112 protein-coding genes and 1 other RNA gene (2 of these 113 cut by a window edge) are annotated in these 115,343 nt (G+C 31.3%); 94 read left to right on the top strand and 19 right to left on the bottom strand.

The annotated features are described in order from the left end of the window. Both rpsT and M9426_RS00840 read left to right on the top strand, forming a co-directional pair. Positions 1 to 35 carry the final stretch of a 30S ribosomal protein S20 gene (rpsT, locus tag M9426_RS00845; RefSeq protein ID WP_005957552.1) on the top strand. The gene continues 235 nt to the left of window position 1, outside the view, so the window shows 35 of its 270 coding nt (coding positions 236-270); its start codon lies beyond the left edge, outside the window; it ends in the stop codon at positions 33 to 35. A gap of 48 nt (positions 36 to 83) precedes the next feature. Then, positions 84 to 290 (top strand): hypothetical protein, encoded by a 207-nt coding sequence (locus tag M9426_RS00840; RefSeq protein ID WP_250342156.1) that lies wholly within the window; start codon positions 84 to 86, stop codon positions 288 to 290. Between the two features lie 28 nt (positions 291 to 318). On the opposite strand, the gene hemW is transcribed toward M9426_RS00840, so the two are convergent. The 3 genes from hemW to lepB are packed head-to-tail and all read right to left on the bottom strand — an operon-like array spanning position 319 to position 3,809. Further along, positions 319 to 1,458 carry a radical SAM family heme chaperone HemW gene (gene hemW / locus M9426_RS00835; RefSeq protein ID WP_250342617.1) on the bottom strand — a complete coding sequence of 380 codons (1,140 nt, stop codon included), beginning with the start codon at positions 1,456 to 1,458 and terminating at the stop codon, positions 319 to 321. Then, a complete protein-coding gene (gene lepA, locus M9426_RS00830; protein WP_250342155.1) occupies positions 1,445 to 3,256 on the bottom strand; it encodes a translation elongation factor 4 in 1,812 nt (603 codons plus the stop codon). Before lepA ends, hemW begins: the two co-directional genes overlap by 14 nt. Before the next feature lie 34 nt (positions 3,257 to 3,290). Continuing rightward, positions 3,291 to 3,809: a signal peptidase I gene (gene lepB, locus M9426_RS00825; protein WP_250342154.1), complete on the bottom strand. Its 519-nt coding sequence runs from the start codon at positions 3,807 to 3,809 to the stop codon at positions 3,291 to 3,293. A 638-nt stretch (positions 3,810 to 4,447) separates the two neighbouring features. Between lepB and hrcA the strand changes: the two genes are divergently transcribed. From hrcA to M9426_RS00635, 38 genes are all read left to right on the top strand, one after another. Then, a complete protein-coding gene (gene hrcA / locus M9426_RS00820) occupies positions 4,448 to 5,470 on the top strand; it encodes a heat-inducible transcriptional repressor HrcA (protein WP_250342153.1) in 1,023 nt (340 codons plus the stop codon). A gap of 8 nt (positions 5,471 to 5,478) precedes the next feature. Then, on the top strand, positions 5,479 to 6,006 hold the full coding sequence (grpE, locus tag M9426_RS00815; protein WP_250342152.1) for a nucleotide exchange factor GrpE: 528 nt from the start codon (positions 5,479 to 5,481) through the stop codon (positions 6,004 to 6,006). 21 nt (positions 6,007 to 6,027) lie between these two features. Next, on the top strand, positions 6,028 to 7,854 hold the full coding sequence (gene dnaK / locus M9426_RS00810) for a molecular chaperone DnaK (protein WP_250342151.1): 1,827 nt from the start codon (positions 6,028 to 6,030) through the stop codon (positions 7,852 to 7,854). Positions 7,855 to 8,018: 164 nt separating this feature from the next. Then, positions 8,019 to 9,149 (top strand): molecular chaperone DnaJ, encoded by a 1,131-nt coding sequence (gene dnaJ / locus M9426_RS00805; RefSeq protein WP_005957566.1) that lies wholly within the window; start codon positions 8,019 to 8,021, stop codon positions 9,147 to 9,149. Between the two features lie 73 nt (positions 9,150 to 9,222). After that, positions 9,223 to 10,128: a 50S ribosomal protein L11 methyltransferase gene (gene prmA, locus M9426_RS00800; RefSeq protein WP_250342150.1), complete on the top strand. Its 906-nt coding sequence runs from the start codon at positions 9,223 to 9,225 to the stop codon at positions 10,126 to 10,128. Then, positions 10,121 to 10,810, top strand: coding sequence for an RsmE family RNA methyltransferase (locus tag M9426_RS00795; RefSeq protein ID WP_250342149.1), 690 nt, complete (start codon positions 10,121 to 10,123; stop codon positions 10,808 to 10,810). The genes prmA and M9426_RS00795 overlap by 8 nt, the downstream gene beginning before the upstream one ends. Continuing rightward, positions 10,810 to 12,108, top strand: coding sequence for a tRNA (N(6)-L-threonylcarbamoyladenosine(37)-C(2))-methylthiotransferase MtaB (gene mtaB / locus M9426_RS00790; RefSeq protein ID WP_250342148.1), 1,299 nt, complete (start codon positions 10,810 to 10,812; stop codon positions 12,106 to 12,108). Before M9426_RS00795 ends, mtaB begins: the two co-directional genes overlap by 1 nt. Beyond that, a complete protein-coding gene (locus M9426_RS00785; protein WP_250342147.1) occupies positions 12,109 to 12,492 on the top strand; it encodes a DUF1284 domain-containing protein in 384 nt (127 codons plus the stop codon). It begins immediately after the preceding gene. A gap of 2 nt (positions 12,493 to 12,494) precedes the next feature. Then, the gene (locus tag M9426_RS00780; RefSeq protein ID WP_005957663.1) at positions 12,495 to 12,833 is read left to right on the top strand and encodes a histidine triad nucleotide-binding protein; all 339 of its coding nucleotides are present in this window, start codon (positions 12,495 to 12,497) and stop codon (positions 12,831 to 12,833) included. Positions 12,834 to 13,041: 208 nt separating this feature from the next. After that, positions 13,042 to 13,893 carry a patatin-like phospholipase family protein gene (locus M9426_RS00775; RefSeq protein WP_250342146.1) on the top strand — a complete coding sequence of 284 codons (852 nt, stop codon included), beginning with the start codon at positions 13,042 to 13,044 and terminating at the stop codon, positions 13,891 to 13,893. 4 nt (positions 13,894 to 13,897) lie between these two features. After that, on the top strand, positions 13,898 to 14,626 hold the full coding sequence (locus M9426_RS00770) for a TVP38/TMEM64 family protein (protein WP_250342145.1): 729 nt from the start codon (positions 13,898 to 13,900) through the stop codon (positions 14,624 to 14,626). A gap of 188 nt (positions 14,627 to 14,814) precedes the next feature. Further along, positions 14,815 to 14,994 (top strand): 30S ribosomal protein S21, encoded by a 180-nt coding sequence (rpsU, locus tag M9426_RS00765; RefSeq protein WP_005957648.1) that lies wholly within the window; start codon positions 14,815 to 14,817, stop codon positions 14,992 to 14,994. A 13-nt stretch (positions 14,995 to 15,007) separates the two neighbouring features. After that, positions 15,008 to 15,451, top strand: coding sequence for a GatB/YqeY domain-containing protein (locus tag M9426_RS00760; RefSeq protein WP_005957634.1), 444 nt, complete (start codon positions 15,008 to 15,010; stop codon positions 15,449 to 15,451). Positions 15,452 to 15,560: 109 nt separating this feature from the next. After that, positions 15,561 to 16,445 (top strand): HAD family hydrolase, encoded by an 885-nt coding sequence (locus M9426_RS00755; protein ID WP_250342144.1) that lies wholly within the window; start codon positions 15,561 to 15,563, stop codon positions 16,443 to 16,445. Between the two features lie 96 nt (positions 16,446 to 16,541). After that, entirely contained in the window at positions 16,542 to 17,264 is a 723-nt protein-coding gene (locus tag M9426_RS00750; RefSeq protein ID WP_250342143.1) for an NfeD family protein, read from the top strand. An 8-nt stretch (positions 17,265 to 17,272) separates the two neighbouring features. Then, complete coding sequence (gene floA / locus M9426_RS00745; RefSeq protein WP_005957628.1) at positions 17,273 to 18,265, top strand: flotillin-like protein FloA; 993 nt, start codon at positions 17,273 to 17,275, stop codon at positions 18,263 to 18,265. Beyond that, positions 18,265 to 18,933, top strand: a complete 669-nt coding sequence (locus M9426_RS00740; RefSeq protein ID WP_250342142.1) for a hypothetical protein — start codon at positions 18,265 to 18,267, stop codon at positions 18,931 to 18,933. Before floA ends, M9426_RS00740 begins: the two co-directional genes overlap by 1 nt. A gap of 81 nt (positions 18,934 to 19,014) precedes the next feature. Then, entirely contained in the window at positions 19,015 to 20,028 is a 1,014-nt protein-coding gene (locus M9426_RS00735) for a PhoH family protein (RefSeq protein ID WP_250342141.1), read from the top strand. Further along, positions 20,028 to 20,474: an rRNA maturation RNase YbeY gene (gene ybeY, locus M9426_RS00730; protein ID WP_005957600.1), complete on the top strand. Its 447-nt coding sequence runs from the start codon at positions 20,028 to 20,030 to the stop codon at positions 20,472 to 20,474. The genes M9426_RS00735 and ybeY overlap by 1 nt, the downstream gene beginning before the upstream one ends. A gap of 4 nt (positions 20,475 to 20,478) precedes the next feature. Beyond that, positions 20,479 to 21,186: a diacylglycerol kinase gene (locus M9426_RS00725; RefSeq protein ID WP_148465935.1), complete on the top strand. Its 708-nt coding sequence runs from the start codon at positions 20,479 to 20,481 to the stop codon at positions 21,184 to 21,186. Then, positions 21,187 to 21,600 carry a cytidine deaminase gene (locus M9426_RS00720; RefSeq protein ID WP_148465936.1) on the top strand — a complete coding sequence of 138 codons (414 nt, stop codon included), beginning with the start codon at positions 21,187 to 21,189 and terminating at the stop codon, positions 21,598 to 21,600. Next, positions 21,587 to 22,492 (top strand): GTPase Era, encoded by a 906-nt coding sequence (gene era / locus M9426_RS00715; protein ID WP_250342140.1) that lies wholly within the window; start codon positions 21,587 to 21,589, stop codon positions 22,490 to 22,492. Before M9426_RS00720 ends, era begins: the two co-directional genes overlap by 14 nt. After that, positions 22,476 to 23,180, top strand: a complete 705-nt coding sequence (gene recO / locus M9426_RS00710) for a DNA repair protein RecO (protein ID WP_195444149.1) — start codon at positions 22,476 to 22,478, stop codon at positions 23,178 to 23,180. The genes era and recO overlap by 17 nt, the downstream gene beginning before the upstream one ends. Before the next feature lie 10 nt (positions 23,181 to 23,190). Next, entirely contained in the window at positions 23,191 to 24,075 is an 885-nt protein-coding gene (locus M9426_RS00705; RefSeq protein WP_250342139.1) for a glycine--tRNA ligase subunit alpha, read from the top strand. Beyond that, positions 24,068 to 26,137 (top strand): glycine--tRNA ligase subunit beta, encoded by a 2,070-nt coding sequence (glyS, locus tag M9426_RS00700; protein ID WP_250342138.1) that lies wholly within the window; start codon positions 24,068 to 24,070, stop codon positions 26,135 to 26,137. The genes M9426_RS00705 and glyS overlap by 8 nt, the downstream gene beginning before the upstream one ends. 12 nt (positions 26,138 to 26,149) lie before the next feature. After that, positions 26,150 to 26,779: a transcriptional regulator CcpN gene (gene ccpN / locus M9426_RS00695; RefSeq protein ID WP_195444153.1), complete on the top strand. Its 630-nt coding sequence runs from the start codon at positions 26,150 to 26,152 to the stop codon at positions 26,777 to 26,779. Positions 26,780 to 26,787: 8 nt separating this feature from the next. Next, positions 26,788 to 27,609, top strand: a complete 822-nt coding sequence (locus M9426_RS00690; RefSeq protein ID WP_005957583.1) for a pyruvate, water dikinase regulatory protein — start codon at positions 26,788 to 26,790, stop codon at positions 27,607 to 27,609. Between the two features lie 4 nt (positions 27,610 to 27,613). Beyond that, entirely contained in the window at positions 27,614 to 28,627 is a 1,014-nt protein-coding gene (locus M9426_RS00685) for a deoxyguanosinetriphosphate triphosphohydrolase (protein WP_250342137.1), read from the top strand. Next, the gene (gene dnaG / locus M9426_RS00680; protein WP_250342136.1) at positions 28,628 to 30,418 is read left to right on the top strand and encodes a DNA primase; all 1,791 of its coding nucleotides are present in this window, start codon (positions 28,628 to 28,630) and stop codon (positions 30,416 to 30,418) included. Then, positions 30,411 to 31,499 (top strand): RNA polymerase sigma factor RpoD, encoded by a 1,089-nt coding sequence (rpoD, locus tag M9426_RS00675; RefSeq protein WP_060800312.1) that lies wholly within the window; start codon positions 30,411 to 30,413, stop codon positions 31,497 to 31,499. The genes dnaG and rpoD overlap by 8 nt, the downstream gene beginning before the upstream one ends. Next, on the top strand, positions 31,496 to 32,188 hold the full coding sequence (locus tag M9426_RS00670) for a tRNA (adenine(22)-N(1))-methyltransferase (protein WP_250342135.1): 693 nt from the start codon (positions 31,496 to 31,498) through the stop codon (positions 32,186 to 32,188). The genes rpoD and M9426_RS00670 overlap by 4 nt, the downstream gene beginning before the upstream one ends. Further along, positions 32,172 to 32,948, top strand: a complete 777-nt coding sequence (locus M9426_RS00665) for a Nif3-like dinuclear metal center hexameric protein (protein WP_250342134.1) — start codon at positions 32,172 to 32,174, stop codon at positions 32,946 to 32,948. The genes M9426_RS00670 and M9426_RS00665 overlap by 17 nt, the downstream gene beginning before the upstream one ends. Positions 32,949 to 32,973: 25 nt before the next feature. After that, positions 32,974 to 33,297: RNase P RNA component class A (rnpB, locus tag M9426_RS00660), an RNA gene on the top strand. Positions 33,298 to 33,465: 168 nt separating this feature from the next. After that, entirely contained in the window at positions 33,466 to 34,596 is a 1,131-nt protein-coding gene (locus M9426_RS00655) for a C40 family peptidase (protein ID WP_250342133.1), read from the top strand. A 238-nt stretch (positions 34,597 to 34,834) separates the two neighbouring features. Next, positions 34,835 to 36,031, top strand: coding sequence for a dicarboxylate/amino acid:cation symporter (locus M9426_RS00650; RefSeq protein WP_250342132.1), 1,197 nt, complete (start codon positions 34,835 to 34,837; stop codon positions 36,029 to 36,031). 255 nt (positions 36,032 to 36,286) lie between these two features. Then, the gene (locus M9426_RS00645) at positions 36,287 to 36,715 is read left to right on the top strand and encodes a flavodoxin (protein ID WP_005957640.1); all 429 of its coding nucleotides are present in this window, start codon (positions 36,287 to 36,289) and stop codon (positions 36,713 to 36,715) included. Next, complete coding sequence (locus M9426_RS00640) at positions 36,715 to 37,296, top strand: DUF3793 family protein (RefSeq protein ID WP_250342131.1); 582 nt, start codon at positions 36,715 to 36,717, stop codon at positions 37,294 to 37,296. The genes M9426_RS00645 and M9426_RS00640 overlap by 1 nt, the downstream gene beginning before the upstream one ends. A 220-nt stretch (positions 37,297 to 37,516) precedes the next feature. Beyond that, positions 37,517 to 38,182: a GNAT family protein gene (locus M9426_RS00635; protein WP_005957612.1), complete on the top strand. Its 666-nt coding sequence runs from the start codon at positions 37,517 to 37,519 to the stop codon at positions 38,180 to 38,182. 82 nt (positions 38,183 to 38,264) lie between these two features. On the opposite strand, the gene M9426_RS00630 is transcribed toward M9426_RS00635, so the two are convergent. Then, positions 38,265 to 39,932: a zinc ribbon domain-containing protein gene (locus tag M9426_RS00630; protein ID WP_250342130.1), complete on the bottom strand. Its 1,668-nt coding sequence runs from the start codon at positions 39,930 to 39,932 to the stop codon at positions 38,265 to 38,267. 161 nt (positions 39,933 to 40,093) lie between these two features. After that, positions 40,094 to 40,387 (bottom strand): hypothetical protein, encoded by a 294-nt coding sequence (locus M9426_RS00625; protein ID WP_005957691.1) that lies wholly within the window; start codon positions 40,385 to 40,387, stop codon positions 40,094 to 40,096. Between the two features lie 209 nt (positions 40,388 to 40,596). On the opposite strand from M9426_RS00625, the gene dnaX reads away from it, so the two are divergent. From dnaX to M9426_RS00600, 5 genes are all read left to right on the top strand, one after another. Further along, on the top strand, positions 40,597 to 42,330 hold the full coding sequence (dnaX, locus tag M9426_RS00620) for a DNA polymerase III subunit gamma/tau (RefSeq protein ID WP_250342129.1): 1,734 nt from the start codon (positions 40,597 to 40,599) through the stop codon (positions 42,328 to 42,330). A gap of 8 nt (positions 42,331 to 42,338) precedes the next feature. After that, positions 42,339 to 42,680 carry a YbaB/EbfC family nucleoid-associated protein gene (locus M9426_RS00615; protein WP_062571533.1) on the top strand — a complete coding sequence of 114 codons (342 nt, stop codon included), beginning with the start codon at positions 42,339 to 42,341 and terminating at the stop codon, positions 42,678 to 42,680. A gap of 1 nt (position 42,681) precedes the next feature. Beyond that, positions 42,682 to 43,284, top strand: a complete 603-nt coding sequence (gene recR, locus M9426_RS00610) for a recombination mediator RecR (protein ID WP_195444178.1) — start codon at positions 42,682 to 42,684, stop codon at positions 43,282 to 43,284. Between the two features lie 55 nt (positions 43,285 to 43,339). Then, positions 43,340 to 45,244 carry an ATP-dependent zinc metalloprotease FtsH gene (gene ftsH, locus M9426_RS00605; RefSeq protein WP_250342128.1) on the top strand — a complete coding sequence of 635 codons (1,905 nt, stop codon included), beginning with the start codon at positions 43,340 to 43,342 and terminating at the stop codon, positions 45,242 to 45,244. Between the two features lie 168 nt (positions 45,245 to 45,412). Then, the gene (locus M9426_RS00600) at positions 45,413 to 46,711 is read left to right on the top strand and encodes a Na+/H+ antiporter family protein (RefSeq protein WP_005957568.1); all 1,299 of its coding nucleotides are present in this window, start codon (positions 45,413 to 45,415) and stop codon (positions 46,709 to 46,711) included. Positions 46,712 to 46,884: 173 nt separating this feature from the next. Here M9426_RS00600 and M9426_RS00595 read toward each other — a convergent pair whose 3' ends face one another. Continuing rightward, complete coding sequence (locus tag M9426_RS00595) at positions 46,885 to 47,298, bottom strand: Fur family transcriptional regulator (protein WP_195444184.1); 414 nt, start codon at positions 47,296 to 47,298, stop codon at positions 46,885 to 46,887. A 121-nt stretch (positions 47,299 to 47,419) separates the two neighbouring features. Here M9426_RS00595 and M9426_RS00590 point away from each other — a divergent pair, with 121 nt between their 5' ends. The 20 genes from M9426_RS00590 to ppsA all read left to right on the top strand — a co-directional run bounded on the left by M9426_RS00590 (position 47,420) and on the right by ppsA (position 69,549). After that, positions 47,420 to 48,490, top strand: a complete 1,071-nt coding sequence (locus M9426_RS00590) for a metal ABC transporter substrate-binding protein (protein ID WP_250342127.1) — start codon at positions 47,420 to 47,422, stop codon at positions 48,488 to 48,490. Beyond that, positions 48,490 to 49,149 (top strand): metal ABC transporter ATP-binding protein, encoded by a 660-nt coding sequence (locus M9426_RS00585; RefSeq protein ID WP_250342126.1) that lies wholly within the window; start codon positions 48,490 to 48,492, stop codon positions 49,147 to 49,149. The genes M9426_RS00590 and M9426_RS00585 overlap by 1 nt, the downstream gene beginning before the upstream one ends. Then, entirely contained in the window at positions 49,149 to 49,940 is a 792-nt protein-coding gene (locus tag M9426_RS00580) for a metal ABC transporter permease (RefSeq protein WP_250342125.1), read from the top strand. Before M9426_RS00585 ends, M9426_RS00580 begins: the two co-directional genes overlap by 1 nt. Before the next feature lie 138 nt (positions 49,941 to 50,078). Next, positions 50,079 to 51,119, top strand: a complete 1,041-nt coding sequence (gene aroB / locus M9426_RS00575; protein ID WP_250342124.1) for a 3-dehydroquinate synthase — start codon at positions 50,079 to 50,081, stop codon at positions 51,117 to 51,119. Next, on the top strand, positions 51,103 to 52,350 hold the full coding sequence (locus tag M9426_RS00570) for a 3-phosphoshikimate 1-carboxyvinyltransferase (protein WP_250342123.1): 1,248 nt from the start codon (positions 51,103 to 51,105) through the stop codon (positions 52,348 to 52,350). The genes aroB and M9426_RS00570 overlap by 17 nt, the downstream gene beginning before the upstream one ends. Continuing rightward, positions 52,340 to 53,425, top strand: a complete 1,086-nt coding sequence (aroC, locus tag M9426_RS00565; RefSeq protein WP_250342122.1) for a chorismate synthase — start codon at positions 52,340 to 52,342, stop codon at positions 53,423 to 53,425. Before M9426_RS00570 ends, aroC begins: the two co-directional genes overlap by 11 nt. Continuing rightward, on the top strand, positions 53,422 to 54,933 hold the full coding sequence (locus tag M9426_RS00560; RefSeq protein WP_250342121.1) for a shikimate kinase: 1,512 nt from the start codon (positions 53,422 to 53,424) through the stop codon (positions 54,931 to 54,933). Before aroC ends, M9426_RS00560 begins: the two co-directional genes overlap by 4 nt. Beyond that, positions 54,914 to 55,354 (top strand): type II 3-dehydroquinate dehydratase, encoded by a 441-nt coding sequence (gene aroQ / locus M9426_RS00555; protein ID WP_250342120.1) that lies wholly within the window; start codon positions 54,914 to 54,916, stop codon positions 55,352 to 55,354. Before M9426_RS00560 ends, aroQ begins: the two co-directional genes overlap by 20 nt. After that, positions 55,351 to 57,366 (top strand): aminodeoxychorismate synthase component I, encoded by a 2,016-nt coding sequence (gene pabB / locus M9426_RS00550; RefSeq protein WP_250342119.1) that lies wholly within the window; start codon positions 55,351 to 55,353, stop codon positions 57,364 to 57,366. Before aroQ ends, pabB begins: the two co-directional genes overlap by 4 nt. Before the next feature lies 1 nt (position 57,367). Continuing rightward, positions 57,368 to 58,156, top strand: coding sequence for a 3-deoxy-7-phosphoheptulonate synthase (gene aroF, locus M9426_RS00545; RefSeq protein WP_060800288.1), 789 nt, complete (start codon positions 57,368 to 57,370; stop codon positions 58,154 to 58,156). Next, positions 58,140 to 58,853 carry an aminotransferase class IV gene (locus tag M9426_RS00540; RefSeq protein ID WP_060800287.1) on the top strand — a complete coding sequence of 238 codons (714 nt, stop codon included), beginning with the start codon at positions 58,140 to 58,142 and terminating at the stop codon, positions 58,851 to 58,853. The genes aroF and M9426_RS00540 overlap by 17 nt, the downstream gene beginning before the upstream one ends. Before the next feature lie 125 nt (positions 58,854 to 58,978). Next, positions 58,979 to 59,449 (top strand): Cys-tRNA(Pro) deacylase, encoded by a 471-nt coding sequence (ybaK, locus tag M9426_RS00535; protein WP_250342118.1) that lies wholly within the window; start codon positions 58,979 to 58,981, stop codon positions 59,447 to 59,449. A gap of 2 nt (positions 59,450 to 59,451) precedes the next feature. Then, on the top strand, positions 59,452 to 61,116 hold the full coding sequence (locus M9426_RS00530; RefSeq protein WP_250342117.1) for a phospho-sugar mutase: 1,665 nt from the start codon (positions 59,452 to 59,454) through the stop codon (positions 61,114 to 61,116). A gap of 4 nt (positions 61,117 to 61,120) precedes the next feature. Next, a complete protein-coding gene (locus M9426_RS00525) occupies positions 61,121 to 62,032 on the top strand; it encodes a 1-phosphofructokinase family hexose kinase (RefSeq protein ID WP_250342116.1) in 912 nt (303 codons plus the stop codon). 13 nt (positions 62,033 to 62,045) lie between these two features. Continuing rightward, positions 62,046 to 62,597, top strand: a complete 552-nt coding sequence (locus M9426_RS00520) for an isochorismatase family protein (protein WP_060800283.1) — start codon at positions 62,046 to 62,048, stop codon at positions 62,595 to 62,597. Between the two features lie 79 nt (positions 62,598 to 62,676). Beyond that, positions 62,677 to 63,696, top strand: coding sequence for a metallophosphoesterase family protein (locus M9426_RS00515; protein WP_250342115.1), 1,020 nt, complete (start codon positions 62,677 to 62,679; stop codon positions 63,694 to 63,696). Further along, the gene (locus M9426_RS00510; RefSeq protein WP_250342114.1) at positions 63,686 to 65,929 is read left to right on the top strand and encodes an ATP-binding protein; all 2,244 of its coding nucleotides are present in this window, start codon (positions 63,686 to 63,688) and stop codon (positions 65,927 to 65,929) included. The genes M9426_RS00515 and M9426_RS00510 overlap by 11 nt, the downstream gene beginning before the upstream one ends. A 7-nt stretch (positions 65,930 to 65,936) precedes the next feature. Further along, positions 65,937 to 66,620, top strand: a complete 684-nt coding sequence (locus M9426_RS00505; RefSeq protein ID WP_250342113.1) for a metallophosphoesterase — start codon at positions 65,937 to 65,939, stop codon at positions 66,618 to 66,620. Then, positions 66,620 to 67,153, top strand: coding sequence for a class IV adenylate cyclase (locus M9426_RS00500; protein ID WP_250342112.1), 534 nt, complete (start codon positions 66,620 to 66,622; stop codon positions 67,151 to 67,153). The genes M9426_RS00505 and M9426_RS00500 overlap by 1 nt, the downstream gene beginning before the upstream one ends. Before the next feature lie 53 nt (positions 67,154 to 67,206). Next, positions 67,207 to 69,549, top strand: coding sequence for a phosphoenolpyruvate synthase (gene ppsA, locus M9426_RS00495; protein WP_250342111.1), 2,343 nt, complete (start codon positions 67,207 to 67,209; stop codon positions 69,547 to 69,549). 71 nt (positions 69,550 to 69,620) lie between these two features. Here the strand turns inward: ppsA and M9426_RS00490 are convergent, their stop codons facing one another. The 3 genes from M9426_RS00490 to M9426_RS00480 are packed head-to-tail and all read right to left on the bottom strand — an operon-like array spanning position 69,621 to position 71,047. Then, positions 69,621 to 69,923: a CC/Se motif family (seleno)protein gene (locus M9426_RS00490; protein ID WP_250342110.1), complete on the bottom strand. Its 303-nt coding sequence runs from the start codon at positions 69,921 to 69,923 to the stop codon at positions 69,621 to 69,623. 1 nt (position 69,924) lies between these two features. Further along, the gene (locus tag M9426_RS00485; RefSeq protein ID WP_060800276.1) at positions 69,925 to 70,212 is read right to left on the bottom strand and encodes a Cro/Cl family transcriptional regulator; all 288 of its coding nucleotides are present in this window, start codon (positions 70,210 to 70,212) and stop codon (positions 69,925 to 69,927) included. A 22-nt stretch (positions 70,213 to 70,234) separates the two neighbouring features. Next, a complete protein-coding gene (locus M9426_RS00480) occupies positions 70,235 to 71,047 on the bottom strand; it encodes a precorrin-2 dehydrogenase/sirohydrochlorin ferrochelatase family protein (RefSeq protein WP_250342109.1) in 813 nt (270 codons plus the stop codon). A gap of 207 nt (positions 71,048 to 71,254) precedes the next feature. On the opposite strand from M9426_RS00480, the gene M9426_RS00475 reads away from it, so the two are divergent. The 8 genes from M9426_RS00475 (at position 71,255) to gatB (ending at position 82,622) form a co-directional block, all read left to right on the top strand. Next, positions 71,255 to 73,294 carry an S-layer homology domain-containing protein gene (locus M9426_RS00475; RefSeq protein WP_005956470.1) on the top strand — a complete coding sequence of 680 codons (2,040 nt, stop codon included), beginning with the start codon at positions 71,255 to 71,257 and terminating at the stop codon, positions 73,292 to 73,294. Between the two features lie 111 nt (positions 73,295 to 73,405). Then, positions 73,406 to 74,473, top strand: coding sequence for an S-layer homology domain-containing protein (locus tag M9426_RS00470; RefSeq protein ID WP_250342108.1), 1,068 nt, complete (start codon positions 73,406 to 73,408; stop codon positions 74,471 to 74,473). 47 nt (positions 74,474 to 74,520) lie between these two features. Further along, positions 74,521 to 75,201, top strand: coding sequence for a tRNA threonylcarbamoyladenosine dehydratase (locus tag M9426_RS00465; RefSeq protein WP_250342107.1), 681 nt, complete (start codon positions 74,521 to 74,523; stop codon positions 75,199 to 75,201). A 46-nt stretch (positions 75,202 to 75,247) separates the two neighbouring features. Beyond that, positions 75,248 to 77,452 (top strand): ATP-dependent helicase, encoded by a 2,205-nt coding sequence (locus M9426_RS00460; RefSeq protein WP_250342106.1) that lies wholly within the window; start codon positions 75,248 to 75,250, stop codon positions 77,450 to 77,452. 10 nt (positions 77,453 to 77,462) lie between these two features. Continuing rightward, positions 77,463 to 79,460: an NAD-dependent DNA ligase LigA gene (gene ligA, locus M9426_RS00455; protein WP_250342105.1), complete on the top strand. Its 1,998-nt coding sequence runs from the start codon at positions 77,463 to 77,465 to the stop codon at positions 79,458 to 79,460. Then, the gene (gatC, locus tag M9426_RS00450) at positions 79,453 to 79,734 is read left to right on the top strand and encodes an Asp-tRNA(Asn)/Glu-tRNA(Gln) amidotransferase subunit GatC (RefSeq protein WP_060800269.1); all 282 of its coding nucleotides are present in this window, start codon (positions 79,453 to 79,455) and stop codon (positions 79,732 to 79,734) included. The genes ligA and gatC overlap by 8 nt, the downstream gene beginning before the upstream one ends. A 9-nt stretch (positions 79,735 to 79,743) precedes the next feature. Next, positions 79,744 to 81,195 (top strand): Asp-tRNA(Asn)/Glu-tRNA(Gln) amidotransferase subunit GatA, encoded by a 1,452-nt coding sequence (gene gatA / locus M9426_RS00445; RefSeq protein ID WP_250342104.1) that lies wholly within the window; start codon positions 79,744 to 79,746, stop codon positions 81,193 to 81,195. Then, entirely contained in the window at positions 81,192 to 82,622 is a 1,431-nt protein-coding gene (gatB, locus tag M9426_RS00440; protein WP_195444239.1) for an Asp-tRNA(Asn)/Glu-tRNA(Gln) amidotransferase subunit GatB, read from the top strand. The genes gatA and gatB overlap by 4 nt, the downstream gene beginning before the upstream one ends. A 77-nt stretch (positions 82,623 to 82,699) precedes the next feature. On the opposite strand, the gene M9426_RS00435 is transcribed toward gatB, so the two are convergent. Both M9426_RS00435 and M9426_RS00430 read right to left on the bottom strand, forming a co-directional pair. Further along, positions 82,700 to 83,182: a threonine/serine exporter family protein gene (locus tag M9426_RS00435; protein WP_250342103.1), complete on the bottom strand. Its 483-nt coding sequence runs from the start codon at positions 83,180 to 83,182 to the stop codon at positions 82,700 to 82,702. Next, complete coding sequence (locus M9426_RS00430) at positions 83,179 to 83,958, bottom strand: threonine/serine exporter family protein (protein ID WP_250342102.1); 780 nt, start codon at positions 83,956 to 83,958, stop codon at positions 83,179 to 83,181. Before M9426_RS00430 ends, M9426_RS00435 begins: the two co-directional genes overlap by 4 nt. Before the next feature lie 107 nt (positions 83,959 to 84,065). Between M9426_RS00430 and der the strand changes: the two genes are divergently transcribed. The 16 genes from der to M9426_RS00350 all read left to right on the top strand — a co-directional run bounded on the left by der (position 84,066) and on the right by M9426_RS00350 (position 102,583). Next, entirely contained in the window at positions 84,066 to 85,406 is a 1,341-nt protein-coding gene (gene der / locus M9426_RS00425) for a ribosome biogenesis GTPase Der (protein ID WP_250342101.1), read from the top strand. Beyond that, positions 85,403 to 85,993 carry a glycerol-3-phosphate 1-O-acyltransferase PlsY gene (plsY, locus tag M9426_RS00420; protein WP_250342100.1) on the top strand — a complete coding sequence of 197 codons (591 nt, stop codon included), beginning with the start codon at positions 85,403 to 85,405 and terminating at the stop codon, positions 85,991 to 85,993. The genes der and plsY overlap by 4 nt, the downstream gene beginning before the upstream one ends. After that, on the top strand, positions 85,990 to 86,997 hold the full coding sequence (locus M9426_RS00415; RefSeq protein ID WP_250342099.1) for an NAD(P)H-dependent glycerol-3-phosphate dehydrogenase: 1,008 nt from the start codon (positions 85,990 to 85,992) through the stop codon (positions 86,995 to 86,997). Before plsY ends, M9426_RS00415 begins: the two co-directional genes overlap by 4 nt. Before the next feature lie 51 nt (positions 86,998 to 87,048). Further along, the gene (locus tag M9426_RS00410; RefSeq protein ID WP_250342098.1) at positions 87,049 to 88,296 is read left to right on the top strand and encodes a biotin/lipoyl attachment domain-containing protein; all 1,248 of its coding nucleotides are present in this window, start codon (positions 87,049 to 87,051) and stop codon (positions 88,294 to 88,296) included. A 9-nt stretch (positions 88,297 to 88,305) separates the two neighbouring features. After that, positions 88,306 to 89,016, top strand: a complete 711-nt coding sequence (locus M9426_RS00405; RefSeq protein WP_250342097.1) for a YggS family pyridoxal phosphate-dependent enzyme — start codon at positions 88,306 to 88,308, stop codon at positions 89,014 to 89,016. 9 nt (positions 89,017 to 89,025) lie between these two features. After that, positions 89,026 to 89,478, top strand: a complete 453-nt coding sequence (locus M9426_RS00400; RefSeq protein WP_250342096.1) for a cell division protein SepF — start codon at positions 89,026 to 89,028, stop codon at positions 89,476 to 89,478. Beyond that, positions 89,472 to 90,254 (top strand): YlmH family RNA-binding protein, encoded by a 783-nt coding sequence (locus M9426_RS00395; RefSeq protein WP_250342095.1) that lies wholly within the window; start codon positions 89,472 to 89,474, stop codon positions 90,252 to 90,254. The genes M9426_RS00400 and M9426_RS00395 overlap by 7 nt, the downstream gene beginning before the upstream one ends. A gap of 10 nt (positions 90,255 to 90,264) precedes the next feature. Further along, entirely contained in the window at positions 90,265 to 90,720 is a 456-nt protein-coding gene (lspA, locus tag M9426_RS00390) for a signal peptidase II (protein ID WP_005956556.1), read from the top strand. A 3-nt stretch (positions 90,721 to 90,723) separates the two neighbouring features. After that, the gene (locus M9426_RS00385; protein WP_250342094.1) at positions 90,724 to 91,617 is read left to right on the top strand and encodes an RluA family pseudouridine synthase; all 894 of its coding nucleotides are present in this window, start codon (positions 90,724 to 90,726) and stop codon (positions 91,615 to 91,617) included. A gap of 10 nt (positions 91,618 to 91,627) precedes the next feature. Beyond that, positions 91,628 to 93,004 carry an NAD(P)/FAD-dependent oxidoreductase gene (locus M9426_RS00380; protein WP_250342093.1) on the top strand — a complete coding sequence of 459 codons (1,377 nt, stop codon included), beginning with the start codon at positions 91,628 to 91,630 and terminating at the stop codon, positions 93,002 to 93,004. Between the two features lie 81 nt (positions 93,005 to 93,085). Then, on the top strand, positions 93,086 to 94,486 hold the full coding sequence (gene miaB / locus M9426_RS00375; RefSeq protein ID WP_005956550.1) for a tRNA (N6-isopentenyl adenosine(37)-C2)-methylthiotransferase MiaB: 1,401 nt from the start codon (positions 93,086 to 93,088) through the stop codon (positions 94,484 to 94,486). Continuing rightward, a complete protein-coding gene (gene mutS / locus M9426_RS00370) occupies positions 94,467 to 97,088 on the top strand; it encodes a DNA mismatch repair protein MutS (RefSeq protein WP_435405876.1) in 2,622 nt (873 codons plus the stop codon). Before miaB ends, mutS begins: the two co-directional genes overlap by 20 nt. Then, a complete protein-coding gene (gene mutL, locus M9426_RS00365; RefSeq protein ID WP_250342091.1) occupies positions 97,085 to 98,962 on the top strand; it encodes a DNA mismatch repair endonuclease MutL in 1,878 nt (625 codons plus the stop codon). Before mutS ends, mutL begins: the two co-directional genes overlap by 4 nt. Continuing rightward, positions 98,963 to 99,886 carry a tRNA (adenosine(37)-N6)-dimethylallyltransferase MiaA gene (gene miaA, locus M9426_RS00360; protein ID WP_250342090.1) on the top strand — a complete coding sequence of 308 codons (924 nt, stop codon included), beginning with the start codon at positions 98,963 to 98,965 and terminating at the stop codon, positions 99,884 to 99,886. It begins immediately after the preceding gene. A 1-nt stretch (position 99,887) separates the two neighbouring features. Then, the gene (locus tag M9426_RS00355) at positions 99,888 to 101,174 is read left to right on the top strand and encodes a methionine gamma-lyase family protein (RefSeq protein WP_250342089.1); all 1,287 of its coding nucleotides are present in this window, start codon (positions 99,888 to 99,890) and stop codon (positions 101,172 to 101,174) included. Positions 101,175 to 101,326: 152 nt separating this feature from the next. Continuing rightward, positions 101,327 to 102,583 carry an amidohydrolase family protein gene (locus M9426_RS00350; RefSeq protein WP_250342088.1) on the top strand — a complete coding sequence of 419 codons (1,257 nt, stop codon included), beginning with the start codon at positions 101,327 to 101,329 and terminating at the stop codon, positions 102,581 to 102,583. A 98-nt stretch (positions 102,584 to 102,681) separates the two neighbouring features. Here M9426_RS00350 and lexA read toward each other — a convergent pair whose 3' ends face one another. Continuing rightward, positions 102,682 to 103,302 carry a transcriptional repressor LexA gene (gene lexA, locus M9426_RS00345; protein WP_005956429.1) on the bottom strand — a complete coding sequence of 207 codons (621 nt, stop codon included), beginning with the start codon at positions 103,300 to 103,302 and terminating at the stop codon, positions 102,682 to 102,684. 196 nt (positions 103,303 to 103,498) lie between these two features. Between lexA and M9426_RS00340 the strand changes: the two genes are divergently transcribed. The 4 genes from M9426_RS00340 to M9426_RS00325 all read left to right on the top strand — a co-directional run bounded on the left by M9426_RS00340 (position 103,499) and on the right by M9426_RS00325 (position 107,152). Next, positions 103,499 to 103,795: a LysM peptidoglycan-binding domain-containing protein gene (locus M9426_RS00340; RefSeq protein ID WP_250342087.1), complete on the top strand. Its 297-nt coding sequence runs from the start codon at positions 103,499 to 103,501 to the stop codon at positions 103,793 to 103,795. A 127-nt stretch (positions 103,796 to 103,922) separates the two neighbouring features. Continuing rightward, the gene (gene rny / locus M9426_RS00335; RefSeq protein ID WP_250342086.1) at positions 103,923 to 105,461 is read left to right on the top strand and encodes a ribonuclease Y; all 1,539 of its coding nucleotides are present in this window, start codon (positions 103,923 to 103,925) and stop codon (positions 105,459 to 105,461) included. 49 nt (positions 105,462 to 105,510) lie between these two features. Next, entirely contained in the window at positions 105,511 to 106,500 is a 990-nt protein-coding gene (locus M9426_RS00330) for a tyrosine recombinase XerC (protein ID WP_060800250.1), read from the top strand. 10 nt (positions 106,501 to 106,510) lie between these two features. Beyond that, positions 106,511 to 107,152, top strand: coding sequence for a copper amine oxidase N-terminal domain-containing protein (locus tag M9426_RS00325; RefSeq protein WP_250342085.1), 642 nt, complete (start codon positions 106,511 to 106,513; stop codon positions 107,150 to 107,152). A 176-nt stretch (positions 107,153 to 107,328) separates the two neighbouring features. Here M9426_RS00325 and M9426_RS00320 read toward each other — a convergent pair whose 3' ends face one another. From M9426_RS00320 to M9426_RS00310, 3 genes are all read right to left on the bottom strand, one after another. Further along, the gene (locus M9426_RS00320) at positions 107,329 to 107,559 is read right to left on the bottom strand and encodes a hypothetical protein (RefSeq protein WP_195444267.1); all 231 of its coding nucleotides are present in this window, start codon (positions 107,557 to 107,559) and stop codon (positions 107,329 to 107,331) included. A gap of 78 nt (positions 107,560 to 107,637) precedes the next feature. Next, entirely contained in the window at positions 107,638 to 109,080 is a 1,443-nt protein-coding gene (locus M9426_RS00315) for an ATP-binding cassette domain-containing protein (protein ID WP_250342084.1), read from the bottom strand. A gap of 9 nt (positions 109,081 to 109,089) precedes the next feature. Further along, positions 109,090 to 109,920, bottom strand: a complete 831-nt coding sequence (locus M9426_RS00310; protein WP_195444334.1) for a CPBP family intramembrane glutamic endopeptidase — start codon at positions 109,918 to 109,920, stop codon at positions 109,090 to 109,092. Between the two features lie 1,296 nt (positions 109,921 to 111,216). Here M9426_RS00310 and M9426_RS00305 point away from each other — a divergent pair. After that, positions 111,217 to 112,938, top strand: coding sequence for an Rqc2 family fibronectin-binding protein (locus M9426_RS00305; protein ID WP_195444336.1), 1,722 nt, complete (start codon positions 111,217 to 111,219; stop codon positions 112,936 to 112,938). A gap of 18 nt (positions 112,939 to 112,956) precedes the next feature. On the opposite strand, the gene M9426_RS00300 is transcribed toward M9426_RS00305, so the two are convergent. The 4 genes from M9426_RS00300 to M9426_RS00285 form a co-directional block, all read right to left on the bottom strand. Then, positions 112,957 to 113,274, bottom strand: coding sequence for a YerC/YecD family TrpR-related protein (locus M9426_RS00300; RefSeq protein WP_005956529.1), 318 nt, complete (start codon positions 113,272 to 113,274; stop codon positions 112,957 to 112,959). 102 nt (positions 113,275 to 113,376) lie between these two features. After that, positions 113,377 to 114,027, bottom strand: coding sequence for an ATPase (locus M9426_RS00295; protein WP_195444337.1), 651 nt, complete (start codon positions 114,025 to 114,027; stop codon positions 113,377 to 113,379). 4 nt (positions 114,028 to 114,031) lie between these two features. Next, entirely contained in the window at positions 114,032 to 114,265 is a 234-nt protein-coding gene (locus M9426_RS00290; RefSeq protein WP_005956548.1) for a hypothetical protein, read from the bottom strand. Continuing rightward, positions 114,266 to 115,343 carry the 3' portion of an AAA family ATPase gene (locus M9426_RS00285; RefSeq protein ID WP_195444339.1) on the bottom strand. Its footprint extends 374 nt past the window's final position, so the window shows 1,078 of its 1,452 coding nt (coding positions 375-1,452); its start codon lies off the right edge, out of view; its stop codon occupies positions 114,266 to 114,268.

Below are 115,343 nucleotides of genomic sequence, written 5' to 3'. Positions count from 1 at the left end.
TAGCTAAGGAACTTAACAGCAAGATCGCTGGCTAAGAGAAATTTTCCCGGGAAAGTTTCTCTTTTTTATTTTTGAGGTGAAAGATGAAAGCTAATAAAATATTATTTGTTTCAAATTTAATTTTTTTATTTTTATCCTTGTATTCATCTTACTCAAGAGGGAGAAGTGTCTTCCTTATATTTTCATTGGCATTTTTATTAAATGCAATTAGAGCAAAGAGGGCAATTAATAAATCAAAGAATGAAAATAAAAAAGAGAATAAAAAAGAGAATGAAAAAAGAGGTAGATAATTTTATCTACCTCTTTTTGTGTGGAAATCTATTTAAAGAAATCTAACTCAACTTGGTTGGAAAGGTCACGTCCCTTTTTCGTAAGCCTTAAATTATTATCTTCTAATAGAATTAAATTTGATTTTAAATTTTTTTCTATTTCTTTATCATAAATTTTTACAAAGTCTTCATTAAATTTTTTATCGAACTCATCTAGGATTACACCAGAGTTAAGTCTCAGTCCCATCATAATAAATTCATTCATCCTATCAGCTTTACTTAAGTTCTCTGAGAAGCCTATAGGTTTTTCATTTTTATCAAGAGCCTCATAATAATCTTTAAAGTTATAATAATTTGTGTATCTCAAATTTCCAATATTTGATGAAGCAGAAAGTCCAAAGGAATTATAATCTCTTAGCTTCCAATAAGCCATGTTGTGACGACACTCATGGCCTTCTTTGGCAAAGTTGGAAATTTCATATTGCTTGAGACCAATTTTTTCTAGCTCATCAACTACATAGTGATACATCTTTCTGTCTTCGTCTTCAGTGGGAAAGGATAGAGGAGACTTCTCATGATCTCTAAAAAGTTTAGTCCCTTCTTCTAAAATAAGTGAGTAATAAGAAATATGTGGAAGATTTAATTCTCTTACTTCCTTTATTGACTCTTCGATGTCAGAAAACTTTTGACCAGGTAGGGCAAGCATTAAATCTAAATTTATATTTTCAAAACCAGCTGACCTGGCATTTTCTATAGCCCTATAAATATCATCTTTTTTGTGAATTCTTCCAATTCTTTTTAAAATCTCTTCGTTAAATGATTGGGCGCCTATAGAAATTCTATTTATCCCATAAGAAAAGTATTCCTCAGCTTTTTCTCTAGTTAGAGAGTTTGGGTTGGACTCTATACTTATTTCTCTGTTATCGGAAAAATTATAGGCAGATAAGTCATCCATAATTTCTTTTATAAATCTTGAGTCAACTGAAGAGGGTGTTCCACCTCCAATAAAAACAGTGTCAATTATCTTATCTTTTAAAAAGTCTTCGTTTAATTTAATTTCTTTTCTCAAATATTTAAAATATTTTTCTACTTTAGGTTCACTTAAAAGAGAAGAGCAGAAGTCACAATAGTGACATCTACTCTCACAAAAGGGTATATGAATATAAATTGAAATTTTATTTGTCTTCATCATATTTTAAAACAGATAAGAAGGCATCTTGTGGTATGTCTACGCTACCCACAGTACGCATTCTCTTCTTTCCTTCTTTTTGCTTTTCAAGAAGTTTTCTCTTTCTCGAAATATCTCCACCATAACATTTTGCAAGTACGTCCTTTCTAAGGGCACGAATTGTTTCTCTTGCAATGATTTTATTTCCAATTGCAGCTTGGATTGGCACTGCAAATTGGTGTCTTGGGATTACGTCCTTTAATTTTTCACAAACATTTCTTGCGCGAGTGTAGGCAGAAGATTCATGAACAATTAGTGAGAAGGCGTCCACAAGCTCTTCATTAATAAGGATATCCAACTTAACAAGATCAGATTTTTCATATCCAATTAATTCGTAGTCATAAGATGCATAGCCACGAGTTTTTGACTTTAAGGCATCAAAGAAGTCATAAATAACTTCGTTAAGTGGCATGTGGTAGGTAATAAGGGCTCTAGTTTCTTCTAGGTATTCCATATTCTTAAAGACACCACGTCTGTTTTGACAAAGTTCCATAACTTGACCAACGTAATCTGTTGGAGTCATAATCTCTGCCTTGACAATAGGTTCTTCCATGTATTCTATCTCTGTTGGGTCAGGAAGGTTTGATGGATTTTGAATTGAAATCATCTCACCATTTTTTTTCATTACATTGTATATAACTGATGGAGCAGTAGTGACAATATTTAAGTCAAACTCTCTCTCAAGTCTTTCTTGGATGATTTCCATGTGAAGTAGACCTAAGAAGCCACACCTAAAACCAAAGCCAAGAGCAACCGAAGTTTCAGCTTCAAAGTCAAGAGCAGCATCATTTACCTGAAGTTTTTCTAGGGCTTCACGAACGTTGTTGTACTCTTCGCCTTCGCCAGGGTAAACACCACAGAAGACCATAGGCACAACTTTTTTATAGCCAGGCATTGGATCTTGCGCCCTATTATTCTTAAGAGTTATTGTGTCCCCAACTCTTGCGTCTTTAACATTTTTAATAGAAGCAGTTATGTAGCCAACTTCACCAGCACTTAAAGAGTCAAGAGGTATGTGGCCATTAGATGTAACACCAACTTCAACAACCTCAAAGGACTTGCCGGTTGCCATCATGGTTATTTCGTCTCCAGGTTTAACTGACCCATCAACAACTCTAACGTCACAGATAACTCCCTTGTAAGAATCGTAGAAGGAGTCAAAGATTAAAGCCTTAAGAGGAGCATTATGGTCTCCACTTGGTGCAGGCACCTTATCAATAATTGCGTGAAGAACATCGTCAATACCAATGCCTTCCTTTGCAGAGATAAGTGGAATTCCTTCTGTATCAATGCCAATAATATCTTCAATTTCTTCTTTAATTTCATCAGGTCTAGCACTTGGTAGGTCAATCTTATTTATTACTGGTACAAGTTCAAGGTCTTGGTCAACTGCAAGATAAACATTGGCTAGAGTTTGAGCTTCAACACCTTGGGCAGCATCAACAACAACTATGGCTCCCTCGCAAGCTGCAAGAGAACGAGAAACTTCATAGTTAAAGTCTACGTGGCCTGGAGTGTCAATAAGGTTTAAAATATATTCTTGTCCGTCTCTGTCGTCTTTATAGATTAACCTTACTGCCTTTAATTTAATTGTAATTCCTCTCTCACGCTCTAGGTCCATGGAGTCAAGAACTTGTTGTTCCATTTCTCTCTTTGTAAGCATGCCTGTTGATTCGATTAGTCTGTCGGCAAGAGTAGATTTTCCGTGATCAATGTGTGCTATTATTGAAAAATTTCTAATATTTTTCTGATTTCTCAAATTTTTACCTCCGATTTCATGGGGATTATATATTTTAAATTTTTCCTCTATTACTTAGAGGTAAAATCCTATAAACTGCTGCTGATTTTATTCTTTTCTTTTCAATTGGTCCAAAGTATCTGGAGTCAATGCTCATGCCAGGAAGTCTGTTGTCTCCCATAACAAAGTATTCATCATCTTTTAATGTAAAGCTTTCAACATCAGACTCTGTATAATCTGTTGAAGTATAAGTTTCTTCCAAAACTTTTCCATTTAATATAACTTGTCCATCTTTAAATTCTATTGTGTCGCCAGGCTTTCCAATTAATCTCTTAATATAATTCCTGTTGTCATTAGGCGCATCTATTACCACGATTTCTCCACGAGGCAGGTCAGTGTATCTCTTGTAAGAAAGGCAGAGCAATTTATCTCTTTCGTTTAAAGTTGGATGCATAGACTCTCCATTAACTACAGCTATATTAAAAATAAAAGTTCTCACAAAAAGTGCAATTAAAACTGCAGCTACAATTGTAAGAATAAAAGATAGGGTTTCGTTTTTTTTCAATGTGATCATCTCCAATTTCTAATTTTATCATAAATAAGGAAAAGATTGGATAACTATTTATCTTATACAGCATGAGTATGTTGTAATAAATTAAAATTACTTAGGTTAAAATTAATTGATTTTTAAATAGAAGTTTGAATTAAATTTTTTTAAATTAGAAGTTTATGAAAAAAATTTTTTATAACTTAGTGAAGAGAGATAACTTTAGACACAGAGACTATGAATAATTTAAATTATAACATGTCTCTATGTATCAAGAAGATAAAATGAAATTCTTAAGTTTTAAAAACTTCTTTTAATTTTTGTGTTAAAGAAAAAAGTTTATGAGGAAGCGAAGGACTTTATAAAAATTTAAAGTTATTTCCTCTTATGACTTAATAAACTTTCGAAAATAATTTTTAAAACTCTGTAGAGGGGAAATAAAAAATAAAACAAAACAAATTAAGTGCAAGAACTAATAAAAATTTGTAAACTTAGGATATTTTAAAATTTAAAATCTTATAAATTTCCCAGATAAAATAAGGGAATATAAGAAAGTCAAAAAAAGTCAAAAATATTTTTAAATTTCCTTGACAAAGTATTAGGCGTGAAGTATTATATAGATAGATTAGCACTCGATGTTAATGAGTGCTAACAAAGGAGGAGTTATGGATACTAGAAAAATTAATATTTTAAATGCCATAATTGAGGCGTATATAGATATGCCGACTCCAGTTGGTTCACGAACTCTTTCCAAAGATTACGACCTTGGAGTTAGTTCAGCGACTATAAGAAATGAAATGGCAGATCTTGAAGATCTAGGTTTTTTGAATAAGCCACATCAGTCAGCGGGAAGAATTCCATCAGACAAGGCTTACCGCTTCTATGTTGATGAACTTTTTAAAAACTTCAATAGTTTCCACGACATAGATGCCTCAAGAAAAATCATGGAGAGACTTTTATTGACTTCTAGAAATCATGAAGATTTTTATAAAAATGCAGTCAATCTCCTAGCTAACTTAAGTTCTTGTACGGCTTATCTCATAGCACCACAGAAGGCCGATACAAAAATCAAAAGACTTACTCTAGTAAAGCTTGATGATTTTACAGCCCTGTTAGTTCTCATTGGGGACAAGGGAGTTATTGAGAAGTATTTTTTAGAAATCGAAAATATTTCTGATGAAGATTTTCATATAATAGAGAAGGTCTTAAATGAAAAAATGTCGGGAATAGATTTTAATGAAATTGAGTCACTTAAGATTTCACTTTCAGAGGACATGATAAGACATGGAAAATTTATTTCTGATCTTGTAAAAATTGCTAGTCAATTTAATAAAAAGGTGTCTTCCATTGACATTTATTATGACGGTCTTACAAATATTTTAAACTTTGATGAATATAAGGACCTAGACAAGGCTAGAGATTTTATGGGCCTAGTAGAAGATCGGGACAGCTTATTTCAAATCCTAAAAAATGACACTTTCACCAGTGATGTTGAAGTTATTATTGGATCAGAAAATAGCGCAAGTCTCATGAAGGAAAATACTATTATAAGAGCTCCCTTCGCTAAGGAACATGGAATCTATGGAAGTATTGGAATCATTGGACCAGTTAGAATTGATTACATGAAATTGGTCAAAGTCGTTAAGATTTTTAGCGACGCAGTGAAAAGTGGATTGAAAGAAATGTGAGGGAGTACATGACGAATGAAGATATAAAAAAAGATGATTTACAAAATGATGAAGATATAGATATGAAAGATGAAAATCTTGATCTTAATGATGAAGCTGAAGTAGATGCTTCTGATGATGAAAAGTATCAAGATTTAATGGATAAATTTATGAGACTTCAAGCAGACTTCTCCAACTACAAGAGAAGGACTGAGGCACAAAAGTCTGAGTATGTTGAGCTTGGAGTTAAGAAAATTGCAAATGACCTACTTCCTGTCATAGATAACTTTGAGAGAGCTTTGGACTCTATAAAGGACAAGGACTCAACCTATGAAGGAATATTAATGATAAAAAATCAACTTACTGACGTACTTGCTAAAGACGGCATAGTTGAAATGGACGCATTGGGAAAAGAATTTGATCCAATATATCATCACGCAGTACTCACTGAAGATTCTGATGAATACGACAGTGGTTATGTTATAGAAGTATTGCAAAAGGGTTATTTAATTAACGATAAAACACTAAGACCTGCAATGGTCAAAGTTTCACAATAAGAATTTTAGGAGGAAATATATATGGGAAAAATAATTGGTATTGACTTAGGAACAACTAACTCTGCAGTAGCAGTAATGGAAGGTGGAGAATCTGTAATAATTCCTAACATTGAAGGTAACAGAACTACTCCTTCAGTAGTAGCTTTCACAAAAGATGGCGAAAGATTAGTAGGTGAAACTGCTAAGAGACAAGCAATCACAAACTCTGATAGAACAATCTCTTCTATTAAGAGACATATGGGTTCAGATTTTACTGTAAAGATTGATGACAAAACTTATACTCCACAAGATATTTCAGCTATGATTTTACAAAAATTAAAGGCTGATGCTGAATCTTATCTTGGCGAAAAAATTACAGAAGCTGTTATCACAGTTCCAGCATACTTTACAGATGCTCAAAGACAAGCAACTAAGGATGCAGGAAGAATTGCAGGACTTGATGTAAAGAGAATTGTAAACGAACCAACTGCAGCAGCACTTGCTTATGGAGAAGACAAGGACAAGGATGCACAAACTGTTATGGTTTATGACCTTGGTGGTGGTACATTTGACGTATCTATCCTTGAACTTTCTGATGGTGTATTTGAAGTACACGCAACTCGTGGTAACAACAAACTTGGTGGAGATGACTTCGACAATAGACTAATTGATTATATTGCTGAAGAATTTAAAAAAGAAAATGGAATTGATCTTAAGGCTGACAACATGAGTCTACAAAGACTAAAAGAAGCAGCTGAAAAGGCTAAGAAGGAACTTTCTTCTACTATGTCAACAAATGTCAACCTTCCATTTATCACAGCTTCACAAGCTGGTCCACTTCACTTAAATATGGACATCACTCGTGCTAAGTTCGACGAACTTACAGCAGACCTTGTTAAGATGACTGAAGGACCTGTTAAGGATGCTTTAAAGGATGCAGGACTTTCTGCAAACGAAATAGACAAAGTTCTTCTAGTTGGTGGTTCTACAAGAATTCCAGCTGTTCAAGAATGTATTAAGAAGTTAACTGGAAAAAATCCTCAAAAGGATATTAACCCAGACGAATGTGTAGCTCTTGGTGCAGCTATCCAAGGTGGAGTTCTTTCTGGAGATGTTAAGGACTTACTTCTTCTTGACGTAACACCACTTTCTCTAGGAATTGAAACAATGGGTAACATTACAACAAGACTTATTGAAAGAAATACAACTATCCCAACTAAGAAGTCACAAATATTTACAACTGCAGCAGACAATCAAACTTCTGTAGAAATTCACGTACTTCAAGGTGAAAGACAAATGGCAAAAGACAACGTAACTCTTGGTAGATTTACACTTGACGGTATTGCACCAGCAAGAAGAGGCGTGCCACAAATTGAAGTAACATTTGATATTGATGCAAATGGTATTGTAAATGTAAGTGCTAAGGACATGGGTACTGGTAAAGAACAACACATCACAATTACATCTTCAACTAACTTAAACGAAGAAGAAATTGAAAAGAAAGTTAAGGAAGCAGAAATGTATGCTCAAGAAGATGCTAAGAAGAAAGATTTAATTGAAGCTAGAAACAACGCTGACTCAATGATTTACCAATCTGAAAACACACTTAAGGATGTTGAAGGAAAGATTTCTGATGCAGATAAGACTAAGATTGAAGAAGCAATCAAGGGACTTAAAGATGTAAAAGATGGTGAAGATCTTGAAGCTATTAAGTCTAAGACTGAAGAATTAACTCAAGCTTTCTACGCAATTTCAGAAGAAATTTATAAACAACAAGCTGGTCAAGGTCAAGCTGATGGCTCTCAAGCACATGCTGATGACGATGTAGTTGACGCTGACTATGAAGTTGTAGATGAAGATGAAGAATAATAATTAAATAAAAATGTTGCAGTTTCGGCTGCAACTTTTTTTATGTAGAAAATTATATTGTATTTGATAAATTAATTTTTTACACTCAAATATCTTTTAAAATTTGAATTTAGCTTTATTTTTTCTAGTTTTTATATTAGAATATAGAACTATTGAGGTGGAAGATGAGAAATTTTTATGAAATTCTTGAAGTTGAAAAAAATGTAACTAAAGAAGAGTTAAAGAGATCTTATAAGAAGCTTGCTAAAAAGTATCACCCGGACCTAAATCCAGGAGATGAAGTTGCTGAGGCAAAGTTTAAAGAAATATCCTATGCCTATGAAGTTCTAGCAGATGATGAAAAAAGACAAATCTACGATGTCTATGGCGAAGAAGGACTTAAGGGCAACATGGGTGGATCTGGAGGAAGTGGCTTTGGAGGTTTCTCAGATATCTTTGATGACATATTTGATATTTTTGGCGGCTCAAGATCCAATAGATATGAATACGCAAACAGAAAAGACATGCCAAAGAAGGGACCTGATGCAAGAGTAGACGTAACCCTTGATTTCTTTGAAGCAATATTTGGAGTGGAAAAAGAAATTTCTGTTAAGGTTAGGGAAGAGTGTTCCCATTGTCACGGCAGCAAGATGGAACCAGGAAGTGAAAAGCATACTTGTGAAACTTGCCATGGTTCAGGTCAAGTTACTTCAGAACAAAACACACCATTTGGTAGGTTTGTGAGGACTTCAGCTTGTGAAGACTGTAATGGAACAGGCGAAGTTATAGAAGAGCCATGTAAAGAATGTGGTGGAAGAGGAAGCAAGGTAAGAACTAAGAAGTTAAAAGTCAACATCCCTAAGGGAGTTGACACTGGAAACATAATTTCACTTAGGAATCAAGGTTCTGTTGGTGAAAATGGTGGCGAAAATGGAGACATCTTCGTCTATATTAGGGTTAGATCAGACGCAGTCTTCAAGAGAGAAGGCAATGACATCTACCTAAATATTCCAATTTCTTATTCAGATGCAGTTCTTGGAGCAAAGATTAAAGTACCAACTCTTGAGAAAATTGTTGACTATGATATTCCTAAAGGGACTACAGGCGGAACAGTTTTTAGACTAAAGGGAGAAGGAGTTCCTTATGTCAATAGAGATAAACAAAGAGGGGATCTCTTCTTCAAGGTAGAGATTATTATTCCAAAAAAGGTAAGCGACGAACAAAGGAAACTTCTTGAAGAGTTAAGAGAAACTGAGCCAGAAGTTGCAGAAAATAAAAAATCATTTTTAGATAAGTTAAAGAAATTATTTGATTAATGCGGATCATTGATTCGCATTTTTTAAATTGTATAAAGAAATTATCTATAATATAATGAAACAAGGTGATTAGATGAAATACATTGAAATGACAATAAATACTTCAAAGGATAAAAAAGATATCATTGAAGGAATTCTATTTGACTATGGAATTTATACGACAGAAGAAATTTCTAGCGATATAGTTGATGAGCTAGACCAAGATGAAAAGGACTGGGACTTTATTGATTACCCTCTTTTAAATTCAAAGGAAGGTGTGTTTGCTCTTAGGGTTTATCCAGAAAATATGGAAGATGCAAATAATTTAAAGGCTGAGCTAAATGAAAAAAATCTTGGACAATGTCTTTTAGAAGAAAAGGACGACGAAGACTGGGCGAATAATTGGAAAAAATATTACAAGCCACTAGAAATTGGTGAAAAGCTTGCTATTGTTCCTGAGTGGGAAGCTTATGACAATGACAAGAGAATAGTAATTAAAATAAATCCTGGCATGGCATTTGGAACAGGAACTCATGAATCAACTTATATGTGCCTTGAACTTTTAGAGAGATATGTAAATAAAGATGACGAGATCTTTGATATAGGTTGCGGGTCAGGCATTCTTGCCATAGCTGCTTTAAAACTTGGAGCAAAGAGAGCCCTTGCTGTTGATATTGATGACAAGTGTATTGATGCTTCACATGAAAATGCAGATCTAAATAATCTTGAAGACAAGATGGACATCAAAAAGGGAAATCTTCTTGATGTTGTAAAGGGAAGAGCCGACTTAATTGTTTCCAACATAATTGCAGAGATAATCGTTGATGAAATTAAAAATCTTAAGAACCACATGGATAAGGGTGGAATTTTTATAACTTCAGGAATTATAAAAGAGAGAAGGCAAATGGTTATTGATGCCCTAAAAGAAAATGGATTCGAAATTATTGACGAATTAGAAAAAAATAATTGGGTTGCCATTGTAGGAAGTTTAAATGTATAGATTTTTTGAAGATAGAGAGTTTCAAGGCAATACGAATTTAAAAGAAGAAACTCTTCACCACTTAAAAAATGTAATAAGGATAAAGGACGGGGAAGTCTTTCAAGTTGTTTTTGAGGATGGTATTTTTTCTTTTGCTTATGAAGATGAAAAAATAAAAAATCTTGGGGAAGTACTAGAATCCAATGAATCTAAGGTTAGACTGTCCTTATTTTTTGGAGTCCTAAAAAATAATAAGTCTGAAGATGTTTTAAGGCATGCCACAGAAATTGGAGTTAGTGATTTTTATCCTGTTATTATGGACAGGTCTATCTCAGATATTTCCAAGAAAAAAGAAAAGAAATTGGAAAGATTTCAAAAAATTGTGGAATCAGCTGCAAAGCAATCAAAACGAGATGTCATACCTATGGTTCATGACATAATAAAGACAGATGATATTTTAAATTTTTCTGGCGATTTAGTTTTATGTTATGAAGATGAAAACAAGACACAATTGGGCGAGGTAACAAAGGCTCTTAGCAAAAACATAGGACTTGTTATTGGACCAGAGGGTGGTATATCAGAAAGAGAACTTGAATTATTAAGTGAAGCTAAAAAAGTAGGGCTTGGAAGGAGAATTCTCCGAGCAGAGACTGCAGCTTTAACAGCTTCTTTTTATATAATACACGCAAAGGAGTGTGAGTAATGGAAAAAACTTTTTCAATTTTAACTCTTGGCTGCAAGGTTAACCAATATGAATCTGAAGCCATGAGCGAACTCTTTGAAAGTAGGGGATACAGACAAGTTGAAAATGATGACTTTAGTGATGTTTATATAGTTAATACTTGCACAGTTACAAATTTATCAGATAGAAAATCAAGACAATTTATTAGAAAATCTAAGAAGAATAATCCAAACTCAGTTGTTGCAGTTGTGGGTTGTTATTCACAAGTTTCTCCCGAGGAAGTTAAAAGCATTGAGGGAGTTGATGTTGTCGTTGGAACAACAGAAAGAAATAGAATTGTAGATTTAATAGAAGAGTCCAAGAAAAACAATGAAAAGATAAATATTGTTAAGGAATTAAAAAATGTTCGTGAATTTGCCAACACGACAAATTTTGATAGTAACAATAGGACACGTGCCTACATGAAGGTACAAGATGGGTGCAACAGATTTTGTACCTATTGCATCATTCCTTTTGCAAGGGGACCTATTAGGTCCAGGACAATTGAAGACTCAGTTAGAGAAGCAAGGACCCTTGCTGATAGGGGATTCAAGGAAATTGTATTAACAGGAATTCACATTGGTTCCTTTGGAATGGACCTTGGAGATATGAGATTAATTGACCTAATAGAAGCCATTGCAGAAGTTGATGGAATTGAGAGAATAAGACTTTCATCTGTTGAGCCACTTATTATAACAGATGACTTTATGGAAAGGGCAGTTAAGACTGGAAAGTTATGTGACCACTTCCATCTTTCTCTTCAAAGTGGATCAAACAATATCCTTAAAGCCATGAATAGACGATACACTCGTGAAGATTACATTGAAAAGGCGAATATCATCAGGAAGTATATGCCTCATGCAGGGCTTACAACAGATATAATTGTTGGCTTCCCTGGAGAAAGCCAAGAGGACTTTGAAGATTCAATGAAGATTGTAAAAGAAGTTGGCTTCTCAAGGATTCACGTCTTCAAATATTCAAAGAGAAAAAACACAAGGGCAGCTGTCATGAAAAATCAAATTGACGGAAATGTTAAAAAAGAAAGATCTGAAAAATTAATTGCTCTTGGAGAAGAATATCAAGAGATTTTTGAGAGAGAAAACATGAAGACGACACAGTCAGTTTTATTTGAAGAAAAACATGATGGAGTATATTATGGTTACACAACTAACTACATCAGGGTCAAGGCAAAATCTGAGGAAGATCTTACTAATAAAATCAAAAAAGTAAAAATCTTAGACACAGGCGAAATTGCAAATTGTGAAGTTCTTGGTGATTAAATGTTAAAGATAAGAGCTCATCACCTCTTGTGCACAGAAAACTTTGTAGGCGAGGGATATAGTGATGACTTTTCAAAAAATATGACGAGAGTTTTAAAGGAACTGAAAGAGAACCCAAAGGTTAAACTACTAGCTGATCTTGATGATATTTGTGGCTCTTGTCCAGAAAACCTTGGACATAGGTGCGAGAGTGACGACTTGGTAAAGTCCTATGACAGAAAAGTTTTAGAAGTATTAAATCTATCTAAAGATGAAATTTATTTATGGAAAGACATAAAAAAGCTTGCCTGTGATATAATATTTTCAAAGAATAGGCGAGAAGAAATTTGTGGAGAATGTCAGTGGAATGAACTCTGCAAAGATGTTGAAGCCAAAAGGAGGTAAGGATGGACTGTTTATTTTGTAAAATAATCAAGGGAGAAATTCCTTCAACAAAACTTTATGAAGATGAACTTGTGTATGCTTTTAGAGACATAGACCCACAAGCACCTACTCATTTTTTAATCGTTCCAAAGGAACATATATCATCAGCAGATGATCTAGATGAAAATCACAAAGAACTTATAGGTCACATCTTCTTAGTTGCAAAGAAACTTTGTGCTGAGGAAGGTCTCACTAAGGGTTACAGGATCGTAAACAATTGCAAAGAAGACGGAGGTCAAACTGTAGATCACCTTCACTTCCATGTACTTGGAGGAAGAAGCTTAAATTGGCCACCAGGTTGATAAAAATTTTTACTAAAGCCGGGATTAATGTCCTGGCTTTTCTTATTACGGTTTTTAAATTTGAAACTACTAAAAAATTTTTGATAATTTAATTTGAGAATTGTAACAGTTTTTAACTTTTGGCACTATTAAACATTGCGTTTATGTAATATACTTAAGATAATTGTTATTTGTTGGAAAATATATTTTTAAAGAAGGAAGATGGTTTATGAAATTAGGATTTGTTGATGTTGGCGGAGGAACTCGTGGAATTTATGGAGCAGGGGTCTTTGATTATTTTATGGAAGAGAGAATAAGTGGTGACTACTTCATTGGAGTTTCTGCTGGAGCTGCCAATGGTGCCTCCTTCCTTGCCAATCAACCAAGAAGGAATTTTGTTTTTTATAATAATTATGCTTTTAGAAAAGAATATATGAGCTTAAAAAATTATTTAAAAACGGGTTCATATATTGATTTAGATTATATTTATTCGGACTTAAGTGCATCAAATGGAGAAAATCCACTTGACTATAAAACTATGATGGAAAATCCAATGGAATTTGAAATAGTTGCAACAGATGCTAGAACAGGAAGGCCAAAATATTTTAATAAGAATGACCTTATTATTGATGAATATGATCCAATTAAAGCATCCTGTTGTGTTCCAGTCCTTTGTAAGCCTTACGTCATAAATAAGGTTCCCTATTTTGATGGAGGTCTGTCAGACCCAATACCTTTTAAAAGAGCCTTTGAAGCAGGTTGTGATAAGGTGATTCTTATACTTACAAGACCTAAGGATTACTTTAGGGAAAAGAGAAAAGACAAAAAGTTTGTTAGAATACTGAGGAGAAACTACCCAAGACTTTCAAAAACTTTTGCAAAAAGATATGAAGTTTACAACCAAAGTCTCAGGGAAGCTATTGAACTTGAAAAAGAAAATAAAATAATAATTGTTGCACCAAGTGACATAGGAAATTTAAAAACTCTTAGTCAAGACCATGAACAGTTAGAGAATTTATATGAAATGGGGAGAAGGGACGCAAAAAAAGTCTTAAGCTTGGAAAATATAAATAAGAGTTGATGAAATGAAAATCATAAAAGAAAAATTAAAAAAATTTGAAGATGAAGAAAATATAGACTTAAGTGAAAGTGAAAAAAATGTAAAAAATAGATTCAAAAAAATTCAGATTGTTGCCCTGATTTCTTTTTTGTCCATAATTATACTTTTGATTTTTAATCGAAGCGGAAATATGTCCATTGAATCCATAATAGAAAGTGCTAGTGGCAATCCTATAAAATCTATAATTTCTCTTTTGAGCCTTTTTGCAGTAAAGAGTCTTACAATAATAGTCCCAATAGGGTCTCTTTATCTTGCAAGTGGAATTATCTTTGAACCACTAAAGGCAGTATTAATAAATTATCTTGGTCTATCAATTACACTTACAATACCTTTTATATTGGGAAGATGGTCTGGGGCAGAGGAGATGGATTATTTAAGGAAAAAATATCCAAAGCTTAAAAAGCTAATAGAAATGCAAAAGAAAAATGAATTTCTAGCAAGCTTTCTAATAAGACTTATTGGATGGTTTCCTTGCGATATTCTTAGCTTCTACTTTGGTGCCTGTAAGACCAACTACATAAAGTATATAACTTCATCACTACTAGGAGCATCAATTGGAGTTATTATTAGTACTTTTCTGGGAGATGTAATTTTAAATCCACTTTCTTGGCAATTTATGGGCTTAATTCTAATAAAGATTTTAATTTCTGCTTCTGTTATAGGTATAACTTATAGGGTGAATAAAGATAAGTAAAATAAAAATAATGAGCTTAAAAATCTTACTGATGAAGGTATATAATTTTAAATAAAACTGAAAACTTTTCATAGGAATAATTAAAGATCAAAATAGAAAAATTTTATTGAAGTTTTGGGATTTATAGAGTATAATAAACCTAAATTGGCCGCGAGGCTATACTCTTTTCTACGAGAGGAGGTTAAAAAATGTCCGAAATCAGGGTTGGTGAAAATGAATCTTTAGACAATGCTCTAAAAAGATTCAAAAGACAATGTGCCACTAGTGGAGTTCTCAAAGAAGTAAGAAAAAGAGAACATTACGAAAAACCAAGTGTTAGAAGGAAGAAAAAATCCGAAGAGGCACGCAGAAAAAAACACAGATATTAAAGAGGGTGTTCTTATGTCTCTAAAAGAGAGACTCATGGCAGACCTAAAGGATGCTATGAAAAATAAAGATAAACTTCGAAAAGATGTTATCACCATGGTTCGTGCAGCTATTAAACAAAAAGAAGTAGATGAACGAGTTGAGCTTGATGACAGTGATATTGAAAATATCATTGGCAAACAGCTAAAAGAGAAAAAATCGTCAATTGAGGAATTTAAAAAGGGTAATAGAGAAGACTTGGTTGAACATACAAACCAAGAAATTGAAATATTACTTGATTACTTACCTGAGCAATTATCAGATGAAGAATTAAAAGGAATCATACAAAAAGTAATTGACGAAAATGAAATAACATCAATGAAGGATATTGGAAAATTAATGAAAAACGTCATGCCATTAATTAAGGGCAAGGCAGATGGTAAGCAAGTTAATGCTATTGCCAAAGAATTATTAAATTAAAACTCGGGGAATTTCCCTGGGTTTTTTTTTACAATTTTTTTGATTTTCAAAGTTAAACTTTAAAATATTAGAAATTTAATTTTTATATTTTACTAGTAAGGAGACATTTATGAGTGATAGAGATTATTTAAGAAAACATAAGGAAGAACTTCCTGTCATTGCTATATGCTATGATTTTGATAAGACGCTGACACCTAATGAGATGCAGGCTCAAGGATATATTCAATCTTTAGGTTATGAAGTAGAAGAATTCTGGAATAAATCAAATGGGATGGCAGCAGACAATGATATGGATGAGAACTTGTCTTATATGTATATGATGGTAAACGAGTTTAAAGATCATCATAAGTTAGATAGAAAAACTTTGGAGGCTTATGGAGCTGAAGTTCAATTGTTTTCAGGAGTTAATGATTGGTTTAAACGTATCAGAGATTATGGGTTAAAGAGAGGAGTTCTTGTAGAGCATTATATAATATCCTCTGGAATTAAAGAGATGATTGAAGGGACAGAAATTGCAAAAAATGGTGAGTTTGAAAAAATTTATGCAAGCTCCTTTTACTTTGATGACAAGGGTATAGCGAGATGGCCAGCTCAAGTAGTTAACTACACAAACAAAACTCAGTTTCTTTTTAGAATTCAGAAGGGAACTTTAGATATTAACGATCCAGGTATAAATGATTATTTTCCACCTGATGAGATTAGGGTTCCCTTTAGAAATATAATTTATATTGGAGATAGCGACACTGATATTCCATGCATGAAGTTAGTAAACACTTATGGTGGATTTTCTGTAGGAGTTTATAATCCCGACCACTCTAAAGAGAAAGTTTATAGGATGATTAAGGACAATAGAATAAAATATTTTGCACCTGCCGACTATAGAGAAAACCAAGAATTAGATCTAATAATAAAAAATATTATAGAGAGAACAGTTTTTAATGAAAAGCTAGAGTCAACCCATTATTCTTGTCTCAAGGAAGCTTCTGAATTTTAATAAATATTAATAATTTAAATTCCTAATCTTTTGTATAATTTAGATTATTGATAAAAATTTTGGGGTAAAATGTTAACAAGTGCAAAGGAGGTTAAATTGAAAAAACATAAAAATTTATTTTATAGTCTTCCACTTTTAATGCTTTTAATAAACTTTGTCTATGCACAAGGTGAAGGCATAAGATCTTTAGAAAGTATATTTTCTAATGATTATATTTTTGCTATTTTACTTATTGTGGCAATTGTAACAGCAGTTTTTGAAGTTTTGACACCAGGTTTTGGTATATCTGGAATTCTTTCAATAGCCTGCTTTATTGCCTTTTTTTGGGGATCTATAAAAATGGGGAATACAAACATTTTTGAAATCTCCTTATTTGTTATAGGCTTGCTCTTATTAGGCTTTGAAATAATGATACCAGGATTTGGAGTTGCTGGGGTCAGTGGGATTATTGCAGTTTCTGCAGGCTTAGTTTTGTCAATGAGCGACATTTATTTTGCTCTGTTTTCCCTTGCCCTTGCTCTAGTTATTGCATTAATTCTTGGATATGTGCTAGTTAAAAGAGGAATTAAATCTGAAGCAATCAATAGGCTTAGACTTTTTAAAGAAAGTTCTAGCGATAAGGGCTATGTAAGTGTTAAAGCTGAAGAGGTTTCGATGGGCGATATATTACTTACAAAAACTCCCCTTAGACCAACAGGTTATGCTATATTGGGAGATAGGAAGATAGAAGTAGTTTCAAATACTGGATTTATTGGAAAAGATGAATCAGTAGTTGTTGTTAGAATTAGTGGCGCAAGAGTTTACGTCGAAAAAAATTAGGAGGAATTATGTCATATTATCCAATTGGAAGTATCTTAATAATTGCAGTAATAATCATAGTGGTTTCCATGTTCTTGTCCTTCGTACCAGTGGGACTTTGGGTAACTGCTTTTTTCTCTGGTGTTAAAATCAAGATATCAGAGCTTATTGGAATGAAACTTAGAAGAGTTAAGCCATCAAGAATTGTTAGACCGGCTATAAAGGCAACTAAGGCTGGGCTTAATCTTGAAATAGCTAGTCTTGAAGCCCACTATCTTGCAGGTGGTAATGTCAATACTCTTGTAGATGCGCTTATAGCTGCACAAAGGGCAAACATACCTCTTCAATTTGAAAGGGCAGCTGCTATTGACCTTGCAGGTAGAGATGTTCTTGAAGCAGTTCAAGTTTCTGTAAATCCAAAGGTAATTGAAACACCAAATATTTCTGCTGTTGCTCAAGATGGTATTGAAGTTATAGTTAAGGCAAAGGTAACTGTAAGAGCCAACATAGAGAGACTTGTTGGTGGTGCAGGTGAACAAACTATTATTGCAAGAGTTGGAGAAGGTATTGTAACAACAGTGGGTTCATCAAAGAGTTATAAGTCAGTTCTAGAAAACCCTGATTCAATTTCAAGAGTTGTATTAGACAAGGGACTTGACTCAGGCACAGCTTACGAAATTTTATCTATTGATATAGCAGATGTTGATGTTGCAAGAAATATTGGTGCGAGATTGCAAACTGATCAAGCCGAAGCTGATAAGAGAATATCTGAAGCTAAGGCATCAGAAAGACGTGCTATGGCCCTTGCTCGTGAACAAGAAATGAAGGCTGAAGTAGAAGCCATGAGAGCAAAGGTAGTAGAAGCAGAGTCTCAAGTACCAATTGCAATGGCAGAAGCTTTAAAAAGTGGAAATCTTGGAGTCTTTGATTATTATAAGATGCAAAACATAAACTCTGATACTGATATGAGAAAGTCAATTTCAAAAATACCTGAAAAGAACCACAAAAAGGACAATAAATAATGGGATCTATTTTTAGTTTAGTAATTGCTATTATTTCTCTCATGCCGGCCATAATATTCATTGTTATTTTCAAAGTTATTTTAACTGTCCTTAACAGAGGAAAAAAGAAAATGACAGAGGATTTTTATGAAGCTGATAGAAATAATCCAAACTCTAAAAATATTCATGGTAACATGAAATCAGATTCAGAAAGTTTAATTGATGAAATCAAAAAAATAATCAAAGAAGAAAAAGAAAAAGAGAAAGAAAAAGATAAGAAGGAAACTTTAGGAAAAAGTATTAAAGAAATCTTTAAAGAAGAAAAGGATAATTCTGAAGATAAGCTTAGAGAAAAAAGTGATAAAAAACTTGTCAATAAAGACCCTATTTATGCCCAAAGAGAACTTAAAAAGAAACTTTTAGAAAAGAAATCTTTATCAGATAAAGATTTAAAAAATTCAAAATCTGAAGATAAGAAGGAAGTTTTAGAAGGTTCTCTTAATCTAGAGAAAATTCCTGACAAAATTTTTGAAAGTGAATTCATAAAAGAATGTGAATCAGACAGCGTTATTTATGAAGATGAAGAGGGTGAAAACTTTATTGGTGATTTCTTAAACTTTAATGAAGAAGATTTACCTAAAATTCAAATTTATAAAGAGATTTTCGATAAACCTTTAAGTCTTAGATAAATCAAGGCTTGCTTTCCATAATCTATGGAAAAGTAGGCCTTTTTGTGGTATTATTAAAGTCACGTTTAAGGGGGTATATTTTTGACAAAAATGGAAAAATCCATTGAAATTAATGATATAAATTTGATGTCAATTTTATTTGGAAAGCTAGATGAAAATATTGCTCTTATAGAAAAAGAACTAGGGCTTATTATTAAATCCAAGGCAGACAAGATTTTTATAAGTGGGGAAGAAGATATAGTTGAAGACGGGGCAGTTCTTTTAACAAACTTAGTTGAAACTGCTAGACAGCAAAATTCTTTAAGCTTATCAGATGTAAGATACGCGATTTCACTTATTAAAAATAATGAAAAGAGACCAGTGGCAGAGTTATTAAAAGATACCTTAGTATATACATCCATGGGTAAGCCCATACGAGCTAAGACTCTTGGTCAAAAGAGATATATTGACAACATAAACAATAATGACATTGTTTTTGGGATTGGACCAGCAGGTACTGGTAAGACTTATCTTGCCATGGCAGCAGCAGTTCGTGCCTTTAAAGCAAAAGAAGTTAACAGAATTATTTTGACAAGACCTGCTGTAGAGGCAGGAGAAAATTTGGGTTTCCTTCCTGGAGATTTACAAAATAAAGTAGATCCTTATTTAAGGCCCCTTTATGATGCATTATTTGAAATACTTGGACATGACACATATAACAATTTATTTGAAAAGGGACTTATTGAGGTTGCACCACTTGCTTACATGAGGGGTAGAACTCTTGATTCAGCCTTTGTTATCTTAGATGAGGCACAAAACACCACTAATGAACAAATGAAGATGTTTTTGACAAGACTTGGCTACGGTTCTAAGGCTATTGTCACTGGTGATGTTACACAAATAGACCTACCAAGAGGTAAGCAATCTGGTCTAAAGACTGTGCTAAAGATTCTTGATGGAGTAAAGGGAATTGGAATAACTTATCTAAATAAAAATGATATTGTTCGTCATGCCCTTGTTCAAAGAATAATTGATGCATACGAAAAATATGAAAAGACAAATGACAAGGCCAATAAAGTAATTGAGGCCAAGAAGTCAAAGAACTGGAGTAAATAATGGAAGTTTACTACGATGACAGGCAAGATGATATAGAAATAACTGATGAAATAAAATCATTAGTCGAAAAATCAATTGCTTCTGTTTTAAAAGTTGAAGGTCTTGATGATGAAGTTGAAGTATCTGTTTCTTTTGTTGGAGATGAAGAAATAAAGAACTTAAATAGGGACTATAGGGGAGTAGATAGATCTACTGATGTTCTATCTTTTCCCATGGATGATGAATTTATTATAGACAAGAGGATTCTTGGAGATGTTATAATAAACACAAGAAGAGTAATGGAACAAGCAGAAGAGCTTGGTCATTCTCATGAGAGGGAACTTTCTTATTTAACAGTACACAGTATTCTCCATCTCTTAGGATACGATCACATGGAAGATGAAGACAAAAGAGAAATGAGAGAAAGAGAAAAGTTATCCATGAAGGAACTTGAAATTTATAGGTGATTTTATGAAAAAAGGACGCTTTATTTCATCATTTAATTACGCAGTCCAGGGTATTATTTCTGTATTGAAAACAGAGAGAAACATGAAATTTCATTACCTTGCTGCTCTTGGAATTATAATCCTATCACTTTTTTTCGATATATCTTCTACAGAGTTTCTCTTAATGTTATTTGCCATTACGCTGGTTGTATTTGCAGAAATGATTAACACTGCAATAGAAAGGACTGTTGATTTAGTAGTTCAGGAGTACAATCCTATTGCAAAGTATATAAAGGATGTATCAGCGGGAGCAGTTTTAATTACAGCATTAAATGCAGTTATCGTTGCTTACTTAGTATTTTATGACAAGTTTGCTTCTTTTGGGGATTTGCTTCTATTTAAAATAAAGAATATGCCAAATCACTTGGCCTTTGTATCCTTGCTTATCATTATTATAGCAACAGTTGGTGCCAAGCTTTTGATGGCTAAGAAAAGTGGAGGTACATATTTCCAAGGAGGCGGCCTAAGTGGTCACTCGGCAATTTCTTTTTGTGCTGCCACAATTATAACTATGATAGCAGAAAATTCTCTTGTGACACTTTGCTCCTTTGGGCTGGCTTTTCTCGTTGCAGAAAGTAGGGTAGAAGGTAAAATTCACAAGGTTTCCGAAGTTATAGTTGGAGCAATCCTTGGGATTTGTGTAGCAATATTTGTTTTTAAGGTAGTTGGTTAAATGGAATATAAAAAATTAATTGAACTTGCTATTGATGCAAGAGATAATATGACATATACGCCTTACTCACACTTTAATGTGGGTTGTGCAGTTGAGATGGAAGATGGGTCAGTTTATACTGGTGGAAACATTGAAATAGCTTCTTACTCTCCAACTAACTGCGCAGAGAGGACCGCAATATTTAAAGCAGTATCTGAAGGTAAGAGAGAGATTAAAAAGATAGCTGTAGTTGGGGATAGTGATTACACTTTCCCTTGTGGAGTATGTAGACAAGTTATTCGTGAATTTTCAAAAAATCCTGAAATAATAATAGCGAACTCTACTGAAGACTATAAAATATTTGGGATGGAGGAAATTTTACCTCATTCCTTTGGTCCAGAAGACCTGGATGGAGATGAAAATGACAGAAAATAATTTTAAATCGGGATATGTATCTGTAATAGGGAGGCCCAATGTTGGTAAGTCTACCTTACTAAATGCAATAATTGGAGAGAAAATTTCAGCTATTTCTTCAAAGCCTCAAACAACAAGACAAAATATTACCTTTATCCATACAGATGAAGATGCTCAAATAATATTTTTAGATACGCCTGGAATACAAAAACCAAAAAATAAGTTGGGAGAATTCATGCTAACTGAATCTAAAGAGGGCATAGAAGATTCAGATGTTATTACCTATATAGTGGATACTTCAAAAAAAATTGGTAGGGCTGAAAGATCAATTATAGATATCTTAAAAGAATATAAGGGAAAGCTACCTATCATACTTTTAATAAATAAGGTTGATACAATAAGAAAAGATGAACTCTTAGAAATTATTTCAATGTATGCAGAAGAAGAGATTTTTGATGATATAATCCCTATATCTGCGATGAAAAATGATGGTGTAGATATTTATCTAGAAATACTTAAAAAGTTTTTGAAGCCAGGGCCAATGTACTATCCAGAAGATATGATTACTGACAAGAATGAGAGATTTATTGTTGCAGAAATCATAAGAGAAAAGGGACTTATGTATTTAAATGAAGAAGTTCCACATGGTCTTGCTATCTCAATTGAAAAATTCAAAAAAAGAGAAGACAAAAATATGTATGATATTGATGCAAATATCTACGTTGAAAGAGATACTCACAAGGGAATTCTTATTGGGAAAAATGGTTCTATGCTAAAAAGAATTGGGACAGAAGCAAGAGAAGAAGCCGAAAGACTTTTAGATGCCAAGGTAAATCTTCAAATTTGGGTTAAGGTTGAGAAAAACTGGAGAGATAGAGACAATTTGGTAAAGAGATTTGGTTACGACAAATAATTACACTCTAGGCATAGTCCTAAATGAAATGGGATTTGGTGAATCATCTAAAATAATTAGGGTTTTTACCAAGGAATATGGGAAGATTTCCATTATGGTAAAGGGAGCAATGAGTCCTAAATCTAGAAATTTAAGTGTTTCACAAGTTTTTGGTCTAAATGAATATCTCTTAAAAAAGGGGCAAAGTTTTTTCTATATTAGTGATTCAAAAATTTTAGAATCGAACTTTAAAATTAGAGAAAATTACGATAACTTAGTTTACGCGTCCTTATTACTAGAGATTATAGACAAATCATCTATAAGTGGTGAGGCTAACAAAAAAGCCTTTGATCTTTTGAGAAAAACCTTAAATTTTTTTAATTTTACTAAAGACCCCATTGGTCTTGCTCTTGCCTTTGAATTAAAATATCTTAGTTTTATAGGTTACAGACCAAAACTTGATATTAAAGAAAAATCTTATTTCTCTATTAGAGAAGGCATAATCGATTTTCAAGATCCTTATTCCTTTTCATTGACAAGGAGAGATTTACTTTTCTTAAATGCAATTCTTTATGGCAAGCTTGAAGAATTAGAAAATATAGAAGATATTGAAAAAAGCAGAAAAAAATACCTGCATAATATTATAATAAAATATATAAAATACAATTTAGATATAAGCAGTTTTAAGTCTGACAAGCTGTTTAATTAAGGAGGAAAAAATGTATTTCCAAGATTTAATAATGACATTGGAAAATTATTGGAAGGAAAAGGGAGCAATAATTATGCAACCTTACGACATTGAAAAAGGTGCGGGAACTATGAATCCTAATACATTCTTAAGGTCTCTTGGACCAGAAGAATGGAAGGTAGTTTACGTAGAACCTTCAAGGAGACCTGCAGATGGTAGATATGGTGAAAATCCAAATAGACTATATCAACATCACCAATTGCAAGTTATTTTAAAACCATCTCCAGAAGATGTCCAACAACTTTATCTTGATTCTCTTTTTGCAATTGGAATCGACCCAAAAAAACACGATATTAGATTTGTTGAAGACAACTGGGAGTCTCCTACACTTGGTGCATGGGGTCTAGGTTGGGAAGTTTGGCTTGATGGAATGGAAGTAACACAATTTACTTACTTCCAACAAGTAGGTGGAGTAAACCTTGATCTTGAAAGTGCAGAGCTTACTTATGGACTTGAAAGAATTGCTATGTATCTTCAAAATGTTGAGTCAGTTTATGACATTAAGTACAACGAAAACATTACTTACGGTGAAGTATTTAAGAAAAACGAATATGAGCACTCAAAGTATGCCTTTGAAATAGCTGACATTGATATGTTGAGAAAACTTTTTGATATGTATGAAGCTGAAGCTCAAAGAACTATTGAAGAAGATATTGTTATAGATGCCTATGACTACACTCTTAAGTGTTCTCATGCCTTTAACTTACTAGACGCTAGAGGAGCTCTTTCTGTTTCTGAAAGAACAAGTTACATTCAAAGAGTAAGAAATCTTGCCAGAATTGTAGCAAAAACTCATTTAAAACACAGAGAAGAAATGAATTATCCCCTTATAAATAGAGGTGAAATAGATGAATAATTATTTACTTGAAATTGGAGTTGAAGAGTTACCATCAAGATTTGTCAACATGGCAATAGAACAACTCAGAGAAAAATCACAAAAATTATTAGTAGAAAATGAACTTGGATTTAAAGATGTTAAAGTTTATGCAACTCCAAGAAGACTTAGTCTTATTATTGAAGGACTAGATGAAAAACAAAAAGATATAACTAAGGAAGTTAAGGGGCCTGCCCTTAAGATTGCCTATGATGATGAAAAAAATCCTACAAAACCTCTATTAGGCTTTATGAATTCTCAAAAAATCACAGAAGAAGATATTGTCATTAAAGAAGTAAAGGGTACTGACTATGTGTTTGCTCACATTTCTTCAATAGGAAGAGACTCTGCAGAAATTATAAAGGAAATAATCCCTGGTCTTATTAAAGACATTAATTTCCCAAAAAACATGCGTTGGGGTGGAAAAAACATCAGATTTGCCAGACCAATTAGATGGGTTGTTTCACTTTTAAATGACAAAGTTGTTGAATTTGATTTTGAAGGAATTCAAGTTAGCAACATAACAAAGGGTCACAGATTTTTAGGTTCATCAGAAATCAAAATTGATAAGGTAGAAAATTACGAAAAATTACTAGAAGATAACTATGTAATTTTAGACCAAAATAAGAGACGCGAAATCATCAAATACGAATCCACAAAGATTGCTAAATCATTAGGTGGCGAAATTCACGAAAATGAAGATCTTTTAGAAGAACTTACTTACATCGTTGAGTATCCTACTCCAATAAAGGGCTCAATTAAAGAAAAATACCTAAGTCTTCCAAAGGAAGTTGTAACAACAACTATGATTGACCACTTGAGATTTACTCCAATCTACTCTCAAGATGGGGGACTTTTACCATACTTTATTACTGTAAGAAATGGTACAAGAGATTACGAAGATATAGTTATTGCAGGAAATGAAAAAGTTCTTGGTGCAAGACTAGAAGATGCTAAATTTTTCTACGATGATGATATTTCAAAACCACTTGAAGACTATGTTGAAAACTTAAATGGAGTTCTTTTCCATGATAAGCTTGGAACAATGCTTGAAAAAGAAAAGAGAGATGGTGTAGTTGCAAATAAAATTGCAGAGTCTCTTTCCTTTGCAGATGAAGCTATTGATGCAATAAAAAGAGTAGCCCATCTTTCAAAAGCAGACTTAACTACAAAAATGGTAATTGAATTTACAGAACTTCAAGGTGTAATTGGTGAAATTTACGCTCTAAAATCTGGAGAAAAGGAAATTGTTGCAACTGCAATTAGAGAACAATATCTTCCAAAGTTTGCAGGAGATAAACTTCCAGAATCAAGTGTAGGTTCAATATTCTCTCTTGCTGATAAAATTGATACTATAGCTGGGCTTTTTGCAATTGGAGAAATTCCTACTGGGTCAACAGATCCCTTTGCACTTAGAAGATCTGCGATTGGTGTAATCAACATTATTAGAAATAATTCTTGGAAATTTAATTTAGACGAAGCTGTAGAAGCAAGTTTATACGAATATATTAATGATCTTGGTCTAACATTTAACCACGAGGAAGTTATTGCCAATGTAAGAGATTTCTTCTTAGGAAGAATTAAGACAATGCTTCAAGATGAAGGAATAAGATATGATATCATTGATTCTGTTTTAATTCCTGAAAGTGAAATTCACAATATCTTTGATAAAGCTAAGGAATTAAATGAATGGTTTAAGGAAGATAGAAGCAAATTTGTTGATGCCTATAATAGAATTAATAACTTGACTAAGAATGTTGATTTACTTGAAGTAAAGGAAGACTTACTAGTTGAAGAAGCAGAAAAAGATTTATATATGAAATATTTAGAAATTGATGTAAGCTTTAAGGAAGCCCTAGCAGAAGAAAAATATATGGAAGCTATGGACTTGTTAAATGACCTTGTACCATCAATTGATAAATTCTTTGACAATGTTATGGTAATGGCTGAAGACGATAAGATAAGAGAAAATAGACTTGGACTAATCAATAGGATAGAGGAAAATATTCAAAAAATATTAAAAATCGAAAATATTGTAGAATAGGTCGGTGAGTAGATGAAATTCAGCGATAGGCAGACTGAAATAATTGAAATTGTAAAAGAAAAGGGACCTATTACTGGCGATGACATTGCAGAAATTCTTGGGCTATCAAGGGCTACAATAAGGTCAGACCTTTCAGTTCTCACTATGATTAATATTTTGGGAGCAAGACCAAAATTTGGATATTTCTACACAGGTAAATCCATTTTTTCTCAATTATCCCAAGACCTTAAAAGTTTAAGATTAAAAGACTATATGTCCCTTCCTTTTTCTTGTGACCAAAAGACTTCTGTATATGATGTAGTCGTGGACCTTTTTATGGAAGATCTATCTTCTATGTTTATAACAGAAGATGGTTATCTTGCAGGAATTGTGTCTAGAAAGGATTTAATTAGATTTATGATAGGGGATGCGGATATAAAAAAGACCCCTGTCAGTGTAATTATGACAAGGATGCCCAATGTCTTTTATGTAAACATTGAAGATAGTGTCTATAAGGCTGCCAATTTAATTGTGACAAAGGGTATTGACTCCCTTCCTGTTGTTAAAGTAAAAAATGAAAAGGATCTAGAAGTTGTAGGCAGATTTACAAAAACCAATGTTACAAGGCTTTTTGTAGATGTATGTGACCAAGAGATTGTATAGGAGGAGAAATGAATAAAGACGATAATCAACTCACTATTTTTGTAATTTCTGATTCTATTGGAGAAACTGGAGAATTAATTGCAAAATCATCTGCAAGACAATTTGAAAAAGAGAATTATGAAATTATTAGATATCCTTATCACAATAGTATTGAGCAAATAAAGCCAGTTCTTGAAAAGGCATCTGAAATTAAAAATAGTCTTATAGTTTATACAAATGTTGTTAAAGAAACTAGGGATTTTATTGAAGAGAAAACTCACGAGTTAAAGCTTCACACAGTTGATGTTATGGGTGAACCGCTTCTTCAAATACAAGATATTCTAGGTTACGAACCTTTAAGAGAGCCTGGACTTATAAGGAGACTTGATGAAAATTATTTCAAAAAAGTTGAATGTGTTGAGTTTGCAGTTAAGTACGACGATGGCAAGGATCCTCGTGGTGCAAAAAAAGCCGACATCTGTTTAGTTGGAATTTCAAGAACATCGAAGACACCTCTATCAATGTATCTTGCAAATAAATTATACAAAGTTGCCAATATTCCTCTAGTACCAGAAGTTCCTGTTCCTAGGGAAGTATATGAAAAAGATGTAGACAAGATTATAGGGCTTACAGCAAATCCAGAAAAGATTATTTCTGTAAGAGAACAAAGACTGAAATCTCTTGGACTTACTTCTGGAGCAAAGTATGCAAACTACGATAGGATAAGAGAAGAGTTAAATTATTCAAAACAAGTTATGGAAGAACTTGGCTGTTTTGTTATTGACGTATCTGATAAAGCAATAGAAGAAACTGCAGAAATTATTATTAACCACATGGAATCCAGGAAGTGATTAGATGAATCTTCGAGTTGAGAGAGAAAAACTTGAACATAAAATGTTTTTTGAATATGCCACTTTTGCAGATTCATGCTTGGGGAGAAAAAAAGAAGAAGAAAAATGTAATATTAGGACTGAATTTCAAAGAGATAGGGATAGGATAATCCACTCAAAGAGTTTTAGAAGACTAAAACATAAGACTCAGGTCTTTATTTCTCCTGAAGGAGACCATTTTAGGACGAGACTCACTCACACTCTAGAAGTTAGTCAAATAGGAAGGACAATAGCAAGAGCTCTTAGGCTAAATGAAGACTTAGTAGAAGCTATTGCTCTTGGCCATGACCTAGGACACACTCCCTTTGGTCACTCTGGTGAGGCAGTTTTAAATGAATTAAAGTCTACTGGTTTTATTCATGGAGAACAGTCCTTAAAAGTTGTAGACTTTTTGGAAAGATCTGATAAAAGAATTGGATTGAATTTAACAGAGGAAGTTCGTGATGGAATTCTAAATCACTCAGGTAGTGGGAAGGCAAAAACTCTTGAGGGTAAAATTATAAAATTTGCTGATAGGATTGCCTATATAAATCATGATATTGACGATGCTATAAGGGCAGGTATTATTTCTGAAGCTTCATTACCTAAGGAATTGACAAATGTTCTTGGCAATACCTCTTCACAAAGAATAAATAAAATGATTAATGCCTTAGTGGAAAACTCTTATGGAAAACCAATTGTTGAAATGGAAGAGGAAGTTTATCAAGCCACAATGGAGCTTAGACAATATATGTTTAAGAACGTTTATATGGATCCTGTGGTTAAAAGTGAAGAGATAAAAATTAAGAGGTTACTAACAGAGCTTTATAATTTTTATATGGAGGACTTAAGTAGAATTCCAGAAAATCATTTAAGTCTTTATGATGATAGAAATCACAGTGACGAAGATATAGTGTCAGATTATATTGCAGGTATGACTGATACCTATGCTAAAAAACAGCTAAAAAATATTTTTATACCGAAGGGATGGAGCATTTAATTGTATGTAATAAATGACAATGTTCTTGATGAGATTAGAGATAGGGCAGATATTGTTGATTTAATTGGAGAATATGTTGATCTCAAAAGGTCTGGATCCAATTATATGGGACTCTGCCCTTTTCATTCTGAGAAAACTCCTTCTTTTTCTGTTTCCCCTTCCAAATCAATTTTTAAATGTTTTGGATGTGGAGTAGGTGGAGATGTAATTACCTTTGTAATGAAAAGAGAAAATCTTAGCTTTCCAGAGGCTGTAGAATTTCTAGCAGATAAGTACAATGTTAGGCTAGAAGTTTATAAGGATGAAAACAAAGAAGCTCGCGAAAAAAGAAATAGATTGTATGAAATTAATAGGGAAGCCGGTCTTCATTTTTTAAAAAATTATGAAGCATCACAAAAAACGCAATTATATTTAAAAAATAGGATGCTAAGTGATAAGACTATAAGGTCATATGGAATTGGTTACTCAAAGGATTCATGGACAGATCTCTACGATCACTTGACAAAAATGGGTTACAGGGAAGATGAGCTTCTAGAACTCAATTTAATTTCAAAGAGTAAAAATGGTAATTATATAGATAGATTTCGCGACAGGGTTATGTTTCCAATTATAAATAGGAATAATAGAATAATAGGCTTTGGAGCAAGAGCCTTTGGAGATGAAAAACCAAAGTACTTAAACTCAAGAGAAACTCCAATATTTCATAAGGGAAGTAATGTTTTTAATATAAATATTATCTCAAGAGAATCCACTCGAGAAAGAATAATCTTGGTAGAAGGCTATATGGATGTTATTTCTCTCTACAATAGTGGTATAAATTATAGTGTAGCAAGCCTTGGCACTTCACTTACTATAGACCAGGCAAATATTATTAAGAAAATGGCAAAGGATATTTACATTTGCTATGATAGTGATAGTGCAGGTATCAATGCAACTTCAAGAGCCATAGATATATTTTTACAGGCCGCTGTAAAACCAAAAATAATAGAACTCGAGGGAGGTCTTGATCCCGATGATTTTATTAAAAAATATGGAATAGAAGGCTTCGAAAATAAAATCAAATCTGCCATATCTTATATTGAATTTAAAATAAAAAAGCTTAAAGAGAACTTTAATTTAGAAGATAGTGAAGGTCTTAGCAATTTTACCATTGATTCGGCTAAGATTCTTTCAAGTATTAAAAATCCTATAGAAAGAGATATTTTTGTAAAAGACTTTTCGAGAAAATACAATATTTCCTATACAGCAATTGAAAATTACATTAATTATTTAAATAGAAATAAGCTAAAGGAAGCGAATAGGGAAAAATTTAAGGTAAAGAAAAATACAAATGTTGTGAAATCTAACAAGGCTAGAGCACAAGAGGAATTATTATCTTATTCTTTACTGGACAATGATATTTACAAGTATATCAAGAATAAAATTGAGGTTTTTTATTTTACTAATGCAATGACAAGGGCAGTATTTGAAGAGATACCTAGGCTTTATGAAGAAGAGATGGAAGTAAGGGACTTTCTATCACTTCTAGAGTCCAACAGACTAATAGATAAAGAATTCGTGGAAAACATACTTAGTATTATTAATGACATTCATGTTAACGATAAGATAGTTGATGAATTGATAAACACTATAGAGGGAAATTATCTCCGAGATCGAAAAAACAAAATCCTCGAAAATATCGAAAAACTTCAAGGTGAAGAGAATAAAAATCTTCTTCTCGAGGCTTTAAAAGAATTACAAGAAATTAATTTAAAGCTAAACGAGTTGAAAGAGGAGGGCAATTATGAGTGAAAATTTAAAAAACAAAGAATCAATTGAGGAAATAAAGGACCAGCTTTTAAAGGATGGAAAAAAAGATGGAAAACTTACCTATGAAGAAATAGGTGATGCCTTCGAAAAATATGAAATTGATTCTGATGATATAGATGAATTATACAAGGTCTTCGAAAAAGAAGGAATAAACTTAGTTGATAAAAAAGATTCAAAAGATGATGACGATGAAGTAGATGTTACTAAAGAGGATTTATCAGTTCCTAAGGGTGTTACAGTAGACGACCCTGTAAGGATGTATCTTAAAGAAATTGGAAAAATTTCCCTTCTAACTGCTGAGGAAGAAGTTGAAATAGCAAAAAGAATGGAAGAAGGCGACGAACTGGCTAAGAAAGAGCTTGCCGAAGCCAATTTAAGACTTGTAGTATCTATTGCTAAGAGATATGTGGGTAGAGGCATGAGCTTCTTAGACCTAATTCAAGAAGGAAACCTAGGACTTATGAAGGCAGTAGATAAATTTGATTACACAAAGGGCTTTAAGTTTTCAACTTACGCTACTTGGTGGATAAGACAAGCTATTACAAGAGCTATAGCTGACCAAGCAAGGACTATTAGGATTCCAGTCCATATGGTAGAAACTATAAATAAACTTGTGCGAGTTCAAAGACAATTAGTACAAGACCTTGGACGTGATCCTCTTCCTGAAGAAATTGCAGCTGAAATGAATTTAGATGTTGAAAGAGTTCGTGAAATTCAAAAGATTGCTCAAGAACCAGTTTCACTTGAAACTCCAATCGGTGAAGAAGAAGATTCTCATTTGGGAGACTTTATACCAGATGATGAAATTCTTTCGCCACAAGATGCTGCTACCTTTACACTTTTAAAGGAACAACTTAACACAGTTCTTGAAACCTTAACTGAGAGAGAAAAGAAGGTTCTGACACTTAGGTTTGGACTTGATGATGGTAGGGCTAGAACACTTGAAGAAGTTGGTAAGGAATTCGACGTTACTCGTGAAAGAATTAGACAGATTGAGGCCAAGGCTCTTAGAAAGCTTCGTCATCCATCTAGGTCAAAGAAATTAAAGGATTATTTAGAATGATAAAATTATCAAAGAGGCTTAATAAAATTGCAGAACTTGTTGATTTTGGAGCTTCGGTAATTGATGTGGGCACAGATCATGGATATGTGCCCAATTTTTTATGCGAAAATAAAATCTCAAGTAACATTATTGCAACAGATATCTCAAAAAATTCTCTTGAAAAATCTATAGAGCTCACAAGAGAATTGGGGAACGAGAATGAAATTAGAAATATTTTAGCAAATGGAATTGTAAATGAAGATAGGGACAATATAATTATTGCAGGTCTTGGAGGAATTCAAATTGCAGAAATAATTGCTAATTCAATTGACATTGCGAAGTCTTCAAGAAAACTAATTTTGCAACCCATGCAAAAGACTAATATCTTGCGTCGTGAATTAAATAATATGGGTTTTGAAATTTTTGATGAAGAAATAATCTATGAAGATGATCGATACTTTGAAATAATTCTTGCTAAATTTTCAAATTATAAAAATAAGAGATTAGAAGAAGAGGACTTTTATTTTTCAAAAAAATTAATTGAGAAAAAAGATGAGACTTATCTGGCATATCTAAAAGAAAAAAAAGATTATTTAACTACTATCATAAGAAGCTTTGATCCAGGTAGTCCAAGGTCAAAAAAGAGAAGTCAAGAATTAAATAGTTTACTAGATAAAGTGGAGGAGGCAATAAATGAAATATCCAGTTGAAGAAATTAAAAGTTTTATGGAATCTTGGGCAAAAGATGAATACCAACTTTCTTGGGACAACTCTGGTAGTCAAGTAGAATTTAAAGAAAACACTGACTCTGTAGTCCTTGCCATGGATGTAACTGATAAAGTTATAGATAAGGCTTTAGAGATGGATGCAAAACTAATTATAAGCCACCATCCAATGTTTTTTTCTGGCTCAAAAAATATAATTGAAGGAACCTATCTTGGCGACAACATAATAAAACTTATAAAGAATAATATTTCCGTTTTTTCTTATCATACTTCAATGGACGTAGCAGATGATGGAGTCAATGACACCCTATTCGAAAAATTAGATTTAAAGAATAAGTCTACATTAACCTATGAAGAAGAAAAACCCATGGGACTTATTGGAGAATTTGAGAGAGAATTGACGCTTACAGATTTAGATAAATTATTAAAAGAGAAACTTCAAGTTTGTAAAATTAAGTATTATGGAAGAGAAGATAGAAATATTAAAAAAGTTGCAATCCTTGGGGGAACTGGATCAGACTTTATTAGCCAAGCTAAAGAGGTAGGAGTAGATGCTTATATAACTTCTGATATAAAGTATCACGACGGGCAAAGAGCCTATGAAGATGATTTAATCTTAGTTGATGTGGGACATTTTTGTTCAGAGAGAATAATTCTTCCGAAAATTAAGAAGAAACTTCAAGAAAACTTTATGGACTTAGATTTTTATATTCAAGAGTCATCAAGCTTTGAGCTTGATATTTAAGCTTCTAAGTGGTAAGATTATCTAGTAAGTAAATTGGTCAACTGCACATATGTGAGGAAAGTCCGCGCTCCACAGAGCAAGGATGCTGGCTAACGGCCAGTGGGGGTGACCCCAAGGCTAGTGCAACAGAAATATACCGCCCTAGGGTAAGGTTGGAAAGGCGAGGTAAGAGCTCACCAGGTCATTAGTGATAATGATGCTATGTAAACCCCATTCGGAGCAAAACCAAATAGGAATAACAGATGTTGCTCGCATCTGCCGGTAGGTAGGTTGCTAGAAATTATAGGTAACTATAATTCAAGATTGATAGTTGACAAAACAGAACGCGGCTTATAGATTTGCTTACTACATACAAATAAATATTAATTCAAACAAAAGTTACAAAAAAGTTAAAATTATTTTAACAATTTTGTAACTTTTTGTTGTTTTTTTGTAATTACTTTGCTATACTTAAAAAGTAACCAAGATAGTAAGAATAGAATTATTATTAAAATACAGAGTATAGGAGTTGTTAGTATTGGTTTCCTTTAAAAATAAATTGCCACTAGGCCTATTTGCACTTTGCGCAGTTTCAATAGTGGGCATGAAAGATACAGGAGTATTTATTAACGAACATGTACAAAAGACATACAGTGGCAATGAAATAGACTTTTCTATTGGAGAAAAAGTCGAAGTTCTTGAAAGAAAGGGTAATGACTACTTTGTTCAAAAGGGCAAGGCTAAGGTTACTATTCCACAAGATAAATTATTACTTACAGAAGTTAATGTTCCAACATACAAGGTTGTAAAGGCTAGCCCAATTTTAGATGATAATGGTAAAATCATCAGAAGCTTATTCATAGATGAATATGCAATTGGAGTTTCAGCTGATAGCGATAAGGTTAAGATTAAATGTAACGACGGAACTGTTGGTAATGTTGATGTAAAAGCACTTAAAAAGATTGCTGATAAAAGAAATAATGTAACTAATGTTGAAGTTAAAAACAAAACAGTAGCTACTAATGAAAATGGGAAAAAACTAAATTTAAATAAGAGACAAGTTGTAAATGTTGTTGACTTTGTAGAAGGCTTCTTCGTTATTGAAGACAATGGATCTAACTACAATGTACCAGCTAAGGATCTTAACATTGCTTCTGGCATTAAGATAGAAAAAGTTGAAGATAACAAGGACGCAGCAATTGTATCTAATGACGAAAAAGAAATTCAAGAAGCTATAAAGAATAAAGACGCTATAAAAGTTAACTTTGAAACAAAGAAAGTTGCAGGACCAAATGCCTCAATAGCTGCAAAGGTAATTTCTTCTGCAGAGAATAAACTTGGATCTACATATGTTTATGGAGATACTGGTAAAGCTGGATTTGATTGTTCAGGTCTTGTTTATTCAATTTATAATGACGAACTTGGCATTTCAATTCCAAGATCTTCTAGAACACAATCAACTTTTGGAAAGCAAGTAGCTAAGTCTGACTTACAAGAAGGAGATTTAGTATTCTTTAACACAACAGGTAGCGGCGTTAGTCATGTTGGTATTTATGTTGGAGATGGAAAATTCATCCACGCTTCATCAGGACAAGGAAAAGTTATGACTTCTTCTTTATCTGAAGGATACTACCAAGACAGATATGTAAATGCAACACGTGTATTATAATTAAATTTTAAATTAAGAGCCTAAGGGCTCTTTTTTATATAATTTTTTATAGAATATATTTTAAATTTTTGGATCATCTAAAAACTTTTTAATACTTAATTCTAAAATTTAGTATTAAAGTTTAAATATATTTATTTTTTATTCAAATAAAAAAATAAAATTTTACTACTTTTATTGGAATTCAATGGTAAAATGATAAGAGTAATAATTTTAAAAATAAATTTTATAAGGAGGAGAAATGAAAAAAAATAATTTTTTTAATTCTTTAGTTTTTAAACTAATATTAGGAATTATTATAGGAATTTTTGTTGGTAGAATTTCCAACGAAGGCGCGATTGTTGCAATTGATTCAGTTAAAAGAATTATAGGTGATTTAATAGGTTACATAGTACCCCTAATAATTTTGGGATTTATTACTCCAGCTATAGTATCACTAAAGGAAAGTGCTGGTAAGATCTTAAGCGTTACACTTGTAATTTGTTACTTGTCTACAGTTGGAGCAGCTACAATGTCCTTTTTGGCAGGAAAAGCAATTATACCAAAGCTTAATATAGCTTCAAATGTGGGTGGAGGTAACGCAATACCAGAATCCATATTTAAACTATCTATTGACCCTATTATGCCAGTAATGACAGCTCTTGTTACATCAATTTTATTTGGTATAGCGGTAATTGTTACAAACTCTGAAACATGGGAAAAGATGCTTATTGAATTAAATAAGATTGTATTATCAATAGTAAACAATGTGGTTATAAAAATTCTTCCAGTTTATATTGCTACTACTTTTGCAGTTTTATCTTATGAAGGTGTAATTATTTCTGAATTACCAGTATTCCTAAAGATTATATTAATTGTAATTGTGGGACACTTTATTTGGATGACTGTAATGTATTCTCTTGCAGGTTTAATTTCTAAAACTAATCCTAAAGAAGTATTTAAACACTATCTACCAGCTTACTTGACAGCTGTAGGAACTATGTCTTCTGCCGCAACACTTCCAGTTGCAATAGAATGTGCAAGAAAGTCTTCTACACTTGATCCAAAGATAAGGGACTTTGGGATTCCACTATGTTCCAATACTCATCTTTGTGGTTCTGTGCTGACAGAAGTATTCTTCGTAATGACAGTTTCACAAATTTTAACTGGTCAGCTTCCAGAAACTGCTAACATGATTGTATTTATACTTTTGTTAGGAATCTTTGCCATAGCAGCTCCAGGAGTGCCTGGAGGAACAGTTGTAGCATCTCTAGGGCTAATTACATCAGTCTTAGGATTTAACGACACAGGAACAGCTCTTATGCTTTCAATTTTTGCATTGCAAGACAGCTTTGGTACTGCTTGCAACGTAACAACAGATGGGGCAGTTGCATTAATGGTAACAGGTATTTTTGATAAGGTGCCTGGAAGAAATAAAGAAAGTATTGCAAATAAATAAATTTGAGAAATTAAAAACCAGGCTGATTTATAAGCCTGGTTTTTTGATTGAGAAAAAATTTGTTAGCTTATATGAAGAACTAATTAAATAAACTTATTTTCCAGTAAAATTTCAGATAATTTTATGTAAATCAATTGTTGTTACATAAAATTTTTTAAAAAATTACAATAATCTACATAATTTTAGCTTCTAAAAATATATTAAAATATATTTAATTGATAAAAGATATCAAATATATTTTAGGAGGAAGTAAAAATGAAAAAAGTAAATGTAATATACTGGTCAGGAACAGGTAACACAGAAAGAATGGCAGAAGCCCTAGTTAGGGGAGCTGAAGGCGAAGGCGCTGAAGTTAAATTAATTCAAGTTGGATCTGCTACTGAAGATGATGTAAAAGATGTTGATAGGCTAGCATTTGGTTGTCCAGCAATGGGATCTGAAGAATTAGAAGAAACTGAAATGAGACCTTTTATGGATAAAGTAAATCCTCTTCTTTCTGGCAAAAACGTAGTTTTATTCGGTTCATATGAATGGGCAGATGGAGAATGGATGAGACTATGGCAAGAAGAAGTTGAAGGAACTGGTGCAAAACTTCTTGCAGATGGTTTTGCAGCATATGACAACCCAGATCAAGATGCTTTAGAAGAATGTGAAGCTTTAGGAAAGGATCTTGCGAGGTCATAATGTATGACAGGGTTCTAATTGAATTTTTATCTTACATCAATAATTTTAAGGACTTTGATTATATTCTGGCTCTTATTAAGTCAACAGTTGCACCAACTAATAATAATTTAAAGCTAGGGACTATGATGAATCTGAGAAATGCCAAAAGACCCTTAAAAGATTATTGGATGAAGAACAAATTTATATTAAAGGATGCCTTAGGACTTGATTTTTTTGAGTTAAAAGAAGGGGAAGACTCTGTCTTAGTATATTTCTTTAAAAATGAGAGACTTGAAAGGAAACTATCTCAAGTTAAGATTAAAGACTTCTTAAATTCTCATGGTTATGAATCGTGTCTAACTACAGGTGATTATTTAAATTTGTTGAGGGAAAGATTTACTGAAACATGTCCTGATGAAATAGGAATATTTTTAGGTTACCCCCTAAAAGATGTAATAGATTTTAAACATAGGGACAAAAAAGCATGTAAGTGCACTGGCTACTGGAAGTGCTTTAACAATGAAAAATCATCCCTGGAAGCCTTTAAGAGGTTTGATGAAGTAAAGGTTATTGAAATGAAAAATATTTTACAACGCCTTTGATAATATGAAAATTTCCTAATTAATATTAATAATAAAACTCTATACCATATTTCAATCCAAGAGGACTGAGCTAACTAGCTTAGTCCTTTTATAATTTAGAAACTTATAAGTTAGAACTACTTATTAATTATTTATCTAGAATATTCTTTAGATATATTATAAAATTTTAATAGGATTAATAACAAATTTTTATTTCAATATTTAAATAAAAGAGGTGGGTATGGAAGAATTAGTTTTTAAATTTTTAGAAAAAAAAGATATAGATGATATATATGATTTGACTAGTGAAGTCTATGAAGGAATAGAGAATAAAGAAATTTTTTCTCAAGACTCTAAAGAAGAATTGGAAGCCCTAATAGATGGAGGGGGATCCTTTGTTGGTGTTTTTGATGGAGGAAAGCTTGTAGCCTATAGGAGCATAAAGGTGCCAAGTCATGAAGACAATCTAGCTCATGATGTTGATTTCTTTATTGAGCCAGAATCTGTAATTGTCAATGATACAGTTGTAGTATTAAAAGAGTATAGGGGTAGAAACCTACAAAACATAACTAGGGAGAAGCTTGAAGAAAGATATAAGAATTCAAAATTTACTAATAAGATGTCTACTATTTCTCCTAAGAATTACAGGTCCTATAAGAATACCTTAGATTCTGGATATATGCTTGTTTCATTAAAGAAGAAATATCCCGATGAATTTTCAGAAGATGGTTATGACAGATTTATCCTCTTAAAATCTGATGACTTAGACATAAAGATGACGGGTAAGGAGAGGATAATTCACTCAAGTGAGACAGATGAACTTAAAAAAGCTTTCGAAGACAATTTCTTTGGTCTTGCAGTGGATGAGAATGGATATATTCTTTTTAAAGAAGTAGAAATTTCATAATTAAAATATTGGTCAGAAATTATCTGACCTTTTTTATTGGAAATTTTTGCAAAAACAAAAAACCGAGATAAACTCGGTTTTCTTAAAAAAGTGTTACAAATATAAAGTTAATAATGAACCATATCATCTTAAATAGGAGTTCAAAAAGTGTAAAGGATATTGCGTACCAGCCTACAAAGTTTATCTTGGATCTGGCCACAAAATTTTCCTTATAAAGATTTAGTCCTATTAAAAGTGAAAGTCCAATTAAAATTAAGGTTGCAAGTGGCATAGGAGTTAAGGCTTGAAGCATATTGTATTTGAAAAATCCGCCGAAAGGTGAAATTAAAAATCCAACAAATAATACACCCTTACAAATTATCCAGTTAATTAAGGCAAACTTCTTGACCTCCGAATAAGATGTATCAATAGAATCTCTGTCAGTTGCAATATTTAATGGAATATAAAATTCAAAATAATCAAAGACAATTTTTAAAAGTAAAAATGGGATTAAAATCAATTTAAATGATCCGCTTCCAATAAGGAGCATGATGAGATTTAATAAAATACCAAGTCCAATAATAATTTTACTTTCCTTTGAACCAAGGAATCCAATATAGTTCGATAGTCTTCCTGTTAGTTTATCTAAAGAAGATAAAAAATCATCTATTTCTTTTTCAGACTTATGTGAGACTTTAGTTACCTTTTCTGAAATATTATGTTCTAATGATTTTTCAAGATTTGAAGAAACTTTTTCTATATCTTTAACAGGTTTTTCTCCCTTGTCACCAAAGCTGAATAAGTCTTTGAGATTTTTCTTAGTTTTAGATTCTTCTTTAAGTACAGAATTTTTAGAGGTATCTTTGGCTTCTTTACTTTCTTTCTTTGAATTAATCTTTGAAGTTTTGTTTATTTTTTCTTTATGAGCCTTAGACTTTTCTTCTTCAGCTTCTTTTATGGCATTTTCAATATCAATCTTAGGTGTGCTAAGTGTATTTTCAAAGGGCCTGTCAGAATCTTCAATAGATTTACTTATTTCTAAGTTCCTAGTGTCCTCTTTTTTCTTAGTATCATCTCTCAGGTCTACAAAAATTGAATATTCATCGTCATCCTCTTGTATAAAATTATTCCATTTTTCCTTTAAAGAGAATTTTTTAGGAGCATCTTTAGATTTTTCTTCTTCAAAATCTTCTAAAGATTGCTTAATATTTTCTTGAGTAGACTTAGGGACTTCAGATGAAGTATTCTTTATATTCTTTTCATCAAAGTTTGATTTTTTTAACTCTTCTTGAACCCTACGAATTAATTCTTTTTGGCTCATTTTATTAGAAGAATCAGAAGCTTTAAAATCATCTAAAATATTTTCATCAAAGTCTTTTGAATCTATATTTTTGGATTTATCTGTACTCTTTTTTTCTTTTTTATTTAAATTTTTTTTTGAAGTTTCTTCATGTTTTGATTTTGATTTCTTTTCTTTTTCAGCAGCTTTTGCCTGAATATTATTTTTTTCATAATCTTTTATATTTTTAGAAATCTTTCTATCGACTTCAGCAATAATATTTTTAAGTTCATCAGTAGTGTCAATTGCATCTAGAGATCTCGGATTAAAGACTCTCGTATTTTGACTAACTTTTTCCACCTTGTTGGTGTCTCCAAAACTTTGATTTTTATTTGATGTAATATTTATTTTTACGTCTTTTAAGTTGTGGCCACATGAAGCACAAAAGTTGTCATCTTTAGAAACTTGGTTTCCGCATTTTGGACAAAACAATGTAACACCTTCTTTCATAAATTCTATTGAAGTAATTATAACATATTTTTTTACTTAGATTAATCTTTTATATGCTAAATTAGAAGAATACTAAAAGATTTTAAGAAAATTTTATGTAAAAAAAAGAAGCCTCGAAAGGCCTCTTTGTAAGTTAAGCTAAATTATTTTGCTTGTTCTTCTTTAGCGTTATCTTCTTTAGCGTTGTCAGCTTTAGCATTGTTTGCTTTAGCGTTGATTTCTTCTTTAGCTTGTTCTTCTTCAGCTTTTACGTTAGCTTCTGCTTCTTTAGCGTTAGCTTCAACTTTAGCTTTGTTAGCTTCAGCTTGTTCTTCTACTGCAGCATTTTTAGCGTTTGCAGCTTCGTTAGCTTTTTTGTCAGCGCCTTGGCATGCTACCATACCTAGCATTAATACAGAGATCATTCCAACGCTTGCTAATTTCTTTAAATTTTTCATTTTAATAAATCCTCCTAAATTGAAACATACTGTTTCTTTGATTTGTCTATATCTTATACTTGCCATGTGAAAATTATGTGAAGATGATGTTAAATCTTTTGGAAGAGATTTTGAAGTTCTTAATCATAAACATATAAGAAATCATTTTAATTGTTAGAAAATAATTCAATATAAAAGTTTTTCATGTATAATTATTACAAGGTGAGAGAATGTATAAAGCTTTATATAGAAAGTATAGGTCAAAGACCTTTGATGAACTCTACGGCCAAGAAGCAGTAGTAGCTTCACTAAAAAATCAAGTTAAAAACAATGAAATAAGTCACGCATATATTTTTCAAGGGACAAGGGGAACAGGGAAGACATCTGCTGCAAAAATTTTATCACGTGCAGTAAACTGTCTTCATCCAGTAGATGGTAACCCTTGTAATGAATGTGAAAACTGTAAGAGGATATTAAATGAATCTGTCTTAGATGTTGTTGAAATGGATGCAGCCAGCAACAATGGTGTAGATGATATTAGAGACTTAAAGGACAAGGTAATATATCCTCCCCAAGCTCTAAAGTATAAGGTCTACATTATTGACGAGGTTCACATGTTATCAAAAGGTGCTTTTAATGCTCTCCTTAAGATACTAGAAGAACCACCTAGACATTTGATTTTTATATTGGCAACAACAGAAATTGAAAAAATTCCTGCCACAATCTTATCAAGATCTCAAAAATTTAATTTCAAAAGGATTTCTGTAGAAGACATTGAAAGTAATTTAAAGAGAATAACTGAGCTTGAGGGAAAGTCTTGCGATGAAGAAGTCTTTACCTTGATAGCAAAGACTGCTGATGGTGCCATGAGAGATGCCTTATCAGTTTTGGACCAACTTCTTACTAAGAACAAGGACCATATTAAATTAGAAGATGCCATGGAGGTTCTTGGCATATCATCTTCTGACTTATTATTTTCCCTTTCAAAGGCAATGATTGGAAGAAATATGAGTGAGTCTCTTAATGTTATTGATGAAATTTATAGGGAGGGCGTGGACTTTAACACACTTTCCTCGCAAATATTAAGTCACTTTAGAGATATCTTGCTAGTAAAAACTTTGAGGGACCCTAAAAAAATAGTTTACACAACTTATTTAAAGGAATTTCAAAATCTTGCTGGAAGCATAGAGCTGGAAGACCTCTTAGATATTATAGAAATTTTAAAAGAATTGGCTCTTGAGATTAAATATGCAGATAACAAGAGAGTTGTATTTGAAATGAACGCAATTAAAATTTGCAATAGGTCTAGTAAGAATGATCTAGAGGGAAGAATTAAATCATTAGAAGAAAAAATAAATAATTTAGGTAGTGTTGGTCTTAATCAGCCTGCGAATAATCTATTAAATAATTCAGCAAATAAGGTAGAAGATAGTTACGATAATTTTGATGATAATTACTACAATCCAGAAGATTTTTATAAGGCAGAAGTAAGCCAAAACACAAAAAATGTAGGCAAGACTAATGAAGGTAAGCTAAGTGAAAATACAAAAGAAGCTAGTAGGCCAACAATTGAAAATTCAAAGCAATCTGCTATAATTGAAAATGATGAGGCTAAAAATATTATTAAGGAAGATAAAACTATTAATGAGATAAGCCTTGATAGAATAAATGCTGATTGGGACAAGATTATAAATGAACTTGTTTCAAGGGGTTTTAAGGGTTTTGCTGGCTTTGTTGGTCATGCTAAACCAGAAAGTCTTCATGATAATATTTTAGAATTAGTATTTGAAGAAAAAGATAGCTTGTTTTATGATTACTGCATCATGCCTGATAATAAAAATATTTTGCCCGAACTATTAAACAATATTTATGGCACAAATATTGATATCAGGATGAAATTACAAAAGCCTGGCATAGATAGGCTAGAAGAAATTTTTGGTAAAAATAATATAGAAGATATTTAGGAGGAAACATGGCTAGAGGTGGATTTAACGGCTTCCCTGGTGGAGGCGGAAGAAATAATATGATGAAGCAAATTGAAAAGCTTCAAAAACAAATGGAAGAAATGCAAGAAAATTTAGCAAATGAAGAAATTACTGCCACTGCAGGTGGCGGAGCAGTTTCTGCTACTGTAAATGGTAATAAGGAACTTATTTCTATTAAGCTAGATAAGGATGCAGTAGATCCTGACGATGTTGAAATGCTTGAAGACCTAATTGTTGCTGCAGTTAATGAAGCATTGAGAAATGCTGATAGCAAGATGAGCTCTCAAATGGGTAAATTCACAGGCGGATTAAACATACCGGGGCTATAATATGACTAAAGAAATAGGACCTATTGAAGACCTAATCAAAAGATTAAATCGTCTACCGGGAATTGGTTCTAAAACTGCTCAAAGGTTAGCCTACTATATAATTGGACTTGATGAAACTGAAGTTAGGGACTTAGCAGAAGCCTTAATTTCTGCAAAGAACAATACTGTTGAATGTTCAATTTGTATGAATTATGCCGACAGCGATCCTTGCGAAATTTGCTCCAACAAAAATAGGGATGATTCAATAATTTGTGTTGTAGAGAGTCCCAAAGATGTTGATGCAATGGAAAGATCTCTAAGTTTTCGTGGCAAGTATCATGTGCTTCATGGAGTTATTTCACCCTTAAAGGGCAAGACTCCAGAAGACGTTACTATAAAGGAATTAATCAAGAGGATTGAAGAAGGAGACATAAAGGAAGTAATAGTTGCAACTAATCCAACTGTAGATGGAGATGCAACAGCTAGGTATATTAAAAATATCTTAGAAGATTACGATATTATTGTCTCAAGAATAGGCTATGGCCTTCCAGTAGGTGGCGACCTTGAGTATTATGATGAGATAACAATTCAAACGGCAATGGAAAACAGAAGAAGACTAGATTAATTTTGGGACTTGGTCCCAAATTTTTTCTTTATTCACCTTTAAGAGGGGGAAAAATTTGTCAAATAAAAATAATGATTTTAAAAAATATATTCCTACAATAATTTACGTAATCTTGGCAATTGTAATTTTTTACACAGTTGCCATAGTACTATTGCCAAGATTAAATAAGGACTCAGAAATAAAAGAAATTGATTATGTGTCCTTTGTAAACATGGTAAATGGGAATCAAGTAAAAAAGGCAGAGGTAAGAGATAGAACAATTGCCTTTGAAGTTGAAAAAGATGGAAAGAAAATTAAATATGAAACTAATAGGATGTATGATCCTAATTTAGTTGATAGACTAGTTAATAAAAATGTAAAGTCAGCCCAAGTTTATAAGCCAGAGATGAATCCGGTTTTATCCTTTATCATCTCGACAGTTGCAACTTTTGCAATAATTATTGCTTTTTGGCTCATCCTTTCCAAATTTATTTTCAAAAAAATGGGTGATGTTGGCCCAATGAATTTTGGTAAGAGTGGTGCAAAAATTTATGTTGAATCAACTGATGGCATAAAGTTTGATAATGTTGCAGGACAAGATGAAGCAAAAGAAGCTTTATCAGAACTTGTAGACTTCTTGCACAATCCAAAGAAGTACACAGAAATTGGTGCAAAACTTCCAAAGGGAGCCCTACTTGTGGGACCTCCAGGGACTGGTAAAACTCTTCTAGCTAAGGCTGTTGCCAGTGAAGCAGAAGTACCTTTTTTCTCTATATCAGGTTCTGCATTTGTAGAAATGTTTGTTGGGCTTGGTGCTGCTAAGGTAAGAGACTTATTTAAGCAAGCAGTGGAGAAAGCTCCTTGTATTATATTTATAGATGAAATTGATACAATTGGAAAGAAGAGGGATGGTTCAGGTTTTTCTGGAAACGATGAGAGAGAACAAACTCTAAATCAACTTCTTTCAGAAATGGATGGCTTTGATGCAAAGGCTGGAGTTGTAATTTTAGCTGCAACTAATAGGCCAGATTCCTTAGATCCAGCCCTACTAAGACCAGGAAGATTTGACAGGAGAATCCCTGTTGAATTACCTGATTTAAAGGGTAGGGTTGAAATTTTAAAGGTTCATGTCAAAGACATTAAAAAAGAAGAAAACATTGATTATGAAAAAATTGGAAGAGCAACTGCTGGTGCAAGTGGGGCAGACCTTGCCAACATGGTAAATGAAGCAGCTCTTCGTGCAGTTCGACAAGGCAGAGACAAGATGAGTGAAAGAGATCTTGAGGAATCTGTTGAAGTTGTCCTAGCTGGTTATGAAAAGAAAAATGCAGTTATATCTCCTCGTGAAAAGAGGATTATAGCCTACCACGAAGTTGGTCATGCTCTTGTAGCTGCAAAGCAAAAGAATTCAGCGCCAGTTCACAAGATAACAATTATTCCTAGGACTTCAGGAGCTCTCGGTTACACAATGCAAGTCGATGAAGAGGAAAAATTCCTTATGACTAAGGAAGATGCCATTAATAACATTGTAACCCTAACTGGGGGAAGATCAGCAGAGGAGTTAATCTTTAATATAAGAACAAGTGGAGCTTCCAATGATATTGAAAAGGCAACAAAAATTGCCAAGGCCATGGTGACAAGATTTGGTATGACAGATGAATTTGGTTTCGTAGCACTTGAGTCAATGACTAATGCCTATCTTGGGGGAGATACATCTCTTCAATGTTCTCCACAAACTCAATATGAAATAGATGCAGCTGTTCAAAAAATTATTGATAACGCCCACGATGAAGCAAGAAAAATCTTAAGAGAAAATATAAGAGCTCTTCATGCTATTTCAGAATACCTACTTCGTCAAGAAACTATAACTGGCGAAGAGTTTATGGATATTCTAAAAAAATATGAAGAAGAGGAAAAACTTCCTCAAGAAGATAAGAATGAAACAAAAGAAGAAGCCAGTGAGGAATCTTCAATAAATTAGATAATTAATTATAAATTAAACTACAATTTAAATTATGACTTTATAGGAAATTAATATCAAATAAAGCTAAAAGACTTTTCTAATTTAGAGAAAAGTCTTTTTTTTAAGTCTAATTTAGCTTAAAATATAATATAGTAAGATGATACTTAAATAGAAAAGGAGAAAAAAATGATATTTACAAACGCAGTTGTGCTGTCAGTAATTATTTTGGCAGCCTTATGTTTAGCAAAAATTCCTGTATTTTTTGCTCTAATGATTTCAGCAATATCTGCTGGTCTTATTTCAGGTATGGGAATTGTCGAGACTATGAACACCCTAATAGGTGGAATGGGAGGTAACGCTGAAACAGCATTAAGTTATATATTACTAGGTTCTTTAGCTTATTGTATGGAAGAAACTGGTGCAGCAGCCATAATGGCAAAGAAAATTGGATCCTTAGTTAAGGATAATAAAATTTTACTTTGTGGCATTATAATTGTAATAGCTATAATGGCAGAAACAGTTATACCAATTCACATTGCTTTCATTCCAATTTTGATTCCGCCACTTCTTTCACTTACTAACAAGATGAAGATGAACAGAAAAATGCTTTCCGTTTCCTTTGGTTTTGGACTTAAGGCACCTTACATCGCCCTACCTCTAGGATACGGTGCAATTTTCCATGGTTTAATAATTGACTCCTTTGGAAGATCAGGTCTTGATATAACAGATAAAGATGTAACTGGAACTAACTGGATTGTTGCAGCTATTATGTTTTTAGGTCTATGCGCTGGTTTATTATTCTTTATGAGAGACAGGGAATATGAAACAAAAGATGTAAAGGGTGAAATTGTCGAAGTTCCAGAAAAATTAGAAAAGAAACACGTTTTAGTTCTACTTTCTGGAGTTATAACAGTTGTAGTACAAATCTTAACAGAGTCATTGCCACTTGGAGCCTTAATTGGACTTATCTTTGTAGTTGTTACAGGAGTAGTAAAGTGGTCTGATATGCAAAAAATGCTTGATGGCGGTATTAATATGATGGGTTTCATTGCTTTTGTTATGTTAATTGCAGCAGGATATGCCAATGTAGTAATAAAATCAGGTGCAATTGATGATTTAGTTCAAGTCGCTCAAAACCTACTTGGTGGATCAAAACTTGTAGCATCCTATGTAATGATTTTATTGGGACTTATGATTACTCTTGGAATAGGAACTTCCTTTGGTACAGTTCCAATTATATCTGCAATTTATGTTCCAATAGCTATGAGTTTAGGTTATTCGCTTAAAGCAACTATCCTTCTTGTTACTATTGCAGCAGCTTGTGGTGATGCAGGATCACCAGCATCAGATACAACACTTGGACCAACATCTGGTCTTTCAGTTGATGGTCAACACGAGCACATAAAGGATACTTGTATTCCACAGATGCTATTCTTTGGATTACCATTAATTGTATTAGGTGGATTTGTAACGACATTATTATAAAATAAATAAAAGAGACTTACTGCGGGGTGTACAGTAAGTCTCTTTTATTTTTCAAAATATAAGTAAAGGATAGTAAAATAATTCAAATATTATTTCACTAATATAATTATAACTCTAAACTAAAAAAAGTAAAGAAAATTTTTGCCATACGAAGTCCATTCCACATGATGGAACTAATTTTTTTGGCATTCTGGGCAGACACCCTTTAGCTCAACAAGATGACCAATTACCTTAAAACCAGTTTCTTCTTCGGCAATTTTTTCAAACTCTGATATAGGACATTCTTTTATTGGAGACACCTTGCCACACTTAGAACAAACAATATAATGTCTATGCTCAGATCCTGCAAACTCATAATATAAAAGGCCATTAGAGTATAAATTTTTTCTTATTATGCCTTTGTCCGATAGCTCATTTAACATCCTATAGAGGGAAGTTAGACTAGGAATAGTATTCTTGTCAGCAGATGCAAAAATCTCTTCTGTGTTCATTGGAACTTCAGATTTATTTAACTCTTCTAATAGGGTGAGACGACCCTTAGTAACTTTCAAATTATTTTTTTTCAAAATATCTTCAAATATTTTCATGATTTCACCACCTTTAATAATATAATTATAACAAAATTTAATTAATTTTAAAAAAATCCTTTTATTATAATAAATATCTGTTATAATACTAATGCAAATCATTATTGTTTAGGAGGAAAAAATGAAAAATATCAAAAAATTTATATTTTTATTAGCAGGAATTATTTTATTATCAGGATGCTCTAAAGGAGGAGAAGCAAAAAACTCTAGTGACGCTAGCAATAAAGAAAACAAGCTAAAGGTTTATGCTTCTGTATATCCTATTTATGATTTTACAAAAAAAATTGCTGGAGATAAGTTAGATGTTGAAATGGTTATGCCACAAGGAACTGAACCTCATGGATGGGAACCAGATTCTAATGCAATTAAAAATTTAGAAAATGCAGATATGTTTATTTACAATGGAGCAGGCCTTGAATCATGGACTGATAAAGTTCTTGGATCACTATCAAATAAGGACCTAAAAGTTGTTGAAGCTTCAGAAGGTGTTGACCTTATTAAGTCAACTCATAGCCATGACCATGAAGACGAAGATCATGACCACGAAGCAGAAGGAAACCATAACCATAATCATAATCATGAAGCTGAAGAAAATCATAATCACAATCATGAAGCTACAGAAAACAATCACGATCATGAAGATCATGACCACGAAGGACATCACCATGGACCAATGGATCCACATGTATGGATTTCTCCAAAGAATGCAAAAATAGAAATGGAAAATATTAAAAATGCCTTAGTGGAACTTGATAAAGACAATGCAGATTATTATGAGTCAAATTACAAAAAATATGCTAAAATGTTAGATGAACTTGATGCAAAATATAAGGAAAGCCTAGAAAATCTTCCAAAGAAAGAAATTGTTGTAAGCCACGAAGCTTATGGATATCTTTGCAAGGACTACGGCCTAACTCAAATTGGAGTTAAGGGAGTAAATGCAGAAACTGAACCAGATGCAAAGAAGATGGCAGAAATAATTTCTTATATCAAAGAAAATAATATTACAACTATTTTTACAGAAGAATTAATTGATCCAAAGGTTTCAAACATTATCGCAAGTGAGACTGGCTGCCAAGTTAAGGTTCTTTCACCAATTGAAGGTTTAAGTCAAGAACAAGTGGATAATAATGAAGATTATTTTAGCATCATGGAAGAAAATCTAGAAAATTTAGTAGGTGCTTTAAAATAGTGAAGGAAAAATTGTTAGAAATTAAAAATCTGAAATTTAAATACAATGATGATTTAGTTTTAGATGATATAAACTTTGATGTCTATAGGGGCGACTATATCGCCCTTATAGGATCTAATGGTGCTGGAAAGTCGACTTTAGTTAAACTTATTTTAAACCAACTTAAGCCGCTGGAGGGCACTGTTTCTTTTTATACAGAAAATGGAATAGAAAATATTGGTTATGTACCACAACTTTCTGTCCCATCAAGTCTTGAGTTTCCAATTACAGTTTCGGAACTCTTGTCCCTTGCTCTTTATCCAAAAAATAAGGGGTTTAGAAAATTAAAAAGTTATCATAAAGAAAAAATAACCAATGCCTTAAATTTAGTTGGCATGAATCAATACAGGGATAGACTATACACAGAATTATCTGGTGGACAAAGGCAAAGAATTTTAATTGCTAAGACCCTAGTGGCAACCCCAGAATTTTTAATTCTTGATGAACCCATGACTGGTGTAGATAAGGAGTCTAAGGAAGCCTTATTTCACCTTTTAAGTCACATAAATAAACAGCACAATATTACCATCCTTATGATAACTCACAATCTTGAAGAGATAGAGAACAATGTAAACAAGGTTTATGAGATAAAAGATAAGAAGATAAGGGAAGTGAAATAATGGAAATTTTTCAGTATTCATATATGATAAAGGCTTTAATAGTTGGAGCTTTTTTATCAATAATAATCCCTTGCATGGGTGTTGTAGTTGTAAATAAAAAAATTTCTGTAATTGGAGATGCCTTATCTCACGTTTCCCTTGCTGGTGTAATGCTTGGTCTAATTACTTCAACTTCTCCTGTTATTGGAGCCCTAATACTTTGCGTTGTTGGATCTATATTTTTGGAGTATGTTAGGACGAAATTTCCAGGCTATCAAGAAATTTCTTCTGCAATATTAATGAGCACAGGAATCGGTCTTGCATCACTTTTTTCAGGCTTTGTTAAGACAAGTGCAAACTTCGAAGAATATTTATTTGGCTCCATAATTGCCATACCACAATTAGATTTTTATTTAATCCTTGGAGTTTCAATTATAGTATTCTTTTTATTTTCATATCTATTCGTGGACTTAATGTACATTTCCTTTGATGAGTCTTCAGCAAGGCTTTCTGGAGTTAATGTTGATAGAATAAATTTGATTTTTATGATTCTAATAGCTGTTACTATTTCTGTATCAGCAAGAACTGTTGGGATTCTAATTATTTCATCCCTAATGGTAGTGCCAGTGGCTTGTGCTATGCAGTTTAAGCTTGGATACTTAAAGACCACTATACTTGCTTCATGCTTTGGATTTATATTTACCATTCTTGGACTTGTGTCATCATTTTACTTGGGTTTAAAACCAGGTGGTGCCATTGTATTAATTGGAGTTTTATTTTTAACAATTTTATTAATTATAAAGAGAAAATAAATAAATGAATTTTAGCTGGAGAATAAAAATTTTTCTCCAGTATTTTTTTATTTAAAATTATAAAAAATTAGAGGTCTTATCTTTATTTATAGGTGCCTATGATTTATGATAGAGAGAGTGAATACTTAGGGGTGTTTTATGGAAATATTAGTAAAAGAAAATTCTTATAAAATAGATATTGATTATAAAAGTGACGACAAGTTAAAAGATTTTTTAAGGGGAAGAAGCGAATCAAAATTTTTAATAATTACTGACGAAAATGTATTTTCTTTATACGAAGACAGGATAAAAAGTATAATGAAGGGCTTGGAATATTTTATTTTTAAAATTACTCCAGGAGAAGAATCAAAATCCATTGAAAACTTTGTGGAAATTAATAAGTTTCTTGTAGAAAATAATTTTAATAGGGGCGATGCAATAATAGCCTTTGGAGGAGGAGTAGTTGGAGACCTTGGTGGCTACGTTGCAGCAAGCTACCTTAGGGGAATTGATTTTCTTGCTGTTCCTACTACTTTATTATCAATGATTGACTCTTCAGTTGGCGGAAAAAATGGAATAAATTTTATGAATTTAAAAAATCAAGTTGGATCCTTCTATTTTCCAAAGTATGTGCATATTGATTACAGTTTTTTAGAGACTCTTGATGAAAGAAATATAAATAATGGGCTGGCAGAAATTTTTAAGTATTCAGTTTTAAAGGACAGGGAACTTTTTGAATATTTAAAATCAGCAGACGACTTGGACTATGAAATGATTATTTATAAGTCCTTAAATATAAAATTAGATTTTGTTAGAGATGACGAAAGAGATAGGGGCAAAAGACAAAAATTAAATCTTGGCCACACAATAGGTCATGGGATTGAGTCCTTATCAAACTACCAACTTAACCATGGCGAAAGCATTGGAATAGGAACTATATATATGGCAAGGGCTGCTTATAAATTGGGTCTTGCAGAAGATGACTTTTATAAAGACCTAATTGAAGCTTTTGAGAATCATAATTTACCAATATCTTACGACTTTGATACAGATGAAATTTTAGAAGTACTAAAGCATGACAAGAAGATAAAAAATAACAGGATAAACGTAATTATTCCAACGAAAATCGGAGAAGTTATGAGTAAAAAAATTGATTTTGATGAATTAAGGGAAATAATAGAACTTGGAAAAAATAATTAATAGACTCATTGAAAATAAAAAATTAGATGGAAAAATTTCAGGTATAACTTCAAAATCCTATGCTCATAGGGCAATCTTTTGTGCCGCTTTGGCAAGAGGTGAATCTATCTTAGAAATTGACAACTTGTCCAAGGATATAGAAGCGTCTCTAAATGTGGTAGAATCTTTAGGAGTAAAAATTTCAAGAGAAGGAAGTAAGATCCACATTGAAGCTCCTCAAGAATACAACAAAAAAACACTTATTGATGTAGGAGAAAGCGGAAGCACCCTAAGGTTTATATTGCCGATTCTAGGAGCACTTGGAATTGAGGCTGAAGTGATAAGAAGAGGAAGCCTCGTGACAAGAACTAACTCTGTTTACTTCGATTTATTTCCAAAACATGGTGTTTCTATAAGGGAAGTTGGAGAAAAAATTTTAATCAGTGGTAAATTAACAAATTATTATTTTGAACTTCCTGGAAATATTTCTTCACAGTTTGTTACTGGTTTATTATTGGCAGCTGGAGGAATAGGACAAGACTGCACTATTAAACTAACAACTGAGACAGAATCAAGGCCCTATATTGATATGACAGTAGATGTTATGGATAAATTTGGAGTAAAAGTATTAGAAGATAAAAATATTTATTCAAGCAGGGGAAAATTTATGGGACAAGATTATATTGTTGAAAAGGACTGGTCTAACGCTCTATTTTTCCTAGCAAGCGGAGTAGAAGTTATAGGTTTAAATAAATTATCAATCCAAGGAGACAAGGAAGCCTTGAGGTATTTTAATGAACTTGGACTTGAAAACAATTCAAAAGATTCCTATAGGTTTGTAAAGAGAAATGAGGCCAAAGAAAAAATTATTATAGATGCAAAAGATATTCCTGATACGATTCCAATCCTATCAGTTCTATGTGGTCTTTATGGAAAGGAAATAGAAGTCATAAACATTGAGAGATTAAAACTAAAGGAAAGTGACAGGGTAGAGTCAACTATTGAAATGCTAAAAAGACTTGGGGTAAAAGTTTCTTTAAATGAAAATTCTTTTTCCTTTAGTGGAGTTGGTAAATTTAATTCATGTAAGATAAATTCCTTTAATGATCACAGGATAGCAATGTCTGCGTCTATTGCTGCAGGCTTTGCCAAGGGTCCTATAGAAATAATTGATAGCGAATGTGTAGAAAAATCCTACAAAGAATTTTATAAGGACTTAGCTTCACTAGGAGGTGAAAATCATGTCCTATAGTTTTGGTAAAAATTTCAAAGTTACATTATTTGGTCAATCTCACTCAAGCGGAATTGGTCTTGTTATTGACGGAATTGAAGCAGGATACAAAATTAACAGAGACTTAATTGCAAAAAATCTTGACAGAAGAAGACCTGGTAGAAATGAATTTTCAAGTCCTAGAAAAGAAGAGGACTCTTATGAACTTGTCAGTGGAGATGTAGAAGACATAACATGTGGTGCACCTCTTTGTGCAATTATAAAAAATAAGGACCAAAGATCAAAGGACTATGACAATCTTAGGAATATGCCTAGACCATCTCATGCAGACTATCCAGCCTATGTTAAATTTGCATCTTACAATGATGTAAGAGGTGGAGGCCAGTTTTCTGGAAGGATGACAGCTCCTCTTGTAATAGGAGGGTCTATCGCTGAAGATATTTTAATGAAAAGAGGAATAAAGATTTACTCAAGAATTAAAAGCATAGGTTTGGCAAAGGATAAAGAAATAAATTTAGATGATATAAAAGAAGAGAACTTTTATGACTTTAAAGATCAGGTTTTTCCTGTTATAGACCCATCTTCAAGAGAAAAAATGAAAACTGAAATTTTAAAGGCAAAGGAAGAAGGAGACTCCATTGGAGGTATAGTTGAAACTTTTGTGTTAAATATGCCAGTGGGTATTGGCGAGCCTTTTTTTGATTCTCTAGAGTCAGTAATTTCACATGCAGTTTTTTCAGTACCTGGCATAAAGGGGATTGAATTTGGAAGTGGTTTTGAAGCTGCAAAAATGTTGGGAAGTGACCACAATGATTCTTATTATTATGAAAATAAGGAAATTAAAACTAGGACTAACAATCATGGGGGAATAATTGGTGGACTTTCAAGTGGTATGCCAATTGTATTTAGGACTGCTGTAAAGCCAACAAGTTCTATTGCTAAGATTCAGGACACTGTTTCACTAAAGGACAAAAATAATACAAAATTAGAAATTGTAGGAAGACATGACCCTTCAATTGTGCCAAGAGCTCTTGTTGCAATAGAGATGATTACGGCTATAGCTCTTCTCGACCTAGTGATGGAAGGTGAAAGATGAGAAATCTAAAAGAAGATAGGGAAATCCTAGATAAAATTGATGCTGAAATAATAAGACTTCTTGAAGAAAGAATGACGATCATAAAAGATGTGGGTCTTTACAAGTTGAATAATAATTTAAATACAGAAGATAAAAATAGGGAAAGAGAAATAATAAAAAAATTAGAAAATAAAATAGATGAAGAATTTAAAGATATTGTAGACCCTATCTATACTTCAATTTTTAAAGAAAGTAAAAAGCTTTCAGCAAAAATAAAAAATGAAAACTTCACTTATGGATTGATTGGTGAAAGCCTATCTCACAGTAAATCTAAGGAAATTCATGAACTTTTAGCAGATTACACTTATAATTTAAGAGATATAAAAAACAATGAATTAGATGAATTTTTTAATTTAAGAAAGTTCAAAGGGATAAATGTAACCATACCTTATAAAGAAGTTTCCATGAAATATCTTGACGAGATAGATGAACTTGCTAAGGAAATTGGAGCTGTAAATACCATAGTAAATAGAAAAGGAAGACTGATTGGATATAACACAGACTACCTTGGTTTTGACTACAGTTTAGGTTTTTATGGTATTGATTTAAAAGATAAAAAAGTATTGATTTTAGGATCAGGTGGAGCTAGCAAGATGCTTCAAAAGCTTCTTATGGATAAGGGCGCCAAGGAATTTGTAGTAATAAGCAGGTCCACTGAAAATAATTATGAATCTATAGAAAAATTTTCTGACTTTGAAGTAATAATCAATGCAACACCAATTGGTATGTATCCAAACAACATGGAGTGTAAGGTGGATTTAGCTAAGTTTAACAAACTAGAGGCTGTTATAGACTTAATTTATAATCCGTTAAAGACTAAGTTAATAATCGATGCAGAAAAATTAAGTATAAAAACTATGTCAGGTCTTATGATGTTAGTTGCCCAAGCTTTCTTTGCCTGTGAGCTTTTCCTAGATAAAAAACTTGATGAATCTATTATTATAAAGATTTATAAAAAATTAAAATTTGATATGGAAAATATCCTTTTAATTGGTATGCCTTCATGCGGTAAGACAAGTATGGGTAAGATGCTTGCAGAAAAACTTAAGAGAGACTTTTATGATACAGATGACTTAATCGAAAAAGAAGAAGGCAAAACAATTCCAGAAATTTTTGAAGAAAAAGGCGAAGCTTATTTTAGAGATATAGAAAGTAAAATATTAAAAGATCTTAGCAAGAGAAATGGTATAGTAATAGCAAGTGGAGGTGGAACGCCTCTTAGAGAAGAAAATAGAGATTATATCTCACAAAACTCTTTAGTTATATATCTTAATAGAGACTTAGAGAACTTAGAGACATCTGGTAGACCACTCTCAAAAAATTTAGAAAATCTTAAAAAACTTTATGATGAAAGAAAAGAAATTTACGAAGCTTTAGCCAATATAGAAATAGATGTTATAGAGGATAAAATTAAAAATTTAGATTTAATTCTTAAGGAAGTAGAAAAACATGAAGATTTTAGTGATTAATGGACCTAATATAAATATGTTGGGAATAAGAGAAGTAAATATTTATGGCAGTGATAACTATGAAAAACTTTTAGAAATTTTAGAGGAAACTGCTAATGAAGAAAATATTGAATTTGAACATTTTCAATCAAATCATGAGGGAGCTATAGTTGATAAAATTCAAGAAGCCTACAAAAAGTTTGATGGAATTGTCATAAACCCCGCTGCCTATACTCACACCAGCATTGCAATTTTAGATGCCTTAAAGGCAGTAAGTATTCCAACAGTTGAAGTTCATATATCAAAAGTTTCAGATAGAGAAAACTTTAGACAAGTTAATTTTATCAGGGACTATGCTATAAAGTCCTTTGAAGGATTAGGAATATCTGGTTATAAAGAGGCAATTATATATATAAAAAATTATTTAAAGGAGCAAGAATGAGATCACTTATAATAGATAATTACGATTCCTATACTTACAACCTCTATCAATTAATTGGAAAGGTTTCAGGTCTTGAGCCCATAGTAATTAAAAATGATGAGATGACCTATGATGAAATTTTAAATTTAAATTTTGACAATGTAATTATTTCTCCAGGTCCTGGAAGTCCAGACAAGAAAAAAGATTTTGGAATTTGCAAAGATATAATAGAAAAATTAAATAAACCAATTTTAGGGATTTGTCTTGGTCATCAAGGGATTTATTATTGCCACGGTGGGGAGGTAGTAAGAGCTGAAGAGCCAATGCATGGAAGGCAAAGTTCTGTTAACCATAATGGAAAGGGTTTATTCAAGGGAATAAAAAATAATTTTATTGTCACTAGGTACCATTCACTCACTTGTCAAGACCAAGAGCTTGATGATATTGAAATCGATGCAAGAACTCCTGAGGGTATAGTAATGGGTATTTCTCATAAGACTAAACCTATCTATGGTCTTCAATTTCATCCAGAATCTATAGCAAGTGAATGTGGAGAAGAATTAATTAATAATTTTATAAATATTACTAGAGACTTTTATAATAAAAACCAACTTGCTTATGAAATAATTGAAAAAGATTTTGATACAAGTGAACTTTATGAGAAACTTTATGCTTATGATGACAGGACCCTTTGGCTTGATAGCAGTAAGGTAGAAGAAGGTCTTTCAAGATTTTCTATCTTTGGACTTCAAGGTAAAAAAAGAGGACACACAATTAAATATGATGTTGATAAAAAGTTAGTGGAAAAAACTTTTGTAGCTTCACAAGAAAAAGAAATCTTTGAAGAAAATATTTTTGATTTTTTAAAAGCTAATAGACCTAGATGGGATTATGATGAAACTCTTCCCTTTGACTTTCAGCTTGGTTATATAGGATACTTTGGATATGAGTTAAAAAAAGACACAGAGAATGTTTCAAATAAGCACTCTTATTCCTATCCAGATGCCTATTTAAAATATTGTGACAGGGCCCTTGTTTACGATCACTTAGAAAAGAAATTGTATCTACTTTCTTACGGCGATGATTTAGATTGGAAGGAAGATATAAAAAAAATTTTAGATGTTGATTTAGAAATAAAAAAAGAAAGAGAAGAAAAAAGAAAATTTCCAAAATTAAAATTTGTAAAAGATAAAAAAACTTATACTGAAGATATTTTAAAAATAAAAGAATTAATTTGTGCAGGGGAAACTTATGAAGTTTGTTTAACAAATAGACTTGATATCTTTGACAAAATTGATGGAAAGAAGTATTATATGGAGCTCAGGGATAAAAGTCCTGGACAATATAGTGCCTTCTTGCCCCTTGATGAGCTAAAAATAGCATCTTCATCAATGGAAAGATTCTTGAGAGTAGATAAAGATAAAATTGTATCAACTAAGCCCATCAAGGGTACTATAAAAAGAGGAGAGTCAAAGGCAGAAGATGAAAGCTTAATCGAAGAACTTAGAAGCGAAGAAAAGACTAAGTCAGAAAACCTAATGATTGTTGACCTTCTTAGGAATGACTTGGGCAAGTTCTGTGAGATTGGATCTGTTGAAGTTCCAAAACTTATGGATGTAGAGACTTATAAGACCCTACATCAACTTGTAACAACAGTATCTGGAAAAATTAGGGAAGATGTTGACATAATAGAAGTTCTTGAAAAAACTTTTCCAGGTGGTTCCATGACTGGAGCACCAAAGAAGAGGACCTTGGAGATAATTGATGAACTTGAAACTTATCCTAGAGGTGTTTATTCAGGAACAATTGGATATATATCAAATAATTCAACAATGGATTTTAATATTGTTATAAGGACTGCTCTTATTGAAGAAGATAAGGCTACTATAGGAGTTGGAGGAGCCATCATTCTTTTATCAGATGAAGAAGAAGAGTTTGATGAAATTGTCTTAAAGGCCAAGGGTTCACTTCTTGCACTCCAATCTTATTACAATAATTTTGATGAAATAGATATTGAGGGAAGCAAAAATTAAAATGAAAGAAAATTTAAGCAAAGCTAAAATTGTAAAAATTAGAGATATAAATCTCGGAGATGGCAAGCCAATATTAATTGCAGGGCCTTGTTCCATTGAATCACGAGACCACATAATATATGAAGCCAAAGACCTAAAAAGATTTGGTGTAGACATAGTAAGAGGTGGGGCTTTCAAACCTAGAACATCTCCTTTTGATTTTCAAGGTTTGGGTTTTGAGGCTGTAAAATATTTAAATGAGGCATCAAAGGAAGCTGACCTACCAGTAGTAACTGAAGTCCTAAGCGAAGATCACGTGGAATTAATTAAAGATTACGTAGATGTTTTTCAAGTTGGGTCTAGAAATATGTATAACTATGCTCTTTTAAAAAAAATTGGTAAGACTAATAAGCCAGTAATTTTAAAGAGAGGATTTTCTGCAACTCTAAAAGAATGGGAAATGGCAGCAAAATATATTGAAGTAGAAGGCAATGAAAATATAATTTTTTGTGAAAGAGGAATCAGAACCTTTGAAACTGAGATGAGAAACACTCTTGACCTAGCAGGAGCTTACATGATAAAAGAAAAAACTGGTTATCCTGTTATAGTAGATCCTAGTCATGGAACTGGAAAGAGAGAACTTATTGAACCAATGGCTAGGGCAGTCCTTGCTCTAGGACTTGATGGCCTTATGATCGAAGTTCATCCAAACCCAGACCAAGCGAAAAGTGATGCAGCTCAAACAATTGGATATGATATCTATGAAAGAATTGTAAAACAATTTGAGGAATTCAATGAGAATAGAATTTGATGATGGTTATTCCTTTGGAAGAGGAGCCTTTGAAACTATAAAAGTAGTTGATGGAGAACCTCTTTTTCTTGATAAGCATTTAAGTAGACTAAAAAAATCTTTAAGATTCTTTGAAATTGAAAAAGATATTGATGAAGAAAAAATTTATATTTATATAAAATCTTCTGAAGAAAAAAATTTTGCTTTAAAGCTAATTGTATCCGATAAAAATTTTATATTGACAAGTAGATCTGACAATTATAGAGATGATGATAAAAATTATAAATTAATTCTTTCAGAGGTTAGAAGAAATTCGTCTTCAAAAATAATTTACCACAAGAGTCTTTCCTACTATGAAAATATTATGGAGCATAGGTGGGCACAAGACCAGGGATATGATTCAGCTCTTTTTATAAATGAGAGAGAAGAAGTTTGTGAAACTTCCTTTGCAAATATATTTTTTGTAAGGAATGGAGAAATTTTTACTCCAACTGTTTCTTCAGGACTTTTAAAGGGGACTATGAGAGACTACATTTTAGAATCATATAAAGTTAAAGAAGATGTAATTAGTTTTAAAGATATAGATACCTATGATGAGGTATTCATCTCTAACTCACTTATGGGAGTTAGAAATGTTTCATCGATTAACGATGTAAATTTTAATAAGGATGAAGTAACTAGATTAATTCAAAGAAATTTGAAAGAGTTTGGTTTTTAAATTAAGCTGGCAATAGCCAGTTTTTTTATTGAAGAAAATTTATGCTAAAGACAAGTAAAAATTTTTAAATAGATGAAGAAAAAATTATTTTGTTGTAAAATTAAAGTAGATGAAAAGGTGATTTTATGAAAAAAACTAATGCAATGAGAATTCTCGAAAGTGAAAATATAAATTTTGAAATAATTGAATACTCTACTAAAGACGGAATAGGTGGAGTAGATGTGGCAGAAAAATTAGGAGAAGATCAACACAGGGTTTTTAAAACTCTTGTAACAGAAGCCAAAGAAGGAGAACATTTCGTGTTTGTTGTTCCAGTTTCATCAGAGCTCGACTTAAAAAAGGCTGCGAAGGTATCAGGTTCAAAAAAAGTTGAAATGATTCCACAAAAAAAGTTATTACCATTAACTGGTTATGTCCATGGAGGGTGCTCACCAGTTGGAATGAAAAAAGAATTTAAGACTTTTGTTGATTCCTCTGCAGAAGATTTTGATTTCTTCTATGTCAGTGGTGGAAAAGTTGGAATGCAAGTAAAAATAAATCCAAAAGAGTTAGTTGGTCTAATTGGTGGAGAATTTGCTGATATAAAAAAGGAGTAAGTATGTATAGAGATATTTATGAAGAGTGGCTTAGAAATGATAAAGTAAGCCAAGACTTAAAAAAGGAACTATTAAAAATGAAAGATAATGAAGAAGAAATAGAAGATAGTTTTTACAAAGATCTTGAATTTGGTACAGCTGGTCTTCGTGGAATTCTTGGACCAGGAACCAATAGGATGAATTATTTGACTGTAGGTAAGACTGCCCTTGCCCTTGCTGAATTAATAGATGATCTTGGAGAAGATGCAAAGAATAGGGGAGTTGTAATTGGTCGTGATATAAGACATGGGTCCTATGAATTTTCTATTCTGACAGCAAAAATATTAGCAGACAAGGGAATAAAAGTTTATTTATTTCCAGGAATTTGTCCAACCCCACTTTTAGCTTATTCTATAAGATATTTAAAGACGATTTCTGGAATAATGATTACTGCATCACACAATCCTAAAAATTATAATGGATTTAAACTTTATTGGAAAAAAGGATCACAAATCCTAAATGATATCGCAGAGACAACCGAAGAAAAATCAAAAAATATAAATATTTTAGATTTTGACTTCAATAGTCTAAAAAAATTAGGGGAATATAAAAATATTAAATTCTTAGGTGAAACTGTAATAAACTCTTTTTACAAAGACACTCTCAGTCTATCCTTAACGGATGATATAGATAAGGATATTAAAATTGTTTACACCCCTCTAAGTGGTTGTGGTAATAAATATGTTAGAAATGTATTAGCAAAAAGAGGATTTAATAATGTTTTTGTAGTTCCTGAACAAGAAAATCCTGATGGAGATTTTAGAAATGTATCCAATCCAAATCCTGAAGATATAAAAGCTTTCGACAAGGCAATAGAACTTGCAAAAAAAGAAGATGCAGATATAATCATTGCAACGGATCCAGACTCTGATAGGGTTGCTGTTCTTGAAATGGGAGATGAAATCTTAAGAATTAGCGGCAACCAAATGGGATTTATATTAGGAAACTTTTTGCTTGAAATGAATATCCAAAAAAATATTGAAAAGCCAGCCTTTGTCAAGACAGTGGTAAGTGCTGACCTAATTAAAAAAATTGCCAAAGACTATGATGTTGAAGTTTTCGAAACTTTAACAGGCTTTAAAAATATTTGCAACTTGCCTAATATTTGGGATGAAAGTAAAGAACATAACTTTATCTTTGGATATGAAGAATCCATAGGGTATGTAATTGGAAACCACATAAGAGATAAGGATGCAGTGGGAACTTCTATGATAATCGCAGAGATGGCAGGATATCTAAAGAAAAGGAAACTTAAAATCAAAGATTACATTGGAGAAATCTACAAAAAATATGGATACTTTGAAGAATATCTTGACTCAGTTTATTTCCAAGGAAAAGATGGAAATGCTAAAATGAAAACAATTATGGAAAGTTTCAGATTGCTTGATTCCTTTGAAAAAATCGGAGACTTAAAGAAGAAAAAAGACTTTATAAAGGATGAAGAAAACCCACAAGATCTTTTGAAATTTTATTTTGATGATGAAACATGGTTTGCCCTAAGACCTTCAGGTACTGAACCGAAATTAAAAATTTATGCATACGTAGTATCTGATAATAAGGAAGAAGCAAAAGAAAAAATAAATATTATGAAAGAAGAGATAATGGAAAAAATTCATACAAGTAGGTGAGAAAATGATTCTTTATTGTGACTTTAATCCAAAAATTATTAGAGAGTTTAATTTGAAAGATGAATCAGAGGAAATTATTGAGTCTTCAAAGATTTATCCTAGCGGGCATGGAATATATATGTCTCTCTTTGCAAAAAAACTTGGCATAGATTCAGAAGTTTTTATGTTAAAGGGAAATAAGAGAGGTAGAGAAATTGCATTATCATTGAGTCAACTAGGGATAGATGTTAACTATACAGGACTTAAGGATGAAAATGTAGAGGAAGTGTTAATTAAATCAAAAGATTCTAAAAAAGTTTATATGACTGAAGATCCCAGAATAACTATGGAGGACAGGTCTGATATATTAAACTCCTTTGAAAGGTCTCTTTACAATAAAAAGATAGTTGTTATTCCTAAAATTGATTTAAAGGGTTTAGATGATGATATTTATGAAAAACTGGTAAAGATTTGTTACCAAAACAATGTTAAGGTTGCTGTAAACCCAAGAAATCTTGATGAAATTGAAAAGACAAATCCCTACATTCTCATGTTTGATAAAAATGACATAGAGAAAGATAAGAAAATAAACTACACAGGAGAAGTAATTGAATTTAACAAAAAATTTATAAAGTCTGGAACTAAAATTGTCTTTGTAAATAGTAAAAGAGCAACAATTATTTCTACAGAAGAAAAAAATTATAGGGCCTATATAAATAAGGAAAAGTTAGAAAATAAAATTTTAACTGAAAAATTTGACACAAGTCTATGTCTTTCTGGTCTTGCTATAGCCCTTGATAGGGATTATGATTTTATAACTTCAATAAAGCTTGCAATCTCTTGTGGAGTGTGGGAAAATTTTGTAGAAAAAGATAAAATTGAAATGAGCCCTATTAAAAGAATAATGAATAGTGTTGAAGTAGAAGAAATTTTATAAATCAGGAGGAAAAATGAAAAACTTTCACTTAAACAGAGAAGATGTTGTCTTTACCTTTATTGACATTCAAGACAAGCTACTAAAGGCAATGTATAACAAGGATCAAATTGTAAAAAATTCAACTGTATTGGCAAAAGTAGCAAGTACTATTGGTGCTGAAGCAATATATACCGTTCAATATCCAAAGGGACTAGGCTTTACTAACGAAGAAGTTAAGGCTCCTCTTAAGGACAAAAAGGAATTTGGCAAGTTAACTTTTAATTCCTATGGAGACGAAGAAATAAAAAAAGAATTTGATAGACTTGGGAAAAAACAAGTTGTCCTATGTGGAATGGAAACTCATATTTGTGTGTTCCAAACTGTTAGGGCCCTACTTGAAGCAGGCTTTGAAGTTTTTGTTGCAGCAGATGCATTGGGATCAAGAAGTGAAGAAAACTCTAAAAATGGAATGGAACTTCTTCGTGAAATGGGAGCAGTAATTTCTAACACAGAAACAATTTTGTTTGACCTTGCGGGTATTGCGGGAACAGACGAATTTAAAACATTGCAAAAATTAATAATTTAATAAAATTCTTTATGAGAGAGCGTCCATGTGGATGCTCTTTTTTGGTCTTAATCTATGATATAATTAGTTTGGTGATAAGATGAAAATAATTCACACTGGTGATTTACATTTAAAAAAATTTTATAAGGGAAGGTTACCTCTAGAAGTTTCAAATAAACTTTTAGAGGATTCTTGGCGTGCCCTCTTTGAAGTTTTTGAATTTTCAAATGAAGTTCAAGCTGACATTATTTTAATTGCGGGAGACTTATTTGAAAGAGAATTTTTTGACTTAAGAGATTTAAATAGATTTTCAGACTTGGTAAAAAGAGTTAAGGCCAAAGTTTTTATAGCCTTTGGAAATCACGACTACCTCTCTGAAGACAACTTATTTTTAAAGGTAGACTTGCCAGAGAATTTATATATTTTTAAAAATGAACTCGATTATTTTGAATTAAGTGAATTAAATACAAGGATTTATGGAATTTCTTACGATTCTTTTTCATTTAAAATAGATTTAAACGATATTAAATTAGACGAAAAATTTATAAATATTGGACTCTTTCATTCTGACTTAAAAGATGAAAGATACTTGCCCTTGAGCAAGGATTTTCTTGAAAAGTTTAATTACGTTGCCCTTGGTCACATCCACAAGAGAGGCAAGGTATTTGACAACACATATTATTCAGGATCCCTAATTCCACTTTCCTTTAAGGATCAAGGCAAGAGGGGAATAATTTTTTTAGATGATGAGATAAAATCCATTGAATTTAAGAATTTTTCAAAAAGAGAATTCATTAATCTCGAAGTAAGTTTAAATAAAGAAATGACATATAATGAAATCTTAAACGTTGTTCAAGATCAAATTGAGGAAGACAATCTTTATAGGATAAGACTTAAGGGAGAAACAAGACATAGGGAAGACTTAGAAAACTTCTTAAGAGAAAATTTGTCAGCCTTTTATTTTGAAATTCAAAATGATTTACTTGATTCTTTTGAAGAATATGAGATAGAGGACAAGTATTTAATAGAACTCTTAAACAGTTTTGCTTCTAGCCATAAAGAAATAGAGGCAAGAGAACTTTCAAAAAAATATATTTTGGAGCAATACTATGATAATTAAAGAATTAGGACTTTTAAATTTTGGAAAATTTGAAGATAAAAAAATTGAGCTCCAAGAAGGAATAAATTTAATCTACGGTAGAAATGAAGAGGGTAAGTCAACAATCGTAAACTTTATAGATGGAATTTTTTATGGTTTTAGTCGTGACTCTCTTTCGAGAAAGGTTCGTGACGACTTATTTGAAAAATCTAGACCTTGGAACTCAAATTTGTACAGGGGCTACCTGATTTTAAATGACAACGAAGAAGATTTTAGAATAAGTAGGGACTTTGATAAGGACGAAATTTCAATTTTAAATCTTAAAATAGGCGATGATCTATCGAATGACCAAAGAAATTTTATTTATTCAAGAATTCCACAGCCAGGGGCTTTATTTTTCTACTTAAATAGAAAAGTTTATAAATCCACTTTTTTTATTGGTCAAAGACTAAGTCAGTTTGAAAGTGATGCCAGTGGTGAATTACAAAATAGAATTAATAATTTTTCTGTTTCCGAAGATGAAAATGTTGATTTAAGTAAGGTCATAGAAAAAATGAAAGATGATCTTTATGATTTAGGAAGCAAAAAAAGAAAATCATCAGAAATTGGAAAAATTAACGAAGAATTAGAAAATATTTCAAAAGATAAAGTTAATTTTTTAAGTCTTAAGGAAACTTATAAGAAGTCAATTGATAAGTATAAGGAGTCTAAAGACAGGTTAGTAGATTTAGAAGACAAGCTTAGGGGGCGAAAACTCTTTGAACTTGAAATCTTGAAAGATAAACTAAAGCAAGGCTATGCAAGCGAATCAGAAAATGATGAGAATTATAATTTTTCTGATCTTGAAAATGCCATTGAAATAAATAGAAGTCTTGGCATGTATTCAAGTTATCTTGATGATTTATTATCAGCTGAGAGAAAGAATTTTGATGTTGACCTTGATTTGGAAGAGGATTATAAAAGATTTAAAGAAATAAATAGAGAGATTCAAGCCTTAAACGAAAATAATTATTCTAAAGAAAGAGAGATAATTTCTTGGGATATAAAAAATATAGAAAGGGAAGTTTTTAAATATGTTATAAAATTTCTTTCATCAATGCTTGGAGGACTTGCAATAATTTTAATTTCTTTTTATTTTAAGAAATATTTTATTTCAATCCTATCTCTTTTATTTTTTACTTATTCTTATTTTAGGATAGTAAAATTTAGAGAAAACAAAGACTTATTAAATAGATTAAAAAATAAATATCAAGATTATAAATTTAAATCTCAGGAAAAAACTTTAATAAAGAAAAAATTTGACAAAGAAATAGACGAGATTTTAATCAAATATAAGGCTAGAGATAAAAAAGAACTCAGTGAAATCTTTGATTCGAAAAGTGAAGAAAATATAAAAAATATTTCTAAAAATGAATACAATAGAGAATGGATAGAAAAAAATTCTCAAGAAATAGAAGAGACTAAAAAAAATATATTTAATCTTGAGAAAGAACTCCAAAATATTTTCCATCAATATGAGGTTGAAAATATTAAGGGATTGAAAACTCTATTTTATGAAAAGAGAGACGCAAGCAGGGTTAGTGAATACAAGTATAGGATTAAAGAACTTGAAAAAGAAAATCTTAGTGGAGACTTTTACAAAGAAGAATCTATTGATGAAATACAAGATAAAATAGATCAAGAAAAAAATAATATTTTAAACTTAGAAGGTAGATTAAAAACTTTTGAAGATTCCCTAGAAAAATTAAGAATTCTAGATGAAAAATCCTATGAGCTAAATGAAAAGTTAAAAAAATTAGAATATAAGAAGGAATTGCTAGAAATATCAATTGAAAAATTTGAAGATTTTGTTAAGGCAAGAAGAATAGATAATCTTCCCCTTCTAAGAAAAGAGATTTCAAAATACTTGGATTATATGACTTCTGGAAAATATAATGAAATTTTAATTGATGACAGCTTTGGAATAAGGGTTTATGATAGAGACATAGAAGACTACATTGAATTAGATAGTTTGAGCATGGGTACTATTGACCAGATTTATCTAGTTTTTAGACTATCTATATCAAAAATAATTAGTGACAAAGAAATACCTTTAGTGCTTGATAGCCATTTTGACTCTTATGATGATTTCAGGCTTAAAGAAGCTCTTGAAATTCTACAAGACAATAAACAAGTCTTAATTTTTACAAGCACAAATAGGGAAAAAGAAATTTTAGATAAATATAGTATGACATATAATTTAATAAAAATTTGAGGTGTATATGATATTCGCAATTGGAGATCTTCACTTCGACTACACACAAGAAAAACCCATGAATATTTTTGGAGACAACTGGGAAAATCATGAAGAGAAAATAATTGAAAACTGGAAAGAAGTCGTAAGAGAAGATGACTTAGTTCTTTTGCCAGGAGATATTTCTTGGGCTCTTAAACTAGATACAGCTGCTTATGATCTAAAGAGAATAGATGAGCTCCCAGGAATAAAAATAATTTCAAAGGGAAACCACGACTATTGGTGGTCTTCATTAAATAAGATGAATAATCTTGGATACAAGACCATAAATTTCATTCACAACAACTCTTTTGAATACAAGGGTTATTCAATATGTGGCACAAGGGGATGGGCAGCTAGAGATTCCTTTGAGTTTTCTGAAAATGATGAAAAAATTTATTTGAGAGAAGTTCAAAGATTAAAGAATTCTCTGGATTCATGTGTAAATAAAAAAATTATTGCCATGATTCACTATCCACCCTTTAATCAAGACTTGGGAGTCAATGAATTTTCACAAACCTTAAGTGAGTATAAGGTGGAAAAATGTGTCTATGGGCATCTTCATGGAAAGGGACATAAATTTTCATATGAAGGAGACCTAGAGGGTGTTGATTACCACTTTGTAGCCAGTGACTTTTTAGATTTTAAATTAAAGATAATTGAGGTGGACTAATGGAAAGAGAGATTGAAGTAAAGCTTCTTGATATAAATGTAGAAGAATTTGAAGATAAAATAAAAAAAATTGGTGGCAAATTTGTAAAAGAAGAAAATCAAACCAATATTACTATTAATTCAACAGCCCACAAGATTTATAAAAAGAAGGGCTATTTAAGAATTAGAATTTCTGAATCATCTGATGGGGAGAAAAAATATTTTACCTTTAAAGAAAATGTTTCTGACTTCAAAGTTAGAGATAATATAGAGCACACTACAGAAATCACCAGTGTAGATGATCTTATTAATATTCTGAAGTGCCTTGGATATGATATCTATCACACAGGCTACAAAAACAGAAAAAAATATTCCTATAAAAAATTTGTAATTGACATAGATACTTGGGATAAGGAGACTTACCCAAATCCCTATGTTGAGATAGAAGCACCTAGTATGGAAGATATTTATCACTTAGTAGATAAATTAGAAATACCTAGAGACCATGTTTCTACAATGTCTATTGATGAACTTAGAAAATCTTTAAAAAAGTAGTATGACATATATAATATATGTGTTATAATATTTTTAGAAAATAAGGAGGAGTTATGTCTAAGTATAATTATATTAAATGGTTTGATGAAATCGGTAAAGAAGATGTAGGAATTGTCGGAGGAAAGGGAGCTAACCTTGGTGAGTTAACTAATTTTGGTCTACCAGTGCCTCCAGGATTTTGTGTAACAGCAGAAGCTTACACTAAATTTATTAAATACGCAGAACTTGATGAAGTTGTTAAATTTTTAATGGAAGCTGTAGACGTTGAAAATGTTGATGACCTTACAAATGTTTCAAAGGAAATTCAAACTAAGATTAAAGAAAAAGACTTTGATCCTGAACTTGAAGAAGAAATCCTAAGAGCTTACAGAGAATTTTCTGAAAACATTGGTGTTAAAGACCCAGAAGTTGCAGTTAGATCATCTGCTACTGCAGAAGACCTTCCAGATGCATCCTTTGCTGGACAACAAGATACTTACTTACACATTAGTGGCGAAGAAGAACTTCTAAACCACATCAGAGATTGCTTTGCATCACTTTGGACATCTAGAGCAATTTATTACAGAGAAAAACAAAACTATGATCACTTTGACGTAGCTCTTTCTGTTGTAATTCAAAAAATGGTTAACTCAGAAAAGTCTGGTGTTATGTTCACAGCAAACCCAATTAACAACTCTATAGATGAAATGATGATTAACGCATCTTATGGACTTGGAGAAGCTGTTGTTTCAGGTATAGTTACTCCTGACGAATACATTATTGATAAAAAAACGAAAAAAGTTATTGAAAAAAATATTTCTGAAAAAGAATACATGGTAATTAAAAACGAAAATGGTGTTGGAACTAGAACAGTTAATGTAAAAGATGTTTTAGGAGAAGATGCTATAAAGGCAGAAGCTTTATCACCAGAAGAACTTGATACTCTTATTGAAAGAGGACTTAAGGTAGAAAAGCTTTATGGTTCAGTACAAGATACGGAATGGGGTTTTGATACAGATACAAAAGAATTTTACTTCCTACAATCAAGACCTATAACTACTCTTGAAGAAAAGAAGGAAGAAAAATTAGTTACACTATGTAAAGGTCTACCAGCATCACCAGGCATTGGAAGAGGCAAGGTAAAACTTATTAAGGATATTTCTGAAATCAACCTTGTTGAAGAAGGTGATGTCCTTGTAACTGCAATGACAAACCCTGACATGGTACCTGCTATGAGAAAGTGTGCTGGTGTTGTTACTGATGAAGGTGGAAGAACATGTCACGCAGCAATTGTATCAAGAGAATTACAAATTCCTTGTATAGTTGGTGCTAAAAATGCAACAAAATCTCTTAAGACAGGGGACACCGTTACAGTTGATGCTGTAAGAGGTATTGTTTACGAAGGCGAAGTCCTAAAAGAAAAAGAAGAAAAGAAAACTGAAATCCAATCTTCAGGACCAAGCCTTGGAAATATTGACGAACTTAGAAACATCTTTGCCCCAACAACTGCTACTAAGATTTATATGAATCTTGGTGAACCAGGACTAATCGATAAATATAAAAACCTACCAATGGATGGTATTGGTCTAATGAGGACAGAATTTATCTTCACTAACATGATTGGTGCTCACCCAATGTATCTTGTAAAGACTGGTCAAGGAGACCTAATGGTTGATAAACTTGCTGAAGGTATCTCTAAGGTTGCTCAAGCAATTTATCCTAAGAATCTCGTTGTAAGAACTAGTGACTTTAGAACAAATGAATTTAGAGGCCTAAAGGGTGGAGACGAAGTAGAACCAATTGAAGCAAACCCAATGATAGGTTGGAGAGGTGTTTCAAGATATATTTCTCCAGAATACGAAAAGGGATTTAGACTAGAGTGTCAAGCAATCAAAAAGGTTAGAGAAGAGTACGGACTTACTAACGTAATTGTTATGCTACCATTTGTTAGAACTCCACAAGAGCTTAAGGTTGTAAAGGGAATCATGGCTGAAGAAGGTCTAGTTCAATCAAAGAACTTTAAAATTTGGATCATGGCAGAAGTTCCTGCAGTAGTTCTTCAAGCTGAAGAATTTGCAGAATTAGTTGATGGATTCTCAATTGGATCTAACGACCTAACACAACTAGTAATGGGAGCAGATAGAGACTCTGGAATCCTTAACAACATGGGATACTTTGATGAAAGAAATGACGCAGTTAAAATTGCACTTAAGACAATAATCGATGCAGCAAACAAGAAGGGAATCACTTGCTCAATCTGTGGACAAGGACCAAGTCAATATCCAGAACTTGCAGAATTCCTTGTTGAGTGTGGTATAACTTCTATGTCAGTTAACCCTGATACAGTTGATTACACTAGAAGACTTGTTGCAAGTGTTGAACAAAAAATAATTCTTAAAAAACTTAGACAAATGTAAAAACATTAAATCTAATAAAATAAGAACCTCATGAATTTAATCATGAGGTTCTTTTAATGTTAACTCTTATATTAAATTAGTTTTTTATAATCTAAAAAGTTTGCCTTAAGACCTTTTGTAAGAGGCAAGTTTAGAAGTTCAATGTTACATATATCATCAATAAAGAAAAGATCTTTATCGATGAATACTTCAACATTATTTACTTCATAAATATTATACTTCTTATCTTTTCTTTTAGATTGTCCTAAATATACATCAGAAGATGGGAGACCACTGCCGCAACAAGATTTACTAGTAATCTTATCTACGGTAATTACAGTAGCCCCTTTATCTCTAAGATATTCTAAGAGATCATCGGATAAATGAATTTTCATATTATTCACTTTTCTTAATTAGAGTAACAAAAAATTCACTAGACTTAACTGCCTCAATAGAAATGTAATTTTCACCATCAAATTTTAAAACTTTGCCTGGTTCAAAATCTCTATCTTCTTCGTCATTTAATAGTACTTTTATTTCACCCTTCACAATAGTTACAAGTACAGTAAAGCCAGGGTGGTTGTGTTTCTCAATAGTTTCTCCAGAGGCTAAAACTTTTTTTACTAGAGTAAATTCTTTTTCGTTAAAAACTTTACCAGGCATACTTCCTACATAACCAATCATTTTATACATCCTTTCTTAAAAATTATTTTTCAAACTTATCTAAATTTTTAAAAGAATCTAAATTTAAATTGGACTTATCAAGATCCTTATCTCTTGAAGTGTTTTTCGCATCATCAAGATTTTTCTTTATAATCTGATCATCTTCCATTGTAGATTCTTTTTCTGTCTTAATTTCTTTGCCATTTTCAATTGAATCAATTAAATCTTCTGATGATTTTAAATCCTCAATCTTATATCCAGGCATCTTATCCAAGAAAGTTGAAAGATTAATAGTTTCACTTTCATACAGTCTTCTAATAATTTCATCGATATTTTGTGAATTTTTACGAACTAATTCTGATCTAATTTCATTTAGAATATTAATTTTTTCAATGCTATAGCTTTCAGAAAATTTTTCTAAATCTTCAAAAATAATATCTGTAATAGTTGGGTTAATTTTTGAAGAATTTAGAGAAAAAGTTAAAGGGCCTCGTTCAATAGACTTATTAATAGACATTAGAGACTTAGACAAGATGTCAAACCTTTGATAAAGCATTTTTCTTGAAGAAGCTCTTTTTTCTATAGCTTCATTAACCTCAAAGTCTTCAGTAGCTATTAAGACATAATCATATCCCATAAACATAAAGTCTTTATCCACTTCGTGTTCCTTTAATTTAATTTTGCCATCAGACTTTTCTGCTATATTTACAATATTTTTTGTAAAAGAATCTCCTATCATATATATTTCTGCTTCTGAATCAATAACAGACTTCAAAGCAGAATATGCAAGATAACCTCCTCCCAAAATTAGAATTTTTTTGTCGAGAGTATCTAAGCTCACTGGCAAGTATCGCATCTTATCACTCCTTTAAAATTTTTTTGCGTTAGTGTATGTATCACTTAGCTTAATTATACCAAATAAAGGACAAGTTTATTCAAATTATTGACGTAATTAAGACTTTCACTAGCTAATTTAATAGATTTTTAATAAATTATAAACTTCATGAAAGTAGATTTATGTTATAATGATTAAAAGATGTAGAAAGAAAATGGAGGTTTTATTATGAAATCCAATAATTTAAAGAGAGCTGCTGCTCTTGGACTTGCAGCTTTAATGCTAGCACCAAGTGCAACTTTTGCAAAAGAGTTCAAAGATGTAAAAAAGAAAAATAATAAATATTCTTGGGCTTACGATGCAATTGATAAATTAAGTGACAACAATATTATTAGTGGACACCCTGATGGAGAGTTTAAACCAGGTGAACCTGTTTCTCTAGAAGAGCTTCTACAACTTATTAAACAAATTTTAAGACCAAGCGATCAAGAGATAAAAACTGCTAAAGAAAAATATTCTAAAATTGCTAAAGAGAAGGGTGTAAACTCTTGGGCAGAAGATGCAATATGTTTAGCACTTCACAGAGGTTACCTAGATGAAAACTCTTTAAAGAAGGCAAGTGAAAGAGGCTTCTTTAAAATAAGTGGTAGGGAATACCCAAGCAGAGGCGACATAGCAATTTTCTTTGCAAGAGCATTACAACTTAGTCCTAATGGAAACACAAACCTATTAAAACACAATGATAAAGACAAAATGAGTGATACGCTTAAGGGATACTTATCTTCTCTTGTTGATGCAAAAATATTTACTTCAACTGGTTCCGATGGAAACTTTGAAGGAGAAAGGTCAATCACTCGTGCCGAAACTGCAATAATTACAAAGGCTTCTTTTGATTATGCAGAAAAAAATAAAATTGAAGCAAAAACTGAAAAATTAAAGGGTACAGTTATCCTTTCATCAAAGCTTAATAATGTTAATGTGGTTATAATTGAAACTAAAGGGTCAAAATATTCTTTTGACATTGATAGCAACACAAAGTATAAGTTAAAAGATAAGGACATCAAGCTTGAAGATATTAAGGCTGGCCAAGAAGTTGAAATTGAATATGTTAAGGCTAAGTCTGGTGAAAGAGAAGGTACTGCAAAGACTATAACAGTTACAAATGCAATGCTTGACATGGTTGGATATGTAAACTCTAAGGGCAATAATCAAATCACTCTTAGATACAGGGACAACTCAGATTCTATAAACTTTAGAACTACTTCAAAAATATCAACATCAGATACAAAAACTTTTGATTTAGATAAAAATGTAAAAATCAAAGCCTATGGCAAAGATTTAAAATTAGAAGACATTGCAGTAGATGACTTAGTTGAATTTAAGACAAATTCTGATAATAAAATAACAGAAATGACAGTATTCCCAAAAGAAGCTTATGTAAAGGGACAAATTATTTCTATAGAAAATACTAATAAGGATAAGGCATCAATTAAATTAAAATTAAGCGATGGCAAGACTTACGAGTTTTATATTACTAATGAAACAAAAGCATTAAATGATGTTTCTCTAAATGACAATGTTACTTTCTATGTTAACTACAAAGTCCTTATTGGAAGATCTAATGATGAAAACAATGGTATAGCTATGGGTAAGGTTAGAAGAGCAGCATTATATGAGACAACTTTTGATTATCAAAGAAGAAATTCGGATCCTTATATAGAACTAGAGCTTGCAAATGGAGGCTCCAAAACTTATTCTTTAGTAAAAGATCCTATTATTAGAGATGGCGGTATTAGAGTACATTCTGTTACTGAAGATTTTCTAGTTGGAAAGAACGTTAATTTAAAACTTAATGGTTATGGGAAAGTTGAAGAAATTAATATTGTAAACAAAGATTTACAATTTAATACAATGTTCCAAGTTTTAAGAGCAAATAAAACATCTGATCAATTTAACACTTATGCTGTAACTTTAAAAGTTATTCAATCAGACAATAATAGAATTAAACCAGGTGAAACTATAAACATGACCTTAGAAGGTAATGTATTGTTAAATGATGTTTTTCTAGCTAACGGATACCTTGACGAAAGATCAAAAATACTACAACTTAATATAGAAGAAGTAGTGGGTAACACTGGTTACTACGAGTTAGATCAAGTTAATGGTATTAGAGAAAGAAGAAGTTTCTATACATTTAAACAATTAGAAAGAGATTCTTCTAGAAACACTTACACTTCAAGTAGAAACACTAACATTAGAGCATACTAACAATTTTTAAATTAGAAGAAGTCCTTAGGGGCTTCTTTTTTTATATGAATTAAGAAGTTACTATTTTTTAATTTTTTGAAATTGTGCTATAATTTATGGCGGAGTGATTAGATGAAAAAGAAAATTATAGCAATAAGTTTAATTTTTTCAATTCTCTTAGCACCAGGAAGTATTTTTGCTAAATCTTTTACAGATGTAAAGAATAGTGGAAAGACAGAGTGGGCTTATAAGTATGTGGAAGAATTATCAAACAAAAACATTTTAAATGGTTATGAAGATGGAACTTTTAGACCAAACAATCCTGTTAGCTTTTTGGAAACAATGCAAATTATAAAAACTCTTTCAAATCCTAGTGATGATGAAATGAAATTAGCTAGAGAAGCTTACATGGAAATGGCAAATGCTAATGGAGTTATAGACTGGGCAAAAGATGCAATTTGCTTTAACTTATACCACGGCACAATCACTGAAAAGACATTAATAAATGCTCGTGAAAGAGGATTCGTAGATAATAAGCTTTATCCAAATAGAAATTCAATAGCAGTTTATTTTGCAAGAGCTTTGAATATTGAAAAAAGTCAAGATAGAAGTAACTTAAAGTATAAGGATATGAAAAAAATTCATCCCCTAACTATGGAGTATCTTCCAAATCTTGTTAATTCAAATATTTTTACTAGCACAGGTTCAGAAGGTAATTTTAACGGAAATCTTGCAATAAGAAGAAGTGAAATTGCAGTATTAACATCTAAGTCCCTTGAGTATTTTAATAAAAACTTAGATAAGGTAAGGAAACAAAAAGAAGTGAATGTCGAAGACTTATTAGTTAAGCCTGAAGATAATAAAGCTAGTGAAAATAATTCGGTAAGCAAGGATAATAATAAAAATGAGAAAGAATCTATCTTAGTTAATAAAGATTTAAACAATAAAACTATTGATGATAGAGATTTAGAAGCTGCTGAAGCTAACATACCAATTAACTTTAAGGGTCAAGTCATAGAAATAATAGAAAGTAAAAATGTTAATTTTATAAGGATTAAAGTAACTGAATCTGATTCTGATAGATTTGGTCCAGGACAAGTTATAACTGTAAATACTTTCAGAAAACATAATATTAATGACATCGTTGAAGGTTATGGTATCCTTGGCGAAAATAGTCTAACAAACATAAAATTAAAATAAGATTAAAGGGGCTGTTCATTTGACGGCCCTTTCAAATTGGAGGAAATGTGGAATTTTTAAGTAGAACTGAGAGAATGATTCCTAAAGAAGATGTCGAAAAAATAAATGATAAGTCTGTTATTGTATTTGGACTTGGTGGAGTAGGCGGATCTTGTGTTGAGGCCTTAGTAAGAGCAGGGATAGGAGAGATAGGCCTTGTTGATGGTGACGAATATGAGATAACAAATATAAATAGACAGGCCTTTGCCACAACCAAAACTTTGGGAATGAGAAAAGTTGATGCTTGTGAAGAAAGACTTCTTGAGATTAATCCAAAATTAAAAATAAAAAAATATGATTTATTTGTAAGTGAAGAAAATATTAGAGATATTGATTTTGAATCTTATGATTATGTCGTAGATGCAATTGACACGATTACATCTAAGCTTTTGATTATTAGGGAAGCATATGATAGAAATATAAAAATAATTTCTGCAATGGGTGCAGGTAATAGATTGGATCCTACAAAGTTTCAAGTTATGGAAATTGAAAAAACACAAAATGATCCCCTTGCAAGAATTATGAGGAAAAAATTGAAGGAGATGGGAATAAAAAAATTAAAGGTGGTTTGCTCCAGTGAGCTTCCAATAAAAACTGGCGATAGAACACCGGGGTCAATCTCTTTTGTTCCACCAGTTTGTGGTATGGTACTAGCTTCTCAAGTCATAAGGGATATCTTAAAAAGTTGAAAATAAGGGAAAAAAAACATATAATATTTAGCAGTAAGGAGAAGTCATGGATATAAATACATTAAACGATAAACAAAAGGAAGCCCTTTTGGCAACTAAAGGCCCCTTGCTTATTTTAGCAGGAGCTGGAAGTGGAAAAACCAAGGTGGTAACTTCTAAAATTGCATATTTAATCGAGGAGTTACAAGTTCCATCTTGGAAAATTTTGGCAATTACCTTTACTAATAAGGCTGCTAATGAAATGAGAGATAGAGTTTCAAAATTAATCGACGAAGACATCTCCTCAATGTGGATAGGAACCTTTCACTCAATTTGCGTTAGAATACTTAGGAAAAATATAGATAAAATTGGTTATAGTTCAAGTTTTACTATTTATGATAGAGACGATCAAATTACTGTTGTAAAAGAAGCTATAGGAGAGTTAGGACTAGACAGGGATATTTATAAACCTAGATCCCTTGTTAATGATATTTCAAACATAAAAAGTGAAGGATTAAGTCCAAAAGAATATATAGATTTAAATAAGACTAACTTTTTTAAAGAAAATCTTGGTAAAATTTATGAAATTTATGAAAAAAAGTTAGTTAGCAATAACGCTTTGGATTTTGATGACCTCCTAATAAAAACAGTTGATATTTTAAGAGACTATGAAGATGTCAGAGATTTTTATAGGAGTAAGTTTGAATATATATTCGTTGATGAATACCAAGATACTAATAAAATTCAATATGAATTTATTAAACTGGTTGCAGGAAATGAACCAAATCTAACAGTGGTTGGAGATAACGACCAATCTATTTATAAGTGGCGTGGCGCTGATATAAATAATATCTTAAACTTCCACAAGGATTTTCCTGGTGCAAAAATTGTAAAGCTAGAACAGAATTATAGGTCTACTCAAAAAATTCTTGAAGTAGCTAACAAGGTTATAGAAAATAACAGAACTAGGATTGAAAAAAATCTTTGGACTTCAAGAAATGAAGGTAAACCAGTTGTTTATAGAGAGTTTCCTCACTCGAATGAGGAAGAATATGGAGTTATAAATAAAATAATAGGTCTTCACTATAAGGGTGAAGAGTTTAAAGATATGGCTATCTTATATAGGACCAATGCTCAGTCAAGAGGTTTTGAAGAGGCCCTAGTTAGAGAGAGCATACCATACAAGATTGTAGGTGGACTAAAGTTCTATGATAGGATGGAAGTAAAGGATATCTTAGCTTACCTGAGAGCTATAAATAATACTGATGATAATGTAAGTTTATCTAGGATAATAAACAGACCAAAGCGAGGGATAGGAGATACATCTCTAGCTGATTTATTAGACTATGCTGATAAAAATGGAATTTCTCTTTATGATCTTGTGACAAATATTGATAAATTTGAAGATTTGAACATCAGGGCAAGGAAAAATGTTAGGGATTTCGGAAGCATCTTAAAGATTTTAAAAGATAGGGCTGAAAAACTTTCAATTGGGAAGCTTTTTGAAGAAGTATTATACGAAAGTGGTTATGTAGAAGACTTAAAAAATCAAAATACAATTGAAGCCAAGACTAGACTTGAAAATATTGAAGAACTTCACTCTAATATAATGGAATACGATAGGGAAGGAGTAGAACTTGCCGAATATTTAAATACTCTACCACTTTTATCCGACGTTGATAAGACTTCCGAAGAAAGTGGAGTCAATCTTATGACAATGCACGCTGCAAAAGGGTTGGAATTCTCCACTGTATTTTTAGTTGGATTTGAAGAAGGACTTTTCCCATCTAATAGATCTATTGAAAGCGAAGATGAAGTTGAAGAAGAGAGAAGACTTTGTTATGTAGGAGTCACAAGAGCCTGCAACAATCTTTTTATTTCATCCTCAAGGACTAGGTCCATGTATGGGAAATTAACTCCGGCAAAAAGAAGTAGATTTATTCATGAGATGGGCGAAACAATAGAAATTATTGAAGATAAGAGTAGAGAACTTTTAGAAATTCGCGACTATAATGAAGGAAACAAATCTTCAGTTAATAGAAAAACTAAATTCTTTGGAATAGAAAAAAGGACTGAAGCTAGTAAGGGACTTAACCAAACAACTGATAAGAACATAAGCGTTGGTGATAAAGTTAAGCACAAAATATTTGGCAAAGGCATGGTAGTTCAAAAGAAAGAAAAAAACGGAGATTATGAAGTTGTTATTTCCTTTGATAAGAAGGGATTAAAGAGACTTATGCTATCTGTTGCTCCTATTAAATTAATTGATTAGTTGGTGACTTATGAAGGATAAAATAAAAGAAATGGAAAATTTAATCAAGGAAATTGATAAATTAAATTACCATTATTATACTCTTGACGATCCACTTCTTTCTGATGCTGAGTATGACGAGCTTTACGACAAGTTAGTCAATTTAGAGAAAGAAAGTGGAACAGTTCTACCTTATTCACCTACAACTCGGGTAGGTGGCGCTGTCCTTAGCAAATTTGAAAAACACACTCATCTTGCTAGGCTTTACTCAATGGATAAGGCTCAGGGAGATGAAGCTCTTCTTGGATGGTTTAATAGAATAGAAAAATTTGTAAGTGACTATAATCAAAACAATGTAAATAAATTGCCAGAACCAGAATTTATTGTTGAGCTTAAGTTTGATGGACTTACAATTAACCTAACATATGAAAATCAAAATCTTGTTATGGCATCCACTAGGGGTAATGGGATAATTGGCGAAGAAATCCTAGAACAAGTAAAGACAATTTACTCTGTTCCCTTAAGAATTTCTTATCCTGGAAAAATCGAAGTTCAAGGAGAAGGCTTGATGCCTCTATCTGAACTAGAGAAATACAACCAAGAAAATGATGAAAAATTAAAAAATGCTAGGAATGCAGCAGCAGGCGCCTTAAGAAACTTGGATCCCAAGGTTACTAAAAAAAGAAACTTAACAGCTTTCTTTTATAATGTTGGATATATCGAAGAAGATATATTTAAATCAGATGATGATATTAAAAATTTCTTAAGAGAAAATAATTTTAAAGTTTCAAAATATAACTTTAAAGTCAAAAAATTCTCAGATATAGCACAAAAAATAAAAGAAATTGGAGAAAACAGAAATAAGTTAGATGTTTTAATTGATGGCGTAACTATAAAGGTAAATGACATAGAAACTAGAAAAGCTCTTGGATATACAAATAAGTTTCCTCGTTGGGCAGTTGCTTATAAATTTGAAGCAGAAGAAATTTCAACTACTCTTCTTGATGTAGTTTGGAATGTTGGGAGGACAGCTAAGGTTACTCCTTCAGCAATTCTTGAGCCAGTTGATATTGGTGGCGTAACAGTACAAAGAGCTACCTTAAATAATTATGATGACATACTTAGGAAAAAGGTTAAGATAGGTTCGAGAGTTTTAATAAGAAGGTCTAACGATGTTATACCAGAAATATTAGGAACTCTTCCAAGTGATAACGAAACACGTGAAATAGAAAAGCCAAAAACTTGCCCTTATTGCGGGTCTCATCTTTATCAAGATGGTGTCCACATATTCTGCCCTAACACCTTATCTTGTGTTCCACAATTAGTTTCAAGGCTCACACATTTTGCATCAAGAGATGCAATGGACATAGAAGGTTTTAGCGAGAAAACTATAGAAAAGTTAATGGCTACTATTGGCTTGAAAGAAATCCCTGATATTTACAAGCTAAAATATGAAGATATAATTAAAATAGAAGGTTTTAAAGAAAAGAGGACTAATAATCTTCTAAAAGCAATTGAAAACTCTAAAAAACCACATTTATCAAATTTTATCTATGCCCTAGGAATACCTAACGTTGGTATAAAAACTGCTAGAGACTTAGCTGATCATTTTAAATCATTTGATAAATTAAAAAATTCTAAGGAAGAAGAATTAGTTTCTATAGGAGACATTGGAAACATTACAGCAAAAGAAATTGTAGAATTCTTCCACGATGATAGAATCATTAGGGCAGTGGATGAGTTATTTGACTTAGGTTTAAATCCAATATATGAAGATGATAATAAGGGACCTAAGCCACTTGATAAAAAAACTTTTGTATTAACAGGGACATTAGAAATTCCTAGAAAAAAATTGGAAGAAAAACTGATATCTTTAGGTGCTAAAGTGACAGGATCAGTAAGTAAAAATACCGATTATGTTGTTGTAGGAGAGAATCCAGGATCCAAGTATGAGAAAGCAAGGTCCTTAGATATAAAAATTTTGAGTTTGAAAGAACTTGAAGATTTAGTAGGAGGTTTAAATGAATAAAGAAGATATAAGGCATATTGCAAATATTGCTCAAATAGATTTCACTGATGAAGAGCTAGATAAATTTGCGCCAAGCTTTGATGAAAATATTGAGCTTGTGAATAAAATAAAAGAAATTGACACTGATGGTGTTGAAATGGTATTCCAAGTTAATGGAACAGAAAATAATATTCGTGAAGACAAAACTGGAGAGTCTCTTTCTCAAGAAGAGGCACTAGCAAATGCTGCTACTAAAAAATACGGTTATTTTAAACTTATAAAGTTTGTAGAATAGGAGGGACTCATGACTTTTAGCAAATTAAAGGCCTGGGAGATAGCTCAAGGATATAGAAACAGAGATTTCTCTTGTGAAGAAGTTACAAGAGAATTTCTAGACAATATTAAAGAAAAAGATAAAGAAATTAATGCATATATAACAGTTACAGAAGAATTGGCTTTAAAAAAAGCTAAGGAAGTTGATGAAAAATTCCATAACAGAGAAGATATGTCTCCTCTTGCAGGGATTCCTATTTCTATTAAAGACAATATTTCTGTAAAAAATGTAAAGATGACTTGTGGATCTAGGATGCTCGAAAATTATATTTCACCCTATGATGCCACACTAGTTAAAAAAATAAAGGAAAATGATGGAGTCATATTAGGCAAGGTAAATTTAGATGAATTTGCCATGGGAGCATCAACTAGAACTTCATACTTTGGAGTAACAAAAAATCCACTTGATACTACAAGAGTTTCTGGTGGATCATCAGGTGGATCAGCTGCATCTGTTAGTGCTAATATGGCAGCTATATCTATTGGATCTGATACTGGCGGATCTGTTAGACAACCTTCAAGCTTTTGTAAAACTGTTGGTATGAAACCAACTTATGGTTCCATTTCTAGGTTTGGTATGGCTTCAATGGCAAACACCTTTGATCAACCTGGCGTTATTGCAAATGATGTTAGAGACCTTACAATAATGTTTAATGTAATAGAAGGTAGGGATGAAAGAGATGCAACTTCTGTAGGAAATCCAGGATTAAATTTTGATTTCGATTTCTCAGATGATGCAATTAAAAATCTTGAAGGTAAAAAGTTTGCTATTCCTAAGACTTATTTAGAAATGGATTTAAATGAGAGAGTTAGAAGCGAACTTGAAAAGGCAATTGAAATTTTAAGAGACAGTGGTGCCCAAGTTGATGAATACGACATTGAATCCCTAAACCACACTATAGAAACTTATAACATTCTAGTTAATGGAGAAATTGCATCGAACTTGGCTCGTTTTGATTCCATAAGATATGGTCACAGAACAAATAAAAAATTTGAAACGATAGAAGAAATGTACCGTGCTTCAAGAAGTGAAGGCTTTGGAGACGAAGTCAAGAGAAGGATTATGATAGGTACTAATATCTTATCTATGGATAATGCTGAAGAATTTTATTATAAGGCTCTAAAGGTTAGAGGTTTAATTAAAAGAGATATGGATAGGATGTTTAAGGATTACGATTTTATGATTTGTCCAACATTCCCAGTTCTTCCTTTTAAAATTGATGATAATATAAGCCCAGTTGAAGCATATCAAGCAGACTTATTTACAATTCCTGCTAATATGGTGGGCTCTCCTTCAATTTCACTACCAATGCCAGCAGGTCAAGATGGACTATCAATTGGTATTGAATTTACAGGTAAGAGATTTAAGGACAAGGACCTACTTCAAGCGTCCCTAGCATTTGAAAGGAGCTTAAACAAATGAGATATAAAACAATTGTAGGATTGGAAATTCACGTAGAACTTTCCACAGAAACAAAAGCCTTTTGTTCATGTAAAAACTCCTTTGGTGATGAACCTAACACAAATGTATGTCCAGTGTGCTTGGCACTTCCTGGTGGGATGCCAGTTCTAAATAGAAATGCTGTTAATTATACTATAATGGCAGGAACTGCTTTTAACTGTAAGATTAATAACAAATCCAAATTTGATAGAAAAAATTATTTTTATCCAGACTTAACAAAGGGTTTCCAAATTACCCAAAATGACAAGCCAATCTGCACTGATGGCTATCTTGAAATAGACACAGAAGATGGAAAGAAAAAGATTGGACTTTTCCAAATTCAAATGGAAGAGGATACAGCAAAAAGTCTTCACACAGAAGATAACGAAACGCTAATGGATTACAACAGATGTGGTGTTCCTCTAATAGAAATTGTTACTAAACCAGATATTTCTAGTGGTAAAGAAGCTCGTGACTTTCTAGAAAAATTAAAGTCAACTCTTAGATTCTTGGATATATCAGACTGTAAGATGGAAGAAGGATCCCTTAGATGTGACGTTAACGTAAACGTCAAGGACATGGAAACAGGAGAAAAAACTGCTATTACAGAAGTTAAAAATCTTAACTCTTTTAGGGGTGTTGAAAAGGCAATTGATTTTGAAGTAGAAAGACACATAAAACTTCTTGAAGATCATGAAGATGAAATCAAGACTACTAGAAGATGGGATGACGCAAAAAACGAAACCATCTTAATGAGAGTTAAGTACACTGCAAATGACTACAGGTTTGCACCAGAAGGTGATCTTCCAATAGTTCATATTACAGATGAAGAAATAAAAGAAGTAGTAGATAAAATGCCAGAGCTTCCAGAGCAAATGATTGAAAGATTTGTAAAGGAATATGACATTACACTTGAAGATGCACAAGTATTAACTTCTTCCAGAGAACTTGCAAAATTCTTTGAAGAACTTGCAAAAGATTTTAAAGACTATACTTTATTATCAAACTGGATTCAAACAGAAATTTTAAGAAGAGTTGAAATTTCCGATGATGAGGAATTTAAACTACCTTTTGAAAACAAAGAATTTATTGAACTTTTAAATGCAATTAAGAGTGAAAAGATTAGCAACAATGCTGGTAAAAAAGTTTTAAGAGAAATGTTTGAAACTGGTGATGGAGCAAAGGAAATAATTGAAAGACTTGGTCTTGTACAAATGACAGACCTATCTGCAATAGAAAAAATTGTAGATGAAGTTTTAGATGAAAATGAACAATCAATTATTGACTTCAAAGAAGGAAAAGATAGAGCTCTTGGATTCTTGGTTGGACAAGTAATGAAAAAATCAAGAGGAAAAGCAAATCCAAAAGTTGCAAATGAAATGCTTGTAAAAAAATTAAATGAAAGATAAGAAAAATTAAAAAAATATAATTTAAACCCTAGGTTTTGTAACCTAGGGTTTTTGTGTTATATAAAACTATATTAAAACTATTCGTGTGTTAAATTGTTATTAATTCTATTGTTTTTATAATTCTTAATTAATTCTCTTATTATTCTTACAATACCTTGAGACAAAACAATTCCTAGGGCTAGAGCAGAAGTTGTCAATGTTGTTTTTATAACATGCTCTCTCATGACAACATAATCAGATTCTATAAAGTAATACATGATGTAGTACATTCCCGCCCCTGGTACTAGGGGTACAAGACAGGGAAGAGTGAAGACTGTTGCAGGTTTTTTAAAACAAACTGCAAAAGACTCTGAACAAACTCCTATTAACAAAGAAGACAACAAATAAGAAATCATATAGTTATCACTAAAAGCGAAGAGGAGTTCGTATACAACCCATATAAATCCTGATAAAGCTGACGTAATTAGCCTAACTTTTTTAGGGAGCTTAAAATAAATAGTGAAGCCGTAAGTTGCAAGAGTTGCTAAGAGAAATTGTCCAATGCTTTTATTTAAAATCATAATATAAACCTCATTATCTTAAGACCAACACCAACTCCAAAGGCAATGGCTAGGGCTATAAAAAATGCTTTTATCATTGTAATAGCTCCAGTTATAAACTCTCCACTCATAATATCTCTAACGGAGTTTGTTATAGCTACACCTGGTACTAAAAGCATTATTACACCAATTATAATCATATCTATATTTGAACCAAGGCCAAAGTGAACGCAAATAATTGCAAGAATTGATGTGGTGAAGGCACAAATAATATTATTTATAAAAAATGAAAGTTTTAAATAAGATAATTTCTCTAAAACCAGAGATATTAGAATTCCAATAAAGAAACTAGCGGCAAAGTCTTTAACATCTCCTCCAAATAAAACTGAGAAAAAGGATGCTGCTATCCCACCACCAATATAAATTTTCTTAGGATTTTCTTCTGTTCCATCAATTGCAAAAAGTCTGTCATAAGCCTCTTTAATTGAAAGATCATGAGAAACAAACTCTCTTGAAAAAGAATTAACCCTGTCAATTTTATATAAATTTGTATCAGAAATTGTAATTTTTCTAAAGTTGCTAAGAGTTTCTCCCTCAAACTCCATTGAAATAAAAATTGCAGAGGGAAGAGCATAAGCTGATACATTAGAAATATTTGAAACAGATTTACAAATTCTTTCTATTGTATCTTCTGCCCTATAAGATTCTGCTCCATTTTGAATTAAAAGAGCTCCTGTATAGAGAGATAAATTCATTAAGTCCTTAGCTTCTTTTATATTATTTAAGACTTTAGCCATTTTATCACCAAAAACATTATACTATGGAGTTTTTTTATTCTCAACGAAATTAGGAAATTGAATAAAATAATCTACTTTGATATAATAACTAAGATAGGGGTGATTATATGGAAATGCCCATAATTTCAATAATTGGCAGACCAAATGTAGGCAAGTCTACACTATTTAATAAAATAGTTGGCAGGAAGGTATCAATAACTGAAGATACCCCAGGTGTTACTAGAGATAGAATTTATCAGCCTGCAACTTGGCTTAATTATAAATTTTTACTAGTTGATACTGGTGGACTAGATCTTAAAGATGAAGATATTTTCATGTCCAGCATTAAGGCGCAAATAGATATAGCCTTAGAAACATCAGATGTTGTAATATTTGTTGTAGACGGTGCTGAAGGTGTTAATCCAACAGATAGAGAAATTTCTAATTTTTTAAGAAAGACAAAAACTAAGGTTGTACTCGCAGTAAATAAGTACGATTCTAAGATAACAAAAGATAATATATATGACTTTTATGAATTAGGTCTAGGTGAACCTATTGGTATAAGTGCAGAGCAGGGTACAGGAGTTGGAGATCTTTTAGATGAGGCTGTAGATGGTCTTACTCCAGTTGATGAACTCGAAGAAGATGACAACATAAGAGTAACCTTAATAGGCAAGCCAAATGTAGGAAAATCTTCTTTGTTAAACTACTTAACAGGAGAAAACAGGTCTATTGTAACGAACATTCCAGGTACAACACGTGACTCTATTGACTCTCTTATAAAGTACAAGGGTAATGAATATATTTTTGTAGATACGGCAGGATTAAGAAAGAAAAAGAAAATCGTTCCTGGTGTTGAGCGTTACTCAGTAATAAGGACTTTAACAGCTATTGAAAGATCAAATGTATGTGTTCTTATGATTGATGCACTAGAAGGGGTAACTGAACAGGATTCTAAAATAGTTGGCTATGCTCATGACAACAATAAGGCAATAATAATTGCTGTAAATAAGTGGGATGCTCTGGAAAAAGAAACAAATACAATGAGAAACTTTGAAAAGAAAATTAGAGAAGAGCTTCCATTTGTAACTTATGCTCCAATTGTTTTTATATCTGCTAAGACAGGACAAAGAGTAAATGAATTTTTGGATATGATAGAGCTAGTTAACAACAACTACAACCATAGAATTCAAACTGGTGTCCTAAATGATATATTAAACAAGGCTGTTTTAATGAATCAACCACCTTCAGACAAGGGTAAGAGGGGAAAATTATATTATGGTTCACAAGTTAGTGTTAGACCACCTAAATTCTTGTTATCAGTAAATGATAAAGAACTATTCCACTTCTCGTACCTAAGGTATATTGAAAATCAAATAAGAGATACTTATTCTTTTGACGGAACACCAATAATTTTAGAGTTAAAAAACAGAGTAAGCCCAAGAGCAGATAAGGGACCAAAAAGATGAATTATGTCTTAACTTTGTTAATATCTTATTTTGTAGGAACAATTTCGGGTTCTTACATAATTGGAAATATTTTTTTAAATAAGGATATAAGAAAATACGGCTCTGGAAATGCAGGAACTACTAATGCAATGAGAGTTCTTGGAAAGAAAGCAGGTGTCCTTACCTTTGCTATAGATTTTTTAAAAGGAGCCTTGGTGACTATCATAATAAGAAAATTATTTGGTAATGAATTTGTTCCCTTAGGAATATTTGGAGCAGTTCTTGGTCACGATTTTCCTTTTTATATGAATTTTAAAGGAGGTAAGGGAGTAGCCACAACTTTGGGGGCCTTAGCCTTATTCAATTTTCCTTTGACTTTAATATGCTATATTGTATGGGTTTTGGGAACTGTACTAACAAAAATGGTTTCAGTAGGTTCGATATTATTTTTTATATCGATTATTATCGTCTATTCCTTTATGTCTAAATTTTCAATTTATAATATACTAATCATTGATATTGTTGCTATTATTGGGATAATAAGACATAAAGACAATATTAAGAGAATTATCTCGGGAAATGAGAATAAAATAGGAGGGAAAAAATGAAGATTACTCTTTGTGGTGGAGGAAGTTGGGGAACTGCAATAGCAAGACTTTTGTCCAATAAGGGTCATGAATTAAACTTCTATATTAGAAATAAAGAGGTAATAGAAGACGTTAGGAAAAATAAAGAAAATACAAAGTACCTTCCTGGAGCTAAGTTTGAAAAAGAAATTAATCTAACAAACAATCTGGATAGTGTACTTGAAGATATTGATGTATTTATAATTGCTGTTCCAACTTCAAGCATAAGAGAAGTTTTAACTAGCATTAAGGGCAAGATATCAAAAGAGGTTATTATAGTTAATCTTTCCAAAGGTATAGAAGTAGAAAGTTTAGATAGAATATCAGAAATTTCATCTGAAATATTAAAAGATAATCCTTTTGTCGCACTTTCTGGGCCTTCTCATGCTGAAGAAGTGGGAAAGGATATACCCACAACTCTTGTTGCATCTTCTGAAAATCTAAAAGTTGCGCAAACTATACAACACGAGTTTTCCACTCCAATTTTTAGGATTTATACAAATCCAGACCTTGTAGGTGTTGAAATGGGTGGAGCTTTGAAAAATATTATTGCCTTAGCAGCAGGAATGAATGATGGTCTAGCTTATGGAGATAATTCAAAGGCAGCACTTATGACTCGTGGTATTTATGAAATGAGTAAACTAGGGATTTCATTGGGTGCAAATCCACATACTTTTAATGGCTTATCTGGAATTGGTGATTTAATTGTTACCTGTACCAGCATGCACTCTAGAAATAGAAGAGCCGGTATCCTAATTGGAGAAGGCAAGTCTATGGAAGAAGCTTGTAATGAGGTTGGACAAGTTGTCGAAGGTGTAAAAACTGTTAAATCTGCATATAAGCTTGCTAAATTAAAGAATATAGAAATGCCAATAACAAATGCCCTTTATAAAGTCCTTTATGAAGGATATGATCCAAATAAGGCAGTGTATGAGCTTATGACTAGAGAAAATAAGGACGAAATAGAGCAAATCTTTTTTGAATAATATCTTATTATAAGACTTTATGATATAATATTTTGGTAAATAGGTGGTTTTTTGAGCAATTTTAAAAATAAAAATAAATATATAAAAAGAAGAGTTTTTGCTCTTTTGCTTATTTTATTTTTGCTAATGGTTTTTGGAAAGTTATTAAGGGGAAATCGGGTAAATGATTATAAAACAATTTTTCCAACTTTAACCACTTTTGAAAAAGACATTGACACAACAATATATAATCTTTTCGAAGAGAAAGCTTACTATGCAAATGGAGATGGGGTTGTAGTTTTCCATGCTAGCGAGGGTCAAAAAGTTCCCTCTGGATATGAGGTTGCAAGTCTAAACCTAATGGGCGATGTATCTTCTTTAAAGGATGATTTAGCTAAGGTAAATGCAGCTATTAAGATAAAAAAAGGGATTGAACCTCTAGAAAAAGAAAACTCAAAAACCTTTACAAAAAATTTGCAAGAACAAATAAAAAATAAAAATTTTGCTGGTGTATATTATGATATCAACTCTTCAGATAATGGAATTAGTGAAAATATAAACACAGCCGAATTAAAAGAGTATTTAGAATTGTCTGATGCTGCTTTAAATTATAAAAAGGAAGAATTGGAAAAAGAGATTTCAAAATATAATTTTTCTTATAAATCAGAATTTAGTGGCATTGTATCATATAAAATTGATGGAAACGAAGAATACTTTAATATCAGCGACCTTGACAAGTTTACATACAAGTACTTAAACAGAAACTATAGCTTTAAGAATCTTGAAATGGAAACAAGGGTTAGAAACGGAGAACCACTTTTTAAAATTATCAACAATTTAAATTGGAAAGTAGCTTGTACAATTTCAAATGCATCAAATATTGCTAACTACAATATTGGCGATTCTGTAAAAATTCAAATACCTGAGATAGAAGATATATATGGTGTTGTGGAAAAAATAAATAAAGACGAAAACCATGCAGTTATTATTGTTAGTTTAGATAGATATTTTGAAAATATGTACTCAAATAGAGTTCATGATGGTAAGATAATTGTAAATAAAACTAAGGGTTTTGAAATTCCAAAGTCAACTTTGATTGAAAGAAATGATCTTACAGGAGTTTATGTTCAAGAAATTAAAGGACTTGTGAAGTTTGTGCCAGTAGATATTGTAAGCGAATCAAATGATACAGTATTTATTAACAGAGGTAACAAGCAATCTGTGTTCAGCATAGGGGAGAAATCCTACAAGACTTTGACTGTTAATGATGCAATAGTAATTAATCCTAAGACAGTTGATGAATCAAGGATATTAAACTGAGGTGATGAGTTGAATTTAAAAGATAATTTAAAAAAAATTTATGAAGATATAGAAATAGCCAAAGACAAGTCTAACTTTAATAGAGATGTTAAACTAATAGCTGTTTCTAAAACTCACCCTGTAGAAATGATTGATGAATTTAACAAACTTGGAGTCAAAGATTTTGGTGAGAATAAAGTCCAGGAACTTGTTTCTAAAATTGAAGATGAAAAAATCAAAGAAAGTTTAAAAAATAATGAATTAAATTTTCATTTAATTGGAAATTTACAGACTAATAAAGTAAAATATATTTATAATAAAGTTAAATTAATTCAATCTCTTGATAGGATTAAGCTGGCAGAAGAAATTGACAAAAGAGCAAAAAAAGATGACATTATTGTGGACTGCTTAGTTCAAATTAACATTGGAGATGAAGATAGCAAGTTTGGAATAAAGTACGATGAAACAGAAGACTTTATATATGAACTTCTTGAATATAAAAATATAAAAATCAAAGGCCTTATGGCTATTGCGCCAAACACTGAAGATGAATTCTTGCTAAGAAAATTATTTGAGAAAATGAATAATAAGTTTGAGGAAATTTCATCAAAAGCTTATGAAGGCGTAGAAATGAAATACCTTTCAATGGGAATGAGTCATGATTTTAAATTGGCTATAGAAGAAGGTTCCAACATGATTAGAGTTGGTTCTAAACTTTTTGGAAATAGAAATTATAATTAGGAGGATATTATGGCAGAAAAAACAATGGATAAACTAAAGAAAATCTTTGGTTTTGCAGACGAATATGAGTATGAAGATTTTGATGATGAGTTTGAAAATGAGGTTAGTGAAAGTGAAGCTGTAGAACCAGCTTTTACACCTAAGCCAGCTAGCCACAAGCCAGCAGCAAAAGCTAGAGTATCAGCAAGCAACATGGTAATCACAGTTCATGAACCACTATCTTATGATGAATCACCACTTATTGTTGATGATCTAAGAGATTTTAAGGCAGTAGTTCTTAACTTTGAACAACTTGATGTTGATGTTAAAAGACAAATCTTTGATTTTGTTAGTGGAGCTCTTTATGCACTTGATGGCAAGATGCAAAAGGTAAATAAGGATATTTTTATTCTTGCACCAAATAATGTTGAAATTGATGGATTAAAGGAACAACTTAAGAACAACGGAATGTTCCCTTGGTAAATTTAAATAGAATAGATTTAATTAATCACATTAACAGACCAGAAGAGAAAATTTCTATTAGAAAGGTAATCGACAAAATGGAATCTGTAATGAATAGTCACATTTCGACTTCAACAGATTTCCTAAATCCTCACGAGATTAATTTATCTATTTCCATATTGAATAGGTTTAAAGACAACATTTCTTATCAAGTTGATGGGGGATATGAAGATAGCGAATCTAGCATTATCTACATATACCCCTCTTATATGTATGAAAATGAAGATGATGATCTTGTCCTATTTAAGTTTGATACCAATAATAAAATTAAACATGGGGATATACTGGGATCCATATTAGGTCTTAGTATAGACAGAGGAAAAATAGGTGATATTTTAATTGGAGAAAAATACACTTATTTTTTTGTTAAAAGAGAAATTGCAAATTTTGTAGAAATAAATCTTACAAAGGTATCACGATATAATATATTACTTTCGAGAGAAAATGATACCAGTGGACTGCCTGAGAAAGAGTACGATTATAAAAAGATAATTGCATCTTCTTTTAGGTTGGATAATCTAATTGCAAAAGTTTTTAATCTTTCAAGGTCAAAAGTTAAGGAAATGATAAAATCTGAGCTTGTTAAGGTAAACTTCGCAAAGGAGACAAGATCTCATCTCGAATTAGAACTAGGTGACTTAGTTTCTCTTAGGCATTATGGAAGATTTAGGATTTTTAATATAGAAGGAAACACCAAAAAGGGAAATTTTGTATTAATCGTGAGATTAAACAAATGAGGAGATATTTATGTTTGTTGCTATTTTTAGCATTATTTTAATTATTATAGACCAATTCACAAAATTCTTAGCTGCTTCTTACTTAGCTAATGAAGATTCTGTTGTATTAATAGATAATTTTTTAAGACTTTATTACATAGAAAATAGAGGAGCAGCCTTTGGAATTCTTCAAGGATTTAGGTTTTTATTTGCAGTTATAACTGTAGCAGTTCTAATTATATTAATCGTATTTTTAATTAAAAATTATAATAAAGTTCCTTTTATATACCTACTAAGCTTCAGTTTATTAATTGGAGGGACAATTGGTAATTTTATTGACAGAGTAAGGCTTCACTATGTTATAGATTTTATTAGTATGAGATTTTTTGGATATGATTTTGCCATTTTTAATTTTGCTGATGTATTCATAGTTGTGGGAACAATTTTGATCTCCATAGGAATACTACTTCATGATAACAAAAGGTGATTTATGTACAAAAACAATTTCAATGTAGATAAGGAGTCAGTAGGACTAAGGCTAGATAAGTTTTTAGAAGAAAATCTTGAAATTAATAGGTCACAAATTAAAAAGAATATTGTAGACGGAAATATTTTATTGAATAATAATAAAGTTAAAGCTGGTTATAACTTAAAATTAGATGATGAGATAACTGTAGAATATGAAGATGATTTTAGTTTGTCCCCTGAAAAAATTGATTTTGATGTTTTATATGAAGATGATTACCTTGCTGTAATATCAAAACCACAAGAGCTGGTTGTTCATCCAGGAGCTGGAAATAAAAGTGGAACTTTAGTCAATGGCCTTTTGTATAAATTTAAAGAACTATCAAACCCTATAGATAATGATAGACCAGGGATAGTCCACAGGTTAGATAAGGATACATCTGGTCTAATGCTTATTGCAAAAAAAGATGAAGCCTATTACAAATTAGTTGAAATGTTTAAAAATAGACAAATATATAAGCACTATCTTGCAATTTGTCATGGAAATATATATGAAGATTTTGATGTTAAGGCCCCTATTGGGAGAGATCCTAATAATAGGATTAAGATGAGAGTAATTGATGAAAATTCTAAGGAAGCATACACAAGTTTTAAGGTTTTGAAAAACTTTGATAAGTATACTCTTTTAGATGTTCACCTTCACACAGGAAGAACTCACCAAATTAGGGTCCACTTAGCCTATGTAAATCACCCAGTAGTTGGTGATGAAGTCTATGGCATAAAAAATAAGTTTAAAATAAGTAAACAGCTTTTACATGCATATAAACTTAAATTCAATCACCCAATAAGTGGAGAAGAATTAGAAATAATAGATAAGTTCCCAGTAAGATTTGAAGATTTTATAAATAAATTTAGTTAGGAGATATATAATGAAAGACTACGATGTAATAATAGTAGGAGCAGGTGCTTCTGGTGTATTTGCTTCCTATGAATTTAAAAAAATGAACTCAGACTTAAGAGTTCTAGTTATAGATAAGGGAAATTCAATTTACAGAAGGCAGTGCCCTATAAAAACTGGAAAAGTTGAGACTTGTATCTCCTGCGAACCTTGCAACATAATGAATGGTTATGGTGGAGCAGGTACTTTATCTGATGGAAAATATAACATAACTACAAATTTTGGCGGACAAATGCATGAATTTCTTGGAAAAGAAGATTCCATAGAGCTCATGGAATATGTTGATAAAGTTCTTTGTGAATTTGATGGAGGAGAGTCTAAATTATATGAGACAAAATCTTCTAATTTAAAAACTCTTGCACTAAAGCATGACTTACATCTTCTTGATGCAAAGGTAAGACATTTTGGGACAGATAGAAATCTTAAAATTCTTGAAAAAATATATGAATGGACAATGGATAAAGTTGAAATGATTTTTAACACAACTATTGTTGATGTTGAAAAGAAAGATAAGTTTATTCTTACAAGCAACAAGGGTGAAAGCTATTCCTGTGATAAATTAGTTCTTGCTTCAGGAAGAAGTGGATCTAAATGGATTTCTGAAATTTGTAAAAAATTTAATATTAATTTATTTTCTAACCAAGTTGATATTGGTGTTAGGGTGGAGCTACCAGCAGAGGTATTTAAACATATAACAGATGCTGTCTATGAATCAAAAATAGTATATCAAACGAAAATGTACAATGATTTAGTAAGGACATTCTGCATGAATCCTTATGGACAAGTTGTAGCTGAAAATACTAATGGGATAATTACAGTTAATGGTCACTCTTATGCAGACCCAAAACTTCAATCAGAAAACACTAACTTTGCCCTTCTTGTTAGCAATAAATTTACGGAACCTTTTAAGGATTCTAATGAATATGGCGAATCAATTGCCAAGTTATCTAATATGCTAGGTGGAGGAGTTCTTCTTCAAAGATTTGGTGATTTGGTAAAGGGTAGAAGATCTGATGAGAGAAGAATGCAAAAGTGTTTTACAGAGCCAACTCTTAAGGCTACACCAGGAGACTTATCTTTAGTAATTCCTAAGAGGCAACTGGATTCTATCATCGAGATGATTTATGCTCTTGATAAAATTGCACCTGGTACTGCAAACGATGATACACTTTTATATGGAGTGGAAGTCAAATTCTATAACTCAAGGGTAGAAACAGACAACAATTTTGAAACTTCAGTTGATGGATTATTTGTTGTAGGTGATGGTGGAGGTGCAACTCATTCACTTTCACAAGCATCTGCATGCGGGGTTTACGTTGCTAGATATCTAAATAATATATTATCTTAAGAGTATGCTTATGCATACTCTTTTCTTGATAAAGTGGCTATTTTTCAGTTATAATATAAAGATATGAAATGAGGATGTATTATGGAAAATAAAGAATTAATAAATGACATAAATAACAATGTAAATGAATATATAAGAAATATAAAGGAAAGCGTAGATGAGAAGAGAGCACTTGTTATAACTCATGGATGTCAAATGAACGAACACGATTCAGAGAAAATAACTTGGCTTCTTGAAAAAATGGGCTATAGCTTTGTCAATGAAATTGATGAAGCTGATTTTATTATTTTAAACACTTGCTCAGTTAGACACTCTGCTGAAGATAAGGTTTATGGTCAACTTGGAAATTTAAAAAACTTAAAATCAAAAAAGAAAAATATTAAAATTGCAGTTTGTGGATGCATGATGCAAAGGGATGAATCTAGGAATTATGTTATAGAAAAATTTCCAAATGTAGATATAATTTTTGGAACAAATAATATTTGGAAATTACCTGAACTTTTAACTGCATCATATAATGGGACAAAACTTGCAATGGATATTGAAGAAAATGCCCTTAGTATTGATGATAAGCTTGGAGCTAATAGACTTTATAACTTTAAGTCCTACGTTAATATTATGTACGGTTGTAATAACTTCTGCTCTTATTGTATAGTTCCTTATACAAGAGGCCGAGAAACTAGCAGGAGACCAGGTGAAATCATAAGAGAAATAGAAGATTTAGCAAGGCATGGAACAAAAGAAGTTACATTACTAGGACAGAATGTAAATTCCTATGGAAAAACACTTGATGAGAAATTTTCATTTGCTAATCTTTTAGAAGAAATTAACGATATAAAAGGTATTGAGAGAATTAGGTTTATGACATCGCACCCTAAGGATATTTCAGATGAACTTATTTATTCTTTTAAAAACCTTGATAAACTCTGTAATTTTCTGCACCTGCCTGTTCAAGCTGGCTCATCAAGGGTTCTTAAGATGATGAATAGAAAGTACACTAGGGAAGATTATCTTAGAAAAATTGATAAAGTTAAAAGTCTTAATCCAAATATAGCACTTTCAACAGATATTATGGTAGGTTTTCCAGGAGAGAGTGAGGAAGATTTTCTTGATACTTTAGATTTAGTGAAAAAGGTTGAATATGATACAGCTTTTACCTTTATTTATTCTGTTAGAGAAAATACTCCAGCTGCTAATAGGACTGACCAAGTTCCTGACAAGGTAAAACATGATAGATTTGAAAGACTACTTGATGTTCTTTATCCAATTCAAGAAAGAAAGAACAAGGCATTCATTGGTAAAGATGTAGATGTTCTTGTAGAAGATATTTCTAAGAAAAATGAAAGCAAGGTAAGTGGAAGAACTGATGAATTTAAATTAGTTAATTTCAAAGGCGATAAAAATGATGTTGGAAATATTGTAAAAGTTAGAATAAAAGATGCAAATAGTTTTTCTCTAGTAGGTGAGAAGATTGAATCGTGAAAAATTAACTCCAATGATGCAGCAATATCTTGCTGTTAAGGATGAAAACCCAGACTCCATTCTATTTTTTAGACTTGGGGACTTTTATGAAATGTTTTTTGATGATGCCCTATTAGCGTCAAGAGAACTTGAAATAACTCTTACTAGAAGAGATGCTGGATTAGAGGAAAAAGCTCCTATGTGTGGTGTTCCCTATCACGTAGCCTCTTCTTATATCTCAAAGTTAATAGACAAGGGTTATAAGGTTGCAATTTGTGATCAAGTTGAAGATCCAAAGCTAGCAAAGGGCATAGTAAAAAGAGAAGTTACGCAAATTATTACTCCAGGAACCTTTACGGATACAGAATATTTAAAGAGTGATTTAAATAATTATCTCCTATCTATTTATATTCAAGGATATTCTTTAAATCTAACTTATTCTGACTATTCCACAGGAGAAATTTATTTTACGAATAAGAATTTCTTATCTAAGACAGAGTTATTTAGATTTCTTCAAGATCAAGTAGATAGAATAAGTCCCAATGAAATTCTAATTAATGAAGATGCCTTAGCTACTTTTAAAAAGGAAACTAAAAAGAACAATGTTTTTTTAAACCCTTATGTTGCTGAAAATCTAAAAGACAGTAATATATTCAAGGATTTTGGTAATTACTTTAGTGATAACTTTAAAAACAACTTAAAAGACTTTCTATCTGACAACAAGATAGTTGATTATACATCGTTAAAAAAGATTTTGCAGTATTTAGTTGTAACTCAAAAGATCAACTTAAAACACATAAATAATATTTCTTATTACAATAATTATGATTTTTTACTTTTGGATGAAAGTTCAAAAAGAACACTTGAAGTAGTTAAGGGCTTAAATACCTTTACTAAAAAGGGATCCCTATTAGATGTATTAGATAAGTGTAGCACCTCTATGGGTTCAAGAAAATTAAAGAAATGGGTGGAAAGTCCACTAGTTGATTTAAATAAAATAGAGGAAAGGCAAAATATTATAGAATCTTTTACAAGAGATTTATTGTTGCAAGATAAAATCGAAAAGATTTTAAGAGAAGTTTATGATATAGAAAGACTTGTAGTAAAGATATCAAATGGAAGCATAAACCCTAGGGAGCTATACTCTCTTAAGTCTACAATTGAAAATGCAAATAAAATAAAAGCAATTTTAGAAAATCAAGGTAATAATTATTTAAAATTACTTTCTAAAGAATTTATTGACCTATCTGATGTTTACGATGAAATCGATAAAGTTTTAATAGAGAACCCACCAGTTGTAATCGAAGAAAATAGGATTATTAAAGAGGGATATTCTCTTGAACTAGATGATCTCTTTAAAATTGCGACAGAAGGCAAAAATTGGTTACTTGATTTCGAAGAAAAGGAAAGAAACAGGACTGGAATTAAAAAATTAAAGGTTAAACATAACAAAATTTTAGGATATTTTATTGAAGTTACAAAGTCCTTCCTAGATCAAGTGCCAGAGGATTACATTAGAAAGCAAACTTTAGTGGGTTCAGAAAGGTTCTTTTCCATGGAATTAAAGGATATGGAAGGGAAATTACTTGGATCCAAAGAAAGAGCTCTGTCTATGCAGGCTGAAATTTATAATAATTTAAAAGACTTTATAGGTAAAGAAATTTATAGAATACAAATTCTTGCAGATAAACTTTCAAAGCTCGATTCACTTTTATCCCTTGCTAAGGTTTCAAACTTAAATAATTATGTAAGACCAAAGTTTAATAATGAAGGATTTATTGAAATAAAAAAAGGAAGGCACCCAATAGTTGAGTCTTATATGAAGGATGACTTCTTTGTGCCAAATGACACCTATATAGACACTAAGAACAACATGATTCATATAATTACTGGTCCCAACATGGCAGGTAAGTCAACTTATATGAGGCAGGTTGCTCTTATTACTATAATGGCACATATTGGTTGCTTTGTGCCTTGTGACTCTTGTAACATTTCACTTGTAGACAGAATTTTTACAAGAATAGGTGCTAGTGATAACTTGGCTATGGGTCAATCAACTTTTATGGTTGAGATGCAAGAGGTTGCCGATATAATACAAAATGCATCTTCTAAGTCACTTTTAATATTGGATGAAGTTGGAAGAGGTACCAGCACCTTTGATGGACTTGCAATAGCAAATGCAATAATAGAATATATCGCAGAAAATATTAAGGCAAAAACACTTTTTGCTACACATTACCATGAATTAGTCCATCTTGAAGATAAATACGATTCTGTTGAAAATCTAACCATAGCAGTAGATAGGCAAGAAGATGATATTATCTTTTTAAGAAAAATAATTAAGGGATTTACAAATAATTCTTATGGAATTGATGTAGCAAAACTTGCAGGCATTGATGATAGGATTATTAATAGGGCCAAGGATGTTTTAGCTCTTATTGAGAAAGAAAATGAAGGACTAAATATTGACCTTAATAAGGAATATATAAGAGAAGAAAAAACTAGCCCAGAGGTTGAAAATTTTATAAATAAATTGAGGGAGATAAATATACTTGAGATAAGTCCTATGGAGGCCTTTAATTTATTAGATGAAATAGTTAAAAAATCTAAGGAGTTAAGATGATAAGACTTTTAGATGAACAAACAATATCAAAAATTGCAGCAGGAGAAATAATTGAAAACTCTGCTTCTATAGTAAAAGAATTAGTAGAAAACTCCATAGATGCTGGAGCAGATGACATTTTAGTTGAATTAAGAGGGGAAAGTACTAATTATATTAAGGTTTCTGACAATGGATTAGGATTTTCTGAAGAAGACCTTGAGCTAGCCTTTTTACGTCACTCTACATCCAAACTTCAAGTAATTGAAGACCTTGAAAAAATTAGGACTTTGGGATTCCGTGGCGAAGCCCTTGCAAGTATTTCAAATATTTCTAAGATAAAACTAATGACAAAAAGGGAAAATGATTTGGCAGGAAACTCTCTTGCCATAGAGAATGGAAAGATTATAAAGAAGAATAAAGTTGGAATGCCCAAGGGAACAACATTTATTATTAATGATGTTTTTTATAATACACCTGTGAGGAAGAAGTTTCTTAGAAAAGATTCTACAGAAATAAGTAATATAATTGATATTGTTCAAAAAATTGCCCTATCAAATAATAATATTAAATTCACTTTGATAAGGGATGGAAAGACTATTCTCAATACAGGAAATGATAAAAATCCTATTAATAGAGTATTTTCTATCTTGGGTTCAGAAATTGCATCTTCTTTAAATGAAGGAAGTTTTGAATCGGAAAATTATAAAATTAAAGGCTTTTTCTCAGATAATAAGCTTTTTAGGTCTAATAGAGATAGCCAATATATTTTTGTAAATGGAAGATTTATAAGAGATATAAATATTTCAAGAGCTGTAGAAAAAAACTATAATTCTCTGATTCCATTAAACAGGTACCCTGTATTTATTTTATATATTGACATAGATCCTAAATTAATTGACGTTAATATTCATCCAAAGAAAAATGAAATAAAAATTTCAAATGAAAATATTTTAACGGCACTTCTATCTGAAGTTGTTGAAGAAGTTATTTACCCTAACAGGTCTATTAGGGAAATAGAGTTTGAAGAAAAAAAAGAGAATATAAATGTATTTGATATTTTTGATGAAGATGACTCTGAAGAAGCCCTAGATTCTATTGGGACAGTAAATTCAGAAGAAAATAAGAGTCTTAAAAGTCTATGGGATTTAGAAAGAGAAATCGAAGAATCAGAGACTGAAAAGGAACAAGCCCTCAATGAAGAAGCCTTGCTATATAGAGAAGAGTATAAAAATGATTTAGATATTTCTAAAGATCAAGAAGAGCACATAGAAAAAAACTTTTTATTTAATAATGAAGCTAGTCAAATTGATGAAGGACTTTTAAACACAAGAATAAGTGGAGTCCTTTTTAAGACTTATATTTTGTTGGAAAATCAAAGAGATGGCAAGGTTTTTGTAGTTGACCAGCACGCGGCTCACGAAAGAGTTAACTACGAAAAATTTCTAAAAATGTATCTTAATAGTGAGATATCTTCACAAATTTTAATTAAACCAGAAATAATTGAATTAAATCAACTTGAGTACGACAAAATTCTCAATTATATTGATTTGTTTACTAAGTTGGGATTTAAAATTGAAGATTTCGGTGATAGGTCTGTTGTCCTAAGAGAAGTCCCAATGATCTTTGGACTACCAACTTATGTAAATTTTATTAGAGACATAATAGACTCTCTTGATAAAGAAATCTCATCAAATTATGAAGCAGATCTTTATAAAATTATGAGAAAAGCTTGCAAGGCTTCTGTGAAAGCAGGAGATGACTTGTCAGATATCGAAATAGAAGCATTGATAAAAGATTTGAAAAGCTGTGAAAATCCATACACTTGTCCACATGGAAGACCAACAATAGTTGAAGTATCCAAACACACAATTTCAAAATTATTTTTGAGGGAATAAATGGAAAATTTATTAATAATTACTGGACCCACTGGAATAGGAAAAACGGAGCTTTCTTTAAAACTTGCTAAAAAGTATAAAGGAGAAATAATTTCCAGTGACTCCATGCAAATTTATAAAAAACTTGATATAGGTACAGCTAAGGTTGATCTTGAAAATACAGAAATCCCCCATCATATGGTAGATATAATTGATGCTGAGGAAAACTTTTCTGTTGCAGACTTTAAGCAAAGAGCTAAAGAAATTATTAGTGAAATAAATAGTAGGGGAGGATTGCCCCTTGTAGTTGGTGGTACAGGTTTATATATAAATTCCCTTGTTTATAATCTTGACTTCACAGAGACAGAAGCGGACTATGCTTATAGAGAAGAGTTGAACAAAACACTTAAAGAAAAAGGCAGTGAATTTCTTTATAAAAAACTTTATACACTTAATAAGGATATGGCAGAACAAATTCACCCAAATAATGGTCAAAGAATTATTAGAGCCTTAGAAATTTCGAAAGATGGAAATGAAAAAGGGAATAATTTTCGTCAAGAGAATGAAGAATATAATTTAATCTTCATTGGCTTAAATATGGATAGAGAAAGGCTCTATGAAAGAATTAATAATAGGGTAGACAAGATGATAGAACTTGGTCTTGTAGAAGAAGTAAAAAGCTTATTAGATGAAGGTTTAGATAAAAACTCACAATCCCTTAAGGCCATTGGGTATAAGGAAGTTATATCATATCTTGATGGTGAAATAGAATATGATGAAATGATTGAACTTATAAAAAAGAATTCGAGACATTATGCTAAGAGACAATTGACGTGGTTTAGAAGAGATGATCGAATACAATGGTTTGACAGGGAAGCAGATAATTTATTAGAAGAAATTAAAAATTATATCGATAGTAAATTAGACAGAGATTTTAGGAGATAAGATGACAATATACGATAATTTATTTAAAGAAAAATATAATATAGATCCGAAAATAATTGAATTTGTGAATAGAATAGAAGATAAACTTCAAGATAGGTTCAAAGACTTTAGTGACATAGCCCAATATAACCAAGTTAAAATTTTAAAAGCCATGCAAGAAGAAGGACTTAAGGCAACGGATTTCAACTGGACAACAGGATATGGTTATGGAGATATAGGAAGAGATAAGGTTGAATCTATTTATACAAGAATTTTTAATGTAGAAGATAGTCTTGTTAGGTCAAATATTGTATCAGGTACTCATGCTATTACACTTGCAATAAAGGCAATTTTAAAGCCAGGAGACCATTTTCTATCTGTTACTTCAACGCCCTATGATACCTTACAAAAGGTGATAGGATTAAGGGGAGACAGTCCTGATTCTTTAATAAATTCAGGATATGAGTATTCTGAAATTCCTTTAGTGAACAATATGATAGATATAGAAAGCATAAAGAGTTATATTCAAGATAATACTAGTCTAGTTATTATGCAAAGATCAACAGGTTATTCTAATAGACGAGCCTTTACAGTTTCTGAACTTAAGGAAGCTGTGGATGAAGTAAAAAGGATAAATAAGGATATAAAAATTTTTGTAGATAATTGTTATGGAGAATTTACAGAATTAATTGAACCTAGCGAAATTGGAATAGATATAATGGCGGGGTCCTTAATAAAAAATCCAGGAGGAGGACTATGTTATACTGGTGGATATGTTGCTGGTAAAGAGGAGCTTATTGAAAGGGCAGCTAATATTTTGACTGCGCCTGGAATAGGAAAGGACTGTGGACTAACTTTTGGCATGACAAGGCAAATATTACAAGGTCTTTTTATGTCCCCTAAAATTGTTGAAGATGCAATTAGAGGAGCTACATTATTTTCAAGATCCTTTGAAGAATTAGGATTCAGGACAATACCAACAAGCTCCGATCCAAGAAGCGACATTGTAACTGCTATAGAACTAAAAAAGCCTAAAATACTTGAAATATTTTGTAAGTACATTCAGTTTTCTTCTCCAGTTGACTCAGAATTCACGCCAATCCCATGGGACATGCCAGGTTATGACGACCAAGTAATAATGGCTGCAGGAGACTTTATAGAGGGTTCTTCTATAGAATTATCAGCCGATGGACCTATGAGAGAACCTTACTATGTATATTTTCAAGGAGGACTTTCTTATTATCACATTAAGTTCGCCCTAATTAATTTATTAAATGCTCTTTACAAAGAAAAATTAATAAATATTTAATTTTATTATAATTTGTTAATAAGTTTTTAGGTAAGAAAGCAGAAACAAATAAAGTGTAAGAGAATAAGCATAAAGTTTATTCTCTTTTTTAATAAATATTATAGAGTTATAAAATAAAATACTTTTAGATAAAGTATATACGGAGGATTTTAATGAAAAAGAAATTTATTAATGGGAAAATTTATGGCCACAAAGAAGCTACAGAGATTTTAGTTGAAGATGGAAAATTTGTAAAATTTGGTAGTGACTTAGGAGATGCTGATGAAGTAATTGATCTTGATGGCAATCTAGTTATCCCACCTTATGTGGATGCTCATCTTCACCTAGACTACTACATGATAGGAAAGACAGATGAAGTTAAGAATGAGTCAGGTACACTTTTCGAAGCAATAGACCTTTGGAATGATTTTAAAAAGGGATCAACTAAGGAAGAAATGAAGAAAAGAATTCGTAAAGCTGTAGAAGATTGTGTATCCTATGGAACTCAATACATCAGAGCACAAACAGACTGTACTGATCCAAACCTAACAGGTATTAAGGCAGCTTTAGAGGTTCGCGATGAATTAAAAGATAAAGTGACAATCCAAGTTGTAGCCTTCCCTCAAAATGGTATGTATTCTTACAGAGAAGAAGGCAAAACTGGTAGAGACCTAGTTGAAGAAGCTCTTGAATTAGGTTGCGAAGTAGTTGGAGGAATTCCTCACAATGAATGGAGCCGTGAGCTTGGAGAAAAATCAATAAAAGAAATAGTAAACCTAGCAGTTAAACACAATAAATTAATTGATGTACACTGTGACGAAACTGATGACGTAATGGCAAGATTCTTAGAAGTTCTTAATGCTGAAGCCATGATGAAAGGAATTGCAGAAAAAACTACTGCAAGTCACACTTGTTCCTTTGGATCAGTAGATAATTCTTACGCCTTTAGAATGATGGGCCTATTTAGAAAGTCAAAAATAAACTTTGTATCTCTACCAACAGAAAATGCTTTTCTACAAGGACGTCAAGATACTTATCCAAAACGCCGTGGCATAACAAGAGTTCGTGAATTCGTGGATAATGATATTAATGTTTGCTTTGCACAAGACTCAATAGTAGACCTTTGGTATCCAGCAGGAAATGGAAACCTTATGAATATCCTTGATAATGGAATCCACCTTGCACAGCTTATGAGAGAAGAAGATTTTGAAAATAATTTAGATTTAATAACTTATAATGGAGCAAAGTCTCTTTATATTCAAGATGAATATGGATTTGGTGAAGGAAAACCTGCAAACTTTATAGTTCTTGATGCACCAAATGAGTTTGAAGCAATAAGAAATAGGGCAGAATGTTTATCATCAGTGCGTAATGGAGAATTTTTATTTAAAAAAGCAAAAAGAGAATTTGAAGTTCCACTAAGTCTATAAGAGTTTTATTTAATCCCCAGTTTTGGGGATTTTTTTTTAAATAAAAATAACCCTCAACTCCAGATAGGGGATTGGGGGTTATAAAAGTTAATTCATTTTTAGTTGAATCTTCGATACAGTCCAACGATTTTGCCAAGAATTTCGATATTGTCGAAGTAGAGAGGTTCCATTGTATCATTTTCAGGTTGCAATCTAAATCTGTTTTCTTCTTTGTAATAGGTTTTAATTGTTGCTTCGTCTTCAATTAAAGCTAAAACTTTTTCTCCATTTCTTGCACAATTTGATTTTTCAATAATTACATAGTCTCCATCGAAAATACCTACATTGATCATACTTTCACCAGAAACTTTTAAGATAAAGAGTTCCTTATCTGAAACGAAGTCAACAGGTAAAGGCATAGTATCTTCTATGTTTTGGACAGCTAGTATTGGTGCACCAGCAGTTACTCTTCCAAGAACAGGAACATCAACAGTTTTTTTCTTAAGCATTAAGATGTCATCATCTTGCGGAACAATTTCTATAGCTCTAGTCTTTGATGCATCCTTTCTTATATAGTTCGTAGTCTCTAGTTTTTCAAGTGCATAATAAACAGTTGAAGTTGATTTTATATTACAGCCTGCACAAATTTCACGAACAGTAGGTGGATAGGACTTTGATTCGATAAATCTTTTAATAAAAAATAAAATTTCAAGTTCTCTTTGATTTAAGTCTTCGTACATTGGATTACCTCCTATTTTTATTAAATTAATAATATCATATTTGAACAAGCATTTCAAACTCTAGTTTAAAAAACTTGTTCTTTTTAGTTGACAAAAAAGAACATAAGATGTAACATATGTTTAGAACTTTTATTTGATACGACCGTTTGATACAAAAGTTTAAACTAAAGTTGGAACAAAATTTTGAGGTGATAAGATGAAACGTACTATTATTATAAGAAAACAAAAAGTTTTATTATTTTTATTATTAATTTTTATTTTTAATACTGGTCTAATGGTAAAAAATGAATCGGATTTAAACTTACAAGAAAAAGAAATTATTTATGATGTTTACACAGTAAAAAGTGGAGATACAATTTGGACTATTTCTGATAAATATGATTATAAGAATAAAATGAAGTTTGTAATGGACATAGAGAAGGCAAATAGCATTTCATCTTACGATATTAAGCCTGGGTACAAGCTAGCTATTCCTATATACAAAAGTAAATAGATTGAGCTTATATACACGCTTTTCTGTTTGACTTATGCTTTTAAAAGATATACAATTATTTTAAGGCTTGTGCCTTAATAATGAATTTAAAATTTGAAACATGAAAACTAAATAGGAGGTGTGTAAAATGGGTTTTAGTAGTACTTTAATATCTATTGTTATCGGTATTATTGGCTTAGCTGTAGGCTATGCTGTTAGAAAATATATTTCTAAAGGTAAACTTAAAAATGCTGAAGAATTATCTAAAAAGATAATATACGATGCTGAAAATCAAGCACAAACACAAAAGAAAGTTTTGCTTGTTGAAGCTAAAGAAGAGATTCAAAAGTTAAGATCTGAGCAAGAAAATGAAGCTAAGATTAGAAGAGCTGAAATTAAAGAATTAGAGGACAGAGTTTTATCTAAAGAAAAACTATTAGATAAAAAATCTTCTCAAGTTGAAAAGAAAGACGAAAAACTTAGCAAGAAATTAGAAGGCTTGAGGGAAAAAGAAGAACAAGCTGATGAACTTGTTAAACAAAGAGAAGAGGAACTTCAAAAAGTTGCTGGTCTTACAAAAGAAGAAGGTAAAGAAATTCTTTTGAATGAACTTAAAAAAGAAATAACTAATGAATCGGCACTTATTATTAAAGAAAATGAAAACAGGATTAAAGAAGAATCTGGCAAATATGCTAGAAATGTTATTGCTCAGGCTATTCAAAGATGTGCAGCTGACCAAGTTGCAGAATCTACTGTTGCTGTAGTTAATCTTCCAAATGATGAAATGAAGGGAAGAATTATAGGGCGAGAAGGTAGAAATATTAGAGCTATAGAGTCAATAACAGGAGTAGATTTAATTATTGATGATACTCCAGAAGCGGTAGTTTTATCTTGCTTCGACCCAATTAGAAGAGAGATAGCAAGAGTAGCTCTAGAAAAGCTTGTTAATGATGGTAGAATTCACCCAACAAAGATTGAAGAGACTGTTGAAAAAGCTAAAAACGAAGTGGAAACGATAATTAAGGAATCAGGTGAACAAGCAGCCTATGATGCTGGAGTTCACGGCTTACATCCAGAAATTATTAAGTATTTAGGTAGACTAAAATACAGAACTTCTTATGGACAAAATAACCTTAAGCATTCAGTAGAAGTTGCTGAAATTGCTGGTATTTTAGCTGGTGAAATAGGCGCTGATGTTAAACTTGCTAAGAGGGGTGGACTACTTCACGACATAGGAAAGTCGGTTGATAGAAATCTCGATGCTCCTCACGTTGATATTGGTGTTGAAATTGCAAGAAAATATCACGAATCAGAATTTGTTATTAATGCAATTCAATCCCATCATGGAGATGTTGAACCTAACTGTGTAGAATCCGTCTTAGTTCAAGCAGCAGATGCTATATCTGCAGCTAGACCAGGAGCTAGACGTGAAACAGTTGAATCTTACATCCAAAGACTTGAAAAACTTGAAGAAATCGCTAATGAATTTGATGGAATTGAGAAGTCTTATGCTGTTCAAGCTGGACGTGAAATACGTATAATTGTAAAACCTGAAAAAATTTCTGAAGCAGAAATTACTATTACTGCTAGAGAGATTGTTAAAAGAATTGAGTCTGAACTAGATTTCCCTGGACAAATTAAAGTTAATGTCATAAGAGAAACTAGAGCAGTTGAATACGCAAAATAATTAAGAACCTGACATTTGTCAGGTTTTTATTTTTATAGGAGGTGATGACTTGATTAATTCAAACTTAATTGATGATTTTTTAGATTACATGAAATCAACTAAGGGTGCATCTGATAATACTGTTAAAGAATATTACTATGATCTAAGGATGTTTGCTAGATTTATAAAAAGGCGAAAAGGTCTTGTAGACTCAAAAATTGAGTTTGACCATATTACAATTGAAGATATAAGTCCTGATCTTCTTGAAAGTGTTACAAAGCAAGATATTTATGCCTATAATGCATTTTTAGAAAGAGAAAGAAAAATATCTAATAGGTCTAAATTTAGAAAAATTTCGTCAATAAGGAGTTTTTACAACTATCTTCATGCAAAGATTGATATAATTAAGATAAATCCAGTAATAGATATTGATATGCCAAAGGTGGAAAAAACTCTTCCAGTCTATTTGACTTTAGATCAGAGTCTAAATTTATTAAAAACCATTGAGGAATCAAAGATTAAACCTCTTTATAAAAAAAGAGATTATGCAATTGTCACTTTGTTTTTGAATTGTGGTATGAGGCTTTCTGAGCTTGCAGGTATGGATATATCACATTTGCAGGAAGATAATACCCTAAAAGTTATTGGAAAGGGTAATAAAGAAAGAGTCATCTATTTAAATGAAGCATCCGTATATGCTATTGAAGAGTATTTAAAACTTAGACCTCAAATAAAAGATGATGCCTTGTTTCTATCAATGAGGCAACAAAGAATGAGCAATAGGTCTATACAACATATGATAGAGAAACATATGAAAAATTCAGGTCTTGATACAAATATTTACTCAGTCCATAAGCTTAGACATACTGCTGCAACTCTATTGTACGAATATGGAAATGCTGATATAAGGGCACTTCAAGAAATTCTTGGCCATGAATCAGTTAACACTACGGAGATATACACTCATGTTAACAAAAAAGCCCTAAGAAAGATGGTGGACTCAAATCCACTTTCAAAACTCAATAATTATACAAATAAGAAAGATGAAAATAATAACTAAAGGAGAGATTATGAAAAACATAAAAAAGTTACTAGGAATTGGAATAATGTCTATTGTTTTAAGTACATCTGTTTTTGCAGCTGGAAAGCTTCCAAAAGAAGCTGCTGATAAGGACATTAATATATATATCAACAATAGCATACAAAATATTCCAGAAGGCATGGGGAAGGCATATCTTGATAAGACTAATAATAGGGTAATGGTTCCAGTTAGATATATAACAGAAAATCTTGGCGCTAATATCAATTTTTATCAAAGGAAGGACACTAATACTAGCGGTATTCTAATTGGAGCGATAGATGTATTAGTTGAGTTAGATATAAATTCTACAAAGGCTAAGGTAAATAATGGGGGAAATGAAAATATAGTTAATCTTGATTCTCCTGCAATCCTTTACGATGGAAGGACCTATGTTCCTATTAGGTTTATTTCTGAAACTCTAGGTCTTAATGTAGACTGGAAGAATGATTCAGTTTATATTTCTGGAAACTTTAAGACTAAGGGTAAGAGATATAATTATGAAGAAGATAATAAAGCTTCAGATAAAAGAGAAAATGAATTAAAAGATTTAAACAAGGAAGAACATAAAAATATAAAAGATATAAGAGATAATTCTTCGAAAAAAAATAAAAACTCATTATTCGATTTTTAATTAGAAAAATAATTTGAATAATAATTAAATTTACCAAAGGGATTTAATTTTTATATCTTATTAAAAGTAGGGAACTAAAATATCATAAAAACCACTATAAAAAATAATATAAAAAAATACAAATTTAGTCACAAAATAATAATTTTGTGACTATTTTTAGGTGGGTAATCTAAAATTTATAATTTAGCTAATTGTTTATAAATTTTTCCTTTTTTAATTAGCTCTTTATGACTTCCAGATTCAATTATTTCTCCATTTTGTAATACTATAATTTTATCTACAATATTTAAAAATCTATGAGCAATAATTATACCAATTTTATTTTCTAAAATATTTTCGTATAAATCAGAAATTTCTTTTTCTGTAATAGCATCCATTGAAGCGTTTGGCTCATCTAAAATGTACATACTACTATTTTTAGCAAAAGTTCTAGCAAGAGCAATTTTTTACCACTGACCCATAGATAGGTTAATTCCATCCTCAAATCACATTCCTAATTGAGTATCTAGTTTCTTGTCATAGGATTTAATCAAATCTAAAAAATTAAATTTACTTGCTATATTTTTTATTTTCTCATCTTCACTCATAATATCTAAATTACTATAAGATATATTTCCTCTAAAACTTGCCTCATATTTAACAAAGTCTTGAAATAATGTGGAAATTTCTTTTAGCAAAGATTCTTTATCAATATTCCTAACTTCTATGCCATTAATTAATATATTTCCTTCATAATTTCTATAAAATCCCATAATTAATTTTATTAAAGTTGTCTTTCCACTTCCATTCATTCCAAAAATTGCGATTTTTTCATTCTCATTTATATGTAAGTTAATATTTTTAAGTACATATTCTCTTGAAGAAGTATATTTGTAATATAAATTTTTTACTTCTATTTCCTTTATTTTATATATTTTTATCTTGTTAGAAACTTCCTCTTCTTCCAAATCAAAAAACTCAAATAATTGTCCGATAAATAAACTTTGATTAACCATATTTGATAATTTTAAAAGGATTGAAGTTATATTAGACTTAGAATTGGAAATTGCTCTAATATAAGTTATAACATCTCCAATTAAAATGTTACCAAGAAATCCCAATGAAATTGTGTAATAGAAAATAAATCCATCTACTAATGTTTCTACTACACTAATTAAGATTGACCATTTTATTTGAGATTTATTTATCTCTAAATCTTCCTTATTAAATCTTTTAATAAGGTTTTTATATTTATTTATAAAATAAGAAAAAAGATTATAAGTTTTAAGTTCTTTATAAAAATTCCCATAAGTCAACAAGTATGTTAAATACCAGCTTTTTCTACTATCGTTCGTTCTCTGTTTTATTATCTCAAATCTTTTTAAGTTAAACTTATTATTTATAATGTATTTAAATATAGGAATAACCATAATAACAGCAACAAGCCAAACTCTAAAATTTATTAAAATGAAAATATAGGAAGAAAGAGTAATCAACTGAGTTATTATGGACATAAAGTTTTCATAATAAGATAAAAGATTATCTCCTCCTTGATTCTGTGCCCTATTCATTATGTCATAAGTTTTTGAATTCTCATAATCAGACAAAGATAGTCTAGATGCCTTTAAATATATTTTCTCTGAAAAATATAAATTAAATTTCATACTATATTTAGTATTATAATATCCTAGAAAATTTGAATAAACCGAATTAAATAAATCTATAGAAATATAAAGTATAATATAAAAAATTATATTATTTAAATTTCTTTCTACTTGAATTCCATTTATAATCTTCTGCATAATAATAAGAGAAACAGGAGAAATAATACCATTGATTATAGTAGATAATATCGATATAAAAATATATTTATTATCTATGATCATCATATTATGAATAATCCAAATTAAATTTTTAAATATATTTTTATCGTACTTTTTTTTCTTCATTTTTAATCCCTAACATTTGTTTGAATTTATAAATAGCAATCTTTTGTTATCCCACATTTTACCTAATATTTTTGTCAATATGTATATTATAAAAAAAATTGTAAACATAATTAAAAAAGATAAAAAAATCCAATTTTCGCCCAATTTTTCTTGTGGATCAAATAATTTTATTATTGGCAAAACTATAATTGAGTCCACATTAATTATATAGTGAAGAAAAATTGAATAGACTAATCTTTTTGTTTTTAAAAAGGTTACAGCTAAAAAATATCCAATTATTGTAGCACTTATTATTGAAAGAATATCTACAGAATGAATAAATCCAAAAGAAAATGCACTAATTAATGCGATAACTTTCTCACTGTATTTTTCTTCTAATACTTTCACTAAAGTAAATCTAAAATAAAATTCTTCAAGAATAACATTTAAAAGAACAATGATTAAAATTTTCATGGTATATTTGTCAAAATTATTAATATTTATACCGTCATTCGAGTAAATCATACTATCAAAAAAATCCATATTGCATTTTATAATTACAAGGAAAATTATAAAAAAAATAAAAAAGATTATACTTCCGTATTTACACATATTATTAATATTGCTAAGTAAGTGGTCATTGTTTTTATTCTTTAAAAAACTAATATTTTTGATTTTAAAAAGTAATAAAAGCAACAATATAGAAGATAAAGCTTTTATAAAACTAAAAAACAGTAAATAATTAGTATCTTTAATAGTAAAATTTGAAAATATTTTTGAAAATATTAATTGATATATTAAATTAAAAAAATAAAAAATAGCACTGGAAATTCCACTCACAAAAATTGTTTTAATTATCATTACAAATCCCTCTTTTCTATCATAAATGCTAACATCAATAAATAATTAAGAAATCACTTGTTTATACTTTATTTTACATACTTTATTATTATATCGTTTAACATCTTAATGGTTCGATATTTCCAGTTTCATTGTTATTTGCTTTTAAATTATCACACATACCCATATCAGTTGGAGATATAGTTGGCATAAGGTTGAATCTGAGGTTGAGGACAGCCTTCTGAACAATTTGGATTTTTTAGAGAAGGACATTTCCACATTTATTTGTCTCTTTTTTTTACTATATTTAAATCTAGATCAAAGTCTTTAAATTTTGACATTTTATTCTTCTAAATAACAAAAAGGAATAGCTAGCGTTCTAATCATAACAGAATCCCAAATATCATAATCCATAACAATATCACCCTTTTAAAGAAAACGATATCACTTATATTTATATTTGTCAAATTTGTATACTCTTTTTTTTAGAATTTAAAATAATTAATTTTAAAAGTTTTTAATATATGTATCCTTTCCTTTAATAAAGTTAGTTATCTATGTATGATATATTAGAATTTCTTCCTAAAGAATATTATGATTTTACCAAAGTTTATAATATAAAATCATCAGTATCTAAAGGTTTTGATGAGAATATTGCCATCAGAAAATTTTAAATAATGAGATTAACTTTTACTTAAAAAATTTAAAATTATGACTTTAACAGAATGTCTTTCTAAAATTCACAATCCTTTTTCTAAAGGAGTTTTATAAGAAGTGTATAATAGACTTCTTTTTGATAAGCGCTTCTTATATTTATGGCCAGTAAATGAAAAGGAAGAATCTATTTTAAAACCAAATATATTATTAAAAAATATTAATATATAAGAAATATTAAAAGTTATTCCATTTTATTTAACCTGTGATCAATAAAATATTGTAACAAATATTTTGTTTAAAATGAAAGAGGGAGAAAAAGTTCAAGGATTAATTCAAGGTGATGTTGGCTGTGGGAAGACTATAAGTAGCCTTTCTATTAATGTTTATAATGGCAGACAATAGATAGGATTGGCGTAAGATAAAGATAGAGTTTGTCTAAGAGGTATAAGAATATTCATAGTATATCAATGTCGGCTACTCTTATACCTAAATCCTTAGCCCTAATAAGTCATTGTAAGAATATCGAAGTTTATTATATATTTAGAGTTGCCTAAAGGAAGACAGAAAGCAAAAGATGTGTACACACGTTCTAAACTATTGTTTTAACATTTTGTAAAATTGACTTTATATTATATGTTATAATAATTTCCAGGTGATAAAATGTCTTTAGACGGTACAGTAGTAAAAAATTTAGTATATGAAATAAATAATCGTGTAAATGGTGGTAGAATAGATAAAATTTACCAAGATGACAGCAATAATCTTTTAATAAATATAAGAGCTAATGGTAAAAGAGAAAGACTCTTTATTTCCATTTCTGGAAGCCCAAGGATGTATTTTAGCAATGAGATTTTTGATAGTCCACAGAATCCACCAGCTTTTTGCATGCTACTAAGAAAACATCTTGAGAACAATCATATTTTAAATGTAAACCAATATAAAATGGATAGGATTGTGGAAATACATGTTAAGTCTCGAGATGAACTTGGTTTGTTTAGCGAGAAGTCCCTAATTATTGAACTTATGGGTAAGCACTCAAATGTCATATTAATCGATAATGAAAGAAAAAAAATTATTGATTCTCTTAAAAGAGTTAATTTCAATCTATCAAGCGTTAGAGAAATTCTTCCAGGGATTATTTATAATGAGGAGGATATTTCTCAGGGTCTAGATCCTTGTGAAACTGAATCTATTGTAAACCTAATAAAGCATTCTGAGGAAAATCTTAATTTAAAATCTTTTTTCTTAAAGACCTTTACAGGTATTAGTCCTCAGATGTGTGAAGAGATTGAATTTAGGACTAATATTGATTTCAAAAAGAATATTCTTTCACTTAATGATGATGAAATTAAGATTTTAAACAAAGTGTTTTTAGATATCTTCTTAGATATAAAAGAAAATAAATTTGTCCCAATAAAAATTTACAGAGAAGAAATTTTCAAAGACTTTTATTCTATTGATTTGAAAGAATTAAGTGAGAAAGAAAAGGTAAAAGCTGATAGCATCTCTTCCCTACTTGAAGAGTTTTATAATTCAAAATTTATACGTGATTCATTGGGATCTAAGAGTAAAGAGCTCAGAAGGGCTGTTAAGAAGCATATTGATAAAATTAATAGGAAGATATCAAACCAATCAAATGAACTCAAACTAGCTCTAAATAGAGAGAAATATAAAGTTTACGCCGATTTAATTTCTTCAAACTTTCATAGAATAGAAAAAGGCGCCGAAAATGTTACAGTTGAGAACTTTTATAATGAAATGGAAGAAATAGAAATTCCACTTGATTCGAAATTAGATGGACCTGGAAATGCTTCAAAGTATTACAAAAAATATTCTAAACTAAAAAATGCAGCCGTATATTTAGAAGAACAAATTAGTATAGGAAAATCAGAAGTTGAATATTTGGAATCAATCTTATTAAATATAGATTTTGCTGAGACTCCTGATGAAATTGATGATTTGTATGAAGAGCTTGAAAAAGAAGGTTATTTAAAGAAACGTAATAAAAATAATAAAAAGAAAAGAAAAGACTCACAAGAAAATTATATTAAATTAAAAACAGAAGATGGATTTGAAATTTATATTGGTAGGAACAATAGGCAAAATGATTACCTAACCTTAAAAAAAGCTAAAAAAAATGACCTATGGTTCCATGTAAAGGATGCACCAGGTTCTCATGTAATCCTAAAAAATGATAATAGGGATTTTTCAAATAGCGCAATGATGACTGCGGCAAAACTTGCAGCAAAGTATAGTTCTTTATCAAAGTCACAAAATATTCCTGTTGACTATACCTTTAAGATGAATGTAAAAAGACATCCAGCGAAAAAACCTGGACTAGTATCTTATACAAATTATAAAACTATAAATGTAAGCATATAAAAAAGAATAAGGAATTCCTTATTCTTTTTCTTCGTCTTCATCTATAAAGTTTAATCTTTGTAAAACTAATTTATATCCATCGGAACCATAGTTTAAAGATCTATTTATTCTAGAAATAGTAGCTGTTGAAGCTCCAGTTTCACTTTCAATTTCATGGTAAGTTTTGTTTTTAACTAGTAGCTTAACAACTTGAAGTCTTTGTGCAATAGCTTGCAACTCCTTAACAGTACAAATATCTTCAAAAAATCTATAACATTCTTCTAAATTTTCAAGTAAAAGAATAGCTTCGAATAGACCATCGACATCTTTATTCTTTAATTTTGAGTCGTAAATCATTATATATCCTCCTGATTTAAAGTTTAATATTAATATGATACATAAACGCTCTATATGCTCATTAATATACTAACAATTTTACATACTAAAGTCAAGAAAATATTACTCTTCATAAACGCTTACTTCACTAATTCCCTTCTTGTTTTTAACTTGAAAAGCCTTGTCCGAAATTTGTGACAAATGAGGATTGTGTGTTACCATTATAATTTGTCTGTTGAAAATATTTGATGATTGTTTTAAAAACTCACCAAGATTAAAAATATAATCGTTACTAACATGTTTTCCTGGCTCATCTAGTATCAAGGGACCAGATAACATAGGTTGGTTCTGTTGTAAAAAAGCAATTCTAAGAGCAAGGGAAATTATATCAACAACTCCCCCACCTCTAGCTATTTCTGGTTTTGTCTTTATACTATAACCTTCAGAATAGTTAGATTGAACAAAAAAGTCTGCAATAGGGACAGATCTTGCTTCCGATAATTCTATTAAAAATTCTATATCTGTTTCAAAAATGAACTGAAGGCACTTAGTTACAGTATCCTCAATTTGTCTTTTTGATTGTTCCCTAGCAAATTCAGAAGTCTTTTGAAAAAGAAGTGAGACTTGAGTAAGGACTTCGCTGTATTTTTCTTTATCAGAGAGCTTTTTATCTATTTTTTCCAATTGATCATTTAAAATTTCAATTTTACCTTCATCGCTTAAAATCTTATTATTTAATTTACTTAGGTTTTGATCTAATTCTCTAAGGTCCAATCAATCACAACCTTGGCATTAAGTCATTGGCTTCAGCGAAAAGCCTATCAATTTCGCTCTTTAAATTTGATATTTCATTTTCAAGATCTTCGGGTTTAATACCTAGTTTTTCAATTTCATTTAAAATATCTTTCTTTTGAGCATTAAGTTGTTCAAGTCTAGCCTCAGATTTATACTTCATATTTTTTAATCTGTCTAATTGTTCTTTTAAATTTTTCAAATTTTCTTCGTAGTTCATTTAATCATTCCTCAAATGGTATTTTATATGTTCAATGGAGTCATTATTTATTTCGCTATAACAGAAGGGACAAACGCCAATTTCTAGAATAGTTTTCTCGTATGACTCAGTATAAGAGTTTAAATTACTTTTAATTTCAGCAAGATCATTAGCTCCTATTTTATAATCATTATTTAGTTCAGCTAATTTTCTTTGAAAATCTGATAAAACAAATAAAGACCTTATCTTATTTTCTAATTTTTCGGAAATTTTTTCTATAGCATCATTATTACTAAAGTTTTTTATATAATTATTGCCATAATTTAACTTGTCATTAATTGCTAAAAGATTTTCCTTTGTTGAAAATATTTTAGTATACAAATTTATCTTTTCTTCTAAAGAATTATTTATGTCAGAAATCTTGCTAATATTTTTTATTGAATCTAAATCTTTTTTTGTGTCATTAATAAGATTAGAGTTAGCTTTATACTCTTTGAGAAGTTTTGAATATAAATCTAGTGTTTTTTCTTTTATTTCAATATCTTTAGCCTTCTCAAATATTGAATCAATATTCTTTAAATTATCCAAAGTATTAGAGATACTAAAAACCTCAGCTTTTGTTCGGTTTAATTTAGCAATGTATGATTCGTAGGTGTTTCTTTTAATTAGATTACTTTCTATTATAGGAATAATGGAGTCTATAATGTTTAAGTTTTTAAAATTTTCAAGTAGACTATTAATTTTTTCTAACTCAAAATTATATTGATCATATTGTTCTTTTAAGCTTGATACTAGATTTAACCTTTGATCTAATTCCATTATTTTATCTCTAACATGAGAAAGTTTTTGAAATTTTTCTTTGTAATCTTTGATATAGTCAAATTCTTTTAATTGTTCTTTAACTTCATCTTTACTAGTTCTTAGACTTTCTATTTCTTGGCTAATTCTTTTGTTATCTCTTACAACAGTCCTAAGAGCATCATCGACATAGTTAACTCCAATAAGTCTACCTATAGCAGAGGCCCTCATGGATGCTTGATCATTTAACAAGAAAGGTCCATCTAGTTGTTCGGCAATATTTAGTATGACTTTGTTATTA

Origin of the sequence: Peptoniphilus genitalis (assembly GCF_023614525.1) — a bacterium.
Lineage (GTDB): Bacteria > Bacillota > Clostridia > Tissierellales > Peptoniphilaceae > Peptoniphilus_A > Peptoniphilus_A genitalis.
The sequence above is the reverse complement of the archived record's forward strand: the minus strand, read 5'-3'. Positions and strand labels throughout refer to the sequence as shown.

What these genes read in the sequence shown, in the direction of transcription:
- M9426_RS00770 (WP_250342145.1), top strand. Translation starts at nt 13,898, where the DNA reads ATGAAAATCATAAAAGAAAAATTAAAAAAATTTGAAGATGAAGAAAAT.
- M9426_RS00615 (WP_062571533.1), top strand. Translation starts at nt 42,339, where the DNA reads ATGGCTAGAGGTGGATTTAACGGCTTCCCTGGTGGAGGCGGAAGAAAT.
- M9426_RS00795 (WP_250342149.1), top strand. Translation starts at nt 10,121, where the DNA reads ATGTATAGATTTTTTGAAGATAGAGAGTTTCAAGGCAATACGAATTTA.
- M9426_RS00650 (WP_250342132.1), top strand. Translation starts at nt 34,835, where the DNA reads ATGAAAAAAAATAATTTTTTTAATTCTTTAGTTTTTAAACTAATATTA.
- lspA (WP_005956556.1), top strand. Translation starts at nt 90,265, where the DNA reads ATGTTTGTTGCTATTTTTAGCATTATTTTAATTATTATAGACCAATTC.
- M9426_RS00500 (WP_250342112.1), top strand. Translation starts at nt 66,620, where the DNA reads ATGGAAAGAGAGATTGAAGTAAAGCTTCTTGATATAAATGTAGAAGAA.
- M9426_RS00530 (WP_250342117.1), top strand. Translation starts at nt 59,452, where the DNA reads ATGTATAGAGATATTTATGAAGAGTGGCTTAGAAATGATAAAGTAAGC.
- M9426_RS00355 (WP_250342089.1), top strand. Translation starts at nt 99,888, where the DNA reads ATGACAATATACGATAATTTATTTAAAGAAAAATATAATATAGATCCG.
- M9426_RS00645 (WP_005957640.1), top strand. Translation starts at nt 36,287, where the DNA reads ATGAAAAAAGTAAATGTAATATACTGGTCAGGAACAGGTAACACAGAA.
- aroQ (WP_250342120.1), top strand. Translation starts at nt 54,914, where the DNA reads ATGAAGATTTTAGTGATTAATGGACCTAATATAAATATGTTGGGAATA.
- gatA (WP_250342104.1), top strand. Translation starts at nt 79,744, where the DNA reads ATGACTTTTAGCAAATTAAAGGCCTGGGAGATAGCTCAAGGATATAGA.
- gatC (WP_060800269.1), top strand. Translation starts at nt 79,453, where the DNA reads ATGAATAAAGAAGATATAAGGCATATTGCAAATATTGCTCAAATAGAT.
- M9426_RS00480 (WP_250342109.1), bottom strand. Translation starts at nt 71,047, where the DNA reads ATGCGATACTTGCCAGTGAGCTTAGATACTCTCGACAAAAAAATTCTA.
- der (WP_250342101.1), top strand. Translation starts at nt 84,066, where the DNA reads ATGGAAATGCCCATAATTTCAATAATTGGCAGACCAAATGTAGGCAAG.
- M9426_RS00595 (WP_195444184.1), bottom strand. Translation starts at nt 47,298, where the DNA reads ATGAAAATATTTGAAGATATTTTGAAAAAAAATAATTTGAAAGTTACT.
- M9426_RS00780 (WP_005957663.1), top strand. Translation starts at nt 12,495, where the DNA reads ATGGACTGTTTATTTTGTAAAATAATCAAGGGAGAAATTCCTTCAACA.
- M9426_RS00590 (WP_250342127.1), top strand. Translation starts at nt 47,420, where the DNA reads ATGAAAAATATCAAAAAATTTATATTTTTATTAGCAGGAATTATTTTA.
- M9426_RS00640 (WP_250342131.1), top strand. Translation starts at nt 36,715, where the DNA reads ATGTATGACAGGGTTCTAATTGAATTTTTATCTTACATCAATAATTTT.
- miaA (WP_250342090.1), top strand. Translation starts at nt 98,963, where the DNA reads ATGGAAAATTTATTAATAATTACTGGACCCACTGGAATAGGAAAAACG.
- M9426_RS00560 (WP_250342121.1), top strand. Translation starts at nt 53,422, where the DNA reads ATGAGAAATCTAAAAGAAGATAGGGAAATCCTAGATAAAATTGATGCT.
- M9426_RS00315 (WP_250342084.1), bottom strand. Translation starts at nt 109,080, where the DNA reads ATGAAGAAAAAAAAGTACGATAAAAATATATTTAAAAATTTAATTTGG.
- M9426_RS00505 (WP_250342113.1), top strand. Translation starts at nt 65,937, where the DNA reads ATGATATTCGCAATTGGAGATCTTCACTTCGACTACACACAAGAAAAA.
- aroC (WP_250342122.1), top strand. Translation starts at nt 52,340, where the DNA reads ATGTCCTATAGTTTTGGTAAAAATTTCAAAGTTACATTATTTGGTCAA.
- M9426_RS00785 (WP_250342147.1), top strand. Translation starts at nt 12,109, where the DNA reads ATGTTAAAGATAAGAGCTCATCACCTCTTGTGCACAGAAAACTTTGTA.
- M9426_RS00580 (WP_250342125.1), top strand. Translation starts at nt 49,149, where the DNA reads ATGGAAATTTTTCAGTATTCATATATGATAAAGGCTTTAATAGTTGGA.
- M9426_RS00300 (WP_005956529.1), bottom strand. Translation starts at nt 113,274, where the DNA reads ATGATTTACGACTCAAAATTAAAGAATAAAGATGTCGATGGTCTATTC.
- M9426_RS00760 (WP_005957634.1), top strand. Translation starts at nt 15,008, where the DNA reads ATGTCTCTAAAAGAGAGACTCATGGCAGACCTAAAGGATGCTATGAAA.
- M9426_RS00635 (WP_005957612.1), top strand. Translation starts at nt 37,517, where the DNA reads ATGGAAGAATTAGTTTTTAAATTTTTAGAAAAAAAAGATATAGATGAT.
- rpoD (WP_060800312.1), top strand. Translation starts at nt 30,411, where the DNA reads ATGAGTGAAAATTTAAAAAACAAAGAATCAATTGAGGAAATAAAGGAC.
- plsY (WP_250342100.1), top strand. Translation starts at nt 85,403, where the DNA reads ATGAATTATGTCTTAACTTTGTTAATATCTTATTTTGTAGGAACAATT.
- mtaB (WP_250342148.1), top strand. Translation starts at nt 10,810, where the DNA reads ATGGAAAAAACTTTTTCAATTTTAACTCTTGGCTGCAAGGTTAACCAA.
- era (WP_250342140.1), top strand. Translation starts at nt 21,587, where the DNA reads ATGACAGAAAATAATTTTAAATCGGGATATGTATCTGTAATAGGGAGG.
- ccpN (WP_195444153.1), top strand. Translation starts at nt 26,150, where the DNA reads ATGAAATTCAGCGATAGGCAGACTGAAATAATTGAAATTGTAAAAGAA.
- M9426_RS00705 (WP_250342139.1), top strand. Translation starts at nt 23,191, where the DNA reads ATGTATTTCCAAGATTTAATAATGACATTGGAAAATTATTGGAAGGAA.
- dnaX (WP_250342129.1), top strand. Translation starts at nt 40,597, where the DNA reads ATGTATAAAGCTTTATATAGAAAGTATAGGTCAAAGACCTTTGATGAA.
- grpE (WP_250342152.1), top strand. Translation starts at nt 5,479, where the DNA reads ATGACGAATGAAGATATAAAAAAAGATGATTTACAAAATGATGAAGAT.
- M9426_RS00385 (WP_250342094.1), top strand. Translation starts at nt 90,724, where the DNA reads ATGTACAAAAACAATTTCAATGTAGATAAGGAGTCAGTAGGACTAAGG.
- lexA (WP_005956429.1), bottom strand. Translation starts at nt 103,302, where the DNA reads ATGTACGAAGACTTAAATCAAAGAGAACTTGAAATTTTATTTTTTATT.
- M9426_RS00515 (WP_250342115.1), top strand. Translation starts at nt 62,677, where the DNA reads ATGAAAATAATTCACACTGGTGATTTACATTTAAAAAAATTTTATAAG.
- M9426_RS00600 (WP_005957568.1), top strand. Translation starts at nt 45,413, where the DNA reads ATGATATTTACAAACGCAGTTGTGCTGTCAGTAATTATTTTGGCAGCC.
- M9426_RS00310 (WP_195444334.1), bottom strand. Translation starts at nt 109,920, where the DNA reads ATGATAATTAAAACAATTTTTGTGAGTGGAATTTCCAGTGCTATTTTT.
- prmA (WP_250342150.1), top strand. Translation starts at nt 9,223, where the DNA reads ATGAAATACATTGAAATGACAATAAATACTTCAAAGGATAAAAAAGAT.
- dnaJ (WP_005957566.1), top strand. Translation starts at nt 8,019, where the DNA reads ATGAGAAATTTTTATGAAATTCTTGAAGTTGAAAAAAATGTAACTAAA.
- M9426_RS00380 (WP_250342093.1), top strand. Translation starts at nt 91,628, where the DNA reads ATGAAAGACTACGATGTAATAATAGTAGGAGCAGGTGCTTCTGGTGTA.
- M9426_RS00350 (WP_250342088.1), top strand. Translation starts at nt 101,327, where the DNA reads ATGAAAAAGAAATTTATTAATGGGAAAATTTATGGCCACAAAGAAGCT.
- M9426_RS00325 (WP_250342085.1), top strand. Translation starts at nt 106,511, where the DNA reads ATGAAAAACATAAAAAAGTTACTAGGAATTGGAATAATGTCTATTGTT.
- M9426_RS00475 (WP_005956470.1), top strand. Translation starts at nt 71,255, where the DNA reads ATGAAATCCAATAATTTAAAGAGAGCTGCTGCTCTTGGACTTGCAGCT.
- rny (WP_250342086.1), top strand. Translation starts at nt 103,923, where the DNA reads ATGGGTTTTAGTAGTACTTTAATATCTATTGTTATCGGTATTATTGGC.
- M9426_RS00670 (WP_250342135.1), top strand. Translation starts at nt 31,496, where the DNA reads ATGATAAAATTATCAAAGAGGCTTAATAAAATTGCAGAACTTGTTGAT.
- M9426_RS00485 (WP_060800276.1), bottom strand. Translation starts at nt 70,212, where the DNA reads ATGATTGGTTATGTAGGAAGTATGCCTGGTAAAGTTTTTAACGAAAAA.
- rpsU (WP_005957648.1), top strand. Translation starts at nt 14,815, where the DNA reads ATGTCCGAAATCAGGGTTGGTGAAAATGAATCTTTAGACAATGCTCTA.
- M9426_RS00415 (WP_250342099.1), top strand. Translation starts at nt 85,990, where the DNA reads ATGAAGATTACTCTTTGTGGTGGAGGAAGTTGGGGAACTGCAATAGCA.
- M9426_RS00520 (WP_060800283.1), top strand. Translation starts at nt 62,046, where the DNA reads ATGAAAAACTTTCACTTAAACAGAGAAGATGTTGTCTTTACCTTTATT.
- M9426_RS00400 (WP_250342096.1), top strand. Translation starts at nt 89,026, where the DNA reads ATGGCAGAAAAAACAATGGATAAACTAAAGAAAATCTTTGGTTTTGCA.
- aroB (WP_250342124.1), top strand. Translation starts at nt 50,079, where the DNA reads ATGGAAATATTAGTAAAAGAAAATTCTTATAAAATAGATATTGATTAT.
- M9426_RS00540 (WP_060800287.1), top strand. Translation starts at nt 58,140, where the DNA reads ATGAGAATAGAATTTGATGATGGTTATTCCTTTGGAAGAGGAGCCTTT.
- M9426_RS00740 (WP_250342142.1), top strand. Translation starts at nt 18,265, where the DNA reads ATGGGATCTATTTTTAGTTTAGTAATTGCTATTATTTCTCTCATGCCG.
- lepB (WP_250342154.1), bottom strand. Translation starts at nt 3,809, where the DNA reads ATGATCACATTGAAAAAAAACGAAACCCTATCTTTTATTCTTACAATT.
- M9426_RS00305 (WP_195444336.1), top strand. Translation starts at nt 111,217, where the DNA reads ATGTCTTTAGACGGTACAGTAGTAAAAAATTTAGTATATGAAATAAAT.
- mutL (WP_250342091.1), top strand. Translation starts at nt 97,085, where the DNA reads ATGATAAGACTTTTAGATGAACAAACAATATCAAAAATTGCAGCAGGA.
- ppsA (WP_250342111.1), top strand. Translation starts at nt 67,207, where the DNA reads ATGTCTAAGTATAATTATATTAAATGGTTTGATGAAATCGGTAAAGAA.
- dnaK (WP_250342151.1), top strand. Translation starts at nt 6,028, where the DNA reads ATGGGAAAAATAATTGGTATTGACTTAGGAACAACTAACTCTGCAGTA.
- gatB (WP_195444239.1), top strand. Translation starts at nt 81,192, where the DNA reads ATGAGATATAAAACAATTGTAGGATTGGAAATTCACGTAGAACTTTCC.
- ligA (WP_250342105.1), top strand. Translation starts at nt 77,463, where the DNA reads ATGAAGGATAAAATAAAAGAAATGGAAAATTTAATCAAGGAAATTGAT.
- M9426_RS00665 (WP_250342134.1), top strand. Translation starts at nt 32,172, where the DNA reads ATGAAATATCCAGTTGAAGAAATTAAAAGTTTTATGGAATCTTGGGCA.
- ybeY (WP_005957600.1), top strand. Translation starts at nt 20,028, where the DNA reads ATGGAAGTTTACTACGATGACAGGCAAGATGATATAGAAATAACTGAT.
- floA (WP_005957628.1), top strand. Translation starts at nt 17,273, where the DNA reads ATGTCATATTATCCAATTGGAAGTATCTTAATAATTGCAGTAATAATC.
- ybaK (WP_250342118.1), top strand. Translation starts at nt 58,979, where the DNA reads ATGAAAAAAACTAATGCAATGAGAATTCTCGAAAGTGAAAATATAAAT.
- M9426_RS00525 (WP_250342116.1), top strand. Translation starts at nt 61,121, where the DNA reads ATGATTCTTTATTGTGACTTTAATCCAAAAATTATTAGAGAGTTTAAT.
- pabB (WP_250342119.1), top strand. Translation starts at nt 55,351, where the DNA reads ATGAGATCACTTATAATAGATAATTACGATTCCTATACTTACAACCTC.
- M9426_RS00720 (WP_148465936.1), top strand. Translation starts at nt 21,187, where the DNA reads ATGGAATATAAAAAATTAATTGAACTTGCTATTGATGCAAGAGATAAT.
- M9426_RS00470 (WP_250342108.1), top strand. Translation starts at nt 73,406, where the DNA reads ATGAAAAAGAAAATTATAGCAATAAGTTTAATTTTTTCAATTCTCTTA.
- M9426_RS00430 (WP_250342102.1), bottom strand. Translation starts at nt 83,958, where the DNA reads ATGGCTAAAGTCTTAAATAATATAAAAGAAGCTAAGGACTTAATGAAT.
- recR (WP_195444178.1), top strand. Translation starts at nt 42,682, where the DNA reads ATGACTAAAGAAATAGGACCTATTGAAGACCTAATCAAAAGATTAAAT.
- M9426_RS00690 (WP_005957583.1), top strand. Translation starts at nt 26,788, where the DNA reads ATGAATAAAGACGATAATCAACTCACTATTTTTGTAATTTCTGATTCT.
- M9426_RS00490 (WP_250342110.1), bottom strand. Translation starts at nt 69,923, where the DNA reads ATGAAAATTCATTTATCCGATGATCTCTTAGAATATCTTAGAGATAAA.
- hrcA (WP_250342153.1), top strand. Translation starts at nt 4,448, where the DNA reads ATGGATACTAGAAAAATTAATATTTTAAATGCCATAATTGAGGCGTAT.
- M9426_RS00725 (WP_148465935.1), top strand. Translation starts at nt 20,479, where the DNA reads ATGAAAAAAGGACGCTTTATTTCATCATTTAATTACGCAGTCCAGGGT.
- glyS (WP_250342138.1), top strand. Translation starts at nt 24,068, where the DNA reads ATGAATAATTATTTACTTGAAATTGGAGTTGAAGAGTTACCATCAAGA.
- M9426_RS00435 (WP_250342103.1), bottom strand. Translation starts at nt 83,182, where the DNA reads ATGATTTTAAATAAAAGCATTGGACAATTTCTCTTAGCAACTCTTGCA.
- hemW (WP_250342617.1), bottom strand. Translation starts at nt 1,458, where the DNA reads ATGAAGACAAATAAAATTTCAATTTATATTCATATACCCTTTTGTGAG.
- M9426_RS00840 (WP_250342156.1), top strand. Translation starts at nt 84, where the DNA reads ATGAAAGCTAATAAAATATTATTTGTTTCAAATTTAATTTTTTTATTT.
- M9426_RS00685 (WP_250342137.1), top strand. Translation starts at nt 27,614, where the DNA reads ATGAATCTTCGAGTTGAGAGAGAAAAACTTGAACATAAAATGTTTTTT.
- M9426_RS00340 (WP_250342087.1), top strand. Translation starts at nt 103,499, where the DNA reads ATGAAACGTACTATTATTATAAGAAAACAAAAAGTTTTATTATTTTTA.
- M9426_RS00320 (WP_195444267.1), bottom strand. Translation starts at nt 107,559, where the DNA reads ATGTACATTTTAGATGAGCCAAACGCTTCAATGGATGCTATTACAGAA.
- miaB (WP_005956550.1), top strand. Translation starts at nt 93,086, where the DNA reads ATGGAAAATAAAGAATTAATAAATGACATAAATAACAATGTAAATGAA.
- M9426_RS00510 (WP_250342114.1), top strand. Translation starts at nt 63,686, where the DNA reads ATGATAATTAAAGAATTAGGACTTTTAAATTTTGGAAAATTTGAAGAT.
- M9426_RS00290 (WP_005956548.1), bottom strand. Translation starts at nt 114,265, where the DNA reads ATGAACTACGAAGAAAATTTGAAAAATTTAAAAGAACAATTAGACAGA.
- aroF (WP_060800288.1), top strand. Translation starts at nt 57,368, where the DNA reads ATGAAAGAAAATTTAAGCAAAGCTAAAATTGTAAAAATTAGAGATATA.
- M9426_RS00460 (WP_250342106.1), top strand. Translation starts at nt 75,248, where the DNA reads ATGGATATAAATACATTAAACGATAAACAAAAGGAAGCCCTTTTGGCA.
- M9426_RS00755 (WP_250342144.1), top strand. Translation starts at nt 15,561, where the DNA reads ATGAGTGATAGAGATTATTTAAGAAAACATAAGGAAGAACTTCCTGTC.
- M9426_RS00775 (WP_250342146.1), top strand. Translation starts at nt 13,042, where the DNA reads ATGAAATTAGGATTTGTTGATGTTGGCGGAGGAACTCGTGGAATTTAT.
- M9426_RS00625 (WP_005957691.1), bottom strand. Translation starts at nt 40,387, where the DNA reads ATGAAAAATTTAAAGAAATTAGCAAGCGTTGGAATGATCTCTGTATTA.